This window comes from Streptomyces sp. NPDC055140, from assembly GCF_053607285.1.
In genome coordinates, this window is record NZ_JBSGTG010000009.1 from 166664 (window position 1) to 277157 (window position 110494).

The 110494-nt window shown below is 69.7% G+C and carries 111 protein-coding genes and 4 pseudogenes (1 of these 115 only partly in view); 58 read left to right on the plus strand and 57 right to left on the minus strand.

Annotated elements, in window-relative coordinates; genetic code table 11:
* The 3 genes in view from ACWFR4_RS19465 to ACWFR4_RS19475 are tightly spaced (at most 44 nt apart) and all read left to right on the plus strand, a layout consistent with a single transcriptional unit that may run on beyond the window.
* Positions 1-193, plus strand: partial view of a GntR family transcriptional regulator gene (locus ACWFR4_RS19465; protein WP_453468741.1) — the 3' portion only. The gene continues 212 nt to the left of window position 1, outside the view; only the last 193 of its 405 coding nucleotides appear in the window; its start codon lies beyond the left edge, outside the window; it ends in the stop codon at positions 191-193.
* Between the two features lie 44 nt (positions 194-237).
* Positions 238-1140, plus strand: a complete 903-nt coding sequence (locus ACWFR4_RS19470) for an ABC transporter ATP-binding protein (protein WP_453653550.1) — start codon at positions 238-240, stop codon at positions 1138-1140.
* Positions 1137-2138, plus strand: coding sequence for an ABC transporter permease (locus ACWFR4_RS19475; protein ID WP_453653552.1), 1002 nt, complete (start codon positions 1137-1139; stop codon positions 2136-2138). The genes ACWFR4_RS19470 and ACWFR4_RS19475 overlap by 4 nt, the downstream gene beginning before the upstream one ends.
* Before the next feature lie 69 nt (positions 2139-2207).
* On the opposite strand, the pseudogene ACWFR4_RS19480 reads toward ACWFR4_RS19475, so the two are convergent.
* Positions 2208-2594 (minus strand): annotated as a pseudogene (locus ACWFR4_RS19480) (LD-carboxypeptidase); the annotation flags it as partial.
* A 2-nt stretch (positions 2595-2596) separates the two neighbouring features.
* Between ACWFR4_RS19480 and ACWFR4_RS19485 the strand changes: the two are divergent.
* From ACWFR4_RS19485 to ACWFR4_RS19505, 5 genes are all read left to right on the plus strand, one after another.
* The gene (locus ACWFR4_RS19485) at positions 2597-3331 is read left to right on the plus strand and encodes a DUF4118 domain-containing protein (RefSeq protein WP_453468745.1); all 735 of its coding nucleotides are present in this window, start codon (positions 2597-2599) and stop codon (positions 3329-3331) included.
* Between the two features lie 217 nt (positions 3332-3548).
* Entirely contained in the window at positions 3549-5435 is a 1887-nt protein-coding gene (locus tag ACWFR4_RS19490; protein WP_453653548.1) for an APC family permease, read from the plus strand.
* Positions 5436-5553: 118 nt separating this feature from the next.
* Complete coding sequence (locus ACWFR4_RS19495; RefSeq protein ID WP_453468741.1) at positions 5554-5958, plus strand: GntR family transcriptional regulator; 405 nt, start codon at positions 5554-5556, stop codon at positions 5956-5958.
* A gap of 44 nt (positions 5959-6002) precedes the next feature.
* Positions 6003-6905: an ABC transporter ATP-binding protein gene (locus tag ACWFR4_RS19500; RefSeq protein WP_453653550.1), complete on the plus strand. Its 903-nt coding sequence runs from the start codon at positions 6003-6005 to the stop codon at positions 6903-6905.
* Positions 6902-7903: an ABC transporter permease gene (locus tag ACWFR4_RS19505; RefSeq protein ID WP_453653552.1), complete on the plus strand. Its 1002-nt coding sequence runs from the start codon at positions 6902-6904 to the stop codon at positions 7901-7903. Before ACWFR4_RS19500 ends, ACWFR4_RS19505 begins: the two co-directional genes overlap by 4 nt.
* Positions 7904-7972: 69 nt before the next feature.
* Here ACWFR4_RS19505 and ACWFR4_RS19510 read toward each other — a convergent pair whose 3' ends face one another.
* Positions 7973-9001 (minus strand): S66 family peptidase, encoded by a 1029-nt coding sequence (locus ACWFR4_RS19510; protein ID WP_453653554.1) that lies wholly within the window; start codon positions 8999-9001, stop codon positions 7973-7975.
* Positions 9002-9184: 183 nt separating this feature from the next.
* On the opposite strand from ACWFR4_RS19510, the pseudogene ACWFR4_RS19515 reads away from it, so the two are divergent.
* A pseudogene (locus ACWFR4_RS19515) lies at positions 9185-9345 on the plus strand (ADP-ribosylglycohydrolase family protein); the annotation flags it as partial.
* 17 nt (positions 9346-9362) lie between these two features.
* Here the strand turns inward: ACWFR4_RS19515 and ACWFR4_RS19520 are convergent.
* Positions 9363-10649: a cytochrome P450 gene (locus ACWFR4_RS19520; protein ID WP_453653556.1), complete on the minus strand. Its 1287-nt coding sequence runs from the start codon at positions 10647-10649 to the stop codon at positions 9363-9365.
* A gap of 29 nt (positions 10650-10678) precedes the next feature.
* Complete coding sequence (locus tag ACWFR4_RS19525) at positions 10679-12055, minus strand: glutamine synthetase family protein (RefSeq protein WP_453653558.1); 1377 nt, start codon at positions 12053-12055, stop codon at positions 10679-10681.
* A gap of 345 nt (positions 12056-12400) precedes the next feature.
* Between ACWFR4_RS19525 and ACWFR4_RS19530 the strand changes: the two genes are divergently transcribed.
* From ACWFR4_RS19530 to ACWFR4_RS19575, 10 genes are all read left to right on the plus strand, one after another.
* The gene (locus ACWFR4_RS19530; protein ID WP_100593447.1) at positions 12401-12589 is read left to right on the plus strand and encodes a ferredoxin; all 189 of its coding nucleotides are present in this window, start codon (positions 12401-12403) and stop codon (positions 12587-12589) included.
* A gap of 1 nt (position 12590) precedes the next feature.
* Positions 12591-13835, plus strand: a complete 1245-nt coding sequence (locus tag ACWFR4_RS19535) for an NAD(P)/FAD-dependent oxidoreductase (RefSeq protein ID WP_453653560.1) — start codon at positions 12591-12593, stop codon at positions 13833-13835.
* Positions 13836-13848: 13 nt separating this feature from the next.
* Positions 13849-14655 carry an acetoacetate decarboxylase family protein gene (locus ACWFR4_RS19540; RefSeq protein WP_453469544.1) on the plus strand — a complete coding sequence of 269 codons (807 nt, stop codon included), beginning with the start codon at positions 13849-13851 and terminating at the stop codon, positions 14653-14655.
* A gap of 34 nt (positions 14656-14689) precedes the next feature.
* Positions 14690-16153, plus strand: coding sequence for an aldehyde dehydrogenase (locus ACWFR4_RS19545; RefSeq protein WP_453653562.1), 1464 nt, complete (start codon positions 14690-14692; stop codon positions 16151-16153).
* A complete protein-coding gene (locus ACWFR4_RS19550; protein ID WP_453653564.1) occupies positions 16146-17090 on the plus strand; it encodes a 3,4-dihydroxyphenylacetate 2,3-dioxygenase in 945 nt (314 codons plus the stop codon). The genes ACWFR4_RS19545 and ACWFR4_RS19550 overlap by 8 nt, the downstream gene beginning before the upstream one ends.
* Before the next feature lie 10 nt (positions 17091-17100).
* Positions 17101-17949, plus strand: coding sequence for a fumarylacetoacetate hydrolase family protein (locus ACWFR4_RS19555; RefSeq protein ID WP_453653566.1), 849 nt, complete (start codon positions 17101-17103; stop codon positions 17947-17949).
* 115 nt (positions 17950-18064) lie between these two features.
* Entirely contained in the window at positions 18065-18700 is a 636-nt protein-coding gene (locus tag ACWFR4_RS19560) for a TetR/AcrR family transcriptional regulator (protein WP_453469731.1), read from the plus strand.
* Positions 18701-18850: 150 nt separating this feature from the next.
* Positions 18851-20308: an APC family permease gene (locus tag ACWFR4_RS19565; RefSeq protein ID WP_453653568.1), complete on the plus strand. Its 1458-nt coding sequence runs from the start codon at positions 18851-18853 to the stop codon at positions 20306-20308.
* 113 nt (positions 20309-20421) lie between these two features.
* Positions 20422-21912, plus strand: coding sequence for an aldehyde dehydrogenase (locus tag ACWFR4_RS19570; RefSeq protein ID WP_453653570.1), 1491 nt, complete (start codon positions 20422-20424; stop codon positions 21910-21912).
* Positions 21909-22634: a gamma-glutamyl-gamma-aminobutyrate hydrolase family protein gene (locus ACWFR4_RS19575; RefSeq protein ID WP_453653572.1), complete on the plus strand. Its 726-nt coding sequence runs from the start codon at positions 21909-21911 to the stop codon at positions 22632-22634. The genes ACWFR4_RS19570 and ACWFR4_RS19575 overlap by 4 nt, the downstream gene beginning before the upstream one ends.
* A gap of 18 nt (positions 22635-22652) precedes the next feature.
* Here ACWFR4_RS19575 and ACWFR4_RS19580 read toward each other — a convergent pair whose 3' ends face one another.
* The 8 genes from ACWFR4_RS19580 to ACWFR4_RS19615 form a co-directional block, all read right to left on the minus strand.
* Positions 22653-23225, minus strand: coding sequence for a MarR family winged helix-turn-helix transcriptional regulator (locus ACWFR4_RS19580; RefSeq protein WP_266570364.1), 573 nt, complete (start codon positions 23223-23225; stop codon positions 22653-22655).
* A gap of 111 nt (positions 23226-23336) precedes the next feature.
* Positions 23337-23657, minus strand: a complete 321-nt coding sequence (locus ACWFR4_RS19585) for a hypothetical protein (protein WP_453653574.1) — start codon at positions 23655-23657, stop codon at positions 23337-23339.
* 18 nt (positions 23658-23675) lie between these two features.
* Entirely contained in the window at positions 23676-24206 is a 531-nt protein-coding gene (locus ACWFR4_RS19590; RefSeq protein ID WP_453653576.1) for a hypothetical protein, read from the minus strand.
* Complete coding sequence (locus ACWFR4_RS19595; protein ID WP_453468735.1) at positions 24203-24934, minus strand: 2OG-Fe(II) oxygenase; 732 nt, start codon at positions 24932-24934, stop codon at positions 24203-24205. Before ACWFR4_RS19595 ends, ACWFR4_RS19590 begins: the two co-directional genes overlap by 4 nt.
* 101 nt (positions 24935-25035) lie before the next feature.
* Positions 25036-25548, minus strand: coding sequence for a methylated-DNA--[protein]-cysteine S-methyltransferase (locus tag ACWFR4_RS19600; RefSeq protein WP_453653578.1), 513 nt, complete (start codon positions 25546-25548; stop codon positions 25036-25038).
* A gap of 162 nt (positions 25549-25710) precedes the next feature.
* Positions 25711-26505, minus strand: a complete 795-nt coding sequence (locus tag ACWFR4_RS19605) for a 2OG-Fe(II) oxygenase (RefSeq protein WP_453653580.1) — start codon at positions 26503-26505, stop codon at positions 25711-25713.
* A gap of 237 nt (positions 26506-26742) precedes the next feature.
* Positions 26743-27396 (minus strand): maleylpyruvate isomerase N-terminal domain-containing protein, encoded by a 654-nt coding sequence (locus tag ACWFR4_RS19610; protein ID WP_453653582.1) that lies wholly within the window; start codon positions 27394-27396, stop codon positions 26743-26745.
* A 120-nt stretch (positions 27397-27516) separates the two neighbouring features.
* Positions 27517-27672 (minus strand): hypothetical protein, encoded by a 156-nt coding sequence (locus ACWFR4_RS19615; RefSeq protein ID WP_453468731.1) that lies wholly within the window; start codon positions 27670-27672, stop codon positions 27517-27519.
* Between the two features lie 531 nt (positions 27673-28203).
* On the opposite strand from ACWFR4_RS19615, the gene ACWFR4_RS19620 reads away from it, so the two are divergent.
* The gene (locus ACWFR4_RS19620) at positions 28204-29100 is read left to right on the plus strand and encodes a serine hydrolase (RefSeq protein WP_453653584.1); all 897 of its coding nucleotides are present in this window, start codon (positions 28204-28206) and stop codon (positions 29098-29100) included.
* A gap of 62 nt (positions 29101-29162) precedes the next feature.
* Here the strand turns inward: ACWFR4_RS19620 and ACWFR4_RS19625 are convergent, their stop codons facing one another.
* Complete coding sequence (locus tag ACWFR4_RS19625) at positions 29163-29513, minus strand: hypothetical protein (RefSeq protein ID WP_453653586.1); 351 nt, start codon at positions 29511-29513, stop codon at positions 29163-29165.
* A gap of 305 nt (positions 29514-29818) precedes the next feature.
* On the opposite strand from ACWFR4_RS19625, the gene ACWFR4_RS19630 reads away from it, so the two are divergent.
* Both ACWFR4_RS19630 and ACWFR4_RS19635 read left to right on the plus strand, forming a co-directional pair.
* On the plus strand, positions 29819-30295 hold the full coding sequence (locus ACWFR4_RS19630) for a carboxymuconolactone decarboxylase family protein (protein ID WP_453653588.1): 477 nt from the start codon (positions 29819-29821) through the stop codon (positions 30293-30295).
* A gap of 119 nt (positions 30296-30414) precedes the next feature.
* A complete protein-coding gene (locus ACWFR4_RS19635) occupies positions 30415-31218 on the plus strand; it encodes a VOC family protein (RefSeq protein WP_453653590.1) in 804 nt (267 codons plus the stop codon).
* Between the two features lie 17 nt (positions 31219-31235).
* Here the strand turns inward: ACWFR4_RS19635 and ACWFR4_RS19640 are convergent, their stop codons facing one another.
* Entirely contained in the window at positions 31236-32195 is a 960-nt protein-coding gene (locus ACWFR4_RS19640) for an NADP-dependent oxidoreductase (RefSeq protein ID WP_453653737.1), read from the minus strand.
* Between the two features lie 117 nt (positions 32196-32312).
* Here ACWFR4_RS19640 and ACWFR4_RS19645 point away from each other — a divergent pair, with 117 nt between their 5' ends.
* From ACWFR4_RS19645 to ACWFR4_RS19660, 4 genes are all read left to right on the plus strand, one after another.
* Positions 32313-33308 (plus strand): GlxA family transcriptional regulator, encoded by a 996-nt coding sequence (locus ACWFR4_RS19645; RefSeq protein ID WP_453653592.1) that lies wholly within the window; start codon positions 32313-32315, stop codon positions 33306-33308.
* Between the two features lie 402 nt (positions 33309-33710).
* A complete protein-coding gene (locus ACWFR4_RS19650) occupies positions 33711-34559 on the plus strand; it encodes an ABC transporter permease (protein WP_453653594.1) in 849 nt (282 codons plus the stop codon).
* A gap of 74 nt (positions 34560-34633) precedes the next feature.
* Complete coding sequence (locus ACWFR4_RS19655) at positions 34634-35668, plus strand: taurine ABC transporter substrate-binding protein (RefSeq protein ID WP_453653596.1); 1035 nt, start codon at positions 34634-34636, stop codon at positions 35666-35668.
* Positions 35655-36440, plus strand: a complete 786-nt coding sequence (locus tag ACWFR4_RS19660) for an ABC transporter ATP-binding protein (RefSeq protein WP_453653598.1) — start codon at positions 35655-35657, stop codon at positions 36438-36440. The genes ACWFR4_RS19655 and ACWFR4_RS19660 overlap by 14 nt, the downstream gene beginning before the upstream one ends.
* A 24-nt stretch (positions 36441-36464) precedes the next feature.
* On the opposite strand, the gene ACWFR4_RS19665 is transcribed toward ACWFR4_RS19660, so the two are convergent.
* The 3 genes from ACWFR4_RS19665 to ACWFR4_RS19675 form a co-directional block, all read right to left on the minus strand.
* Positions 36465-37220: a dienelactone hydrolase family protein gene (locus ACWFR4_RS19665; protein ID WP_453468747.1), complete on the minus strand. Its 756-nt coding sequence runs from the start codon at positions 37218-37220 to the stop codon at positions 36465-36467.
* Positions 37221-37233: 13 nt separating this feature from the next.
* The gene (locus tag ACWFR4_RS19670) at positions 37234-37572 is read right to left on the minus strand and encodes a hypothetical protein (protein ID WP_453653600.1); all 339 of its coding nucleotides are present in this window, start codon (positions 37570-37572) and stop codon (positions 37234-37236) included.
* Positions 37573-37638: 66 nt separating this feature from the next.
* A complete protein-coding gene (locus ACWFR4_RS19675; protein ID WP_453653602.1) occupies positions 37639-39105 on the minus strand; it encodes a chlorohydrolase family protein in 1467 nt (488 codons plus the stop codon).
* A gap of 349 nt (positions 39106-39454) precedes the next feature.
* On the opposite strand from ACWFR4_RS19675, the gene ACWFR4_RS19680 reads away from it, so the two are divergent.
* The 6 genes and pseudogenes from ACWFR4_RS19680 to ACWFR4_RS19705 form a co-directional block, all read left to right on the plus strand.
* Complete coding sequence (locus ACWFR4_RS19680) at positions 39455-40462, plus strand: ABC transporter permease (protein WP_453468751.1); 1008 nt, start codon at positions 39455-39457, stop codon at positions 40460-40462.
* Positions 40463-40569: 107 nt separating this feature from the next.
* Complete coding sequence (locus ACWFR4_RS19685; protein ID WP_453653604.1) at positions 40570-42288, plus strand: ABC transporter substrate-binding protein; 1719 nt, start codon at positions 40570-40572, stop codon at positions 42286-42288.
* Positions 42289-42350: 62 nt separating this feature from the next.
* Entirely contained in the window at positions 42351-43352 is a 1002-nt protein-coding gene (locus ACWFR4_RS19690; protein ID WP_453653606.1) for an ABC transporter permease, read from the plus strand.
* Positions 43352-45364, plus strand: a complete 2013-nt coding sequence (locus ACWFR4_RS19695; protein ID WP_453653608.1) for an ABC transporter ATP-binding protein — start codon at positions 43352-43354, stop codon at positions 45362-45364. The genes ACWFR4_RS19690 and ACWFR4_RS19695 overlap by 1 nt, the downstream gene beginning before the upstream one ends.
* Positions 45365-45437: 73 nt before the next feature.
* Complete coding sequence (locus ACWFR4_RS19700; protein WP_453653610.1) at positions 45438-46649, plus strand: amidohydrolase; 1212 nt, start codon at positions 45438-45440, stop codon at positions 46647-46649.
* A 158-nt stretch (positions 46650-46807) separates the two neighbouring features.
* Positions 46808-47011, plus strand: a pseudogene (locus ACWFR4_RS19705) (DUF1707 SHOCT-like domain-containing protein); the annotation flags it as partial.
* A 220-nt stretch (positions 47012-47231) separates the two neighbouring features.
* Here the strand turns inward: ACWFR4_RS19705 and ACWFR4_RS19710 are convergent.
* A complete protein-coding gene (locus ACWFR4_RS19710; RefSeq protein ID WP_453469703.1) occupies positions 47232-47870 on the minus strand; it encodes a GntR family transcriptional regulator in 639 nt (212 codons plus the stop codon).
* A gap of 63 nt (positions 47871-47933) precedes the next feature.
* On the minus strand, positions 47934-48632 hold the full coding sequence (locus ACWFR4_RS19715) for an alpha/beta hydrolase (RefSeq protein WP_453653612.1): 699 nt from the start codon (positions 48630-48632) through the stop codon (positions 47934-47936).
* A 143-nt stretch (positions 48633-48775) separates the two neighbouring features.
* Between ACWFR4_RS19715 and ACWFR4_RS19720 the strand changes: the two genes are divergently transcribed.
* Positions 48776-48967 (plus strand): DUF2867 domain-containing protein, encoded by a 192-nt coding sequence (locus ACWFR4_RS19720; protein ID WP_453653614.1) that lies wholly within the window; start codon positions 48776-48778, stop codon positions 48965-48967.
* 80 nt (positions 48968-49047) lie between these two features.
* On the opposite strand, the gene ACWFR4_RS19725 is transcribed toward ACWFR4_RS19720, so the two are convergent.
* Positions 49048-49554, minus strand: coding sequence for a hypothetical protein (locus ACWFR4_RS19725; protein ID WP_453468953.1), 507 nt, complete (start codon positions 49552-49554; stop codon positions 49048-49050).
* Between the two features lie 178 nt (positions 49555-49732).
* Entirely contained in the window at positions 49733-50974 is a 1242-nt protein-coding gene (locus tag ACWFR4_RS19730; RefSeq protein WP_453653616.1) for a hypothetical protein, read from the minus strand.
* Positions 50975-51334: 360 nt separating this feature from the next.
* Here ACWFR4_RS19730 and ACWFR4_RS19735 point away from each other — a divergent pair, with 360 nt between their 5' ends.
* Positions 51335-51583, plus strand: coding sequence for a hypothetical protein (locus tag ACWFR4_RS19735; RefSeq protein WP_453468955.1), 249 nt, complete (start codon positions 51335-51337; stop codon positions 51581-51583).
* A 140-nt stretch (positions 51584-51723) separates the two neighbouring features.
* On the opposite strand, the gene ACWFR4_RS19740 is transcribed toward ACWFR4_RS19735, so the two are convergent.
* Positions 51724-52149: a hypothetical protein gene (locus ACWFR4_RS19740; RefSeq protein WP_453468956.1), complete on the minus strand. Its 426-nt coding sequence runs from the start codon at positions 52147-52149 to the stop codon at positions 51724-51726.
* A gap of 141 nt (positions 52150-52290) precedes the next feature.
* Between ACWFR4_RS19740 and ACWFR4_RS19745 the strand changes: the two genes are divergently transcribed.
* Positions 52291-53028: a class I SAM-dependent methyltransferase gene (locus tag ACWFR4_RS19745; protein WP_453468957.1), complete on the plus strand. Its 738-nt coding sequence runs from the start codon at positions 52291-52293 to the stop codon at positions 53026-53028.
* Positions 53029-53093: 65 nt separating this feature from the next.
* Here the strand turns inward: ACWFR4_RS19745 and ACWFR4_RS19750 are convergent, their stop codons facing one another.
* Positions 53094-54383: an amidohydrolase gene (locus ACWFR4_RS19750; protein WP_453653618.1), complete on the minus strand. Its 1290-nt coding sequence runs from the start codon at positions 54381-54383 to the stop codon at positions 53094-53096.
* Between the two features lie 122 nt (positions 54384-54505).
* Between ACWFR4_RS19750 and ACWFR4_RS19755 the strand changes: the two genes are divergently transcribed.
* The 3 genes from ACWFR4_RS19755 to ACWFR4_RS19765 all read left to right on the plus strand — a co-directional run bounded on the left by ACWFR4_RS19755 (position 54506) and on the right by ACWFR4_RS19765 (position 57327).
* Complete coding sequence (locus ACWFR4_RS19755) at positions 54506-55555, plus strand: Lrp/AsnC family transcriptional regulator (RefSeq protein ID WP_453653620.1); 1050 nt, start codon at positions 54506-54508, stop codon at positions 55553-55555.
* A 56-nt stretch (positions 55556-55611) separates the two neighbouring features.
* Entirely contained in the window at positions 55612-56376 is a 765-nt protein-coding gene (locus tag ACWFR4_RS19760; protein ID WP_453653622.1) for a type 1 glutamine amidotransferase, read from the plus strand.
* A gap of 162 nt (positions 56377-56538) precedes the next feature.
* Entirely contained in the window at positions 56539-57327 is a 789-nt protein-coding gene (locus tag ACWFR4_RS19765; RefSeq protein ID WP_453469245.1) for an oxidoreductase, read from the plus strand.
* Positions 57328-57377: 50 nt separating this feature from the next.
* Here ACWFR4_RS19765 and ACWFR4_RS19770 read toward each other — a convergent pair whose 3' ends face one another.
* Positions 57378-58865 carry a hypothetical protein gene (locus ACWFR4_RS19770; RefSeq protein WP_453653739.1) on the minus strand — a complete coding sequence of 496 codons (1488 nt, stop codon included), beginning with the start codon at positions 58863-58865 and terminating at the stop codon, positions 57378-57380.
* Between the two features lie 165 nt (positions 58866-59030).
* On the opposite strand from ACWFR4_RS19770, the gene ACWFR4_RS19775 reads away from it, so the two are divergent.
* Positions 59031-59624, plus strand: coding sequence for a DinB family protein (locus ACWFR4_RS19775; RefSeq protein WP_453653624.1), 594 nt, complete (start codon positions 59031-59033; stop codon positions 59622-59624).
* 46 nt (positions 59625-59670) lie between these two features.
* Here ACWFR4_RS19775 and ACWFR4_RS19780 read toward each other — a convergent pair whose 3' ends face one another.
* The 3 genes from ACWFR4_RS19780 to ACWFR4_RS19790 all read right to left on the minus strand — a co-directional run bounded on the left by ACWFR4_RS19780 (position 59671) and on the right by ACWFR4_RS19790 (position 61673).
* Positions 59671-60450, minus strand: coding sequence for an SDR family NAD(P)-dependent oxidoreductase (locus ACWFR4_RS19780; protein WP_453653626.1), 780 nt, complete (start codon positions 60448-60450; stop codon positions 59671-59673).
* 9 nt (positions 60451-60459) lie between these two features.
* Entirely contained in the window at positions 60460-61062 is a 603-nt protein-coding gene (gene cpt / locus ACWFR4_RS19785) for a chloramphenicol phosphotransferase CPT (RefSeq protein WP_453653628.1), read from the minus strand.
* 128 nt (positions 61063-61190) lie between these two features.
* Positions 61191-61673 (minus strand): carboxymuconolactone decarboxylase family protein, encoded by a 483-nt coding sequence (locus ACWFR4_RS19790; protein ID WP_382509081.1) that lies wholly within the window; start codon positions 61671-61673, stop codon positions 61191-61193.
* A gap of 122 nt (positions 61674-61795) precedes the next feature.
* Between ACWFR4_RS19790 and ACWFR4_RS19795 the strand changes: the two genes are divergently transcribed.
* The 3 genes from ACWFR4_RS19795 to ACWFR4_RS19805 all read left to right on the plus strand — a co-directional run bounded on the left by ACWFR4_RS19795 (position 61796) and on the right by ACWFR4_RS19805 (position 64383).
* Positions 61796-62785 (plus strand): pirin family protein, encoded by a 990-nt coding sequence (locus ACWFR4_RS19795; RefSeq protein ID WP_453653630.1) that lies wholly within the window; start codon positions 61796-61798, stop codon positions 62783-62785.
* A gap of 19 nt (positions 62786-62804) precedes the next feature.
* Positions 62805-63143 (plus strand): GNAT family N-acetyltransferase, encoded by a 339-nt coding sequence (locus ACWFR4_RS19800; RefSeq protein ID WP_383993218.1) that lies wholly within the window; start codon positions 62805-62807, stop codon positions 63141-63143.
* 145 nt (positions 63144-63288) lie between these two features.
* Complete coding sequence (locus tag ACWFR4_RS19805) at positions 63289-64383, plus strand: protein phosphatase 2C domain-containing protein (protein WP_453653632.1); 1095 nt, start codon at positions 63289-63291, stop codon at positions 64381-64383.
* Here the strand turns inward: ACWFR4_RS19805 and ACWFR4_RS19810 are convergent.
* Entirely contained in the window at positions 64364-64555 is a 192-nt protein-coding gene (locus ACWFR4_RS19810; protein WP_453468581.1) for a hypothetical protein, read from the minus strand. The genes ACWFR4_RS19805 and ACWFR4_RS19810 overlap by 20 nt on opposite strands.
* Before the next feature lie 201 nt (positions 64556-64756).
* Between ACWFR4_RS19810 and ACWFR4_RS19815 the strand changes: the two genes are divergently transcribed.
* The gene (locus tag ACWFR4_RS19815; RefSeq protein ID WP_453653634.1) at positions 64757-65398 is read left to right on the plus strand and encodes a DUF4232 domain-containing protein; all 642 of its coding nucleotides are present in this window, start codon (positions 64757-64759) and stop codon (positions 65396-65398) included.
* A gap of 21 nt (positions 65399-65419) precedes the next feature.
* Here the strand turns inward: ACWFR4_RS19815 and ACWFR4_RS19820 are convergent, their stop codons facing one another.
* Positions 65420-65644, minus strand: coding sequence for a helix-turn-helix domain-containing protein (locus tag ACWFR4_RS19820; protein ID WP_453653636.1), 225 nt, complete (start codon positions 65642-65644; stop codon positions 65420-65422).
* Here ACWFR4_RS19820 and ACWFR4_RS19825 point away from each other — a divergent pair.
* From ACWFR4_RS19825 to ACWFR4_RS19835, 3 genes are read left to right on the plus strand one after another with little or no spacing between them, the layout of a single operon-like run.
* The gene (locus ACWFR4_RS19825) at positions 65597-65902 is read left to right on the plus strand and encodes a DUF3556 domain-containing protein (protein WP_453653638.1); all 306 of its coding nucleotides are present in this window, start codon (positions 65597-65599) and stop codon (positions 65900-65902) included. The genes ACWFR4_RS19820 and ACWFR4_RS19825 overlap by 48 nt on opposite strands.
* Before the next feature lie 55 nt (positions 65903-65957).
* On the plus strand, positions 65958-66095 hold the full coding sequence (locus ACWFR4_RS19830; RefSeq protein ID WP_453653745.1) for a hypothetical protein: 138 nt from the start codon (positions 65958-65960) through the stop codon (positions 66093-66095).
* On the plus strand, positions 66092-67519 hold the full coding sequence (locus tag ACWFR4_RS19835) for a phytoene desaturase family protein (protein WP_453653640.1): 1428 nt from the start codon (positions 66092-66094) through the stop codon (positions 67517-67519). Before ACWFR4_RS19830 ends, ACWFR4_RS19835 begins: the two co-directional genes overlap by 4 nt.
* 125 nt (positions 67520-67644) lie before the next feature.
* Here ACWFR4_RS19835 and ACWFR4_RS19840 read toward each other — a convergent pair whose 3' ends face one another.
* The 4 genes from ACWFR4_RS19840 to ACWFR4_RS19855 form a co-directional block, all read right to left on the minus strand.
* On the minus strand, positions 67645-69978 hold the full coding sequence (locus ACWFR4_RS19840; RefSeq protein WP_453653641.1) for an FdhF/YdeP family oxidoreductase: 2334 nt from the start codon (positions 69976-69978) through the stop codon (positions 67645-67647).
* A gap of 44 nt (positions 69979-70022) precedes the next feature.
* Positions 70023-70706, minus strand: a complete 684-nt coding sequence (locus ACWFR4_RS19845; RefSeq protein WP_453653643.1) for a hypothetical protein — start codon at positions 70704-70706, stop codon at positions 70023-70025.
* Positions 70707-70856: 150 nt separating this feature from the next.
* Positions 70857-71858 (minus strand): cytochrome d ubiquinol oxidase subunit II, encoded by a 1002-nt coding sequence (gene cydB, locus ACWFR4_RS19850; RefSeq protein ID WP_453469071.1) that lies wholly within the window; start codon positions 71856-71858, stop codon positions 70857-70859.
* Between the two features lie 12 nt (positions 71859-71870).
* Complete coding sequence (locus ACWFR4_RS19855) at positions 71871-73409, minus strand: cytochrome ubiquinol oxidase subunit I (RefSeq protein ID WP_453653645.1); 1539 nt, start codon at positions 73407-73409, stop codon at positions 71871-71873.
* A gap of 201 nt (positions 73410-73610) precedes the next feature.
* Here ACWFR4_RS19855 and ACWFR4_RS19860 point away from each other — a divergent pair, with 201 nt between their 5' ends.
* Positions 73611-73826 carry a DUF1918 domain-containing protein gene (locus ACWFR4_RS19860; RefSeq protein WP_453653647.1) on the plus strand — a complete coding sequence of 72 codons (216 nt, stop codon included), beginning with the start codon at positions 73611-73613 and terminating at the stop codon, positions 73824-73826.
* A 76-nt stretch (positions 73827-73902) separates the two neighbouring features.
* Here the strand turns inward: ACWFR4_RS19860 and ACWFR4_RS19865 are convergent, their stop codons facing one another.
* Positions 73903-75084: a baeRF3 domain-containing protein gene (locus tag ACWFR4_RS19865; protein WP_453653649.1), complete on the minus strand. Its 1182-nt coding sequence runs from the start codon at positions 75082-75084 to the stop codon at positions 73903-73905.
* 211 nt (positions 75085-75295) lie between these two features.
* Here ACWFR4_RS19865 and ACWFR4_RS19870 point away from each other — a divergent pair, with 211 nt between their 5' ends.
* Entirely contained in the window at positions 75296-75475 is a 180-nt protein-coding gene (locus ACWFR4_RS19870) for a hypothetical protein (protein ID WP_453469668.1), read from the plus strand.
* A gap of 28 nt (positions 75476-75503) precedes the next feature.
* Here the strand turns inward: ACWFR4_RS19870 and ACWFR4_RS19875 are convergent, their stop codons facing one another.
* From ACWFR4_RS19875 to ACWFR4_RS19895, 5 genes are all read right to left on the minus strand, one after another.
* Positions 75504-75881: an NUDIX domain-containing protein gene (locus ACWFR4_RS19875; RefSeq protein ID WP_453653651.1), complete on the minus strand. Its 378-nt coding sequence runs from the start codon at positions 75879-75881 to the stop codon at positions 75504-75506.
* Between the two features lie 124 nt (positions 75882-76005).
* Positions 76006-76881, minus strand: a complete 876-nt coding sequence (locus ACWFR4_RS19880) for a geranyl diphosphate 2-C-methyltransferase (protein WP_453653653.1) — start codon at positions 76879-76881, stop codon at positions 76006-76008.
* 94 nt (positions 76882-76975) lie between these two features.
* The gene (locus tag ACWFR4_RS19885; RefSeq protein ID WP_453469182.1) at positions 76976-78025 is read right to left on the minus strand and encodes a family 2 encapsulin nanocompartment cargo protein terpene cyclase; all 1050 of its coding nucleotides are present in this window, start codon (positions 78023-78025) and stop codon (positions 76976-76978) included.
* Positions 78026-78050: 25 nt separating this feature from the next.
* Positions 78051-79496, minus strand: a complete 1446-nt coding sequence (locus ACWFR4_RS19890; protein WP_453469183.1) for a family 2B encapsulin nanocompartment shell protein — start codon at positions 79494-79496, stop codon at positions 78051-78053.
* Between the two features lie 288 nt (positions 79497-79784).
* Positions 79785-80330 carry a GNAT family N-acetyltransferase gene (locus tag ACWFR4_RS19895; RefSeq protein ID WP_453469184.1) on the minus strand — a complete coding sequence of 182 codons (546 nt, stop codon included), beginning with the start codon at positions 80328-80330 and terminating at the stop codon, positions 79785-79787.
* A 49-nt stretch (positions 80331-80379) separates the two neighbouring features.
* Here ACWFR4_RS19895 and ACWFR4_RS19900 point away from each other — a divergent pair, with 49 nt between their 5' ends.
* The gene (locus tag ACWFR4_RS19900; protein ID WP_453653654.1) at positions 80380-80970 is read left to right on the plus strand and encodes a TetR/AcrR family transcriptional regulator; all 591 of its coding nucleotides are present in this window, start codon (positions 80380-80382) and stop codon (positions 80968-80970) included.
* A gap of 56 nt (positions 80971-81026) precedes the next feature.
* Here ACWFR4_RS19900 and ACWFR4_RS19905 read toward each other — a convergent pair whose 3' ends face one another.
* Together ACWFR4_RS19905 and ACWFR4_RS19910 are read right to left on the minus strand one after the other, a co-directional pair.
* Positions 81027-82250 (minus strand): RNA-guided endonuclease InsQ/TnpB family protein, encoded by a 1224-nt coding sequence (locus tag ACWFR4_RS19905; protein ID WP_453653656.1) that lies wholly within the window; start codon positions 82248-82250, stop codon positions 81027-81029.
* Between the two features lie 314 nt (positions 82251-82564).
* On the minus strand, positions 82565-83542 hold the full coding sequence (locus ACWFR4_RS19910; RefSeq protein WP_453653658.1) for a LacI family DNA-binding transcriptional regulator: 978 nt from the start codon (positions 83540-83542) through the stop codon (positions 82565-82567).
* A 223-nt stretch (positions 83543-83765) separates the two neighbouring features.
* Here ACWFR4_RS19910 and ACWFR4_RS19915 point away from each other — a divergent pair, with 223 nt between their 5' ends.
* Together ACWFR4_RS19915 and ACWFR4_RS19920 are read left to right on the plus strand one after the other, a co-directional pair.
* Positions 83766-85130 carry an NCS2 family permease gene (locus tag ACWFR4_RS19915; protein ID WP_453653660.1) on the plus strand — a complete coding sequence of 455 codons (1365 nt, stop codon included), beginning with the start codon at positions 83766-83768 and terminating at the stop codon, positions 85128-85130.
* The gene (locus ACWFR4_RS19920) at positions 85127-86869 is read left to right on the plus strand and encodes an adenine deaminase C-terminal domain-containing protein (protein ID WP_453653662.1); all 1743 of its coding nucleotides are present in this window, start codon (positions 85127-85129) and stop codon (positions 86867-86869) included. The genes ACWFR4_RS19915 and ACWFR4_RS19920 overlap by 4 nt, the downstream gene beginning before the upstream one ends.
* A 63-nt stretch (positions 86870-86932) precedes the next feature.
* On the opposite strand, the gene ACWFR4_RS19925 is transcribed toward ACWFR4_RS19920, so the two are convergent.
* The 6 genes from ACWFR4_RS19925 to ACWFR4_RS19950 are packed head-to-tail and all read right to left on the minus strand — an operon-like array spanning position 86933 to position 93401.
* On the minus strand, positions 86933-87724 hold the full coding sequence (locus tag ACWFR4_RS19925) for an ABC transporter ATP-binding protein (RefSeq protein ID WP_453653663.1): 792 nt from the start codon (positions 87722-87724) through the stop codon (positions 86933-86935).
* Positions 87721-88764: an ABC transporter ATP-binding protein gene (locus ACWFR4_RS19930; RefSeq protein ID WP_453653665.1), complete on the minus strand. Its 1044-nt coding sequence runs from the start codon at positions 88762-88764 to the stop codon at positions 87721-87723. The genes ACWFR4_RS19925 and ACWFR4_RS19930 overlap by 4 nt, the downstream gene beginning before the upstream one ends.
* Positions 88761-89627, minus strand: coding sequence for an ABC transporter permease (locus tag ACWFR4_RS19935; RefSeq protein WP_453469074.1), 867 nt, complete (start codon positions 89625-89627; stop codon positions 88761-88763). Before ACWFR4_RS19935 ends, ACWFR4_RS19930 begins: the two co-directional genes overlap by 4 nt.
* Positions 89624-90556 (minus strand): ABC transporter permease, encoded by a 933-nt coding sequence (locus ACWFR4_RS19940; RefSeq protein WP_453653667.1) that lies wholly within the window; start codon positions 90554-90556, stop codon positions 89624-89626. The genes ACWFR4_RS19935 and ACWFR4_RS19940 overlap by 4 nt, the downstream gene beginning before the upstream one ends.
* Positions 90553-92169 carry an ABC transporter substrate-binding protein gene (locus ACWFR4_RS19945; protein ID WP_453653669.1) on the minus strand — a complete coding sequence of 539 codons (1617 nt, stop codon included), beginning with the start codon at positions 92167-92169 and terminating at the stop codon, positions 90553-90555. Before ACWFR4_RS19945 ends, ACWFR4_RS19940 begins: the two co-directional genes overlap by 4 nt.
* Positions 92166-93401 carry an amidohydrolase family protein gene (locus ACWFR4_RS19950; RefSeq protein ID WP_453653671.1) on the minus strand — a complete coding sequence of 412 codons (1236 nt, stop codon included), beginning with the start codon at positions 93399-93401 and terminating at the stop codon, positions 92166-92168. Before ACWFR4_RS19950 ends, ACWFR4_RS19945 begins: the two co-directional genes overlap by 4 nt.
* Positions 93402-93479: 78 nt before the next feature.
* Between ACWFR4_RS19950 and ACWFR4_RS19955 the strand changes: the two genes are divergently transcribed.
* Positions 93480-94166, plus strand: a complete 687-nt coding sequence (locus ACWFR4_RS19955) for a FadR/GntR family transcriptional regulator (RefSeq protein WP_453469310.1) — start codon at positions 93480-93482, stop codon at positions 94164-94166.
* 85 nt (positions 94167-94251) lie between these two features.
* Positions 94252-94905: a GntR family transcriptional regulator gene (locus tag ACWFR4_RS19960; RefSeq protein WP_116504812.1), complete on the plus strand. Its 654-nt coding sequence runs from the start codon at positions 94252-94254 to the stop codon at positions 94903-94905.
* A gap of 20 nt (positions 94906-94925) precedes the next feature.
* Here the strand turns inward: ACWFR4_RS19960 and ACWFR4_RS19965 are convergent, their stop codons facing one another.
* Genes ACWFR4_RS19965 through ACWFR4_RS19980 form a run of 4 tightly spaced genes read right to left on the minus strand, consistent with a single transcriptional unit; the run spans position 94926 to position 100183 of the window.
* Positions 94926-96242, minus strand: coding sequence for a cytosine permease (locus ACWFR4_RS19965; protein WP_453653673.1), 1317 nt, complete (start codon positions 96240-96242; stop codon positions 94926-94928).
* 31 nt (positions 96243-96273) lie between these two features.
* Positions 96274-97701 (minus strand): oxamate carbamoyltransferase subunit AllG family protein, encoded by a 1428-nt coding sequence (locus tag ACWFR4_RS19970; RefSeq protein WP_453469408.1) that lies wholly within the window; start codon positions 97699-97701, stop codon positions 96274-96276.
* Positions 97698-99248 carry an acyl-CoA synthetase FdrA gene (gene fdrA, locus ACWFR4_RS19975; RefSeq protein WP_453653675.1) on the minus strand — a complete coding sequence of 517 codons (1551 nt, stop codon included), beginning with the start codon at positions 99246-99248 and terminating at the stop codon, positions 97698-97700. The genes ACWFR4_RS19970 and fdrA overlap by 4 nt, the downstream gene beginning before the upstream one ends.
* Positions 99245-100183 carry an oxamate carbamoyltransferase subunit AllH family protein gene (locus ACWFR4_RS19980; RefSeq protein ID WP_453653677.1) on the minus strand — a complete coding sequence of 313 codons (939 nt, stop codon included), beginning with the start codon at positions 100181-100183 and terminating at the stop codon, positions 99245-99247. The genes fdrA and ACWFR4_RS19980 overlap by 4 nt, the downstream gene beginning before the upstream one ends.
* A gap of 113 nt (positions 100184-100296) precedes the next feature.
* Between ACWFR4_RS19980 and arcC the strand changes: the two genes are divergently transcribed.
* Positions 100297-101226 (plus strand): carbamate kinase, encoded by a 930-nt coding sequence (gene arcC, locus ACWFR4_RS19985; protein WP_453469326.1) that lies wholly within the window; start codon positions 100297-100299, stop codon positions 101224-101226.
* Between the two features lie 155 nt (positions 101227-101381).
* On the opposite strand, the gene ACWFR4_RS19990 is transcribed toward arcC, so the two are convergent.
* Entirely contained in the window at positions 101382-102890 is a 1509-nt protein-coding gene (locus tag ACWFR4_RS19990; RefSeq protein ID WP_453653679.1) for an MFS transporter, read from the minus strand.
* 314 nt (positions 102891-103204) lie between these two features.
* On the opposite strand from ACWFR4_RS19990, the gene ACWFR4_RS19995 reads away from it, so the two are divergent.
* Together ACWFR4_RS19995 and ACWFR4_RS20000 are read left to right on the plus strand one after the other, a co-directional pair.
* The gene (locus ACWFR4_RS19995) at positions 103205-104695 is read left to right on the plus strand and encodes an NCS1 family nucleobase:cation symporter-1 (RefSeq protein WP_453468990.1); all 1491 of its coding nucleotides are present in this window, start codon (positions 103205-103207) and stop codon (positions 104693-104695) included.
* A gap of 63 nt (positions 104696-104758) precedes the next feature.
* On the plus strand, positions 104759-105484 hold the full coding sequence (locus ACWFR4_RS20000; protein WP_453653681.1) for an aspartate/glutamate racemase family protein: 726 nt from the start codon (positions 104759-104761) through the stop codon (positions 105482-105484).
* A gap of 333 nt (positions 105485-105817) precedes the next feature.
* Here the strand turns inward: ACWFR4_RS20000 and ACWFR4_RS20005 are convergent, their stop codons facing one another.
* Positions 105818-106390 carry a dihydrofolate reductase family protein gene (locus ACWFR4_RS20005; RefSeq protein WP_453468988.1) on the minus strand — a complete coding sequence of 191 codons (573 nt, stop codon included), beginning with the start codon at positions 106388-106390 and terminating at the stop codon, positions 105818-105820.
* Between the two features lie 16 nt (positions 106391-106406).
* Here ACWFR4_RS20005 and ACWFR4_RS20010 point away from each other — a divergent pair, with 16 nt between their 5' ends.
* Positions 106407-106703: a hypothetical protein gene (locus tag ACWFR4_RS20010; RefSeq protein ID WP_453653683.1), complete on the plus strand. Its 297-nt coding sequence runs from the start codon at positions 106407-106409 to the stop codon at positions 106701-106703.
* A gap of 22 nt (positions 106704-106725) precedes the next feature.
* On the opposite strand, the gene ACWFR4_RS20015 is transcribed toward ACWFR4_RS20010, so the two are convergent.
* The 3 genes and pseudogenes from ACWFR4_RS20015 to ACWFR4_RS20025 form a co-directional block, all read right to left on the minus strand.
* Entirely contained in the window at positions 106726-107229 is a 504-nt protein-coding gene (locus ACWFR4_RS20015) for a hypothetical protein (RefSeq protein ID WP_453468987.1), read from the minus strand.
* A gap of 64 nt (positions 107230-107293) precedes the next feature.
* On the minus strand, positions 107294-108082 hold the full coding sequence (locus ACWFR4_RS20020; protein ID WP_453653741.1) for an ArsR/SmtB family transcription factor: 789 nt from the start codon (positions 108080-108082) through the stop codon (positions 107294-107296).
* A gap of 112 nt (positions 108083-108194) precedes the next feature.
* Positions 108195-108542 (minus strand): annotated as a pseudogene (locus tag ACWFR4_RS20025) (HGxxPAAW family protein); the annotation flags it as partial.
* Positions 108543-108752: 210 nt separating this feature from the next.
* Here ACWFR4_RS20025 and ACWFR4_RS20030 point away from each other — a divergent pair.
* Entirely contained in the window at positions 108753-109367 is a 615-nt protein-coding gene (locus ACWFR4_RS20030) for a TetR/AcrR family transcriptional regulator (RefSeq protein ID WP_453653743.1), read from the plus strand.
* A gap of 215 nt (positions 109368-109582) precedes the next feature.
* On the opposite strand, the gene ACWFR4_RS20035 is transcribed toward ACWFR4_RS20030, so the two are convergent.
* The gene (locus tag ACWFR4_RS20035) at positions 109583-110446 is read right to left on the minus strand and encodes an NmrA family NAD(P)-binding protein (RefSeq protein WP_453653685.1); all 864 of its coding nucleotides are present in this window, start codon (positions 110444-110446) and stop codon (positions 109583-109585) included.
* Positions 110447-110494: the final 48 nt, after the last annotated feature.

A 110494-nucleotide genomic window follows, 5' to 3' on the forward strand; every position in this document is an offset into this window, starting at 1 on the left:
CGGCGTGGGCACCTTCCTCGTCGGCACCCTCGCCGGCCCGGCCCTGGCCCACCAGGCAGGGCTGCGCGAGGACCTGCTCGCCTGGCTGCACAAGGCCAAGGCCGCGGGTCTGGGCCGCGAGGACATCACCGCGCTGATCGACACCACTCTGCGCACCACGCTCGACGCACCGCCGGCCGAGGACGTCTCGTGACCAGTTGGGGGACCAGACATGCGTGACCAGTTGGGGGATCGGACATGACGAACATGGCGTTGGAGACCGACGCGCTCGGAAAGCGGTACGGGCGCACATGGGCACTCCAGGAGTGCTCTCTGCACCTGCCCGCCGGCCGGATCGCCGGGCTCGCCGGACCCAACGGTGCGGGCAAGTCCACTCTCCTGCATCTCGCCGTCGGACTGCTGCGGCCCGACGCCGGACAGGTACGCGTCTTCGGCCAGGATCCGCGTAACAACACCTCTGTCCTGCGGGAGGTCGGTTTCGTGGCCCAGGACACGCCGCTCTACCGCGACTTCACCGCCGCCGACCTCATCACCTTGGGCGGCAAGCTCAACAGCCGCTGGGACGCCGCCTTCGCCCGTGAGCGGATCGGCCAACTCGACATTCCGCCCAAGAAGCCGGTCGGGAAACTCTCCGGCGGGCAGCGCGCCCAGGTGGCTCTGGCGCTGGCCATGGCCAAGCGGCCTCGTCTGCTGCTGCTCGACGAGCCGGTCGCGGCGCTCGACCCGCTGGCGCGACGGGAGTTCATGCAGGCACTGATGGGCGTGGTCGCCGAGAGCGGCACGACGGTGCTGCTCTCCTCCCACCTGGTTGCGGATCTGGAACGGGTCTGCGACTACCTGATCGTGCTGCAGAAGGCGCATGTCCGGCTCGTCGGCTCGATCGACGAACTGCTCGACGAGCACCGGACGTTGGTCGGTCCGCGCATCGAGCCGAGCGCTGTCCCGATGGAGGGCCCGGCACAGGTCATCAACGCCAGCCACACCGATCGCCAGTCCACGCTGCTCGTGCGCACGCAGGGGCGCCCCGTCGACGACCCGGCCTGGACCCGGCACGAGGTGACTCTGGAAGACCTCGTCCTCGCCTACCTCCACACGGCCGACACCCGTGCGGCGCACACCGTTTCGGAGGTGACCGCATGATCTGGCTGACCTGGAAACAGCATCGCAAGCAAGCGCTCTTCGCCGGGCTCGGGCTGGCCGTACTCGCCGCGATCATGATCCCCACAGGCCTGCGGATGCACGACGTCTTCGACAACTCCGGCCTGGGCGCGTGCCTTTCGAAGCTGGGCACGGACGTTCTGGCCGCGAACCAGGCAGTGGACAGCTGCAACGCCCTCAGCACGCAGTTCCAGAACGAGTTCAAGGATCTGTCGTTCGTCGGCATCCTCTTCGTGATCCTGCCGCTGCTGGTGGGGCTGTTCCTCGGCGCACCGCTGATCTCCCGCGAAGTCGAACACGGCACGCACCGGTTCGTGTGGACTCAGGGCGTCAGCCGCCTTCGGTGGGCGCTCGTCAAGTTCGGCCTGGTAGGCGCCGTCACGGTCCTGCTCGCAGTGGTGTACGCCCTGGGGGTGTCCTGGTGGTACGAGCCTCTGGCCGCCAACGGCAACGGGCGATTCGGCTACCTCTGGTTCGACGTGCAGGGCATCGCGCCGCTCGGCTACACCCTCTTCGCCGTCTCGCTGGGCATCTTCGCCGGCACCTTCGCGCGCCGGGTCCTGCCGGCCATGGCGGTCACCCTCGCCGGATTCGCCGTCGTACGTATCGCCGTCGAAACCCTGGGCCGATCCCACTACATGCCCGCCAAAACCCTGAACTACGGCCTGGCGAGCTCCCAGGGACCGAACCCCGCGTCGAGCGACTGGATTCTCAGCCAGGGGTTGCGCGACGGTGCCGGAAAGCTCGTGAGGGAGAACGCCCAGGTGGGGTGCCCGCCCTCCAACGAGGCCAAGACCGGCGCGAGTTCGTGCCTGGAGCAGATGGCGCATCAGGGCCTTGGGCCCGGGTCCCACAACTGGCAGCTCTACCAGCCCGGCGACCGGTTCTGGGCCTTCCAGGGCATCGAGACGGGCATCTTCGTCGCTCTGGCGGCGCTCCTGCTCCTCCTCGCCGTGCGCCGGATCCGTCACATCGCCTGACGGGGGAGTGGGCGGTCTTCAGGCGGGAGGGCTCTGGGCCGATGGGCCTGGGCCCTCCCGTCGACGGCGTCAGGCCAATGTCTGCGTGAGTTCGCTGCGGGTCGACGTGTGAACGAGACGGCCGAGCGCGCCGTTGACAATGGGCATGTACGGCGGGACGTGGCCGCATTCCACGTCGGCGACGATCGGCACGTTCAGGGAGCCGAGCGCGTCGAGCACGGCCTCGTACTGGGTGAGGGTGCGGCGGTCCGGTGCGTTGGTCCGGCCGACGAGGATCGCGTTCGCGTGGTCGAAGAGGCCGGCGAGCTTTATGCCGTGCAGGTTCCGGCAGATGGTGAAGGCGTTGTCCTCGCCCGCCTCGACGTAGATGAGGAGCCCGTCGGGGGACTCGTCGCGGGCGAAGGCCGAGGCGTCGAGATAGGGGGTTCCCGCGAGATCGCACAGCGTCTCGATGCAGCGTGCGGGACCGGATCGCACTGGCCGCGGGCCTCGTCGCCCCGTTCCTCGTCGCACTCGTGCTGGTGCCCTTCCGCACGGACCTCTCGGCCACCAACGCCGCCCTGATCCTGGTCGTGGTGGTCGTCGCCGTGGCGGCCGTCGGCAGCCGTTCGGCGGGCGCTGTCGCGGCGCTCTCGGCGGCGGCCTGGTTCGACTTCTTCCTCACCCGCCCGTACCAGCGGTTCAGCATCACCGACTCCGATGACGTCGAGACGGCGGTGCTGCTCCTGGTCGTCGGGCTGATCGTGTCGCAGCTCGCGGCCCGCGCGCGCCGGCTGAAGGTGATCACGGTGACGGACGCGGAGTACCTGGCGCGCATCCACGCGACCGCCGACCTCGCCCAGTCCACCACCTCGGCGGACGCGGTCGTCGGCCATGTGCGCGAGCAGCTGACCGAACTGCTCGGACTGCGCGGCTGCCGATTCGAGTACGGCACCCTCCTGGGGCGGCCGCCGCGCCTGGAGCAGGACGGGACCGTGGTGGTCGGCCGCAGGCGCTGGGACGTCGACAGCGGGGGCTGGCCCGACGGCGAGATCGAACTGCGCGCGTACGGCAACGGCCAGTACCTCGGCCGCTACATGCTCACGCCCGGACCGGGCCCCGTCCCGTCACTCCAGGCCCGCCTCGTCGCCGTGACACTCGCCGATCAGACGGGTGCGGCGCTGGACATCACCCGCCCGGCGAAGGGCGCCTGAGGGTCGGGGCGGACGCCCGCCCGGTGCCGTGGAGCCGGCAGCGGCCAGTACGCCGTGACCGTCGTAGCGGCGGCCGGCGCGCATGGCCTCCTGCCGCGACGTAAGGAGCGCGTGAAGAGCGCTCCGGCGCGCGTATGGATCACGGCAAGACGGCTGGGCCCTTGCCGCACGGCATTCACGCTGGTCCTCGAATTGCTCACATCGGAGGACCGGCAACATGGCCATGCACACAGGCAGTGCGAACACGGCGGAAGACGGCGACGGAGCTCAGGAGCCGCCTGATACCGGGAGCGCCGGAGCCCTCCGGGCCGGTGACCGGCACAAGCTCACCGCGCTCCAGGGGCTCGCCGCGCTGTCGCTGGACGCGATGGCCTCGGTGGCGTACGGACCGGAGTCGATCGTTCTGGTGTTGGCCGTGGCCGGTGCCTACGGGATGGGGTTCACGCTTCCCGTCACGCTTGCGATCGCCGGGCTGCTCGCGGTGCTGGTGGCCTCGTACCGTCAGGTCATCGCCGCGTTCCCGGACGGCGGCGGCTCGTACGCCGTGGCCAAGCGGCACCTGGGGCGGCGTACCGGCCTGGTCGCCGCCGGCTCCCTGATCCTCGACTACGTGCTGAACGTCGCGGTCTCCGTCACCGCGGGTGTCGCCGCACTCACCTCGGCCTTCCCGCAGCTCTACGGCGAACGGACGTGGATCTGCCTCGGCGTCCTCGTCCTGGTCACGGCCATCAACCTGCGGGGCGTGGTCGACTCGGCCAAGGCGTTCCTGCTGCCGACCGCCCTGTTCGTCGGCTCGATCCTCGCGATGATCGTGGTCGGGCTCTTCCGTGACGGCCCGGTCAGCACCGCTTCGGCCGCCGGCCACACCTCCGCTCTCGGCAGCAGCGCCACCACCGTAGGGGCCTTGCTCCTGCTCAAGGCGTTCGCGGCCGGCTGCTCCGCCCTCACCGGAGTGGAGGCCGTGGCCAACGCGGTGCCGTCCTTCCGCGGCCCGGCCGCCCGCCGCGCCCAGCGCACCGAGGTGGCGCTCGGCGCTCTCCTCGGCGTGATGCTGATCGGCCTTTCCATCCTCATCGGCCGCTTCCATCTCCAGCCGGTCGAAGGCGTGACGGTCCTCGCTCAACTCGCGGACGCCTCGTTCGGACACAACGTGGCCTTCTACGTGGTGCAGTTCGCGACGATGGTGCTCCTCGCGCTCGCCGCCAACACGTCCTTCGGCGGACTGCCCGTACTGATGAGCCTGCTGGCCCGCGACAACCACCTCCCGCACGCGTTCGCCCTCAAGGCCGACCGGCAGGTGCACCGGCACGGGGTGCTCGCGCTGGCCCTGGTCTCCGCGCTCCTGCTGGTCTTCTCCGGCGGCGACACGAACACCCTCGTCCCGCTCTTCGCGATTGGCGTGTTCATCGGCTTCACCATCTGCCAGGTCGGTATGGTCCGGCACTGGTACGGCGACCGGGTCAAGGGCTGGCGGGCGAAAGCCGTACTGAACGGCTTCGGCGCCCTGCTGACCGGCGTCGCGGGAGTGGTCGTCACCGCCACCAAGTTCTCCGAGGGCGCCTGGCTCATCGTCCTCGCCCTGCCGCTGCTGGTCCTCGGCTTCGAGCGGGTGCATCGCGCGTACAGCCGTATCGGCGAGCTCCTCGAACTCGGCCGCATCCCCGAGCCGCCCGAGCGCGCCCACTCGCTGATCGTCGTACCCGTCTCGGGCCTGTCCAAGCTGACGTGCAAGGCGCTCACCGCGGCCCGTTCGCTGGGTGACGAAGTGCTGGCGATCACCGTCACCCATCCCGCCCCGGAGGACCGTCGCGAGGCCGAAGCCCTGCACCGGGACTGGGAGTTGTGGAACCCGGGCGTCGATCTCGTCGAGCTCAGCTCACCCACGCGCGCCCTCGGCCGACCCGTCTCGGCCTATGTACGCGAACTGTCCGCCAACCGCCCGGACTCCCAGATCACCGTACTGATCCCCGAAGCCGGGTCCGCGCGCCTCTGGCAGCGCCTCCTCCAGAACCAGCGCGGCTCAGTCGTCGCGCACGCGGTACGCCGCGACACCGACGCGGTGATCTGCCGCCTCCGCTTCCGCATCGACGCCGACGGGCGCTGAACGGCCCCCTCTGTCTCATCTCCGCCCCCGCTGTCTTACTGTCGTAGGACATTCAGCCTTGACACCCGGATCCAGGGTCAGCAAGCTGTCTTACTGTCGTAAGACAACGGGAGAAGTAGTGATCGAGTTCGTACTTGACGGCCGTTCACGGGTGGCCACCTACATGCAACTTGTGCTCCAGGTGCGCCAGGCTCTGCGGGTCGGTCTCGCCGAGCCCGGGGACCAGCTGCCCAAGGTGCGACAGGTGGCCCAGTCGCTGGCGATCAATCCGAACACGGTGCTGAAGGCGTACCGCGAGCTCGAACTCGAAGGACTGGCGGAGGGGCGCCCCGGCGTGGGCACCTTCCTCGTCGGCACCCTCGCCGGCCCGGCCCTGGCCCACCAGGCAGGGCTGCGCGAGGACCTGCTCGCCTGGCTGCACAAGGCCAAGGCCGCGGGTCTGGGCCGCGAGGACATCACCGCGCTGATCGACACCACTCTGCGCACCACGCTCGACGCACCGCCGGCCGAGGACGTCTCGTGACCAGTTGGGGGACCAGACATGCGTGACCAGTTGGGGGATCGGACATGACGAACATGGCGTTGGAGACCGACGCGCTCGGAAAGCGGTACGGGCGCACATGGGCACTCCAGGAGTGCTCTCTGCACCTGCCCGCCGGCCGGATCGCCGGGCTCGCCGGACCCAACGGTGCGGGCAAGTCCACTCTCCTGCATCTCGCCGTCGGACTGCTGCGGCCCGACGCCGGACAGGTACGCGTCTTCGGCCAGGATCCGCGTAACAACACCTCTGTCCTGCGGGAGGTCGGTTTCGTGGCCCAGGACACGCCGCTCTACCGCGACTTCACCGCCGCCGACCTCATCACCTTGGGCGGCAAGCTCAACAGCCGCTGGGACGCCGCCTTCGCCCGTGAGCGGATCGGCCAACTCGACATTCCGCCCAAGAAGCCGGTCGGGAAACTCTCCGGCGGGCAGCGCGCCCAGGTGGCTCTGGCGCTGGCCATGGCCAAGCGGCCTCGTCTGCTGCTGCTCGACGAGCCGGTCGCGGCGCTCGACCCGCTGGCGCGACGGGAGTTCATGCAGGCACTGATGGGCGTGGTCGCCGAGAGCGGCACGACGGTGCTGCTCTCCTCCCACCTGGTTGCGGATCTGGAACGGGTCTGCGACTACCTGATCGTGCTGCAGAAGGCGCATGTCCGGCTCGTCGGCTCGATCGACGAACTGCTCGACGAGCACCGGACGTTGGTCGGTCCGCGCATCGAGCCGAGCGCTGTCCCGATGGAGGGCCCGGCACAGGTCATCAACGCCAGCCACACCGATCGCCAGTCCACGCTGCTCGTGCGCACGCAGGGGCGCCCCGTCGACGACCCGGCCTGGACCCGGCACGAGGTGACTCTGGAAGACCTCGTCCTCGCCTACCTCCACACGGCCGACACCCGTGCGGCGCACACCGTTTCGGAGGTGACCGCATGATCTGGCTGACCTGGAAACAGCATCGCAAGCAAGCGCTCTTCGCCGGGCTCGGGCTGGCCGTACTCGCCGCGATCATGATCCCCACAGGCCTGCGGATGCACGACGTCTTCGACAACTCCGGCCTGGGCGCGTGCCTTTCGAAGCTGGGCACGGACGTTCTGGCCGCGAACCAGGCAGTGGACAGCTGCAACGCCCTCAGCACGCAGTTCCAGAACGAGTTCAAGGATCTGTCGTTCGTCGGCATCCTCTTCGTGATCCTGCCGCTGCTGGTGGGGCTGTTCCTCGGCGCACCGCTGATCTCCCGCGAAGTCGAACACGGCACGCACCGGTTCGTGTGGACTCAGGGCGTCAGCCGCCTTCGGTGGGCGCTCGTCAAGTTCGGCCTGGTAGGCGCCGTCACGGTCCTGCTCGCAGTGGTGTACGCCCTGGGGGTGTCCTGGTGGTACGAGCCTCTGGCCGCCAACGGCAACGGGCGATTCGGCTACCTCTGGTTCGACGTGCAGGGCATCGCGCCGCTCGGCTACACCCTCTTCGCCGTCTCGCTGGGCATCTTCGCCGGCACCTTCGCGCGCCGGGTCCTGCCGGCCATGGCGGTCACCCTCGCCGGATTCGCCGTCGTACGTATCGCCGTCGAAACCCTGGGCCGATCCCACTACATGCCCGCCAAAACCCTGAACTACGGCCTGGCGAGCTCCCAGGGACCGAACCCCGCGTCGAGCGACTGGATTCTCAGCCAGGGGTTGCGCGACGGTGCCGGAAAGCTCGTGAGGGAGAACGCCCAGGTGGGGTGCCCGCCCTCCAACGAGGCCAAGACCGGCGCGAGTTCGTGCCTGGAGCAGATGGCGCATCAGGGCCTTGGGCCCGGGTCCCACAACTGGCAGCTCTACCAGCCCGGCGACCGGTTCTGGGCCTTCCAGGGCATCGAGACGGGCATCTTCGTCGCTCTGGCGGCGCTCCTGCTCCTCCTCGCCGTGCGCCGGATCCGTCACATCGCCTGACGGGGGAGTGGGCGGTCTTCAGGCGGGAGGGCTCTGGGCCGATGGGCCTGGGCCCTCCCGTCGACGGCGTCAGGCCAATGTCTGCGTGAGTTCGCTGCGGGTCGACGTGTGAACGAGACGGCCGAGCGCGCCGTTGACAATGGGCATGTACGGCGGGACGTGGCCGCATTCCACGTCGGCGACGATCGGCACGTTCAGGGAGCCGAGCGCGTCGAGCACGGCCTCGTACTGGGTGAGGGTGCGGCGGTCCGGTGCGTTGGTCCGGCCGACGAGGATCGCGTTCGCGTGGTCGAAGAGGCCGGCGAGCTTTATGCCGTGCAGGTTCCGGCAGATGGTGAAGGCGTTGTCCTCGCCCGCCTCGACGTAGATGAGGAGCCCGTCGGGGGACTCGTCGCGGGCGAAGGCCGAGGCGTCGAGATAGGGGGTTCCCGCGAGATCGCACAGCGTCTCGATGCAGCCCCCGATCAGCCGCCCCTCGGCGTCCACGTCACCGCTGCCGTCGAGCCGGGTCCAGGTGCCCTGGCCGTTCAGCGTGTACTCGCGGACGTCTGGGAAGGCGACGTAGTCGTCGAAGCCCCCGGAACGGTGGCGGCCGGGCGGAGTCTGCGTGAAGCGGTGGCCCGGGGGAGCGGCGACGATGTCGAGCCACGTCAGCAGTCCCTCGGGCACGCGATAGGGCGTGTCCATGAGGTTGTTGCCGTGGACGGTCGCGGTGCCGGTGAGCAGGGTCAGCGGTGTGATGAGGGTCGAGACGTCGGAGAACCCGACGAACCAGGTGGGCTCGGCGTCGCGCAGCCGGTCCCAGTCGAGCAGCGGGACCAGATCGATCGCCGTCTCGCCGCCCCACGGCGGGACGACCGCCCGGATGGTGGGATCGGTCAGCATCGACATCAGCTCGCCCGCACGATCGGCGGCCGAGGCACTGACGTGCCGGGACCCGTCCATGCACCGCCCGAGCACCACCTCGTACCCACGGTCCTGCACCTCACGGACAGCGACCCGGAGGCGTGCACTCATCTCCTTCGAGACACCACTCGACGGAGAGGTGACACCGACACGGTCACCGGGACGCAGGGGGCGCGGGTATCGAACCGACATGCGCGGATTCTGGCACGAAGCGCCACTCGGCCGACAGGGGTTTGTGAGGCGCCGAAGTCGTCTGCCGCGGAAGGCAAGTGGCACATCGAGTGCATGTGGGTCCTGTGGGACTGCAGCTCTGTGTCGCTAACCTGCGCCGGTGAAGCGTATGGAGCGGGCCATCTGTGCTGGTGGGCGGCGCCTGTCGCCGCGGTGACAGACGGCCTCGCGGGTGCGTACTACAGGCCGGGCGCGATCCCCGTGAGCTGGACCGAGCCGCTGCATGTCCCGCTGCCGGGGTTCGAGGGGCGGGTGTTGCGGCTGCGCGAGCTGACGAGCTCGCGCAGCGTCTCTGCGGCGGCTGACAGGCAGGGAGGACTTGTCAGGCGAGCGTGACCTCCACGGGGAGCTTCTTGATTCCGTTGACGAAGTTGGAGCGGACGCGTGGGACGTCGCCGATGAGGCGGATGCCGGCCAGGCGCGGGATCAGCTCCTCGAACATGATGCGGATCTCGGTGCGGGCAAGGAGGTTGCCCAGGCACAGGTGCGGGCTTCCCTTGCCGAAGGTGACGTGGTCGTTGTCCGCGCGGGCGACGTCGAAGTCGTACGGGTTGCCGAAGACCTTCTCGTCACGGTTGCCGGAGGCGTACCACATGACGACCTTGTCGCCCTCCTTGACCTGCTTGCCGCCGAGTTCGACGTCGCGGGTCGCGGTGCGGCGGAAGTGGTAGACGGGGGACGCCCAGCGCAGGAACTCCTCGACCGCCGTCGGGATCAGGGAGGGGTCCTCCTGGAGGCGGGCCAGCTGCTCGGGGTGCTGGAGCAGCGCCAGCATGGAGTGCGTGATGGTGTGGCGGGTGGTCTCGTTGCCGGCGACCACGAGGAGCAGGAAGTAGTTGTCGAAATCCTGTCCGGACAGCGGCAGTCCGTCGCGGGGGGTCTCGTTGACGAGCTTGGACACCAGGTCGGTGCCGTTTCCGCCGCGCCTCTGGCGGGCCAACTCGCGTCCGTACTCGAAGACTTCGAGGGAGGCGGGGGAGCGGAACGGCAGGTCGCGGTACTTCTCGCTCTCCTCGCTGCCGAGGAGCACGTCCGCGTAGTCGGGGTCGGTGTTGCCGATGATCCGGTTGCCCCAGTCGATGAGCTGCTGGTTGTCCTCCGGCGGCACGTCCAGGAGACGGGCCAGGACGTTGATGGGGAAGTCGGCGGAGATCTCCTGGACGAAGTCGAAGCTGCCCTTGGCGAGCGCCGTGTCCAGGGTCTTGGCGGTCAGCCCGCGCAGGAAGTCGGTGTAGCTGTTGATGACGCTCGCGCCGAACTGGCGCTGGAGGAGGCTGCGCATCGCGCGGTGACGCACGCCGTCGAGTTCCAGGATCGAGGCGCGCTTCTTGATCTGGTCGTCGTCGACTTCTTCGAGGTTGACGAATCTGGTGGAGGTGAACGTCTCGGCGTCGCGGTCGACGCGTGCGATGTCCTCGTGCCGGGTGACGGCCCAGAAGCCCGAGTTGGGGGCCTCTTCCGGCTGCCAGTGGACCGGGTCCTCGTGGCGCAGGGTGTGGAACATGCGCCAGGGGGTGACGCCGTCGGTGAAGTTGTCGAGGTCGGCGAGGTCGACGTCGGCGAGCGGCATGGGTTCGGTCGGGTCGATGGCGTCGGTCGGGTTCGTCATGAGGGTGCTCCTGAAGGTGGTGCGGCCGGTCAGAGGTGGTAGGAGTACTCGGTGAACTCCCAGTCCGTGACGTGGTGGTTGAAGCGGTCGACCTCGTCGCGCTTGTACGTGAGGAAGGACTCGGTGAAGTCCTTGCCGAGGACCTCGGTCAGCGCGTCGTCCGCTTCGAGTGCGTCGAGTGCGGCAGGCAGCGTCGTCGGCAGCATCTGGGACTTCTCGGGGTCGTAGCCGTAGCCCTGAAGGGGTGCCGGCGGCTCCTTGCCGTCCTGGATGCCGAGGAGCGCGGCGGCACAGAGCGCCGCGGTCGCGAGATAGGGGTTGGCGCTGGCGTCGCCGAGCCGGAGCTCCAGGCGGGCGCCGGAGCCGCGCTCGGGCGGGATGCGGACCATGGCGCTGCGGTTGTCGAGGCCCCAGTCGATCAGCCACGGCGCGAGGGTGTCGGGCCCGAAGCGCTTGTACGAGTTCACGGTCGGGTTGAGCAGGGCCGCGAGCGCGGGTGCGTGGGCGAGGATGCCGGCGATGGCGTGGCGGGCGGTGTCCGACAGGCCGTGGGCGCCCGAGGGGTCGTCGAAGACGTTGCGGCCCTCCTCGGCGACGGAGTCACCGGCGGCTTCGCCGGAGAAGTGGAGGTGGAAGCCGGAGCCTCCCGCGTCGTTGAAGGGCTTGGCCATGAAGGTGGCCAACTTCCCTTCCTTGCGGGCGAGTTCCTTGACCGCGGACTTGAAGAGGAAGGCGCGGTCGGCGGCGTCCATCGCTTCTGAGTGGGTCAGGTTGATCTCGAACTGGCCCGCGTCGAACTCGTGGTTCGCGCTGATGACGCCGATGTCGAGATCGCGCAGCTTGCGCAGCGTGGGCAGCAGGTGGTTGTCGGCGTCGGCGCGGAGTCCGGCCGTATAGACGACTCCGGCGACGCCCTGTCCGTAGCGGCGCCAGCCGGTCGGCGCGGCCGTGTCCTGTTCGAGCAGGAAGTACTCGAGCTCGGGGCCGACGACAGGCCGCAGACCGGCTTCTTCGCAGCGGGCGAGCACAGCGCGCAGCAGGTCGCGCGGGGACTCCGGGCTGGGGGAGCCGGTGGCGGGGTCGGTCGTCTCGCCCAGGCACCAGGCGACGCCCGGCTCCCAGGGCAGGCCGCGGGCGGTGGAGAGGTCGGGTCGTACGGTCACGTCGGGAAGGCCCGCGTCGAGGCCGCCCCGGACCGGTACGACGTCGCCCTGCGGGGTGGTGTGGTAGACCGCGCGGCAGAAGGCGAGGCCGTGGTCGCAGGCCGAGGGCAGATGGTCGAGCAGGACGTCTCGGGCGCGGTCGGTGCCGATCAGGTCGGGATACGTCACCCGGACCACGTCGATGCCGTCGGCGGCGAGCCGGTCCATGGCGGTGCGGACTTCTGGGGTGTCTGGTGCGCTCACCGATGTCTCCTCGGCGGATGTGAACGGGGGCGTGGTAGCCGGCAGCCGGGCGGGGTGGCCCGTCCGGCGAGGGCCCGGCGTCGGGGTGTGGACGTCAGACCGGCGTCCACCTGTTGTTTGGTGCCAAACGGTATGGACGGCCGCCCCTCTCCGCAAGGGGTGCAGGGAAAGAATTTATCCATCTGGATAGCTCTTGACCAGGACCCGTTCGCTTCTTATGTTGTTTGAAGCCAAACGAGTTGGGGAGTGCGGCCATCCGTACCCCTTTGGCAGGGGCCCGGCCACGGAGCCGGGCCCCACTTCCCTCAGTGCGCCCCGACGCCCTCACCTCCAGGAGGACCGGCCATGAAGGTCGTCGTCGACATGAACAAGTGCCAGGACCACGGACAGTGCGTCTTCTCGGCCCCCGACGTCTTCCAGCTGGACGACACCGGGCGCCTCGCCTACGTCAGCGACCCCGACGACGCGCTGCGCGACGAGGTCGAGGAAGCCGCCGACGTCTGTCCGCTGCAGGCCATCCGGATCGAGGCCTGAGATGGCCGAGACGGCTCACGTCCCCCGCAGTCCGGGGCGCGTCGTCGTAGCCGGTGCCTCGATGGGCGGCCTGCGCGCCGCCGAACAGCTGCGCGCCGCCGACTGGACGGGCGCGATCACGGTCATCGGCGACGAGCCCCATATGCCGTACAACCGGCCGCCGTTGAGCAAGGACGTGCTCGCCGGGAAGGTGCCGTTCGAGTCCCTCGCGTTCACGCCCCGAGCAAGTGTGGCGGACGTCGAGTGGCGGCTGGGCACGACCGTTTCCTCCGCCCGCCTCGACGAGCGCGTCGTCGGACTCGACGACGGTACGGAACTCGCCTTCGACGGTCTGGTCGTCGCGACCGGCATGCGGCCGCGCAGGCTGCGTTGCGACGGCCCTTCGGGCCCGGGTAGCGGCCGGCACACCGTGCGCACCCTCGCCGACGCCCGGGGCCTGCGTGACGAACTGACCCGGCCGGGCGTTCGCGTGGTCGTCATCGGCGCGGGCTTCATCGGATGCGAGGTCGCCGCCACCGCCAAGGGCCTCGGCGTCGGCGAGGTGACGGTGGTCGACCCCGAGCCGTTGCCGATGCTGCGCCCGCTCGGCGAACTCCTGGCCCGCTCGCTGCACCGGCGCCACGAGGAACGCGGCGTGCGCTTCGCCCTCCGCGCGGGTGTCGCGGGCTTCGAGGGCGAGGACCGGGTCACCGGTGTCGTCCTGACCGACGGGACGGTCCTTCCGGCCGATGTGGTCGTCGAGTCCGTCGGCTCGGTCGCCAACACGGAATGGCTGGACGGCAACGGCCTGGATCTGTCCGACGGGGTCCTGGCCGACGAGCAACTGCGCGTCGGCGGCCGCCCGGACGTCGTCGCCGTCGGCGACGTCGCCCGCTTCCCCAACGCCCGCTACGACGGCGTACCCCGCCGCGTCGAGCACTGGTCGATCCCCACCGACACCGCCAAGCACGCCGCGAAGAGCCTCGTGGCCCATCTCGTCGGCACCGTGGAGCAACCCGCGCCGTTCGCCCCGCTGCCCACCTTCTGGAGCGACCAGCACGAGTTCCGGCTGCAGTCCTTCGGCGCACCCGCCCTCGGCATCGCCGACGTGCGCGTCCTGGACGGCGACCCGGAAGGCGACGTCCTCGTCGGCTACCACCGCGACGACCGGCTCGTCGGGGTGGTCGCGCTGGGCGGCCCCGCCGCCACCAGCGGTGCCGCCCGCTACCGCGCCCAGCTCCTCGCGCAGCCCGCCCTCATCTCGTAAGGAACCCCCAGTCATGGCCAGCGTCCGTGGATACTTCCACCCCAAGACGGCGACCGGCGACGCCTCGCTGATCCCCTCCCCGCCGTGGCACTACTCCGGCGACCTGCTCACGGTCGAGTACCGCACCGATCCCGCCCGGGTGCGGGAACTCCTCCCCGAACCACTGGAGCTGGCCGATGAGGACCCCGGAGCCGTCGCGCTGATCTGGGCCGACTGGCAGTCCTGCGCCGCGGACGGGAGCCAGCTGCTCGACCCCGTGCTCGCCCAGTACAAGGAGGCCTTCGCGGTCGTGCGCTGTCAGTACAAGGGGCGCACCTACTCGCGGTGTGTGTACATCTGGGTCGACAAGGACTTCGCCGTCGCGCGCGGCCTGCACCAGGGCTACCCGAAGAAGCTCGGCTCCATCCACCAGACCCGCCCGCACCCCTACGGGCCCGCCCCGCGGATCGAAGCCGGCGCCCGCTTCGGCGCGACCCTCGCCGCGGCCGACCGCCGCCTGGCACAGGCCGTGGTCACCCTGCGTGAACCGTCCGACGTCAACGGCTTCGTCAACAGTCACCCGATGGCCCACCACCGCTGGCTGCCCTCCATCGAGAAGGGCAAGGGACTGGCTCTCGACGAGCTGATCGAGACGGGCGCCGCGTCCTTCGAGGCCGGTCGAGCGTGGGTCGGTGACGCGGAGTTGGAGCTGTTCGAAGCGCCCACCGAGGAGCTGGCGCGACTGGAGATCAGGGAGCCGATCGCCGCCTACTACCGGCAGGTCGGCGTCGTGTGGGACGGCGGCACGCTGCTTGAGTCCGGCACCTCCGGAGCTGAGTAACTCCCGCCCACTACCTGCCACTTGGAGACTGGACATGAGCGAACACACCCTCACCGTGGCCGGTGTCACCGTCGACACCCGGCACTGGATCGGCGGCGAACGCGTCGCCTCCGCCGACACCTTCGTGGACGTCTCGCCGATCGACGGGAGCGTCCTCGGCGAGATCGCCCGCGGTACGGCGGAAGAAGCGTCGGCCGCCGTCGCCGCGGCCCGCGAGGCGTTCCCCGGCTGGGCGGCCACCCCGCGCGCCGAACGGGCCCGGATCCTGCACGCCGTCGCCGACGCCGTCGAGAAGCGCATCGAGGACCTCTCGATCGTCGAGACCCACGACAACGGCGCCCTGCTGCGCTCGCACCGGCGCGGAGTGATGCCCCGCGTGGCACACAACTTCCGCTTCTTCGCAGACTGGCTTCTCGGCCTCGGCCACGACGACTTCGACACCCGCGGCCACACCAACCACGTCAGCTGGGACCCGGCGGGCCCCTGCGTGCTGATCACCCCGTGGAACGCACCGCTGATGCTCGCCACCTGGAAGATCGCCCCGGCGCTCGCCGCGGGCAACACCGTGATCCTCAAGCCCGCCGAGTGGTCGCCTCTCACCGCCTCCCTGTTCGCCGACATCGCCGCCGAGGCCGGACTGCCCGCCGGGGTCCTGAACGTCGTGCAGGGCTACGGCGCCGAGGCCGGCAGCGCGCTCGTCTCCGACCCCGACGTGCGCCGTATCAGCTTCACCGGATCGGTGCCCACCGCGAAGACCATCGCCGCGGCGGCAGCCGCCAACCTGGTGCCCGCCAGCTTCGAACTCGGCGGGAAGTCGCCGCTGTTGGTCTTCGCGGACGCCGACCTCGACCTCGCCGTCGACCTGGCAGTGGAGCAGTACGACAACGCCGGACAGGTGTGCCTGGCCGCGACCCGCATCCTCGTCGAGGAAACGATCGCGCAGGAGTTCACCCGACGCTTCACCGAGAAGGCCTCGGCCCTGCGGCAGGGAGACCCGCGCGACGAGACCACCGACATCGGCCCCAACATTCACCCCCGCCAGCTGGAGAAGATCGACGGCTTCGTGCAGCGGGCCCTCGCAGCCGGGGCCCGCGCCGTCATCGGCGGCCGACGGGGCGAAGGCCAGTTCTACGCGCCGACCCTGCTCACCGATGTCGCCCAGGATTCCGAGATCGTCCAGGAGGAGGTCTTCGGCCCCGTCCTGACCCTGCAGACGTTCGCCGACGAGGGCGAGGCCGTCCGCCTGGCCAACGACACCCGCTTCGGTCTCGCCGCCACCGTCGCCACCGGCGACCGCGGGCGCGCCGCGCGCGTCACCGACCGGCTCGTCGCCGGCACGGTCTGGGTCAACTGCTTCTTCGTACGCGACCTCCAGGCGCCCTTCGGCGGCTCCCGGCACTCCGGGGTGGGCCGCGAGGGAGGCACCTGGAGCTTCGACTTCTACTGCGACCTCAAGAACACCGTGACGGCGCCGAAGGGCTGGCGGGACCATGGGTGAGATCGTCGGGGCGGGGCTGCTCGCCCACGTGCCCACCGTCGTGCTCCCGCAGGAGACGCGCCTGGAACTGAACGAGGGCAAGGAGATCACCCTCGTCACCGGCCTGGACGAACTGCGGCGCGACGTCTTCGAGCGGGATGCCCCCCAGGAGTACGACACCGTCGTCGTCCTGGACTCGCACTGGGCCACCACCGTCGAATTCGTGGTCACCGCCCAGCAGCGCCGGGCCGGCCTCTTCACCTCCGAAGAGCTGCCGCGCGGCATGTGCCGGATGCCCTACGACTTCCCGGGCGATCCCGAACTCGCCGAGAACATAGCCGGGTTCGCGGACAAGCACGGCACCTGGATCACCGCGATCGACGACCCGTACCTGCCGATCTACTACGCCACGACCAACTTGTGGAAGTTCCTCGGCGAGGGTCTGCCCGACAAGAAGTGGGTCACCATCGGCGTCTGCCAGACCGGTGACATGGAGGACCATCTGCGCCTGGGACGAGCGCTCGCCGACGGCATCGCCGCCACCCCGGGCCGCCGCGTCCTGCTCATCGCCTCGGGCGCCCTGTCGCACACCTTCTGGCCCCTGCGGCAACTGCGCGACCACGAATCGAGCGACCCCGCGCACATCTTCACCGCCGAGGCGCGTGAGGCCGACCACGAACGCATCGCCTGGTTCAAGGAAGGCCGTCACGACAAGGTCCTCGACACGATGGACGAGTTCTGGAAGTTCAAGCCCGAGGCCAAGTTCTTCCACTACCTGATGATGGCGGGCGCCCTCGGCGAGCGCGCCTGCGTCGCCAGGGCGCGCCAGTACGGCGAGTACGAGAACTCGATCGGCACCGGCCAGGTCCACCTGTGGTTCGACCGCCCCTCCGGCGGCTGGACCGGCAGCGGCCTGCCCGCACAACCTGCCCCGCACAACCCCCACAGCCGCGCCTAGGAGCCCCCTCATGCCCGAGTACCGCCGCATCCTCCTGGACGGCGCGGCCGTCCAGGTCCTCCGCGAGGACGACGAACTGGTCGCCGGCGACGGCCGCCGCGTCAAGGTGGAAGACGCCCAGCACCTTCCCCCGGTCGTCCCCTCGAAGGTCGTCGCCGTCCATCTCAACCACCGCAGCCGCGTCGACGAGTTCCAGATCCGGCTCACGCCCACCCCGACGTACTTCCACAAGCCCACCTCGGCCCTCAACTCCCACAAGGGCGCGATCGTGCGCCCCGAGGGCTGCAAGTGGCTCAACTACGAGGGTGAGGTCGCCATCGTGATCGGCAGGACGGCGCGTAACATCTCGCCGGCGGACGCGGGGGAGTACATCGCGGGCTACACGATCGCCAACGACTACGGCCTGCACGACTTCCGCGACACCGACGCCGGCTCCATGCTGCGGGTGAAGGGCTCCGACACCCTGTGCCCGCTCGGCCCGGGCCTGGTCACCGACTGGGACTTCCACGACAAGTACCTGCGCACCTACGTCAACGGAGAGGTGGTGCAGGACGGCTCGACCGCGGAGATGGAGTGGGACATGCACTACCTCGTGGCCGACATCGCCCGCACCATCACGCTGTACCCCGGCGATGTGCTCCTGTCCGGCACACCGGCCAACTCCCGCCCCGTACAGCCCGGTGACGTCGTCGAGGTGGAGGTGGAGGGGCTGGGGCGGCTGACCAACCACATCGTCACGGGCCCCACCGCGATCCGCTCCGACGTGGGCGCCCAGCCCACGGAGTCCGAGGAAGTCCTGTCCACGGCGCTGGGCGGCGACTGGGAGTTCCGCGGCGTCCGCCCGCCCCGCCGGGGCTGACGGATCACGAACCGCGCCGTGCCGGGCCGGACTCCTGAGCCGCCCGGCGCGGCGCCCCGAGCGCGGTGCTGCACCATCGACTGGCAGCCACCGCGAGCTAGGTAGGGTCCCTGACGTGACCGAATCCGCCGAAGCGCCAGACGAGAAGAAGAGCCCAGGCCCTCGGAGCAGGGCGCGCAAACGGCTGGACTACGGAGCGGGCCGTGACGCGCTCCTGAGCGCGGCCGTGCGGGTGGTGGCCCGCGGTGGCCTGCGCAAACTGACCTACCGCGCCGTCGCGGAGGAGGCCGGTGTCACCCACGGCCTGGTCGTGCACCACTTCGGTTCCCGCGACGCCCTCATCGAGGCGGCGCTGGCCCATACGGTGCACACCAGCCTGCACACCAGCGCCATGGAGTCCGGCACCGGCAGGACCGCGGACTTCTCGGCAGGGCTGTCGGAGATGGTCGCCGCCAACCCGGACCTGCAGGCGTTCCAGTACGAGCTGATGCTGGAGTCCCGGCGCAGGCCGGAGCTGTTGCCGCCGCTGCGCACCCTGTACGACGAGTACTTCGAAGCGGCCCAGCGCGAGTTGAACCGCATGCTGCCGAAGGATGCGAGCCCGGCGCTCATGCGGCTCGTCTTCGCCGCGCTGGACGGTCTCGTCCTGCACCAACTCGTGCTGGGTGAGCCGGAGATGACCGAGGCCGCTCTGGAGGAGCTGAGGTCCCTGCTGCGCAGGCTCGGAGCCGACTCCGAAGAAGACGCCTGACCTTCGCCACCCACGGGTTCGAGGGGCAGGCGGAGCCCAGCCGGAACCATCCCGCAGGGCCTTGCCAAACGCCGGGTCCCATCCGACTATGGGGCAACTCGTTTGGCCTGAAACGAATCGCTTCTCCCTCATCCCCGGCAGGTGATCCGCGTGGACAGTCAGACGGTCGCAAGGCAACAGACCGTGCAGGACCCGCCCACAGCAGGCAAGCTCAAGTCCAACGCCCTCGGCGTCGTGGGCATCCTCTTCTTCGTCCTTTCCGCGCAGGCGCCGCTGACCGGCATCGCAGGCGCCCTCCCCATCTCCGTCGGCCTCGGCAACGGCGCGGGCGCCCCGGCCGGATACGCCGTCGCCGGGGCGGTGATCTTCCTCTTCTCGGTCGGCTTCGTCGCCATGGGCCGCCATGTCGTGGACGCCGGCGCCTTCTACACGTATATAGGCAGGGGTCTGGGCCGGACCACGGGCACCGGCAGTGCCGGTGTCGCGCTCTTCGCCTACTGCACGATCCAGGCCGCCATGTACGGGCTGTACGGGTCCATCGTGAGCGGCCTTGTGGCGCAGTACACGGGCCTAGACGCACCGTGGTGGGTGTGGGCCGTGATCACGATGGTGATCGTCCAGGTGCTCGGCACCGCAGGTATCGAGATGGGTGCGAAGGTGCTCGCCGTCTTCGTCCTCGCCGAGTTCAGCATCCTGCTCGTCTTCGCGCTGGTCACCCTGGTCAAGGGTGGCGGCCCGGAAGGACTCGGCTTCGCCGAGAGCTTCTCGCCGAAGGCCGCGCTGCAAGGGGCGCCGGGGGTGGCGCTCATGTTCGCGGTGGCGTCGATGTTCGGCTTCGAGGCCACCGCGATCTACGGAGAGGAGGCACGTGAGCCCAAGAAGACCGTTCCACGCGCCACTTACCTGTCCGTCGCGGTCGTCACCGGCTTCTTCGCCTTCACCTCCTGGATGCTCGTCTCCGCCTACGGGGCCTCGCACGCCACCGCGGCCGCGGGCAAGGCGCTGGCGGGCGGCGACGGCGTGCTGTTCGTCCTCTCGCCCGTCGCGGACCTGTTCGGCGGCTGGGCGGGCGACGTCCTGCCGGTCCTGCTCGCCACCTCGCTCTTCGCCGGCATCCTCGCCTTCCACAACTCCGCCAACCGCTACCTGTTCTCGCTCGGCCGCGAAGGGGTGCTCCCGCGCAGGCTCTGTACGCTCAACCGGCGCCACTCGCCCTGGGCCGCCGGCACCGTGCAGACCGCGCTCGCGCTGCTCCTTGTCGTGCCGTTCGCGCTGCTGGGGAAGGACCCCGTGCTGAGCCTCTTCTCCTGGTTCAGCGGCGTGGCCGTCCTCGCGATGATGCTGCTGTACTTCCTGACGTCGGTCTCCGTGATCGTCTTCTTCCGCCGCGAACGCCTCGACACCCGCCCCTGGAACACGCTGATCGCACCGGCCCTGGGCGCGCTCGGGATCGGGGGCGCGATCTGGGTGATCCTGGCCAACTTCACGACACTCATCGGCGGTTCGGCCGAGACCGCGACCTGGCTCGTGCTGAGCGTCCCGGCCGTCCTCGTGCTGAGCGCCGTCGCGGCCGGGGCTGTCCGTGCACGGCCGGGCGTGACGGCCTGACTCCGTCCGCTCCCTCTCGGGGTGCGCCCGGCACACGTGTCACCGGCGCACCCCGACACGCGGACACGATTTCATTTGACCTCAAACACATTGAGTGAGCCGGAGGCCACACCATGCTGGAACTCACCCACGACGAGTGGCTGAGCCGCGCCAAGGAGCTGGACCTGTCCGGCTTCCACCACATCGACGGCGCCGACGAACCGGGCGGCGGCGCAACCTTCGCGGCCGTGTCACCCCGTGACGGACAGGTTCTCGCGCAGGTCGCGGACGGTGGCGCCGCCGAGGTCGACGCCGCGGTGGCCGCCGCGCGCCGCGCCTTCGACGCCGGCCCGTGGCCCCGGCTCGCCCCCGCCGACCGCGGCCGCGCACTGCTCCGCCTCGCCGACCTCCTGGAGGAACGGCGCGACCGCCTCGCCGTCACGGTGAGCCTGGAGATGGGCAAACCCATCACGGACGCGTACGACATCGAGCTGCGCGCCGCCGTCAACACCTTCCGGTTCTACGGGCAGTTGGCCGACAAGCTCACCGACGAGTCCCCGCACACCGCGCCCGACGCGCTCGCCCTCGTCACCCGAGAGCCGGCCGGAGTCGTCGGCGCGGTCGTCCCGTGGAACTTCCCCCTGACCATTGCCTCCTGGAAGGTCGCCCCGGCGCTCGCGGCCGGCTGCACGGTCGTCCTCAAGCCCTCCGAGAATTCACCCCTGTCGGCGCTGCAACTGGGGCGGCTGGCCACCGAGGCGGGCCTGCCCCCCGGCGTCCTGAACGTCGTCACCGGCGACGGCCCCACCGCCGGGCGCGCCATCGGACTGCACCCGGACATCGACGTCCTCGCCTTCACGGGGTCGACGGCTGTCGGACGGCACTTCCTGCACTACGCCGCGGACTCCAACCTCAAGCGGGTCTGGCTCGAACTGGGCGGCAAATCACCCAACATCATCCTGCCCGACGCCCCCGACCTGGAGAAGGCGGCCGCGACCGCCGCCTGGGGCATCTTCTTCAACCAGGGCGAGATGTGCACCGCACCCTCCCGCCTCCTCGTCCACACCTCCGTCGCCGAACGTGTCACCGAGGCGATCGTGCGACGGGCCGGCGAACTGCGTGTCGGCGACCCCCTCGACCCCGCCACCGACATGGGCGCCCTGGTCGGAGAGGCGCACCTCGGCCGCGTACTCGACCACATCGACACGGGCACGAGCGAGGGTGCGCGACTGCGCACCGGAGGCACCCGCACCCTGACCGACACCGGCGGCAGCTTCCTGCGGCCCACCGTCTTCGACGAGGTGAACCCAGGGATGCGGCTCGCCCGCGAAGAGATCTTCGGGCCCGTCCTGTCGGTGCTCACCTTCGACGACCTCGACGAGGCCGTCGCGCTGGCCAACGCCACCGAGTACGGACTCGCCGCCGGACTGTGGACCTCCGACCTGTCCACCGCTCACCAGGTCTCCCGCGCCCTCAAGGCCGGAACGGTCTGGGTCAACTGCTACGAGGAGGGCGACCTCACCGTGCCCTTCGGCGGCATGAAGCAGTCGGGCAACGGCCGGGACAAGTCCGCCCACGCGCTCGAGAAGTACACCGAACTCAAGACCACCTGGATCCAGTTGTGACGACCCGGCCCCTCATCGCCGTACCGGCCCGCTTCGCCGCCTCCACCTCGGCACTTCGATACGCCGCAGAGGTCAACGCCCGCGCCCTGATCGAGGCGGTCTGGAACGCGGGCGGGGAACCGGTCACCCTCCACCCGCACGCACCCGGCGGCACCGCCGACCCCGGCGAGGTGGCCGCCCGGCTGGCCCGCTTCGACGGCCTGCTGCTGCCCGGCGGCGGCGACATCGCACCGCACCGCTACGGAGTCGCCGTGGCACACGCCGGCGTCTACGACGTCGACGACAGCCAGGACGCCTTCGACCTCGAACTCGCCCGCCAGGCCCTGGACGCCGCGATACCGCTACTGGCGGTCTGCCGGGGACTCCAGGTGGTCAACACCGCGCTCGGCGGCACTCTGCACCAGGACATGGGCGGCCCTGATCGCGAGCACCGGCACATCGTGCACCCGGTGGCGATCGAGCGCCTCTCGCTTCTCGAACAGGCCGTCGGGACCGAGAAGGTGGACGCGTCCTGCTACCACCACCAGCGGGTGGACCGGCTCGGCTCCGGACTCGAAGTCACCGCCCGCGCCGCCGACGGAACGGTGGAGGCGCTCGAACTCCCGGAAGCGCGCGGCTGGTTCACCGCCGTTCAGTGGCATCCGGAGGACACGGCACACGAGAACGGCGCACACCAAGGCATCTTCGACGCCTTGGTCCGGGCGGCGCGCGCTCGCGGCTGACACCTCCCTTGGCGCCGGTCAGGCCTTGGGGCGGCGACCGCTGCGGCGGGGGGCGGGCTCGGCGCCGTCCAGGAGGGCGAGCCGGCGCTCCTCGCCGTGCTCCTCGACCTGGAGCACCACCCTGCGCAGCCCGTCCGCAACGCTGCGGCACTCCTCGTCGCTGAGCTGCCCGGCGACGAAGGCCTCTTCCTCGTTGAACTTGGGGAACACCCGCCGCATCAGCTCCTCACCCTCGTCCGTGAGGCTGAGCAGCACGAGCCTGCCGTCGCTCGGGTGCCCGGCACGCCGGACCAGGTGCCGCGCCTCCAGCGTGCGCGAGACCCCGGTGAGCGTGCCCTTGGAGATACCGGCCTCCTCGGCCACATGACGGGTCTCGGACTCACCCCAGACCCAGATCACCCAGAGCACGACGAACGCGGTCCAGGTGAGGTCGGCCTCGCGCAGGACCGAGTTCTCCAGGTGCTGACGGACGGCCGACGCGGCTCGGTAGATGTTGGCCACCACCGCCATCTGTTCATGGCGGACCGGCATTCCACCGAGCTTCGCCTCTGCCAGCTTCTCGGCTTCGGTGATGGATCGTTGGCCTGGCACGAGCACACTCCTTCGGCGCCACCGCGGCGCGTTCCGGGCAGGGTATCGTTCGGGGCCAAATTGTACGAAGTGCTGAGGTTTCCGTCTCGCGGAGGGGTGCCATCGGTGCGTTCATGAGGTCGAGTCGACGGGGTCGTACGTGGTCACCCAGCCGCGGCGTATCTCCCATGTGCCGCCGTCGGCGGTGGCACCACGCAGGCCATGCAAGGTGTCCGGGCCGGTGAGTGCCGGGAGGCGTGAGTCGCCGAGGGAGGCGAAGGCGTAAGTGCGGGACGGGTCCCAGTCGGTGGAGTGGCGCAGGCGGCGGGCCAGTTGGGCGAAGCCGAGCGGGGCCGCGGCCACCACCCATGCGTCGGGGAGTCCGGCCGCGAGCCGGGTGGCCGGGCGCAGCCAGGAGGCCGCGCTCTCGGGCCAGTTGACGGTCGTGAGCACCTTGCCGCCCCGCGCCGTCTACGCGGTGGCGAACGCGTCGGCGGCCGCGCGGGAGGCCGCGTCACGGCTGTGCCCCACGGTGACGGTCTCGATTCGCGACTCCCTGGGCGTCAACAGACTTATGAGTGCGGCGAGTTCGGCAGCGGTGTGCGGGGAGGGTCGGGGCAGGTCGCCGTGCGCGGCCAGATCCGCGGGACTGATCAGGGGTGAGCGGGACGATTCCCGGTCGGAGAGGTTGTTCATGGCTTGGTGGGTGCTCCCTCGGTCGGCTCTCCAGCAGGCGTACTCCTCGGGCAGGCAGACCGCACACGGCCGGAATCCGGCCGCGACGGCGGTGGCCTCGTCCGGGAAGAACACCCGGCGCTTCACGTAATGGCCTCGCGAGATGGCCCGCAGCGCGGACGGGCAGTCCAGACGCCCGTAGAGGCGCCCGCGGCGGTGGCCGCCGAGCGTTCCCGGGGTCGTGCTCAGATAGGGCGTGCCGCTCCGGCCGAGCAGGGTGAATGTGCGCTCACGCTCGTACGGGGCGGGCGGGCCGTCACGGTTCATGCCGCGTCGTGGAAGACGAGCCCGAGGGTGTGCCGCTGCCCGGTGCGCACGGTACTCACGCCGTGCCGCATGGGGGCGTTGGACCAGCCGCGCTTCGAGGCGACGGGCCGGTCGCGGGTGGTGAAGATCAGCCCATGGCCCTGGAGCAGGGTGGTGGACGATCCCCTCGACTGTGCGCGGGCGCGCTGTTCGGTCATCAGGAACTCGCCACCGGTGAAGTCGGTTCCCGGTGCGTCGAGGCCGATGACGACCTGGAGCGGGAAGAGCATGTCACCGAACACGTCGCGGTGCAGCGCGTTCCAGTCGCCGGGGCCGTACCGCAGCAGAATCTGGGCCGAGCGGTCCTGCCCGGCCGCGTGGCACATCTCGATCCACTCGGCGAGTGAGTCGGGCCAAGGTGCGGGCTTGCCGAGTCTGTCGGCCCAGTCCCGGGCGATGGGGAGCAGTCCAGGGTAGAACGCCTCCCGCAACTCCCTTACGACGTCGGGCAGTTCATGGGTGAAGTAGCGGTACTGCCCGGAGCCGAAGCGGTGGCGGGCCATGTCTACGGTGGTGCGGAAGCGTTCGGTGTCGTCGTAGAGGTCCGCGATCCGTCGGCACTCCCCGGGCGTGAGGAGGCGGCCGGTAGGGGCGTTTCCGTGGGTGTTGAGCTCGTCGGCCAGGGCGCCCCACTCCTCGTGGGCGACGCGGTCCGTGATCGGGCCGGTCAGGCGCGTGGTGTCCAGCATGGTGAGGATCCTCGGGTCGATGGTGGCGTCACCCCGGCTCGGACGGTACGGGTGCCCATCGGAGCCGGGGGAGCCGAGGTGGTCGGCGCGTTCGGGAGGTCTCACGTTCCGGCGGTCCGGCGAGGGCTCTCCAGGTCCAGGAGCAGCCGCTTGCGCTCAAGGCCACCCGCGTAACCGGTGAGGGCGCCGTTCGCGCCGATCACGCGGTGGCAGGGGCGCACGACGAGCAGCGGGTTCGCGCCGATCGCCGTACCCACGGCGCGGACGGCGGCCTTCGGGGCGCCGATGTGCACGGCGATGTCGCCGTAGGTCAGGGTGCTGCCGTAGGGGATGGCTTCCAGCGCCTTCCATACCCGCTGCTGGAACTCCGAGCCGCTGCAGGTGTACTCGATGTCGAAGTGCGTGAGCCTGCCGTCGAAGTACGAGCGCAGCTGCGCGGTGATCTCCGCGAACGCGTCCGCGTCCTCGGCCCAGTTGCCCTTGACGACGGCGCCGTTCTTCTGACCCGGTACGGTCAGCGCGGCAAGTGCGGTGCCGCCCTTCGCGGTGGGCGACTCCTCGCCCACGAGCAGCAGTTCACCCAGGGGGCTGTCGAGCGTCGTGTAGACGGTCATGGGTCTCTGTCCTTCCAGGTCTCCTCGTACGGTGATGTCCTACTGGCGACTCTGCGCCTTATGCGCCGCTATGTCTGGCGGGATTCGGACATCACGCTGACGGAGGTCGGTGCCTTGTCGTGAGGGGGGCGCCGCGGGTGGCGGCGGGCTGGGCGCGGACGGTCAGCGGGCGTTGTGGAAGATGAGACCGAGGGTGTTGCGGTGTCCGGACCCGACGGCGTTCGTGCCGTGCCGCATGGGGTGACGGCGGAACCCGTTCCTGCCGCGGATCGGACGGTGGCGCACCGGGAAGATCATTCCCTGGCCGAGCTGCGGCTTGACCACCATGGCGCGGGACTGGAAGCGCGGGCGTTGCTCGACGAACACGTTCTCGCCGCCCGTGAAGTCCTCGCCGGGCTGGTTGAGCATGATGGCGATCTGCAGCGGGAAGACGATGTCGCCGTAGATGTCCTGGTGAAGGCAGGCGTAGTCGCCCTTGCCGTACTGCAGGATCAGCGGAGTGGGGCGCTTCTGACCGTTGTCTGCGCACTCGTCGATCAGCTCGTCCAGCGTGCCGGGGAAGGTGCGCTCGCCGAGTTGAGGAGCCCACTGGTTGGCCATCCATGCCATCGGCGGGTAGAGCCGCTCGCGGAGGGTCTGGACGAGCGGTACGGCGGCGGGGTCGGCGTAGTACTTGTACGTGCCGCGGCCGAACTGGTAGCGCTGCATGACCACGGTGGACCGGAACAGTCCGGGTTCCTCGAACCTGTCGATGATCTCCTGGCACTGTTCGCGGGACAGTAGTGGAGGGGTGACGGCGACACCTTCGTCGTTCAACTGCCTGTACAGATCGGCCCAGTTGAGTTCGCTGAGTGCCGGGATGGTTGGGTTGTGCGGAATGCGGGGCGGTGCCCCGGCCGACGCGTGGTCGCTGAAGAGTGTGTCCGGGGCGGCGGTGTGCCGGTTCAGTTGGTTCAAGGCAGGGGTCTCTCGCGCGGCGGAACGGGGCGGGCCAGAGGTGCTGCCCCGCCCGGTGCGGCCGAGGCGTCACAGTGCGACGCGTGGCCGCAGGCAGGCACCTTTGGTGTGACCGATACTCGCTGCCCGCGCGAGCGAACGCTGGCGGCATTCGGACGTCGCGTTGGCGCGAGGCCATGTCTGCCTGGAGTGGTGCGCGCCACCGAACCCGGTCGCGCCCGCCGCGCAACCTCTCACTCAGCCGATGACGAGCGGCAGCCTCGCGGCGAGTTCGCCCAGCGCGGCCTTCTCCTCGTCGGTCGGTGTGCGGCGTCCGGTGCCGACCAGCAGCGCGTCCTTGTCGGAGAACGAGGCGGGGAACGTGGTCCCGGCGATCTTCTCCAGCGTCGCGCGAACCGCCGCGAGGGTCTCGGCGGGCGGCTCGGCGGCGGACGGCAGGCGGGCGATCAGGTCAAGGTGGTGCAAGGTCCATTCGAGGACGTACGCGGAGAGGAAGTCGCCGACGGTCAGGACCTCGTCGCGCGTGCTGACGCGGGCGGCGGGATCGGCGAGTTGGGCGGCGCGTCCCGCTGCGGAACCGACGTCGGCGAAGTGGAACTTGAGCCACCGAGGCTCGCCGTAGGCGGCGGCCAGCCGGGGGATCAGCGCGTCGAGCGGGTCGTCGCCGGTCGGGGGTTCGACGATGCCCCAGTACGTGACCGCGTCCACGGTCGGTTCGGATTCCGCCGGCGTGACCAGGGTGATCAGGACGTCCTGGGCGCCGATGACCAGGTGGCACACGAGATCCCGCACGAGCCAGCCCGTACAGCCGGAGGGCCGCTCGAAGTCCTCGTCCGGGACTTCGGCGACGGCGGTGCGCAATGCCGTCCAGGAACGCGAGAAGAGATCCACCGCTGCACGGTAATGCGGGCGGGAAAGGGCGGACAAGCGTATTCGTCCGGGTGGTGCGTGTCGTCTTCGTACGGGTGCTGCGTGGGTGTCCTGTTCAACCACCCACGCGCGTCGGCCAGTTCAGCCACCCTTGTGCGTACGGCCTGTTCGACCACCGCACGCCACGCTCTGGTCGTCCACCGCCACGAGCAGGGTGAGGGTGGCCGCGGGCCGGTCGATGAGGACCAGTTCGTGGGAGCCGATGTGGATGGGGCCCGTAGTCGTGGAGGGCGTCATCGGGGAGCTCGCCCAGTACGTACCGGTTGGTCGCCGTGCGGATGGGGGCGTAGGGGGTGGTCCACCAGCCGGGCTTCGAGCTCCTGCGGCACGTCGCCGTGGCGGCCGGCCCCGGTGCGGAGGAGGTCGGTTGCCGTGGAGGCGTCGACTGCCTGGTACGCGCCGGGGTGATGCGCCATCCACACCCTGACAAATCCGGCAATGAACAACATCACACGCCACCAAAACGCCCATAGCCGACATATCGGCTCACGCTTCGCCCGGCCGACTCCTCCGTCCCTGTAGCGTCGCCGTCATTCGGGATCTGGGTCGCTCATCCGACGGTCGACCGCCCGGCGCGCGCGAGGAAGCGCTGCACACCGAGTGCAACGGACTGACCTCCTCACCGGCGGGCGCGAAGCCCCGGTGTGGTGCATCGGCCGAAGCCCCGACCGTGTCGCAGGACGTCGACCTCGCCGCCGACGGCGAGCACCTACTGCCGATGCGACCGCAGACACAGAGCAGGACGGAACCTCCATGCCGGGAACGCACATGCCGCTGACGCGACGCGCAAAGCAGGGACTGGCCGCGGCCCTCGCCGCCGGCTCGGCGCTCACCGCCTTCGCGGCCACCGCCCCTGCCCAGGCGGGCGCGGCGGCTGGTACGAGCAGTGCCGGTACGAGTGTCGGAGGCTCCCCGGTGACGTGCACGTCGCACCGGCCCGGACTGGCGGACCGCCTGGAACGCGACATAGCCACCGCGCTCCACGGGCACGGCAAGGCCTCGGCGCTCGCGCTCTACGACCGGACCACGGACACCTCGTGCGCGTTCCGGGCCGACACGGCCTTCGACTCGGCGAGCGTGGTCAAGGTCACGATTCTCGGAGCCCTGCTGCGCCAGGTCGCCGACGAGAACCGTCACCTGACCTCACGCGAGGTCGACCTGACCACCGCCATGATCACCAAGTCGGACAACGCCGCCACGAACGCCCTCTGGCACCAGCTCGGCCACGCCGGCATCCAGCACTTCCTCGACCTGGCCGGGATGCGGGACACCGTGCCGGGCCCGAAGGGTACGTGGGGTCGCACCCAGATCACGGCCGGCGACCAGGTGAAGCTCCTCCGCCTGCTGACCTCGGACAACCACGTGCTCGGCGAGCGCGCCCGGGCCTATGCCCTGCGGCTGATGAACCGTGTCGTCCCGGATCAGCGCTGGGGAACGCCGGCCGGCGCGCCCGGCACGGCGACCGTTCACGTCAAGAACGGCTGGCTGCCGCTGTCGACCAACGGCTGGCGTGTGCACAGTGTCGGCGTGTTCACCGGCGGCGGTCACGACTACGGGATGGCCGTGCTCTCCCACGACAATCGCACGATGGAGAACGGCGTCACGACCGTCGAGCGCGCGGCCCGCGCCGTCAACCGCGACCTGAACCTGCCGAAGGCCTCCTAGTCGCTGCGGCCCTTGCCCCGCGGCCCTGGCCCGCCCCGCTTCCGCACTCGCGCCGGCCGGACTCACAGCCGGCGCTGTGCCGCATCGACGCTGTCGCCGCCGTTCGTGTTGAACGCGATCGCGGCCTGGGGCGCATGGAGGCGGATCAGGTTCACGATCTCTTCGAAGAGCGGAAGTAGCTGCTCCGCCTTGCGGATCCCGCCGCCGACGACCACCACGTCCCACGGGCGCTCCGTCAGCGCCGCAACGAGGACGGACTCGGCGGAATCGTCGAACACGACCAGCGCCATGGCCGCATCGATGCCGTGCTCGCCGAACCGGTCCAACTCCTCCTCAAGACCCTTGCGAAGGGCTCCCGCATCGACACCGGGAATCGCCTCCGGGGAGTAACCGACAACAAGTGCAGAGGGCATAGGGCCAAGCTACCGGGATCCGGCCGAGCGCGGTCTGCCGGACGGTACTTGGCATCCGCTGACGAACGGCGTAGCCCGGCATTGCTCTCTCTTCCCCTCCTTCCCTCCCCGTGATCAGTGCTCCCGTCATGCGATACCTGGGCCGGACGTGCAGACTGCCTAACGGGATGCCGAGGGCGGGGCTCCCGCCGCCGGCGCCCGGGCCCGGAAGGCCTGTGTGGCGCGCGTCACATCTGGACTCGTCACATCGTGCCGAGCCGCTCCGTCAGAGGGATGTAACCACCGGCACGAACTAGGAGCTCGCCATGGAAGAAGCCCGCCTGAACCTCTTCGCCAACCACGTCGGGGCCAAGGTCCTGAAGCACATCAACTCGGGCGCCAAGGTGGTGACGGACTCGACGCTTCCGGCTGCCACACAGGAGCTGGTGAAGATCCGCGCCAGCCAGATCAACGGCTGCAGTTTCTGCACTGACATGCACACCAAGGACGCCACAGCGGCCGGGGAGGACCAGACGCGCCTCAACATGGTCGCGGCGTGGCGCGAGGCGAAGGTGTTCGACGATGCCGAGCGCGCCGCCCTGGAGCTGACCGAGCAGGGCACCCGTATCGCCGACGCGGGTGGCGGTGTCTCGGACGAGGCCTGGGCGAACGCGGCCAAGTACTACGACGAGGATCAGCTCACCGCGCTGGTGTCCCTCATCGCCCTGATCAACGCCTACAACCGCGTGAACGTCCTCGTTCAGCAGCCCGCCGGCGACTACCAGCCCGGCCAGTTCGGGTAACCGGCACAGGCACCGACACGGCCTGCGACCTGCGCAGACCGTGCCTTGAGCGGCGATTGTCAGTGAGGGCTGCCAGGCTGGCTCGCATCGGGATTCGTCAGTGCACGAAAGGCGTGATCATGCTTTCGACGACGTACGTACCGGGCGCGCCGAACTGGCTCGACCTCGGTGTGCCGGATGTGGACGCGGCCGCCGCGTTCTACGGCGGAGTGTTCGGCTGGACCTTCCGGTCCGCCGGACCCGAGGGGGGCGGCTACGGCTTCTTCCAGCTCGACGGCAAGGACGTGGCCGCCGCCGGTCCGCTGACCGAGGAGGGTGCCTCCCCTTCCTGGACGATCTACTTCCACACCCCCGACGCGGACGGTGTCGCCAAGGCGGTGGAGGCGGCCGGAGGCACGGTCCGCGTTCCCCCGGGTGATGTCTTCACCTCGGGGCGGATGGCCGCCTTCACCGATCCGGCCGGTGCACAGTTCGCGGTCTGGCAGCCCGGTGACGTCCAGGGTCTCGAAACGGTCATGCAGCCCAACGCCCTGTGCTGGACCGAGCTCTACACGACCGACGCCGGCGCGGCCAAGGACTTCTACCGCCAGGTGTTCTCCTGGCTGTACCAGGACATGCCGACGGGCGGGGGCGGCCCCGAGTACACCGTCGTCGCCCCGGCCGGCTCCGCGGACGTGGGCGAGGCGGGCCACGGCGGCATCATGAAGCTCCAGCAGGAGAACCTCGACGCCGGGTCCGGCGCCGAGTGGCACCCGTACTTCGGCGTCGAGGACTGCGACGCGACCTACGCGGCCGCCACCGAGCGCGGTGCCACGACGCTCTTCCCGCCCATGGACGTGCCCGGTGTCGGCCGCATGGCCATGGTGAAGGACCCGTTCGGCGCCACGTTCGCCCTCATCAAGGGGGACCCAACCATGGGCTGACGAACGGGCGGACGTGATCAGCGCACGACGAGGACCAGCTTGCCGGTCGTGCGGCCGGTCTCGCCCAGCTCGTGTGCCTTGGCGGCCTCGGCGAGCGGGAAGGTGTCGGCGATCGTCGCGCGGAGCTTGCCCGTGGCGATCAGGTCGGCGATCGCGTTCATTCCGGCGTGATCGGCCTCCACGACCATCTCCACGCCCCGCACGCCGAGGCGCTCGGCCTCCTCGGCCAGCTCCGTGGTGCCGGTCGGCAGGATGGAGACCAGCAGACCGCCCGCGCGCAGCGTGGGCAGGGACCGGGTGCGGTAGTCGCCGCCGATGGTGTCCAGGACGACGTCCACGTCGCGGACCGCCTCGGTGAAGTCGGTCGTCCGGTAGTCGATCAGTTCGTCGGCGCCCAGACCGCGCACGAAGTCGTGCTTGGCCGCGCTGACCGTGGCGATCACGTACGCGCCGCGCGCCTTGGCGATCTGCACGGCGAGATGGCCGACGCCGCCGGCCGCGGCGTGGATCAGGACGCGCTGCCCCGGCTGCACCTGGGCGGTGTCGACCAGGGCCTGCCAGGCGGTCAGAGCGGCGAGCGGAATGGCGCCCGCCTGCACGTGGTCGACCTCGGACGGCTTGTGCGCGAAGGCGCGGGCGGGCGCGGTGACGTACTCGGCGTGCGAGCCAGCGCCGTGCGGGTAGGGCAGCATGCCGAACACTTCGTCGCCCGGCTTGAACAGGGTCACACCGAGACCCGTCTCCTCGACGACGCCGGACACGTCCCAGCCCAGGACGAACGGCGGTTCGCCGAGGAAGATGCCGTGCGCCCGGTGCTTCCAGTCGGTCGGGTTGACGCCTGCGGCACGGACCCTGACAAGGATCTCGCTCAGTCCCGGTGCCGGGCGTTCGCGCTCGACCTCCTTCAGTACCTCGGGGCCGCCGAGGGTGTCCTGGCTGACGGCCCGCATGGTGGGTGCGGCGGGCGTGACGGGCATGACGGGCGTGGTGGATGCGATGGGTGCGTTGGTCTCTGAAGTGCTCACGGCTCCAGCGTGCCGTGGCCGATCGCCCGAGAAAATGGCATGACTGCCACCATTCGATAGGATCGTGCCATGAGTGGTGGCAGTGATCGCAGTGATGTCGGTGATGTCGGCGGTCTTGGCGGTGTGCACAGGGTCGTGGTGCTCGCGCTCGACGGGGTGCACCCGTTCGAGCTGGGCATTCCGCAGCGGATCTTCGGTGCCGCGGACGGCCGGTACGAGATCCGCACCTGCAGTGTCGACGGGGGCCCGGTGCGCACGGACGCCGACTTCCTGATCACCGTCGAGCACGGCCCCGAAGCGCTGGCCGAGGCCGACACCGTGGTGATCCCGCCGGTCGACGAGTACCCGCCCAACGGGACCGTGCTCCCGGGCCCGGTGGCCGCCGCTCTCGCGCACATCCCGCCCGGCACCCGCATCATGTCCATCTGCACCGGCGCCTTCGTCCTCGCGGCGGCCGGTCTGCTCGACGGCCGTCGCGCCACTACGCACTGGGTCCTGGCCGACCGATTCCGGCGTCTTTTCCCGCAGGTGAAGCTCGACCCCGATGTGCTCTTCGTCGAGGACGGCGACATCCTCACCTCGGCCGGCGCGGGCGCCGGCGTGGACGTCTGCCTCCATGTCGTGCGACAGGACTTCGGCGCCGAGGTGGCCAACCAGGTGGCGCGGAAGTGTGTGGTGCCGCCCTGGCGCGAAGGGGGTCAGGCGCAGTACATCGAGCAGCCCGTTCCCGAGGCGTCCGCCGCCGGCACGGCAGCCACCAGGGAGTGGGCACTCGACCACCTCGACCTGCCGCTGACGCTGGCGGAGCTCGCTGACCATGCGCAGATGAGTCTGCGGACGTTCGCCCGCCGGTTCCGGGACGAGGCCGGGATGAGCCCCGGTCGATGGCTCACCCAGCAACGGGTTGCGAGGGCGCGTCATCTCCTGGAGTCCAGCGATCTACCGGTGGACCGGATCGCCGGTGAAGTGGGCTTCGCCACGGCCGCGTCACTGCGACAGCATCTGCACGCCGCGATCGGCGTCTCGCCGTTGGCGTACCGGCGCACGTTCCAGGCGACGCGCTAGGTGTATTGCCCTGGTGCGTTGATCCGGCCGGCCGGATGAGGTATCGCGCGGTCATGGTCATGGAAGACGACGCGGCAGGTGTGCCGGGTGCCGGTGTGTCAGGTGGGTTGGGCAGCGGTGTGTCAGGCGTGGCAGGTGCGTTCGGTAGCGGTGTGTCAGGCGTGCCGCGGCGCGGTCCGATGAGGCGGTGTCGCATGTTGAGACGATCATGTCCGTATGGTGGATCATGCTTGTCGTCGGCGTCGGGCGCAGGTCAGGATGCGTCCATGAACCCCGCCCTCGTCTCCCGCCGCCACGTGGATCTGCTGCGTGTTTCGGGGATGCTCTGTCGGGTGAACTCCTGTTGCCGCACGGCCTGTTGCTGATCATCCGCAACCCCGCGCGCCGCTGGCGGCCCCCTTCTTGCCTCCGCGGCCCTGCCCGCGAGGTCATCACGTCTGTTCTCCACGGCCCCGGACACGGGGTCGTCGCGCGCGTCCCCGCCCGTCACGCGATGCGTCCGCGTCCACCATGCTCCTCGCGGCCTGGCAGGCGGTGGTCGCGGCGGACCTGTGGCCCCGCGTCCTCGTCCCGTCACCCGGCGATGTGTGGCACGCCTTCATGCAGGCGTCGACAGTCCACGAAGGCGTACGCGGCTACAGCGGCCACCTCCTCATCGAACACCTGGCGGTGTCCCTGCGGCGGATCGGCGTCGGAACCGGCTACGCGGCGCTCGTCGGCGTCCCGCTCGGGCTCCTCATAGGTGTGGTGAAGCCGCTCGCCGTGGTGCTGGAGCCCGCGGTCACCTTCCTGCGGACGCTGCCGCCGCTGGCGTACCTCTCGCTCCTGGTCATCTGGTTCGGCATCGACGAGTCCCCGAAGATCTGGCTGCTCGTCATCGCCGCGATGCCGCCCATCGCTGCGGCCACCGCAGCGGCGGTCCGAGGCGTGCCGGACGACCTGGTGGAGGCCGCGCGAGCGCTCGGCGCCGGGCCCGTCTCCCTGCTTCTGACCGTACGGCTGCCCGCCTCACTCCCCGAGATCCTCACGGGCGTACGGATCGCCGTCGGTGTCGCGTACACCTCGGTCGTCGCCGCCGAGACGGTCAACGGCGTGCCCGGCATCGGCGGCATGATCCGCGACGCCCAGCGCTTCAACCAGACCGACGTCGTCATCGCCGGGATCATCGCCATCGGCGTCTCCGGGATCCTCCTCGACGCGCTGTTCAAGGGCGCGGAACGACTCGCGGTGCCCTGGCGCGGCCGGGCCTGAGTCCGTCAACTCCCCCTCTCCGTCAGCCCCGTAGGCCTCGTCAGCCTCGCCGGCTCTCCTACGAAGGAACCCTGATGCCCGCACGTACCCGCCGCACCCTCCTCCTCGCCTCCGCCATCACCCTGGTCGCGCTCACCGCGACCGCGTGCGGCGACGGCGCCGCGTCCGGGGGTGGGAAGACCCAGGTGCGGATCGCCTACCAGGCGATCCCCAACGCCGATCTCGTGGTCAAGAACCGGAAACTGCTCGAGAAGGCGCTCCCGGACGCCGAGGTGAAGTGGGTCAAGTTCGACTCCGGCGCCGACGTCAACACGGCGGTGATCGCGGGGTCGGTGGACCTCGGCCTGGCCGGCTCCAGCCCCGTCACGAAGGGGCTCTCGGCGCCGCTGAACATCCCGTACAAGGTGCTCTGGATTCACGACCTGATCGGCGAGAACGAGGCGCTCGTCGCCCGGAAGGGCATCACGTCCGTCAAGGCGCTCAAGGGCAAGAAGATCGCGACGCCCTTCGGGTCCACGTCCCATTACTCCCTCCTCGCGGCACTGGACTCGGCCGGACTCGAGGAGTCCGACGTGACGCTCGTCGACCTCCAGCCGCAGGACGCGCTCGCCGCCTGGCAGCGTGGTGACATCGACGCCGCGTATGTGTGGACGCCCACGCTCACCGAACTCGCGTCGAAGGGCGGCGAGGTCCTCGTCACCAGCCGTCAGATCGCCGAACAGGGCAAGCCGACAGCCGACTTGGGTGTGGTCACCGACGCGTTCGCCGCCAAGCATCCGGAGATCGTCGACGCCTGGCTCAGGGCGGAGGACCAGGCCGTCAAGCTGGCCAAGAGCGACCCCGCGAAGGCGGCCGCGGCCATCGGCGCCGAACTGAACCTCAGGCCCGCGGACGCGCAGAAGCAGCTCGCCCAACTGGTGCTGCTCACCGCCGAGGAGCAGCAGGGCGCCGACTACCTCGGCAAGCCCGGCGCACCCGGCGCCCTCGCCGGGAACCTGCGCGACGCGGCCGTCTTCCTCAAGGCGCAGAAGGCCGTCGACGCGGTGCCTGGCCGGTCCGTCTTCGAGAAGTCTCTCGCCGTGAAGGAGCTGTCCCGTGTCGTCAAGTGAGGCCCCGCAGGCGGCGAGCGCCGACGCCGACATCGAGCTGGCGGGCGTCAGCGTCCGCTACGGCACGGCGAAGGCTCCGGTGACGGCTGTCGCCGACGTTTCCCTGACCGTGGACCGCGGCGAGTTCGTGGTTCTTGTCGGGCCGTCCGGATGTGGCAAGACGACGCTGCTCCGCCTGGTGGCGGGCTTCGAGCAGCCCGCCACCGGGAGCGTGGACGTACGGCGCAAGGTGGGCGTCGTCTTCCAGCAGCCGCGCCTGTTCCCATGGCGCACGGTGGGCGGCAACGTCGCGTTCGCGCTGGCGCGCAACGGAACCGTACGCGCCGAACGCGCATCCCGTGTGGAGGAGTTGCTGTCCCTCGTCGGGCTGTCCGGCATGGCCGGGCGCCGCACCTGGGAACTGTCCGGCGGGCAGCAGCAGCGGGTGGCCATCGCCCGCGCCCTGGCCACCGAACCGCAGATCCTGCTCATGGACGAGCCGTTCGCCGCGCTGGACGCGCTCACCCGCGAACGCCTCCAGGAGGAGGTCAGGACCCTGGCCGCGGTCACGGGAACAACCGTCCTGTTCGTCACGCACTCCGCCGAGGAGGCCGTCCTGCTCGGCTCCCGCGTCCTGGTCATGGCGGCGGCCCCGGGCCGCGTGATCGACGAGGTGACGGTCCCGCTCCCGCGCGAGACGACCACGGACGTGGCCGCACTGCGCGGAGACGCCCGCTTCGCGGCGCTGCGCGCCGAACTCGCCGAGGTCACGCGCAGGACGGTCGCGGCCTGAAGGGCCCAGCTGCCCGCCGCGGAATCAGAGGTTGCGGCCCAGCAGGTCGAGGAGCGCGACCCAGTGCCGTTCCGCGGCCTCGGCGTCGAAGCGGTTGGTGTCCGCCATGGTGAAGCCGTGATGGGCGCCCGTGTAGACCTCGGAGTGGTGGCGGACGCCCGCCGCGGAGAGCGCCTTGTCGAGGCGTTCGATCTGCTCGGGCGGCATGGAAGGGTCCTGGTCGGCGTGACCGAAGCAGAGCTCCGCGGTGATCCGGCCGGCGAGAAGGTGAGGGCTCGTGGAGTCGTCGGTGGCCAGACCCGCGCCGTGGAAGCCGGCCGCTGCCGCGACCCTCTCGGGATGGCTGCCCGCGGTGAGCAGGGCCAGGCGGGCGCCCAGGCAGTAACCGGTGACGCCGACGGGTCCGGCGGCCACCGCGGAGCAGTCGGCCAGCCAGGACAGGTAGGCGGCGGAGTCGCGTGCCACCGCGTCCGCGGTCAGGTCGCCCATGAGGGGGACGATCTGCTCGAACAGCGCCGGCCGCTCGGCGTCGGTGATGAAGTCGGGCAGCGCCACGACCGGCGCCCGGCCGCGGCGGTAGAACACGTTGGGGACGAGCACGGTGTACCCGGCCGCCGCGAGCCGGTCGGCCATCGCCCGCAGATGAGGGCGCAGCCCGAAGGCATCCATGTAGAGCAGGACGGCCGGGTGGGCGGCGTCGTCGTCGGGCTGGGCGAGATAGGCGTCGGCGGTGCCGTCCCCAGTGGGGATCTCGACAGTTGTGCTGCGTGTGGCGGTCATGACGTGCAGTCTCTCAGGGAGTCGCGTGAGGGATGTCCTCCAGGCCGAGTCGGTACCAGTCGTTGCCCGACAGGACGTGCAAGTCCGGGCCGCGGCCGATCACCTGTGTGTGCTTCGGCAGGGGCCGACCGTTCGGCGGCTTGAGCCGGTACTCGTCCGTGATGCGGAGGTCTTCGCTGTCGAGGGTGCCCACGGACAGCCGGTCGTGGTGTGGTCCGTAGCCGAGGGTGGCTTCCGCGACCACGTGGCCGTCGGCGTAGTGGACGATCGCGTCGCGGTCAGCGCCCACCGGACGCCACCTGGCCCGGGCGCCCACCAGAATCACCCGCTCCGCCTCCTCGTCTTCGTTCATCCCCACACCCCACCAGGGGGTGGCGTGCCGTGCCGGCGACTATCTTCGGGGGAGAGGCCGGGTGCCCTACCCCCGCGGAAACACCGGAGGGAAGAGTTCGTGCACCGGGCGACGGCGGTGGTCCCGCTCCGGATACGCCGCGCGCATCACGTCGAACAGGTCCTGACCGGCTCGTCTCAGGGCGGGGAGGTCGACGCCAGGGATCGAGCCGTCGCGCATGACGACCTTGCCCGCGACCATCGTCAGGACCGCGTCGCGCGCGGTGCCGTTGAGTACGAGGGTGCGCAGCGGATCCTCGGTGACGCCCATGCGGAAGTCGTCGAGGGCGAACGCCGCGAGGTCGGCGGTGGCCCCCGCGGCCAGGCGCCCCAGGTCCGGCCGGTGCAGTGCGGTCGCGCCACCGGTCCAGAGCGCTTCGAAGTAGCCGGCGAGGTGGGCCTGGCCCAGGTCACCGGCCTGGATCTTGGCGACCTGGGTGCCCACGTCGATTCCCCGGATCAGGTCCGGCGGGAAGGAGTCCGTGCCGAGACACAGGTTCACTCCCTGCGCCCGGTAGCCGCCGAACGTGTGCAGGTTGTGGGCGTACCGGGCGTTGGTCAGCGGGCAGTGCACGATCGACACGCCTGCGTCGGCGAGCACCGCGACATCTCCGGTGTCGGCTCCTAGCACTTCCGGGTGTACGTCCAGCACCACTCCGTGCGGAACGATCAGCCGGTCCGACAACAGCCCTGATTCGGCGATGAGTTGAAGTGGCGTACGCCCGTAGGTGTGCTGGATGAAGTCGCGCTCGGACACGCCCTGCAGGGCGTGCAGGCGTACCAGCGCGCCGCGTTCGCGTGCGGCCTGGGCGACGTCGCGCAGGAGGTCCGGGGTGAGTGTCTCGATCCGGCAGGGGAGCAGGACCCCGGTCACCAGCGGATCGGCGAGTTGTGAGGTGTGGTCCAGGAAGCGCAGCGCGTCGGCAAGGCCGCGCCGGCCCGCCTCCTCGTCGAACTGCACTGTGCGCTTGCCGTCCGCGCCGATCACGTTGACGCCGGACCGGAACGACGGCCCGAGGAAGGCACGCAGACCCAGCTTCGTGGACACCTCGGTCATGGCCACGAAGCCCTCGTACGTCTCGGCCCAGTCGCTGTGCACCTCGGAGGCGATCGGCATGTAGCTGGTGACGCCGTGCAGGGCGAGCTGGGTCAGCGCGTACTCGCGCACCGTGCGCCGTTGCGCTGCGTCGAACACCGCGCGGGGCGCGGCGAAGTAGTCCGTCGACCAGGTGAAGCCAGAGGACAGGTTCGGGGACGCCCAGGAGTCCAGGATCAGGTGGTCGATGTCGGTGAGCGCGTCGAGGTCGATGAGGCCGGGAGTGATCACCGCGTCACCGAGGTCGATGTGTTCGTCGGCCTGGTGGCGGGCGAGTTCGGTGCGCGGCCCCACGTCGACGATCGTGTCGCCGTCGATCAGCACGGCTCCGTCGGCGATCTCCACGTGCGAGCTTCCGTCGTGGGCGATCACCCAGGAAGCGGTCACCAAGGTTCTCATCGACATCCCTCTCAGATTTGGTACACCAAGTAGGCGAATCAGCCACCGAGGTCCCGGGGTGCGGGTGGCTGCGCCGCACCATCGCGGGGGCTACCGGCGCCGGGCCCGCGCCGTGCTCCGCATGACCATAACCCGGCGATGACTAGGGAAGTAAGACTGATTTGTGGTCTGTCCAGCGGTGATGCACCGGATGTCACATCACCCTGGTGGAAACCGTGATTCTTGGTATACCGTTCCGGCCACCCACACCCCAGAGCACCGAAGGATCGACGTGCCGGATCCGCATGAGTCGACGAGTCGGACGCGCCGCGCCAGCGCGCCGGAGCCCTCCGAAGGGCAGGTGGCCACCCTGCCTTCACCGGAGTCCGAGGCCGCACCAACCGAGCGCGAGCCGACCGCCGAGATCGCCACCGCGCGATCGCTGCTCGGCACGGCATGGCTTCGCATTCGGCGCAGCCGGATCGCCGTCGCCGCGCTGATCGTCGTGGCCCTGATGGTGCTGTTCGCCGTCCTGGCTCCGGTGTTGGTGGCCATCGAGGGCTCCGACCCGTTCACCTCCCGGACCGGGCCCGAATTCCTCGACAACTTCGACACACCGGGCCTGCCGCTCTCGTACTACCGCTTCCCGTCCGGCGAGCACTGGCTCGGTCTCGAACCGGGGCTCGGGCGCGACATCTTCGCCCGCATGGCCTACGGCGCGAGGATCTCTCTCACCATCGCGCTGCTGTCGACGGTGGTGTCGGTGGTCCTCGGCACCGTGCTCGGCGCGGCGGCCGGATACTTCGGCGGCAAGGTCGACATGGTGATCAGCCGCGTGATGGACCTGTTCCTGGCCTTCCCGCACCTGCTGCTCGTCCTGTCGCTGACCCCGATCCTCCAGTCCCGGCTACGGGGCACCTCCCTCGACTCGGGCAGCCTGGTGCCGATCGCCTCACTGGTGATCATCCTCGGCTTCTTCGGCTGGGCGTACCTGGCGAGAGTCGTGCGTGGCCAGGTGCTCTCGATCCGGCAACAGGAGTTCGTCGAGGCCGCGCAGGCCTACGGTGCCTCCCACCGGAGCATCATCTTCCGGCAGATCATCCCGAACGTCATGGGGGTCGTGCTGGTCTACGCGACCATGATGATCCCCACCAACATCACCGCGGAAGCGGCCCTCTCGTTCCTCGGCGTCGGGGTCAAGGACCCCACGCCCTCCTGGGGCCAGATGCTCAACGCGGCCCAGTCGGGGAACTGGTACCTCTCCGACCCGTGGTTCCTGGCCGTCCCGGCCGGCGCACTGGTGATCACCGTGCTCGCCTTCAACCTGCTCGGCGACGCGGTCCGGGACGCCCTCGACCCCAAGTCCTCCCGAGGCTGATCCACCACCTCCCCACCTCTGAGCCCGTGCTCCACCTCTCATCCTTTGCTCCACCTCGGATCGGCCCACGACGTGCGCCATCCCATTCCCGTCCGCAAGGAGATGCAGTGAACAGAAGCACCAAGGCGGCGCTCGCCCTGACGGTGACTGCCGGGCTGGCCCTCACCGCCTGTGGCGGCCCCAAGCCCACACCCGGTGACAAGGCCGGCGCCGATACGGACGCCTACGCGCCGGTGACCGTCGGGAAGGGCTACGCCACCAAGGGCGGGAACATCAACGTCCTGATGTCCTCGGACTTCCAGACCCTGGACCCCGGCAACAGCAACTACGTCCAGACCGCCAACGTCGGGCAGCTCTACTACCGCACCCTGACCATGGCCAAGGAGACCGCCGGCCGGCCGCCGACCATCGTGCCGGATCTGGCCACCGACCTGGGCAAGGCCTCCGCCGACGGCCTCACCTGGACCTACACCCTCAAGAAGGGTCTGAAGTTCGAGGACGGCACACCGATCACGAGCAAGGCCATCAAGTACGGCGTCGAGCGCACCTACGCCCGCGACGTCTACACCCAGGCACCGCAGGAGCTGAACTCGGCCCTGGCCGACGACGGTTACAAGGGCCCCTACGCCGGCGGCGACTTCAAGGCGATCGACACCCCGGACGACCGCACCATCGTCTTCCACCTCAAGCAGCCGTTCGCCGAGTTCCCCGCGCTGGTGTCGCGGTCGAACACGGCGCCGGTGCCGAAGGACAAGGACACCAAGCTCGACTACACCAACCACCCGGTCTCCTCGGGCCCGTACAAGATCAAGTCGTACGACCGCGGACGCTCGATGAAGCTGGTGCGCAACGACCAGTGGGACCCGGCCGCCGACCCCAACAGGCCTGCACTGCCTGACACGTTCACCTTCACGCTGTCCACGGCCCAGGCCACCATCAGCCAGCAGCTGCTCGCCGACTCGGACCCGACGGCGATCACGCTGGACAGCAACGGCGGACTGCAGGCGTCCGACGCGGCCAAGCTCAACGACCCCAAGGTCAAGAAGCGCACCGCGGCCGGTCTGCTGGGCTGCACGGACGTGCTGAACTTCAACACCGAGACCATCCAGGACCCCGACGTCCGCAAGGCGATGGCACTCTCCATCGACCGCGGCTCCATCCAGGTCCAGTACGGCGGCGCACGCTTCGGCAAGGTGGCCCAGTCGTACATCAACCCCGCCCAGCGCGGTTACGTCGCACAGCACACCGACCTGGACCCCGCGGGCAAACCGAAGCTGGACGAGGCCAAGAAGCTCCTGAAGGGCAAGAAGGTCCCCAAGAAGCTGGTCTACGGCTACGCGGACACCAACGCCCGCTACAAGAACGTCGGCACCGTGCTCCAGCAGAACTTCAAGAAGCTCGGCATCGACCTGCAGCTGCGCCCGATCCCGGCCGCCAACTACTACACCGTGCTGGCCGGTGACCAGATGCCGGACATCGCCCGCAGCGGCTGGTGCGGCGGCGCGGACAGCGGTTCGGTGCGCACCACCGTCGACCCGAACGTGGGGCCGAGCCTGGACGGCAAGACCTACGGCTTCTCCAACATCCCGCGTTTCCACGACCCGAAGATCTCCCGCGACATGTACAAGCTCCGCGGCACCAACGGGACCAGTGAGGAACTGGGCAAGAAGTGGGCCACCCTCTTCGACCGGACCATGCAGGCCTACCCGCTCGTCCCGCTGGTGCGCAGCTACACCAGCAGCGTGGTCGGCTCCAAGGTCCGAGGCGCCCAGATGGGTTACTTCTTCGGCGCCATAGACCTGTCGGTCGTCGGCGCCGAGCACTGACGCACGCTGCACAAGAGAGGTAATTGAACGGTGAGTTCATCCCGAGCCGGCAGGTCGCACCCATGACCAGTTTCCTGATGCGGCGCTTCGTCGCGATGATCGTGCTCTTGTTTGTCATCAGCTTCGTGACGTTCAGTCTGTTCCAGCTCGGCCCGGCGGACCCGGCCGCGGCGGCCTGCGGTCAGGAGTGCACACCGCAGCGCATCGCCGAGGCCCGGATCGCGCTCGGGATGGACAAGCCGTTCCTCACCCAGTACTTCACCTACATGTCGGGGCTGGTGAGCAGCCACACCGTCGGCGCGCCCGGCGCCGAGACCCTGTGCAACTGGCCGTGCCTGGGCAAGTCGTTCCAGACCAACGAGGACGTCACCACGATCATCGGCCGCGCCCTGCCGTACACACTGTCGGTGGCCAGCGGTGCGATCGTGCTGTGGACCATCGCCGGTGTCGGCCTCGGCCTGCTCGCGGCGCTCCGCAAGGGCCGGTTCGCCGACAAGCTGATCGTCGGCGGCGCCTCCGTCGGCGTATCGCTGCCCATTCCGGTGACGGGCCTGTTGCTGCTGCTCCTGTTCGTCAGCACGCTGGACCTGTTGCCGTTCACCACCAACGAGATAACCTCGCCGTTCGGCGCGGCGGGTCCCGGAGGCTGGCTCCTGAACTACCTGCTGCCGTGGGTGGCGCTGGCCGTGCTGTTCAGCGCGCAGTACATCCGGGTCACCCGCAGCAACATGCTGGAGACCTTCGGCGAGGACTTCATGCGCACCGCCCGCGCGAAGGGACTGTCCCGGCGGAACATCGTGTTCAAGCACGGCGCGCGGGCCGGCATCACCCCGGTGGTCACCATGCTCGGCCTCGACATCGGCGGCCTGCTGGGCGGAGCCGTACTCACCGAGCAGATCTTCTCGGTGCCGGGCGTCGGATTCACCGCGGTGCACGCCGCACAGTCCGGTGACCTGCCGGTCACCATGGCCATCACCATGATGGCCGCGTTCTTCATCATTGTCGCCAACGTCCTGGTCGACATCGCCTACGCGGTGATCGACCCGCGAGTGAGGGTCGCCTGATGACCACGCCCGAAGCCGCGCCCATGCTGGCCATCCGCGATCTACGGGTGAGCTTCCCGACCGACGACGGCGTGGTGCACGCAGTCAACGGGATGGACCTGACCCTGGCGCGCGGGGAGACCGTCGGAATCGTCGGCGAATCCGGCTCCGGCAAGACCGTCACGAGCCAGGCGCTGATGGGCCTGCTCAAGGGCACCACGGCCGCCGTCACCGGACAGATCCTCCTCGACGGCCAGGATCTCAACACGCTCACCGAGACACAGATGCGCGCCTACCGCGGCAAGAAGATCGCAATGATCTTCCAGGACCCGCTGTCGGCCATGCACCCCTTCTACCCCGTCGGCGCCCAGATCGCCGAGGCCTACCGGGTGCACAACGTCGTCTCCAAGAAGACCGCGGCACAGGTCGCCGTCGACATGCTCGGCCGCGTCGGGATCCCCGACCCCAAGCGCCGCTACTCGGCGTACCCGCACGAGTTCTCCGGCGGCATGCGCCAGCGCGCGATGATCGCCATGGCGCTCGTCTGCGAACCCGAGCTGCTGATCGCCGACGAACCCACCACCGCCCTCGACGTCACCGTTCAGGCCCAGATCCTCGACCTGCTCAACGAGCTGCAGGACGAGACCGGGACCTCCGTGATCCTGGTGACCCACGACCTCGGCGTGGTCGCCGAGGTATGTCACCAGGTCGTGGTGATGTACGGCGGCGAGTGCGTGGAGCAGGCGACCGTCGCGAAACCTCTTCAAGGACCCGCGACACCCCTACACCCAGGGACTGCTGGCCTCGATGCCGTCACTGGCGCAGCGGTCCGAACGGCTCAACCCCATCCCGGGCTTCCCGCCGTCGCTGTTGGCGCTGCCCGAGGGCTGCCTCTTCGCCGACCGCTGCCCGAAGACACACCTGGTGCCCGACGACGCCTGCGGTACGCGCCGCCCGACACTGACCGGCCTCGACGGGCACCCGTCGCGGTGCCACCTCGAGACGCTGCAACCGACCGGAGAGGTGGCCCGATGACGCCGCTGCTGGAGGTCACCGACCTGACCAAGCACTTCCCGACCCGCTCCCGTGGCTTCAGGCCCGGCGGCGGTGCGATCAAGGCCGTGGACGGCGTCAGCTTCTCCGTCGACGCCGGACAGACCCTCGGCCTGGTGGGGGAGTCCGGCTGCGGAAAGTCGACCACCGGCCGTCTGCTCATGCGCCTCCTCGAGCCGACCTCCGGGAGCGTCCGGCTCGACGGCCGGGAGATCGCCGAGCTGCGTTCGTCGGAACTGCAGGAGTACCGGCGCCGGGTGCAGATGGTGTTCCAGAACCCGTCGTCGTCGCTCAACCCCCGCCAGTCCGTGGGCAGCGCGATCGCCGCACCGCTCCTCGCCCAGCGGATCACGCCGGCCGGCGGCGTCAAGGCCAAGGTGCGGGACCTGATGGACCGGGTGGGGCTGCGCCCCGACCACTACAACCGCTTCCCGCACGAGTTCTCCGGCGGCCAGAAACAGCGCGTGGGCATAGCCCGGGCGCTCGCCCTGGACCCGCAGCTCATCATCTGCGACGAACCGGTGTCCGCACTGGACGTGTCGGTCCAGGCACAGGTCATCAACCTCCTCGAGGACATCCAGCGGGACACCGGGGTGGCCTACCTCTTCATCGCCCACGACCTGTCCGTGGTCCAGCACTTCGCCGACCGCATCGCGGTGATGTACCTCGGCAAGATCATGGAATACGGCGACACCTCACGGGTTTTCGGAGCTCCGGAACATCCCTACACGCGGGCCCTGCTGTCCGCCGTGCCCCAGCCCGACCCTGCGGCGGACCGGAGCGGGCGGATCCGGCTGAAGGGCGATCTGCCCAGCCCGGCCGACCCGCCGCGCGGCTGCGTGTTCCAGTCCCGGTGCCCCGTGCACACGCAACTGGACCCGCAGCGGCGCCAGTTGTGCACGGAGAGCGTGCCGAGCGGCGACATCGCCTGCCACCACGCCGACGTCGCGGCCGAGATGCTGGCCACGACGACCCGGTAACCCGATCCCTGTCCACACGAACAGCAGTACCGCGCAACCGAGCACAACAAGGCACAGCAGAAAGGTGACAGCAGTGTTGATCCGTGACGTCCGTCCGTGGGGTGGCGAGCGCAGCGACGTCGTCCTGTCCGGCGACCGCATCGCGGCGATCCGCCCGCACGACCCGGCCGCACAGCCGTCCGGCGAAGTGGTGGAGGGCCGCGGCCGACTGCTGCTGCCGTCGTTCAGCGACGTTCACGTGCACCTGGACTCGACCCGGATCGGCCTGCCGTTCCGGCCGCACACCGGCGGGCCCGGAGTGTGGACGATGACCATGAACGACCGGGAGAACTGGCGTTCCGCGGAGGTTCCCCTCGTGGAGCGGGTGGCCGGCACCCTGGAGCGGATGATCGCGCGCGGCACCACCCGCGTGCGGTCGTACGCCCAGGTCGACGTGGACTGCAAGCTCGAGAAGTTCGAGGCGGTGGTGGCCGCGAAGGAGAAGTTCGCCGGTCAGGCCGAGGTCCAGATCATGACGTTCCCGCAGGCGGGCATCCTCCGCGAGAAGGGCACCGCCGAATACCTGGAGGCCTCGCTGAAGGCGGGCGCCGACGTGATGGGCGGCATCGATCCCTGCACCCTGGACCGGGATCCCAAGGGGCACCTGGACGTCGTGTTCGGGCTCGCCGAGAAGTACCAGGTCGAGGTGGACATCCACCTGCACGAGCCCGGCGAGCTGGGCGTGTTCTCCACCGATCTGATTCTTGAGCGCACGCGGGCACTGGGCATGCAGGGCAAGGTCACGATGTCCCACGCCTATGAACTGGGCTCGGTCTCCGAGTCGGTGAGCCGCCGGATCATCGACGAATTCGCCGAGCTCGACATCGCGATGGCCACCGTGGCGCCTTCGGCCCGCGGGCAGCTGTCGCTGGTGGACCTGACGGAGGCGGGCGTCCGCGTGGGCCTGGGCGAGGACGGCCAGCGCGACTACTGGAGCCCGTACGGCAACTGCGACATGCTCGACCGCACCTGGCAGCTGGCCTTCACCAACAACTTCCGCCGTGACGAGCTGATCGAGATGTCCCTGGCGGTCGCGACGATGGGCGGGGCGTCGATCATGAGCCACGACGTCGCCCGCCTCGGAGGGATCGGCGACCGTCCCGGCCTTGCGGTGGGTGACCGTGCCGACCTGCTCCTTGTCGACGGCGAGACACCGTCGAGCGCGGTGATGGACCGCGGCACGGATCGCACGGTCCTGCACGACGGAGTGGTCGTCGCCGACCAACTGGCGCTGGTACGGCGCTGATCCGAGCCCTCGGGTCGCGCCTGCGGTCGAACCCGGCGCATCAGCCCTCCCCATGCCCTGACGTCGATCAGGGCCGCCAGGGGAGGGCTGATGCGCGTCTCGCGCCTGCGCGATCACCGACGTTGCCGGACTCCGTGATCGTCGACCGGAATGCGGGCGTGACGGGTGAACTCAGGCCGGCAGGTGACTCCTCCGGGCACGGCACAAGGCCCGAACTGCGCACAACGGGGCGAGACCGGGACCAGATGGTGGAGATCCTCCAGGTGGCCGCGGGGGACGGTCGGATCACCGCGGAGGAGCGGGACGAGCGTTTGGACGGTGCGTTGTCCGCCCGCACCTTCGGCGAACTCGCGGCCCTGACAGCCGACTTGCCTCGGATCGACATCCGGTCGGTGTCCGGCCCGGACACCCCCGCCACCCTACGCGTCCAGCTCGCCGGACAGTCCCGCGGCGGCGACATCACCGTGCGACCCCCACCCGCACGTCCTCGCAGTGGCCGGGCCGCGGCACACCACGGAGTACCGGCCGCTGACCTGGACCTGGACCTGGACCTGACCCCTGGACCCGGACCAGCAGCTGCGGTCAGCGGCGCTTGTCGGCGATGGCGCGGCGGCTGTTCTCCAGGTGCTCGACGACGAGCTCCTCGACGAGTGCCACATCGCGGTCCGCGACAGCGGCGTAGAGGGCCTCGTGCTCCAGCGCCATCGCGAGGAGGTCGTCGTGCCGGCCCAGCAGCCACCGCATCCGGCTGCGCAACGTACCTTCGAGTTCGCTCAGCAACTCGTTGGCCGCCATCGACGTCACCGTCTCGTGGAAGTCGGCTGCCGCGCGTCGGGCGCGGACCGCGTCGCCCGCCCTGGCGGCCGCGAGTTCCTCGTCGAGGTTCGAGCGGAGCCGCCCGAGGCCGACGCGGTCACCCCGCTGAGCGGCGAGACGGAAGGTCATCACCTCAAGGGCCTCGCGGACCTCGTTCAGATCGGCGATGTCCGTAGGTGTGAACTCCCTTACGACCGCCCACGTCCGCGGTCGCGGAGTGACCAGGCCCTCGGCGACGAGCACGCGCAGGGCATCGCGAACGGGTACGCGGCTCACCCCTATCTGCGCCGCCAGCTCGCGCTCGACGAGCTTGCTGCCGGGTTTGCGCACACCATCGAGAATGTCGTCCCGGAGCTGCCGCGTGACCCGCTCCGACTCCGGCTCGAACTCCCCTGTACCTGCCATACCCCGAGTCTCGCACGGGAACGGAACCATTTGGCGTGCGGTCCGGGTGAGGCGGCCGGCGCATCAAGGTGTGCGGGCGAGCTCGATGAGGTGCTGTGCCGTGGCTTCGGGGTCGATGATCTGGTGGAGGTGTTCACCCGGCAGGTGTGCCACGCGCAGGCCGCGTTCGCGCGCCTCGGCGGCGGCATCCTCGTACTGCGGGGCGAAGAGCAGGTAGGAACACGGGTGGTCGTCCCACCCGTCCGGGACCGGGATGTGCTGCTCGTAGTAGGACAGCGGCAGAGTGGGCTGTTCCTCGACGACGGTCTGGCGCACCGCCGGATCGGAGAACATGGGTGCCACGTCGGCCTCGTCCCACCAGTCGGTCCAGCGCGGGAGTCTGCCGTTCACGGCCATGGGGGTGAGGAACTCCAGCAACTCCGGTGGTGCGACGGGAGTTGGTCCGATTCGGGCCGGCAGCGCGGCATCGACGAAGATCGATCCGGTCACCGGATGGTCGAGCGCCGCGCGGATCACGGGGAGGAACAAGCCGGCGTTGCTGTGTGCCACCAACGTGACGGGGCTGCCGGCCGGAACCTTCCGGAGGTCGTCGCGGACCGCGCTGACGACGCGGGGCCAGAAGGGCGGGGCACCGGAGCCGATGTGCAGGAGTGACGGCACCCGCACCTGGTGACCTCTCGCCTTGAGGCGCTCGGCCACGGGGTGCCAGGTCGAGGGACCCACGGACGGACTGTGTACGAGAACGAAGACCGGCTGCTGCATACGACGATTCTGCCGCCCATCCACGCGGGGCGTGAGGTCTTGGCTGACAGCAGAAGACCTCGTATCGGCCGCGTGCACCGGCGACGCAGAGCGAGTCCATACGCGGGTCGTCGACACGCCGCAGACGCACGGCGACGTCCTCGTTGCGCCGAACGGCACGGGCGCTGCGGGACCGCCTCTCCGGCGACCTCCGCCGGGTCCGGGACGGCACCGGCGACGGCTACCGCCGCCAGACGGCCGTCCCGGTGAAGCCGAACGGGCTTCTCGGCGCGGCCTGCATGGCAGCCGTCAAACCCTTCCGCCACCTCGGGGTGTACCGGTGTACCCCGCAGTGATTCGATCCATCGGCCGCGAGTGGCAGGCCAACGCGAGCGAACGCGGTACGGGGTTCGCCGGAGAATGAAGTGACGTGTCGTCAGGCGTACGTCCAGCGCCAGGCGTTGGAGCTGTACACGCACTTGATGCGTGTGCCGCCCTCGTTGGTTGTGGCGGCGCCGTGATCGCTGTTGCGGCAGAACTGGCCGGCCGAGTAGCAGTTGCCCGCGTTGGAGACGATCGAGCAGGTGCCGGTGGTGTCCTGGCTGCCGCTTCCACTGCCCGTATCGCTGCCGGTGTCGCTGCCGGTGTCGGCTGCAGCCCGGGCGGTCTTGGTGACGGTGACCGTGGGGCGCGGCTTCGCCTTGGCCCTGATGGTCTCCGTGACGGTCGGCGCGGGCTCCGGCGTGGCGGTCACGGTGGCGGTGACAGTTTGCGCGGGCTTGGCCTCGGCGGCGACGGGCTGCTGATCGCCCTTCCCGGCGCCCACTATGAGCGCACCGGTGAGAAGCAGACCTGATCCGCCCAGCCACACCCGCTTGCGCCTACGCAGAGGGCGGGCGTCAACCGGGCGCGGCGCGGGCGGCGTTGTGTACGCGTTGGTCATATTGTCCCCCCTGAGGTGTTACAGGTGGGAGGAGGCTATTACGTCGGCGAGGTATGTGAAGGAAATATGAACTACAGGTGATTGATTTGTGACTTCATGGTTGTGCGGCCCCCGAAGTCCAACTCCCTTACGCGTGACGGTGACCTGTCCGAGTGGCTCGCGGCAGGCGCCGCCCGGCTCACTGCCACCGTCGCGCATGGGCTGCGATGGCGCCCAATACCTCCGGCATGTCCTGTTCAGGTGCGCCTATCAGTACCTCTGAGCCGCGGCCCGGGCCGTCGAGGACCTCGCAGACTGCGACCAGGGGGTGGGTCGGCTCGGTCTGCTGCGCGCGGGGTGTGTACCAGCGCTGCTGCTCTGCTCTACGCGCGCGTGCTTCTTCGTCCCGGTAGGGCTGGATCGAGTACCGGCGTACTGTGCGCGGGTCGCTGCGGTACGGCGGACGTACGGTGATCACCCGCAGCGGGCCCGGCAGCGGTTTCAGTGCCACCTTCGCGGCCGGGTCGGGGGTCGTGCCGATGACGTCCGGTCCTACGTACAGCGGGCCCCTGATGCCGAGTTTCCATGGGCCGGTCCCGGAGACATCGCCGTCCACCGGGTGCACTTCGACCGGCTGAACCGGCTCCACGTCGCACTTGCGCGGCAGTCGGGTCCGCGTCCACCAGCGCAGCCAGAGCAGAGCGGGTACCAGGAGGGCCACGGCCGCCACCGCGAAGTTCAGCACCACCGCTCGGGGCCGGGGTTCGATCAATGCCGCCAATGCCCCGACGCCGCCCGCGGTGGCCAGGGCGATTACGGGTGCGAGCCACTGCCACGCCATCGTCAGCGGGTTGCGCCGACCGCGCAGCAGCAGCCACATCGCCGCCCACAGAGGCCCGAGTCCGAGCCCCCACAGGACGGAGGTCAGGGCCGCGGGCGTGGTGAAGAGCCGTCCCGGGTAGTGGCTGGTGTGTACGACGGACCTGTCGTCGCCGCTGTCTTTCCCGGCCTGGATCATGCGTACCGAGCCGCGCCACCAGAACAGCGTCACCGGCTCTCCGGCCTGTGTCCGCCCGTACACCGAGTCCCGTTCGTCGTGGGAGCGGGTGTCGCTGTAGGTGAGTTCCATCGTGCGGCGGTGGTCGGCCCGGGTCAGTTCCAGGGTGTACTTGGTCCTGGAGCGTTTGAGCGTGTAGGCGGAGTCCCGCACGGTGACGCGTTCGCGCTGCAGGCAGTACGGCTTGCGGTTGAGGTCTCCGCCGCACACCTTCAACTGGCCGGTGCGATGGCCGTTCTCGACGATGGCCACCTTTGAGAAGTCGACGTCGTCCTGTCGTGCCTGTTGCGCGGTCTGCCACAGTGGCCAGGCCGCCCCGAGCAGCACGACTGCCAGCAGCAGGCACACTCCCGCGCGGACGAAGTCCCCGATCCCGGTTCTCATATGACCCTCGCTGCCCGAAGCCCTGCCCTGTGCCTCACCCTTCGGGGTGGGGCGCGGGGAATCCTACTCAGCTGGATCACGGGGCCGGCAGGTGGATGAAGCCGTCGTGCCCGGGCCCATGTCGAGTCACAGCCAAGGCATTCGTGGACTGAGCGCCAACGACTCCCCGGCGCGGCTCGGGGATTCTTTTCTGAGGCGAACGGCCATGACCAGGCCCTGGACTTCTCGCTGTATGCCGTCCGCTGCCTGCGCGTCGAGGCACCGGCACGGGAGCCACGACCTCGTACCGCGTCGCCGGAAGCCACTGGGCTGCCCGCGAAGGTGCGGCCAGGCGGGCCACCACTGCAGGGGGAACATCCCATGCAGATCACCAAGCGAGGCGCCTCGGTCGCCGCCGGCGGCCTCGTGTGTGCCGAGGACGGCACGGGCGACGGCTACTGCATCCGCGCCGAACTCGCCGTCGGTCTCTCCGCGAACACCAATCACGACACCGCCGCGGCCGTCCACTGCAACACCCGGAACCTTCCGGAGGGCCACACCCTCAACATGCGCGTCTGCGTGGTGAAGGGCGAGGCCATCTGCTCGCGGTGGTACTCCGTCACCGCGTGACCAGCTCCAGAGCACTGCACGGCCCCGCACTCCCGGAGCGCGGGGCACGTGGTGGCTGCCGCGGGCCGTCCAGGTCACTCGAGGCTGAGTCGCATCAGGACCCTCGGGTGACCGGCCGGTACCGACCGGCGCCATACGACTCACCGGGCCGTCATCGCCAGGCGTTGCGGGAGCCGGGTGAGGGTGGCCGTTGCCGCGAGGGCGAGCGTGACACCGACGGCGGCGGCGATGGTCGTGGCCCAGTCCGCGTCGAGGGAGTCGGACAGGAAGGCGCCGGTGAGCCGGCTCCCGCCGTACAGGAGGGCCACTGCCGCGAGGGCGGCCGGCCAGCGGTGCCGCACGCCCGTGATGATGTCGTCGACGACGTTCAGGACGACGATCACCGCCATGATGTCGGCGCCGCCGTACTCCGCGTCCCCACCGGCCACGGTGACCGCCGTCCCGACGGCGATCGACGCCAGCCAGATCCCTGTCAGGCGCGCGTACGACGTGGGTTGATGCCGTTCCGTACCGCGCGGAAGCCAGAAGAACCGCGCGATGTGCTGGGCGACCGTGTATTTCCCCATGGCCCGCGTCCCCGTTCCCCCGTTGCCGGCTCCTGCCCGCGTTCTGTGGTTGGACGCATGAGGCCGCGCCGCGGTTGTGCCGAGCGGAACTGGCCGGAGGCTACGCGAGGTTCACTGATCGTGCCCGATACCTTCGGTCGCATGGCAGATGAGGAATTTGAGCATCCACGGCTCGCCGCGGTGTATGACGCGCTCGATCCTGACCGCAGCGATCTCGACGCGTACGTGGGTATGGCGGAGGAGTTCGGAGCGCGTCGGGTGCTGGACATCGGCTGCGGGACGGGAGTGTTCGCGCTCCTGCTCGCCGATCGGGGGATCGAGGTCGTGGGGGTCGACCCCGCGCGGGCGTCCGTCGATGTGGCCCGAGGCAAGCCCGGCAGTGAGCGGGTGCGCTGGATCCGCGGCGACGCGACAGCGCTCCCGCCCCTGCGGACGGATCTGACGACCATGACGGCGAACGTCGCGCAGGCCATTGTCGATCCGACCATCTGGCGGCGGACGCTGCATGGGGCGTACGAGGCACTGCGGCCCGGCGGGCGCCTGGTGTTCGAGACGAGGGACCCGGCCGGACGTGCCTGGGAGGAGTGGAACCGCGAGGAGTCGTACTCGAAGACGCGGATCCCGGGAGTCGGCGTGGTCGAGAGCTGGGTCGAGGTGACCGACGTGAGTGGGCCGTTGGTGACGTTTCGGTGGACGTACGTATTCGCCGAGGACGGTGAGGTGCTGACCTCCGATTCGACCCTGCGGTTCCGTGAACGGCCAGAGATCGAGGCGCAGTTGGTATCGCGAGGCTTTGTGGTCGACGAGGTTCGTGACGCCGCCGACCGCCCCGGCAGGGAGTTCGTCTTTGTGGCGCGGCGTCCGGAGGGCCGGGGCTGAGCGCGACGCCGTACGACCCCACGGTTCGCGTGCGCATAGGCCTCGGCCCGGGACCGGCACCAGGTTCACATCGAGTCGAGCCACTCCGCGGCGGCGTCGAGCAGATGCGTGACCCCGTTGCGCAGCGCTGGATCCGCCACCGGTGCGAAGAACGGGGAGTGGTTGCCGTGCACGGTGGACGGCTGCTCGCCTGCCGGATCGGCGCCCTCCCAGCCGCTGGGCTCCGTACCGCCGAAGAACCAGAAGACGGACGGGCAATCGGCCGCGGTGGCGAGCAGGCCGAAGTCCTCGCTGCCTGACAGCGGGGAGCGCATGGTGTGCACCTCGGCGCCGCCCGCTGCAATCGCCTGGACGGTGCGTTGCGTTGCTTCGGCCGAATTGACCGTCAGGGGAAAGGAGTTGAGCTCGCTGAACTCCGGTGGGCGAGGCGCGCCGGAGGTCGCCGCCTCGCCTTCGACCGTTCGGCGCACCGCGGCGAGCACCCGTTCCCGCACGGCGGCGTCGAACGTCCTGATATTGATCTTGAGTTCGGCCTCCTCGGGGATGATGTTCTCCTTGGTGCCCGCCCGCAGCGAGCCCACCGTGACGACCGCCGACTCCGTCGGCGAGACCTCGCGGGCCACAATCCCCTGCAACCGCATGACCGTCGCCGCCGCCATGACCACGGGGTCGACCGTGGTGTGCGGAGCCGAACCGTGCCCGCCCCGTCCGAGCAGACGTGCCCTGAGACTGTCCGCCGCGGCCATCAGCACACCGGCGCGCGTCGCCACCGAACCCAGGGGAAGCGGCCCCACATGCTGGCCGAGCACCACGTCGGGGCGCGGGAACCGCTCCAGGAGACCGTCGGCCAGCATGGCCCTGGCCCCGGCGGCTGTCTCCTCGCCGGGCTGGAAGATCGCCAGCAGCGTGCCGTGCCAGAGTTCCCGGTGCGCCGCGAGCTGGGCGGTGGCACCGAGCAGAGCCGCCGTGTGCAGGTCGTGGCCGCAGGCGTGCATGAGCGGAACCGGCTCGCCGTCCGGCGACAGCGCGGTATCCGTGGACGCGTAGTCGAGTCCCGTCGCCTCGCGTACGGGGAGCCCGTCCATGTCGGCCCGGAGCGCGACCACCGGTCCTTCGCCGTTGCGCAGCAGCCCGACCACTCCCGTGCCGCCGACGCCCTCGGTGACATGCCAGCCCTGCCCGCGCAGCTCCGCGGCGACGATCCCGGCCGTACGGTGCTCCTCCATGGACAGCTCGGGATGGGAGTGCAGATCGCGGTAGAGCAGGCCGAGGCCGGGCAGCCGGGCGTCGAGGCCGTCCCGCAGGGCAACACCCTCGCGCGGCGCGGCAGCGGTCAGCGATCCGTCGGTCTCCATGTCAGTCCTCCCAGGTCTCCGGCGGGGTCGGGGGTCGACACCGGGGCCGAAGTGAGTCCAGGATGGGGATCGTTGATCACTTGCCCGTGATAACGCAGGAATTCGACGGAGATCCATGAGTCATGCCCGCTAGCAGCCCACAAGCTTCGCCCGGACACCGGGATGCGGCGGCCGGTTCGCTTCAGGAGTCGGACCTGGCGTTGATCGAGGCTCTCCAGCACAGCCCGCGCGCGCCCTGGTCACAGATCGGGCCCGCGCTCGGCGTGGACGCCACCTCCGCGGCCCGGCGCTGGCACCGGCTGGTCGGCCAGGGGCTCGCTTGGCTGACGGCCTACCCGTCCGCGAGCATGACGAGCTTCGCCTACGTCGACGTACGCTGCCGGCCGAACACCGTCGACGAAGTGACACGCCACCTGTGCGCGCTGCCCCAAGTCCTCAGCGTCGAGGAGGTCACGGGTGACTTCGATCTGTTCCTGACCGTGGCCGCCCCGACGCCGGCCGCACTCGCCGCGCTCGTACGCCGGGATCTGGCCACAGCGCCCGGCGTGGAGGCGACGGCCATCCACCTCGGCCTGCGCCTCTACCAAGAGGGGAGCGGCTGGCGCATGCGCGCCCTGGACCGGCAGCAACGCTCGCTGCTGGTGCCCCAGCAGCAACCTCCGCGCCGCTCCCCGACCGGGGCCACCGCCGACGCGGCACTCATCGCCGCCCTCGGCCGGGACGGGCGGCGAAGCCACCAGGAACTGGCCCGGGACCTGGGCGTCAGCGAGGCGACGGTGCGCCGCAGGCTCCAGCGGCTGATGGAGACGCGGTCGGTCCACTTCCGCTGCGACTTCGCCCAGGGCGCCGCCGGCTGGCCGCTCACCGCCACCTACCGCATCGACCTCCCCGCCGACCGGCTGACCGCGGCAGCACGAACGCTCGGCCTCATGCCCGAGGTCCGGCTGTGCAGCGCCGTGAGCGGGACAGCAGACTTCCTGGTCATCGCCTGGCTGCGCACGACGGAAGACGTCACGGGCTTCGAGGCCCACATGTGTGAGCAGCTACCGGATCTGCGTGTGCTCGACCGCACGGTCACGCTCATCACTGCCAAGCGCATGGGCCGACTCCTCGACCCTCACGGCCGTGCGGTCGATCACGTCCCATGGGACGACCTGTCCACCACTCTCTGAGGGAAGGCGGTGCTGTGTTTCCTGCATCAGGATGTACGGATCGAGGAGGGGCGGCGGTGAGCGCTGCGCGGGTGCTCGTCGTCGAGCACGAGGACGGTACGGGTCCGGCCCAGGTCGGTGAACGCCTCGCAGTACAAGGGCTGTTGACAGACATGCGCCGCCCCTGGGCGGGAGACGCACTGCCCCGAAATCTGGATGACCACGACGCGCTGCTCGTCCTCGGCGGTTCGATGGGCCCGCACGACGATGAACGCGCGCCCTGGCTGCCTGCCGTACGTGAACTGCTGCGCCAGGCCGTGGCTCGCGACCTGCCCACGCTGGCTATCTGCCTGGGCATGGAACTGCTGACTGTGGCGTGCGGCGGCGAAGTCCGGCGCGCCGCGCTCCCCGAGGTCGGCCTCTGCGAACTCACACCACTTCAGGAGGCCGTGGAGGACCGGCTGTTCGGGCCCCTCACGAATGCGGGTGGACGGTTGCGCGCGGTGCAATGGCACTGGGAGGAAACCGGCATTCTCCCCGACGGAGCAGTTCCGCTCGTCACCGGCGAACGCTGCGCCCACCAGTCCTACCGGATCGGCACATCGGTCTGGGGAGTGCAGTTCCACCCCGAGGTCCTGGCGGACGACATCCGTACCTGGGGAACGTCGGACGTCGGCCCGCTGCACGCCCTCGGACTCGAACCCACCGGTGTGGTGGCCGAGGTGGCTCGGGCGGAGACAGAGTTGCGCGCGCTGTGGGGTGCGTTCGCCGATCAGTGGGCCGCGATGGTGACCGATCCTGCTACGGCCGTGCCGGCCGGACCGACGCCTGGGCAGCGATGACGTTCCCGCCGTTGGACGGTGATGGTGAGGCCGCCCTGCCCCCCATTCGGCCCCACACGGCGTTGCCGCGCGTCGCGCCGCGTGCGCTGCCGGAATCCGTATCGTGGAACGCCGTCCCGTTCGTGCGGTGGTCGGTCGCTGCTCGGCGCAGAAAGGCGTGTCATGGAACTGAAGCTGCAGGGCAGAACCGCGGTGGTGACCGGTGCGAGCAAGGGCATCGGCCTGGCCGTCACCAAGGCGCTGGTGGCGGAAGGGGTCCGTGTGACGGCCGGGGCGCGCCACATGGGCGGTGAACTGGCCGACCTCGCCCGGACAGGGTCCGTACAGGCCGTCGAGGTGGACCTGGGGACTCCTGAAGGGCCCGCCGCGCTCGTCGAGGCGGCGGCTTCCGCCTTCGGGCCGCCCGACATCCTGGTCAACAACGTAGGTGCCGTCCGGCCACGCACCGAGGGGTTCGCGTCCGTCACCGACCAGGACTGGACGACCACCCTGGACATCAATTTCCTCGCCTCCGTGCGCGCCACCCGCGAGGTCCTGCCGCTGATGCTCCAGCACGCCGCCGGGTCGATCATCACGGTGGCGTCCGTCAACGCGCGCCTGCCCGACCCGCTCGTGATCGACTACTCCGCGGCGAAGGCGGCACTGCTGAGCTTCAGCAAGTCGCTGTCCAAGGAGCTGGGACCGCGCGGCATCCGCGTCAACACGGTCAGTCCGGGTCCGGTCGCCACGGATCTGTGGCTGGGGAAGGACGGTGTGGCGGCAACTGTCGGTCAGGCCGGTGGACTTGAGGCGGACGCGGTCGTCGAACACGTCGCGCGGGATGCCGCGACCGGCCGCTTCACCCGCCCCCAGGAGGTCGCCGACCTCGTACTGCTCCTGGCCTCCGACCGAACCGCCAACGTGACCGGCTCCGATTTCGTGATCGACGGGGGCCTGATCACCACGGTGTGAGGCAATCCGGTGCATCGGGCCCTGGTTCGTCAAGGCCGACGCCGACGGTCTCAGGGGGCGATTCCCACGCCGTCGATCCGGCTCCAGGTCCTCTCCTGGGTGGCGGTCATGGCCGGCCAACGCAGGCCACCCGGACGGGGGTTCACCCGTGACGCGTAGGGACTGGGGGAGAAGCCCGGGTCGTAGAAGCAGCCGGTGCCGTACCTGTGGTCGAAGGCGGAGCACGAGGCCGCGATCGCATGCGGTGTCGGCTTCTTCCCGGTCCGTACCCAGGCGTCCAGTGCGGAGATGGAGTTGGCGTACTCGGAGTTGCTCAGCTCGCTGTGTTCGCTCTCCCGCGTGAACGTCTGCACCAAGTGCCCTTCCCTGTGAGCGCCTTGGAGACCGGCCCGGTAAGCGGCCTCGTGCTCGACGAAGGCGGTGGGGTCGTCGATCGCGTGCATGGTGAGGACGGGGATGGTCACCTTGCCGGTGAGGTCGCTGTCGTAGGAGAGGTCGCGTACGGCGCTCGGGTCGGCGGAGAAGCGCTCGACGCCGGCGTTGAGCGCCCGGTCGTCGTGGGAACCGGAGTACCGCACGCCCTGGTTGCTGAAGGGATTGCGGCCGCCGAGCCGGCTGTGCACGATGTCGCGGAACGTGAACGTCGCGAACCGCAGGTGTGACTCGAGAGTGCGCTCGGGGATCTTCGTGACCGCGAGGATGTCGTCGAGGTTGCGCTGCTGCGCCGCGGTCCGCTCCTTGGGCTCGGAGGCGTACCCGGTGCATTCCTGAAGGCGCGCCCGCAACCCCGTGGCCGTCATGGTCGAGTCGGCGCGCAGCCCTTCCCACAGCGGGTACTGAGGCTCGCTGGGCCGGGGATGATTGCGGCAGTAGTACTGATAGACCACGCGCAGGTCGACCCGGTAGTCGTATCCGCGTGAACCGCCGCCGAGAACGCCGCTGGTGAGCAGGGCTCCGTCGTACGGGCCGTGCTTCGCCGCGCCGTAGGTCTCGACGACCTTGGCGGCGACATCGCCGCCCCAGGACTGGCCGTGCACGTAGGTCCGCCTCGGCTTGCCGAACTCGGTCACGAACAGGCGCCGCAGATTCTCGGTGTCGGCGGCGGCCATCCGCGTCCCGTAGCCACCACGGCGATACGACGAGCCGGCCCAGGCGTAACCCTCGTCCACCATCACCGCCCAGCGGTTCAGGTCGTCGACGCTGCGGTCGGGGTCGGACCCCGCGCCGAGGTCGGGGCCGCCGTGGGCGTGCACCACGAGCGAGCCGTTCCACGTCTTCGGGACGGCGATCGCGTAGTAGGCGCCGTTCGAGTCCTGCCCGGCGTAACAGGTGGCCTTCCCGGTCAGGTTCGCGGGACAGGCGGTGGACGCCGGCCCACTCCCTGCCGCGGCCGACGAAGCGGAAGTCGTCGAACCTGAAGCCGGCAAGGGAAGTGCGCAGGCGACGAGACCCGCGATACCGGCAACCATCGCCGCGCGTCGGTGATGCCGACGGGTCCCGGACCTCCTGCGGAAACCCGATGCGATGCGTCTGGCCATACCCATGGGCCTGCTCCTCGTCCTCCGGCGCGCACCGTTGCGCGGCGGGGGAGATGCTAGGCAGGGCGGAGCCGAAATCCCATGACGTGATCAGTAGCGTTCATATTGTTCGCTGACGGAGGCTGAACGCCCGAACAGCGCTCGCGTGGGCGGCAGACTGGTCCCATGACCGCTTCGGATCCGAAAGCTGACCTTCACTTCTATCTGCAGTCCGCCCGCGACGCCCTGTTGTGGAAGCTCGACGGGCTCTCCGAGTACGACGTCCGGCGCCCGCTGACGCCGACCGGCACGAACCTGCTCGGTCTGGTGAAGCACGTGGCAAGCGTGGAGTTGGGATATCTCGGCGACACCTTCGGCCGGCCGTCCGGTGAGCCGTTGCCCTGGGTGGACGAGGGCGCCGAGCCCAACGCGGACATGTGGGTCACCGTCGACGAGTCGCGTGAGTTCATCGTGGAGCTGTACCGGCGGGCGTGGGCACATGCCGACGCGACGATCGACACGCTGCCACTGGACACCGTCGGCAAGGTGCCGTGGTGGCCCAGCGGCAGGGACGAGGTGACGCTGAATCATGCCGTCGTACGCGTCATTGCCGATACGCACCGCCACGCCGGGCACGCCGACATCGTCCGGGAACTCGTGGACGGCGCCGTGGGGATGAACAAGGACAACGACAGCATGCCGTCCGACGACCCGGCGTGGTGGGAAGACCATCGCGGCCGACTGGAACGTGCGGCGCGGGAAGCCGACCGTGATGCGTAGGCACGGTCGGCTTGATCTGTACGGCAATTGAGCCCGCACGCCGCCGTCAGTGAACCGAGAATCCGCCGTCGACGAAGATTGCCTGACCGGTGACATAGGCGGACGCGCGGCCGGCCAGGAACACCGCCGCTCCGGCGAAGTCCTCGGCCAGGCCGTTGCGCCCGACCATCGTGCGTGCGGCCAGCGCGGCCACCTTCTCCGGGTCGGACGACAGACGCGCATTGAGCGGCGTCATGACGAAGCCCGGCACGAGGGTATTGCAGGTGACGCCGTGGGGCGACCACGCCTCGGCCTGCGAGCGGGCCAGCGCCTCCAGGGCGCCTTTGGAGACCCCGTAGGCTCCGCTCTGGACGAACGCCCGGTGCGCCTGCTGGGAGCTGATGTGGATGATCCGTCCGAAGCCCCGCTCGGCCATGCCGGGTCCGAACCGCCGGCCCAGGAGATGGGGCGCCTCCAGGTTCACCGCCATGGTGGTGTCCCACACCTCGTCGCCGAGCTCACTCATCGGCGGCCGCAGGTTGATCCCGGCGCTGTTGACCAGGATGTCGGGCTCGCCGAACACCCCGGCCGCCTGCTCCGCCGCCGCGCGCACCCCGTCACGGGTGCTCAGGTCCGCACTCACCCAGGCTGCCCGGCAACCGTCCGCCGTCAACTCGTCCACAGTGGCTGCGAGTTCCGTCTCCTTGCGTGCCACGATCACCACGCTCGCCCCCGCGCGGGCGAGCGCCCCGGCGATGGCCTTGCCGATGCCGGAGCTGCCGCCGGTCACCACGGCGGTCCGGCCGTCGAGTGAGAACAGTTCGGAGAGGTAGTTCTGCGAGGTCATGATCGCACCCTAGACGGCGCCTGCACGGGGACCGTGTTCGGGCCGTCCCACAGAAGATTCGGGCCGTCCCACAGAGGATGACGTGACCTGGGCGGCGATGGTCCGCGCGCACTGCAGGGACTCCGTGTGGGTGGTGTCCACCTCCAGGTCATAGGCAACGTCCCGGTGGACCGTCTCCGCTTGCGATGCGGCCATTCCCCGGGCCCGGTCCCCGCGGACGATCTCGCGGCCTGCGGCGACGGCGCTGTCGCATCTGACCCCCACCCACAGCACGTCCAACGCGCCGAGAGCCTTCTGCCACCGCTGTTGGGACTCGGTTCCGCCGAGGAAGACGTCATCGATGATGATCCGGGCGCCCGCACCGGCCGTCGCGGCGACCCCCTGCATCCAGGCCGCCTCCAGCTCCCGGAAGACCGATCCGACATCGACTCCGCCGTCTTCGGCGATTTCGATCCCGTCGCCCGACTCCCGTATGGACGCGGGCATCGCCTCGATCAGCGAGTCGATCCCGAAGGCGAGCCACGGATCCGGCAGCACCGCCTGCAGACACCGGGCGATCCCGGACTTGCCCGAACTGGACCCACCGTTCAACACGATCACCTGAGTCGTCACCGGGTCAGGGTAGATGCACCCACCACGGCGCCCGAAGCGAATTTCGGCGGGCCCTGCTCCTGACGGCTGCCACTGGACCGAGGTCCACGTCTGCCCGGATCCACCGGGCGGCAATGCCTGAGATCACGTCAACTGTCCGCATGCACCGGGTGTTTGCTCAGGATCGAGACGCGGTTGAATGCGTTGATCGTTATCGCGACCCAGATCACGGCGGAGATCTGGTCCTCGGTGAGTGCGGCCCGGGCGGCGGTGTAGGCGGATTCCTGCGCGGTGGCGTCGGCGGGCTCCGTCGTCGCCTCGGCGAGTCCCAGCGCCGCTCGTTCCGTGGGGCTGAAAAGTTCCGTGTCCCGCCAGGCCGGCAGCACGCCCAGCCGCTGTGTCGTCTCGCCGGCGCGCAGGGCCGCCCGCGTGTGTACGTGGAGGCAGTAGGCGCAGCCGTTGATCTGCGACACGCGGAGGTTGACCAGTTCCACCAGCGTGCGGTCGAGGCCCGCGTCCGTGGCCGCCGCGCGCACCGCCTCCGACGTCTGTACCAGCGCGTGGTACGCCTTGGGACTCTGCTTGTCGATGAAGATCCGCCTGGGTGCGGATCCCGCCGCCGGTCGGTTCAACGTGGACTCCTCCGGGCCGCTCGCGGCGCCCTTGCTCCGATGTGTACGTGGGGCCGTTTCGTGTTCTAAGATCGACCAAGTTGTTGAACATAAAACTATCATGGTTGGAGGAGGTGACCGCGATGAGTGACGCGGAAGCTGATCACGCCGGAGGGCGTGGCGGATCCGGGGCGGCAGGCGAACGGCCGGCCACGGGTCCACGGATCGACGTGCTCGCCCCGCGCGATGTCCCGCTCGGCGGGCCGCGGGCGATGACCGTGCGACGTACGCTCCCGCAGCGATCCCGGACCCTCATCGGTGCCTGGTGTTTCGCCGACCACTACGGCCCCGACGATGTCGGCCGCTCGGGCGGCATGGATGTCGCACCGCATCCCCATACCGGACTGCAGACGGTGAGCTGGCTGTTCAGCGGGGAGATCGAGCACCGCGACAGCCTCGGCAGCCACGCCTACGTACGGCCCGGCGAGCTCAACCTCATGACGGGCGGCCACGGCATCAGCCACACCGAGGTCTCCACCCCACGCACCAAGACCCTGCACGGCGTCCAGCTGTGGGTGGCGCTGCCCGAGGAACACCGGCGCACCGGGCGGGACTTCCAGCACCATGTGCCCAAGCCGGTGCGAATGGAGGGCGCCGAGATCAGGGTCTTCCTGGGTGCTCTCGCCGGCTCCGCCTCTCCCGTGCCGACCTTCACGCCCCTGCTCGGCGCCGAGATCACGCTCGCGCCGCGTGCGTCGCTCATGCTTGCCGTGGACGCCGACTTCGAGCACGGTCTACTCGTGGACCATGGGGACGTCCGGGTGGCCGACACCCTGCTGCGCCCCGCGGACCTGGGATATGTCCACCCCGGCGTCGACGCCCTGTCCCTCGTCAACGAGTCGGACGAGACGGCTCGGACAGTCCTCCTCGGTGGACCGCCGTTCGAGGAGGAAATCGTGATGTGGTGGAACTTCATCGGCCGCAGCCACGCGGACATCGTCCGGGCGCGAGAGGAATGGGAGAGCGCCTCGGAGCGTTTCGGCGCAGTCGAGGGCTACCCCGGAGACCGTCTCCCCGCTCCCGCTCTGCCTCATGCCACCATCGCGCCGCGCAAGAACCCTCCGCGTCGCTGACCCCTTCGAAAGGAACCCGATGACCCAGCCTTCCCCCGTTCCCTCCGTCGAGCGGAACGACGAGCGGCATCGCTACGAGATACGGGTCGACGGCGTACGTGCCGGCCTGACCGCCTTCCGCGACCACGGCGTGCAACGCGTCTTCTTCCACACGGAAGTCGGCGAGGCGTATGCCGGACAGGGCCTGGCCGGCCGGCTTGTCCGGGAGGCACTCACCGACGTGCGCAAGCTCGGGAAGAGGATCGTCCCCGTCTGCCCCTACGTGGCCAAGTTCCTCAAGAGCCATGAGGAGTTCGCCGACATCACCGACCCGGTCACCCCCGACGTCCTGCAGTGGCTGGAGGCCGAACTGGCCTGATCCGCCAGGTCGGAAGTGCCCCGACGCAACCAACTCCGGGTTGCTCCGACAGGGCAAGGAACGGGCGCGGTTGACCTTCACCTTGGGGGAGGCCGCAGCATCGGTGGGGCCGGGCGACGTGCTCGGCATGAGGAGGAGGGCGAGCATGGGGCTGCTGACCATCGGCGCGTTCGCGAAGGCGTCCCGGCTGTCGCCGAAGGCGCTTCGTCTGTATGACGAGCTCGGCCTGCTGAACCCCGCTCGTGTCGACCCGGTGACCGGCTACCGGCTCTACGCACCGGACCAACTCGACCAGGCCCGACTCGTCGCCTGGCTCCGGCGTCTGGGAATGCCCCTGACCCGTATCCAGCACGTCAGCACGCTGGACGCGGCCGGGGCGGCGCAGGAGATCCGCGCGTTCTGGGCCCAGGTCGAAGCCGACACCGCCGCACGGCGGGACCTGGCCACCTTCCTCATCGACCATCTGTCCTGGAAGGACCCCGCCATGTCCCCGACCGTCAAGCCCCTGGGAATCCGTTACGCCGCACTGTCCGACACGGGCCTCGTCCGTGAGAGCAACCAGGACACCGCCTACGCCGGGTCCCGCGTGCTCGCCGTCGCCGATGGCTACGGCAGCGGTGGAGCCACCGCAAGCGCCGCGGCTGTCGACGTACTCAAGCGCTTCGAAACCGACAGCGTCCCCGCAGGCGATCTCCTCAACGTCCTCGAAGACGCCATCGAAGAAGCCAAGCGAGCCGTGCACGGCGTTCCTTCGGCCGGATCCTCGTCCGAGGAGGCCTCACAAGCTGAGGTCGGCACGACACTGACCGCGATGCTCTGGACCGGCGCGCAGCTGGCCCTCGTGCACATCGGTGACTCCCGCGTCTATCTCCTGCGCGCTGGAGAGCTGTTCCAGATCACGCACGATCACACGCTCGTCCAGTCGATGGTCGACGAAGGGCGCATCAGCCCCGAAGAGGCCCTCTGCCACCCCCAGCGGTCGCTGCTGACGCGGGCCCTTGGGCAAGGAGCAGACGAGACCCCGGACATGCGCCTGCAGGATGCGCGGCACGGAGACCGGTATCTGCTCTGCTCCGACGGACTGTCGACCGTCGTGCCGGGCGAAGACATCCTGCGCGTGCTCGTCGAGACCAGGGAGCCCGACGAGACGGTCCGCGCTCTCGTGGCCCTCGCCAACGGCATCGGCGGTCCCGACAACGTCGGCTGCGTGGTCGCGGACGTCATGGAGCTCCAGCAGTGAGCGACGAGCTGCTCGACAGGATCGCGTCCCGGTCCTCGAGGTCGTCTCTGCCGGCCATGTCCTCACCGACCTGACGCTCGCGCCGATGACTCCCGTACGCGACCTGCTCACGGATGCGGGCGGGCTCGACGAGGCCGCCCTGGAGGAGGCCAGGCCCACTGTCCGCCCGCATGCGTCTGTAACAGGCATGTATTAGAGGGTGGTTGAGCGGAACGGTCCCCGCGCCGCCAGGGTCTCAATGATCAGCAAGTGATCAACTAGTGATCGGCAACCGATCTTCAACCGATCTTCAACCGATCGGCGAGCGATCAGCAAGCGATCAGTACGGCTCGCTCGAGAAGAGTGAGCGGACACACCCTGAAAGGGACCCCCCATGCGCGTCCAGAAGTTCTCCCTCCTCGCCGTCGCCGTCGCCGCGGGCCTCTCGCTCACCGCCTGCCAGAGCGGCGACGACTCCTCGGCCGGGTCGGACGACTCCTCCTCTTCCGCCCAGAGCTCGGGTTCGCAGAGCTCCGGTTCCCAGGACTCCGGCGGCAGCAGCGCGTCCACCGGCAAGGGCACGGACACGGCGGGATCCGACGCGAGCGCCGGGGGCTCCTCCGGCGCGGCTTCAGGTACGGGTACAGGTGCCTGCCAGACCTCCCAGCTCGCCTTCAGCAGCTCCGGCGGGATGGCCGAGGGCACACTCATCGTGAACCTCAAGAACACCGGTTCCGTCACCTGCACCCTCAAGGGATTCCCCGGAGCCGACCTCAAGGGCAAGGACGGCACCGTCAGCGCCGAGCGCAGCAAGCTCGCCCCGCCGATCGTCAGCGTCAAGGCGGGCGAGGAGACGCGCTTCACGCTGCACTACCCTTCGAACGACTCCGGCGGCTCCGGCGTGACCTTCACCAGCCTCGTCGTCACCCCGCCCAACGAGACGCACTCCCACACCCTGCCCGTCAGCATCAACGTTCCCGTCTCCGACGGCTCCGGCCCTGCCATCACGGTCGACCCCGTCGGCACCGGCAAGTGAGCGGGCGGCGCGGGGGATCCGTCACGTAAGGGCCGCGCTGCCCGGCCAGTGCGCGGTGAGCAGCGTGGCGCGGACGTCGAAGTCGTCGTCGAGGCTGTGGGCGCCGTGCGGCAGCAGCGCAGTCGCCTGCTGCCCCCGGTACTGGACGGAGTTGCGGTGCAGGTTCATCGCCTGTGCCGCGGCCGCGTAGGTGCGGTGGTGGGTGAGGAACGCCCGTGGCGTCTCGCGCAGGGTGGCTGCGCGCACCCGGCCCGTGCCGGCTCACCCAGCGTCGTCGCCACGAAGTCGCGCACGGCCGGAACGTCTCCGGCCGTCGGGCGGCAGGTCGTCGAGACGGGCGAAGGCCGCGGCGGGTTCGCGATCGGCTGGAACTTCGGGGAGGGCCACCTCCACGACGAGCAGCCGCTGCGTGCCGTACAGGCCCGCTGCGGCTTCGCGCCCCGGGGAGGTCCGCGTCATCCGTCTGGAGAGTCGGCCCGTCCACCGGCAGACTCAGACGTATGAGGTTCACGACGCCGCCCTCGGCCCGCTGGAACGCGGTCACGTCGAGGTGCACGACATGGTGACCCGGCAGCCCTGGCCCACCGACGGCCCGGACCACCCGGTCTACGAGGTGCGGTCACTGCACCCGCTGCGGCCGGTGCCCGACGAGGACGGCTCCGTCGAGGGGCTGTCGCCCATGGACACGGCGTCATGACGTCCGCCGTCATCGTCGGCGGCGGGCCCAACGGGCTCGCCGCCGCGGCCCTGCTCGCGAAGACGGGCCTCGAGGTCACACTCCTCGAAGCCGCGGACGAGGTCGGCGGCGGCACCCGCAGCCACGAGGCCATTCTTCCCGGCCTCCTGCACGACCGCTGCTCGGCCATCCACCCCATGGCCGTCACCTCGCCGGCGCTTCGCTCACTGGACCTCGAACAGCACGGTCTGCGCTGGAAGTCGGCGGACATCGACTGCGTGCACCCGCTGGACGACGGCAGCGCGGGGGTACTGATGCGGTCCGTCGAGGGCACCGCCCGCATGCTCGGCGCCGACGCCGGACGGTATCGGGCACTCTTCGAAACGCCGGTACGCCACTGGGACGCGCTCGCCCAGGACGTCATGCGCCCCCTGCTGCGCGTCCCGACGCACCCGCTGCTGCTCGCCCGCTTCGGCCTGCCGACCACCCTGCCCGCCACCGTCCTCGCACGCCTCTTCAGAACCCCCCAGGCACAAGCCCTGTGGGCCGGCGTCGCGGCGCACGCGCTCCGCCCGCTGACCCACCCGTTCAGCTCGGCGATCGGCCTGGGCATCCTCACCGCCGGTCACGCCGCCGGATGGGCCGTCGCCGAGGGCGGGTCACAGTCCATCGCCCGCAGCCTCGAGGACGTACTGGGCGAGCACGGCGGCACGATCCACACCGGCGTGCGCATCACCCACTCCTCGCAGATCCCGCCCGCCGATGTGACCCTCCTCGACCTCGCCCCCGACCAGATCGCCCGCATCTACGGCGACCGGCTTCCCGCCCGCGTGCGATCCGCCTACCGGCACTTCCGCCGTGGCCCCGGCGCCTTCAAGATCGACCTGGCCGTCGAAGGCGGCGTGCCCTGGACGAACCCGGAGGCACGACGCTCCGGCACCGTCCACCTCGGCGGGCCGCTCGCCGACGTGGCACGTGGGGAGCGGGACGTCGTGGCCGGACGGATGCCCGAGCGCCCCTTCGTCCTGGTCGGCCAGCAGTACCTGGCCGACCCCTCCCGCTCGGTCGGCGACGTACACCCTGTCTGGGCCTACGCCCACGTCCCGTACGGCTACGACGCGGACGCCACCGAGGGGATCCTCCGCCAGATCGAGCGATTCGCCCCCGGCGTACGTGAACGCATCGTGGGCCGGCACGTCACCCGGCCCGCCGACTTCGCCGCGGCCAACCCCAACTTCGTCGGGGGCGACATCCTCACGGGAGCCAAGACGGTCCCGCACCTCCTCCTGGGCCCGCGCCCGGCTCTCGACCCCTACGGCACCGGTCTGCCCGGCGTGTTCATCTGCTCCGCCGCCACCCCGCCCGGCCCCGGCGCACACGGCATGTGCGGCGCCGGCGCGGCGAGGTCCGCGTTGCGGCACCTCGGAATCCGACAAGCCGTCTGACGCAGCGTCACGGGGTGAGGGCCGACGGATTCTGCTCCCGTCGGCCCTGACCGCTGCTGCCGAACGCGGCGGAGCCCCGGCCGGTCGTCAGCCCGGCCGAGGCCCCGCCTGCGTGCGTCTCCCGCTCAGGCGGCCGCTTCGATGGTCACCTTGACGTGCTTCATGATCGGCTGGTCGCTCTGCGTGCTGTAGTCGACGAGTGCGCAGAGCACGTTCATCTCGGGCATGTACCCGGCCGCGCAGCCGCGCGGGATGTCGTACGGGATGGCGAGATAGCCGTTGAGGTAGCGGTGGCTGCCGTCCCTGGCGGTGCTGGTGATGTCGACGGGGTCGAACTCGGAGATGCCGCGCTCGCGCATGTCGTCCTTGTTCATGAAGACGAGTTCGCGCAGGTTCTTGATGCCGCGGTAGCGGTCGTTGTCCGAGTAGATGGTGGTGTTCCACTGGTCGTGGGAGCGCATGGTGCCCAGTGCCAGCGTGCCGGGCGCCGGTACGACGTCGGGCAGGGCGGCGTCGGAGAACTCCGCGCCACCGGACGGGGTGAGGAAGACCAGTTCGCGGGCGGGCTGCTTGAGGCGGAAGCCCAGGGGCAGGCGCACGCGGCGGTTGAAGTCCTCGAACCCGTCGAGGGCCTGGGACATGGTGTCGCGGATCCGGTCGTAGTCCTCGATGTACCACTCCCACGGCGTGGGGCTGGCGGGCAGGGCCGCGCGGGCCATGCCGGCGACGATCGCGGGCTCGGACAGCAGGTGCGGCGACGCGGGGCGCTTCATGCCGACGGACATGTGCACCATGCTCATCGAGTCCTCGACGGACGTGCTCTGGACGCCCTTGCGCTGGTGGTCCTTCTCGGTGCGGCCGAGGCACGGCAGGATCAGCGCCTGGCGGCCGTGCACGAGGTGGCTGCGGTTGAGCTTGGTGCTCACCTGGACCGTCAGGTCGCAGTTGCGCAGGGCCTCGTACGTGATCGGCGAATCAGGTGCGGCGAGCGCGAAGTTGCCGCCCATGCCGACGAAGACCTTCACATCACCCCGGCGCATGGCCTGGATCGTGCCGATGGTGTCCAGGCCGTGCTCACGCGGCGGGTCGATCTTGCAGTACTCGGCGAGGCGGTCGAGGAACGCGTCGTCGGGTCGGTGATCGATGCCGCAGGTGCGGTTCCCCTGGACGTTGCTGTGACCGCGGACAGGGGAGGGGCCCGCTCCTTCGCGTCCCAGATTGCCGCGCAGCAGAAGGAGGTTGATGATCTCGCGGACGGTGTCGACGCCGTGCTCGTGCTGGGTCACGCCCAGGCACCAGCAGATGATGCTGCGGTCGGCATCGCAGTACACGCGCGCCGCTTTGAGGATGTCGTCGCGGCTGACCCCGGACTGCTTCTCCAGCTCCTCCCAGGACGTGCTCTCGCACAACTCCCGGTACGCGTCGAAGCCGGTGGTGTGGCGGTCGATGAACTCCTGGTCCAGCGCCTTGGGATCCAGCTTGGCTTCCTCCAGCACCGCCTTGGCCATGCCGCGCAGGAGCGCCAGGTCGCCGCCGATCCGCGGCTGGAGGTTCAGGGTGCTGGTCCTGGTGGTCTTGAACAGCGCCATGTCCATGAAGTCGTGCGGGACGATGGTGCGTGTGGCGGCCGCTTCGACGAGCGGGTTGATGTGCACGATCTGCGCGCCGCGGTGGTACGCCTCGGCGAGCGCGGTGAGCATCCTGGGCGCGTTGGAGGCGGCGTTGACCCCCATGATGAACAGCGCGTCGGCGCTCTCCCAGTCCTTGAGGTCGACGGTTCCCTTGCCGGTTCCCAGCGACGCCTGCATGGCACGGCCGCTGGCCTCGTGGCACATGTTGGAGCAGTCGGGCAGGTTGTTCGTGCCCAGCTCACGGGCCATCAACTGGTAGAGGAACGTGGCCTCGTTGCCGAGTCTGCCGGACGTGTAGAAGGAGGCCTGGTTCGGATTCTCAAGACCACGCAGTGTGCTGCCGACGAGCTCGAACGCGTCCTTCCAGCTGATCGGGACGTAGTGGTCCGTATCGGGGTCGTAGACCATCGGCTCGGTCAGCCGGCCCTGGTCCTCCAGCTTGAATTCGCTCCACTCGAACAGCTCGGTGACCGTGTGGGCGGCGAAGAACTCGGGTTCGACGCGCTTGCGTGTCATCTCCCATGTGACGTGCTTGATGCCGTTCTCGCAGATGTCGAGCTTGAGGCCCTTGGTGTCGTCCGGCCACGCGCACCCGGGACAGTCGAAGCCCGTGTTCTCGTGGTTCATCTTCATGATCGCGCGTGGGCCGTCCACCAGCTCACGCTCGCGCACGAGGAACTGGGTCACGCTCTTCGCGGCACCCCAGCCGGCGGCCGGGTGGTGGTAAGGGTGATACTCCGGATCCTCCTTGGGGATCGGCCCCACCCTGGGTTCCAGCTCTTCCGGCGCCTCACTGTCGATGCTCAAGACACTCAACCCTTCGACCATACGATTACGGGCATAAGGCCGACAAAACGCTACTTCCAGTCAGGCTATGCCGGTTGATCAATGGGCGCCACCGGCCCGGAGGCACCGTCGCCCGCGGCAACCAGGGCGCCCGCCTGCCGCTCGCGCAGGCACAAGTCACGGAGCCGTCCGCCCTGCCGGTCGACCAGGGTCGTACGGCCCTCGGTGACGGCGAGCAGATCGGCGGTCAGGGCGTCGGCGGTGGGCAGGTCGAGGTGTTCGGCGGGCTCGTCCATGATCAGTACGGGGAAGTCCGCGAGCACCTCGTCCAGCCGGGCCCGCGCCACGCGCGCACGCTCCCGGAACTGCGCGGCCGTTGGCATGCCCGCGACGGCTTCGAAGGCGGCGAGGGGGGTGAGCACGACGACGGCCAGGCACACGCCCGGGAGCGCGCCGCCGGCCACGCCCTGGATGCCCAGCGCGGCGGAGCCGGTGACGGTCAGCCCGGTGATCAGGGGGATCAGGCCCGCCGAGAGCGCGGCGGCGGCCGCCGAGCGGGTGGCGAGACCGGTCAGGCGCACGTCGGCGGCGCGAACCATGGCCAGACGGGTCGGCAGGGCACCGGCGACGATCAGCCCGGCCGTTGCGGTGAAGGTGTCGACGACGCACGTCGCCAGCTCTCCGCGGGCCGGGGACTGCTGCCGTTCCACCCGGCCGGAGATCCTGCTCGCCAGCGCGGGCACCACGGCTCCGGCCAGCAGCAGTCCCACGGCGAGCACCGCACCGGCCGCCGGGAGGAAGGCGCGAGGGCGGCGGAAGCCCCGAGCGAGACGACCGCCGCGACGGCCGCAGGGAGCCGGCGAGGAAGGCGCGGGTGGTGCGGGCGTACGCCGGCAGCCGGGGGTCGACAGGCCGCATGGTCAGTGGCCCGCCGGAATGTGCTGGACGCCGATCCGCCGGCGGAAGACCCAGTACGTCCAGCTCTGGTAGATCAGCACGATCGGCGTGAACACCGCCGCGACGATCGTCATCACCTTCAGCGTGTACGACGACGAAGCGGCGTTGGAGACGGTCAGCGACCAGCCGGGGTCGAGCGTCGACGGCATGACGTCCGGATACAGGGCCAGGAACAGGGTCGCGAACACCGCCACGACGGTCAGCCCCGACAGTGTGAACGCCCAGCCGTCACGGCCGAGCCGGGTCATGACGAGCGCCCCGACCAGGGCCACGAACGTCACGATCATCACGCCCAGACTCCGGCCGTTGCCCGAGTCCACCTGCGTCCAGATCAGGAAGGCGATCAGCAACAGACCTGCCACGACGCCCAGTTGGGTCGCCCGGGTCCTGGCTCGGTCACGGATCTCGCCGAGCGTCTTCAGCGCCGCGAACACCGCGCCGTGGCAGACGAACAGCACCAGCGTCATGAAGCCGCCGAGGATCGCGTAACCGTTGAACAGATCCCCGAGGCCGCCCACGTACGACTTGTCCGCGTCGATCGCGAGGCCGCGGACCATGTTCGCGAAGATCACGCCCCAGAGGAACGGGGGCAGCAGGGACGTCCAGAACGTGGCCTCCTCCCAGTTGCGCTGCCAGCGCGCACCGGACTGCTTGGCCCGGTATTCGAAGGCCACGCCCCGGACGATCAGGCAGAACAGGATGATCAGCAAGGGAATGTAGAAGCCGCTGAACATGGTGGCGTACCAGTCCGGGAAGGCCGCGAAGGTCGCACCGGCGGCCGTGATCAGCCAGACCTCGTTGCCGTCCCACACCGGGCCGATGGTGTTGATGAGGACCCGGCGCTCGGTGCTGTTGCGGGCCAGCAGCTTGGTGAGGACACCGACGCCGAAGTCGAAGCCCTCGAGGAAGAAGTAGCCGATCCACAGGACGGCGATCAGGATGAACCAGAGATCGTGGAGGTGCATGACGATCCGTCCTCAGTACGCGTGGGCGAGGGGCTGGTCGGCGTCCCCCGCGGAAGGCCCGCGCAGGGTCGGGTCCTTGGTCGGCGGCCGCTCACCGGAGTCCGGGCCGGCCATGGCGTACTTGGCCATGAGCTTCACCCAGATCACCGCGAGTACCGCATAGAGCACGGTGAACGCGGTCATCGAGCCGATCACCGTACCGGTGGTCACGTTGGGGGAATCGGCTTCGAAGGTGCGCATCAGGTGGTAGACCACCCAGGGCTGGCGGCCCATCTCGGTGAAGATCCAGCCGAAGCTGTTGGCGCCCAGCGGGAAGGCCATGGTGAGGATGCCGACCCGCCAGCTCCACTTGGTGAAGAAGGCGTTCATCTCGACCTTGTTGGTGAGCATCAGCATCGGCGGCTCGTCGTCGTCCGTCTTGTGCGGCTGGGTGAGCCAGAACTTCCGACGTGTGGTCCACAGCCCGATCAGACCCACCACGAAGCTGGTCATCCCGAAGAAGATCATGAGGCGGAAGCCCCAGTACGTCATGAAGATGTTCGGGATGTAGTCCTCCGGTTCACCGCCGAACTCGGCCGCCTGGTCACGGGCCCTGTCGTTGATGCCGGGGACGGGGGAGTGGAAGTTGTCCTTGGCGAGGAAGGACAGTAGGCCCGGGATCTCCAGCGCGACGGTGTTGTGGCCCTCGGAGACGTTGCCGATCGAGAAGATCGAGAAGGGGGCGGGACCCTGCGTGTCCCAGAGCGCCTCGGCGGCAGCCATCTTCATCGGCTGCTGTTCGAACATGACCTTGCCCAGCCGGTCACCGCTGACTGCGGTGCCGAGCCCCGCGACGACCGCGATGATCAGGCCGACCCGCAGTGAGGTCCGCATCGGCGCGATGTTCCGGCGGTTGGTCTCCCTGCCGCGCTTGGCGCGCAGCAGGTGGTACGAGGAGATGCCGATCACCAGCGCGGAACCGGTGAGGAACGCCGCGGTGACGGTGTGGAACATCTGCACCTGCGTGGTGTTCTGGAACAACACCCGGCCGATGTCCGTGAGTTGGGCCCGACCGGACTCCTTGTCGATCCGGTAGCCGACCGGGTGCTGCATAAAGGAGTTGGCCGCCAGAATGAAGTACGCGGAGAGCAAGGTGCCGATGGCGACCAGCCAGATGCACGCGCAGTGCAGCTTCTTGGGAAGCCTGTCCCAGCCGAAGATCCACAGGCCGATGAACGTCGACTCGAAGAAGAAGGCGATCAGCGCCTCCATCGCCAGCGGTGCGCCGAAAACATCGCCGACGAAGCGCGAGTAGTCGGACCAGTTCATTCCGAACTGGAACTCCTGGACGATGCCGGTGACGACGCCCATCGCGATGTTGATGAGAAAGAGCTTGCCCCAGAACTTCGTGGCGTGGAAATACTTCGCCTTGCCCGTCCGTACCCAGGCCGTCTCGAAGCCCGCCACGATGGAGGCCAGACTGATCGTCAGCGGGACGAAGAGGAAGTGGTAGACGATGGTGATGCCGAACTGCCAGCGCGCCATGGTCTCTTGAGCGATCGCTAGTACCACTGCACCTTCTCTCGGCCGGATTTCCCCGCATTCGGGCAAAAGCTATCTTTAGCACAAATGGGTATCGGGCCGGGTGGAGCTGGGGCCGGGTGAAGGTGAGCAATTTCCGCTCCGCTTGCGGATCGGCAACCACCGGGATTGAGTGGAATGGGTGCCCCACATCAGAGGCGTCGGAAGCTGTCAGCATTAGAGGCTGATCACATGGAAGCCAAGAAGGGCGATTACCTGACCCTGCACGGCGTCGAGGGTGACCGGACCGTGAGGGTCGAGGAGATCATCTCCGGTACGAATCGGGATCTCTACCAAGTGACCTTTGCGGACGGCCGTACCGCTGTCGTCGCGCCGGGCCCGAGGGTGGAAACACGCGGCAAGCGCCACACACACGTGATTGATGTTTCCGGTTCGCCGTATCTCTAGATCGCGCGAGACGGAAGCACGAGAGACGGGAGTCCTCACCGAGGGCTCCCGTCTCTCGTGCTTCCGCCGGTGGGGATCAGTACCGCAGAAGCGCCGCCACGCCGCCGGCCTCCTGGAGCGTCCCGTCGGGCACGAACAGAACCCGGGCATCGGCCGCGATCGCGTTGTCCACGAGTCGCTCGACGATGTCGGTGGCCACACCAAGTGCGTGTGCCGACGGTTCCATGTCCTTCTTCGGGTCCGGCAACGTCACCGGCTTGGGTACGTCTACGAGCTCCAGGACGCGGTCGGCCTCGGTGATGCGGCCCGCCAGCATCAGCCCCTCTTCCACCACCAGGCGGCGCACGCGCTTGTCGGCGACCGAGGTCCACACCTCCGGCGCGCCGCCGACGTACTTGCCCTGTCCACGCGCTTCGCTCAGCTCGGAGACGGCTTCGGCGACCTGCTTCGCGTAGAAGTCGGCGAGGACGGGCTGAAGCCGCTTCTCCAGATCCTGGGCCGATTCCTTGTCCATGCCCGTAAGCGGCAACGTCCCGGCGATCAGGTTCCCGTAGCGGGTGACGCTCTTGAACGTCGAGAGGATCTTGTCGCCGCCGATGACGAACAGCGGCAGTCCGTCGTGCTCCTCGAAGGACTGCCCCAGCCGTTTGTCCACGGTTCGCAGGTACTGCTCGACCCGCTCCTCATGCCCCTCGTACGGCGTGGAGTGGGGGATGGACCCGGGAATTGCATCCTCGGGCGACGGGATCTGCGGCTTGTCCGGCCACCCGTTCCTCTCCACTTCCTCCAGCCGTCGGACAGACCCGTGGTACAGACGGCACATCTCCTGGTCGAGGACAAGGACCAGGTACGGGCGGGAACGCTGTTCGGCCGCCACCAGGTACCGCGTCAGGAATGCCGTGGAGAATTCCACGCGGGGTTCCACCGGTGCGAGCGATGTCATCCGCCATACCTGAACCGGCTCGTTCACGGCCAGATAGACGACCATGGCGTCGTCCGGGTGGAAAGGATCGGTCGCGCGCTCGATCTCCGTGGGATCCAGGAGTTGATCCCGGAGCTCCAACCTTGTCTCCCGCTCCACGTCCGGGTCGTCCACCAGCCGCCGCTTGGCCTCGGTGACCAGGTCGCGGATGAGGATGCGGTCCTTGTCGCTGAAGGGGAAATCCGGATCGGTCGGCGTGACCAACGTGATCGCGGGATACGGCCGCGGCTTGCTCAGGGCGGCGCGGATTTCGGGAGTGAGTTCGGAGGTATGCACCGTCTCAGCGTCGCATTGATCCCCCGTACCCGCAGGTGGAGACCGCCAACCGGCGAGTAACGTGGCACGCCCTGTGAACGGGGGTTCGGCTCCACCCGTCGTGCTCGACCCGTCGTCATCGTCAGTGTCGGCGTACCGTGAATTCTACGGAATGCGCGACCGGAGAGTTCCCGGCCCGCGAAGCCGACGTGAGATGGCGAGGTGCCGAGTCATGAGCAAGAACTCACCGGCGAAAGGGCACCACGGCATAGGTGCACGAGGGCAGGGCAAGCTGCTGTACTTCCACTCGCAGATCCCGCAGGCTGCCGTCAAGCAGGCGAAGGACCAGCTGCCCGGTAGGTCCCAGCAGCCCCACGATCATCGCAAGGCCAACGGCCGCTGGGCCCCGTGACGAGGTCCGGCCACGACACGTGGAGGGTTCACACGGGCGTGTGGCCCTCCAAATAGTTGCGGACGACTCCGGGCGGCGTGATGTCGACCGCCTCCGCGACCGGAACCCAGTGGATCTGCTCCGGCGCGAGCCGCGCTCCGTCCGATGGGTCCTCGGTCAGAAGCTGGCACAGAACGGCCGACCTCGAATCTGCTTGAGCCGCCTGCGGTTCGAGCGTCGATGAACCGTCGACGAGATAGCCGGTGAGCTCGTACACAAGGCGTGCGGCGGTGGCCGCCGCCGACTCGGCGGGCTCGGGAACGCCGGACGGTAGCGCACTGCCGTCCGGCTGTTCCACCAGGAGCAGGCGTCCGTTGTGGATGACGACCGCCTGAACCACTCCTTGGCCCGCCTGCTCCAGCGCCATGATCCGACCGCCCTTTCCCGGTTCCGCGTGAGCCGTGCGCCCGGTGTGCGGGCCTTGCCTTCCTACCCCACGAAGGTCAATTCACGCTGACGGCACCGGACCAGGGCTCAGGGCGGGGCCGGAGTCAGACGCGGTCGGCAGCGATCATCAGGTACTGGAAACTGCCGTTCTTGTACGCGGTGAGGAACGTGTCCTCGATGCCGGTGACCAGATGGTCGGCCTGCTTGCGCAGTTCCCAGTAGGGCAGCGCGGCCGCGGTGAGGTCCTCGACGTGCACGGGGACCAGGCGGTTGCGGGCCATGGCGCGGAAGTACTCCGACCGTGGGTGGATGTCACAGATGTAGTGGGCGTTGATCAGGGACACCTCGCGCGACGCCTGGCCGTAACTGTCGTTGTAGCAGCCGGTGATGACCACGTAGCGGCCGCCGCGGCGCAGCAGCCGGGCGTGTTCGGCGAAGAGCAGCTCCAGCTCGACGTACATGGTCGACTCGTTGTTCCACGACGCGGCGAACGCGCCGGTCGGCAGACCGGTGTCGAGCATGTTGCGGTGGTGGTAGCGGACCTGGCCGTCGATGCCGCGTTCGGCGGCCTGGGCGTTGGCGAAGTCCGCCTGCTTGGCCGAGATGGTGACGCCGTCGGCCTGGCAGCCGTACCGCAGATGCGCCACCACACTGCCGCCGCCGCGTCCGCAGCCGGCATCGAAGACCCGGTCGGTGGGGGCGAGTGGCCCGAGGTGGTCGGCGAGGAAGTTGGCCTGGGCGTGTTCGAGCCGGTGCAGTTCGGCGGTGAGCCGGTCGTTGCGCCGCGCGGGGTCGGGCTCGTCGAGCACCGAGTTGTCCGCGGGGCCGATCCCGTAGTGGTGGTGGTACAGGTCGTCGATCTTGCCGAGTTCGAGGTTGACCGGGTTTTCCTCGGCGTTCCAGTATTCGGCGACACGGGACTGGTACGTGGACTGGGTCGGGACCGGTGCGGCCGAGGTGAAGTGGGGAGCGGTGGTCAACAGGTACTCCTCGCAGTGCATCTGACGGTGAATCATGTCGATCGGGTGGAGCGGGTGGAACTCTCGGGTCCGAGTGGCTGGGCCGGAGCGCGGGCTACCAGTAGTTCGGCAGGTGGTAGCGGCGGCTGTTCGTGGCGTGCCACTCGTGGTTGCCGGCCACCCAGGTGCCGAGCCCCTGGACGTACCGCTCGACGAGGGGTGACATGGCGGACAGGAGCGCGGCCTCCTCCTCGAAGGCCGTCTGGATCTCGTTGTGGATGTCGACGGACTTGAGGTAGGCGGCCTTGAGGCCGCACCGTTCGTTGGCCGCGACGACCTGCGGAAGGTTGAGATGGGTGGGGTCGTTGGCCAGTTCCTTGGTGAAGGAGTACAGGTCGTTGACGAGCGTCGTCGCGTTGCACGCCAGCGCCGTGACCCGCTGGATCTCGGGCCGGGCGTAGACGGCCTCGGGCAGTTCGTAGCCCTCCACCGCGTCGACGAGGGACAGACAGGGGCGGAAGTTGTTGAACTGCCGCATCACCAGGTACTCCCACACGCGCGGCATGTTCCGCGTCTCCGCCCAGGCGGCCTCGGCGAGGTACCCGAGGTGCAGCCGCGCGATGTCGTGGACGAACCGGGAGGTCTGGCTGGGAGTGGCGAAGGCGGCGTAGTCCTGGAAGGCCGCGTGGTACGAGCGCAGCGGGCCGTCGGCCTGCATGCCGTGGCGCCACTGCTCCTCGGCCTCGGCTGTCCCGTGGTACGGGTCGATCGCGGACTGCGCCATGATCAGCCGGCCGCCGAGGCCGCGCGGCGATCCGCCCTTGTCCTCGCAGTAGCAGTCGTCGACCACGTTCTCGGCGAGCAGCAGCTTGCCCGCGGCGGTGAGGCGGTCCAGGTCCGCCGCCCCCGGGTGCTGGAGCACCACGGCCCGCCCGACCTGGAAGCTCGCGAAGTCCTCGAACCACGCCTCGGGGAACAGATCGAGCCCGCGCGCCCAGATCTCCAGCCTGCGGTCGACCTCCTCGACCTTCACGGGATCGGCGGGGACCGCCGGCTGGTGACGCAGCCCGGGGACCGCCCCGCCGCGCCGTGTCTGCAGGGTGTGCGCCAGGTTGGGCGGCCCCGGCGGCGAGAACGGGGTGGTGGTGTCGGGCGGTGCGCTCATCGCATACCCCGTCCGTCGTCGTGCGTCATTCGGCGGTCCGTCCGATCTGCACGTTCTCGAGGATCCCGGCCGCGTCGGGGACGAGAATCGCCAGTGAGTAGTAGGCGGTGACGAGGTAGTTGATGATCGCGGTGGTGTTGATGCCCATGAACCGGACGTTGAGTCCGGGCTGGTACTCCTCGGGGATGCCGGTCTGGTAGAGGCCGATGACGCCTTGGTCGGACTCCCCGGTGCGCAGCGCGAGGATGCTGGTCGTGTGCTGCGGTGTGACCGGGATCTTGCCGCAGGGGAACAGGGGGACGCCCCGCCAGGCGGGCACCTCGTGACCGTCGACGTTCGCGGTGCCGGGCACCAGGCCGCGCCGGTTGCACTGCCGGAAGAACGCGGCGATCGCCTTCGGATGGGCGAGGAAGAGCTTCGTCTTACGGCGCATGGAGAGCAGTTCGTCGAGATCGTCGGGGGTGGGCGGGCCGGAGAAGGTGCTGATGCGCTGTCCGTAGTCGACGTTGTGCAGCAGCCCGAACTCGCGGTTGTTGAGGAGTTCCCACTCCTGACGCTCGCGGATCTCCTCGATGGTGAGGCGGAGCTGCTCCTCGGTCTGGTCCATCGGGTCGTTGTAGAGGTCGGCGATGCGGGTGTGGACGCGCAGGACGGTCTGGGTGAGGGACAACTCGTATTCGCGCGGCGTGAGTTCATAGTCGACGAAGCCGCCGGACAGCGTCGGCTCACCCGTGTGCCCGGACTGCACGGGGACGTCTGCCTCGCCCTTGCGGTTCCTCGGCAGCCGCTGCCGTTCGGCGTACTCCCGCAGGTGCGCGGCGAGGGACGGTGTCCGCTCGGTGAGCTCCTCGACGATGTCCCAGGGCAGTACGAGTACCGTGCCCGCGGTCTCGGCCCGGACCGAGCTGAGCCACAGCGGGTCCGGCTGGCCGATGGCCTCGTCGCCCATCTGGTCGCCGTCCGTGACGACGCCGATGACCTCCTCCTCGCCGTATTTGCCTTCGGTGAAGCGGGTGAACCGCCCGTGGGCCACCAGGTAGGCCTCGGTCACCGGCTGCCCGGCCTCGAAGAGGACCTGCCCGGCCCGCACCTCCCGGGTCCGGAACCGGGTGGCGATTTCCTTGAGTACGTCGATGTCGTCGTACCCGCGCAGGACGGGGAGTTCGGTGAGCGTCTCGGGGATGACTTTGATGTCGTTCCCGCCGTTCTGGTCGAACTGCACCCTGCCGCGGCCGATGCTGAGCTGGAGACGCCGGTTGACCCGGTACGTACCGCCCTTGACGTCCACCCATGGCAGGGATTTCAGCAGCCACCGTGAGGTGATGGCCTGCATCTGCGGTGCGGACTTGGTGGTCGTGGCCAGCCGGCGTGCCGCATGGGTACCGAGACTGGTCAGCTGCTGGTCGGTCGGGACTTCAGGTGCGGTTTCTTCGTCGCTCGCGGGGCCGGTGGCGCTGTCCTGTACGGACACATTCCCTCCCAGGAGGTGTAACGAGGTTGAGCGAAGCGATCGGTGGTACGAAAGCTCCTCGTTGCACCCACAAGGCAAGCAGCCGGGAGTGGTGGCCAGGTACGGCGCGAAGGGGGCGATCTCGCGTCCTGGAAGTGCAAACCTGCCGAATGAGGCAGACGGCCAAGCGGAACGTGATCGCGCGCCGTCCCGCACCACGGGAACGTGTGCGCGGGACGCGTTCGAGAAATGAGGCGCCGCGGTGGGGTGGCTACTGGGTTCGCCGTTCCCGGGCGCGCGGTGTCGTGGTTACTGGGCGCGCCACTCCGGAGCGAGAATCGCCCAGAGCTGCGTGCCGTGACGGGTGCCCTCATACGGCCAGGACTCGCGCTGAACGCCTTCGAGCGTCATGCCGAGCCGTTTGGCCACCGCGGCGCTGCGTTCGTTGTCGGCCCGGCAGTGCCACTCGGCGCGGTGCAGGCCCCGTGTGGTGAACGCCCAGTCCAGCAAGGTGCCGCACGCCGGTGTGATCAGGCCGTGGCCCTCGGCGTCCGGCTCCAGCCAGCAGCCGATCTCGCAGGAACCGGAAGCGGCGTCGAAGTCCACGAACATCACGCCGCCGACGAGCGTGCCGTCGAGCCAGATGCCGTAGAGGCGGCCGCCGTCCGCGGCCTGGCGCTCGGCGTACCGGCGCAGTGTGGTCCGTGCCCCGTCGACGTCGACGGTGACGAACCCTGCCCCGACCCACGGCCGGATGTGCTCGCGAGCCCGGTCCAGGTGGGCGGCGAACTCCTCGGCGTGCCATATCTCGAGCGGGGCGAGACGGGCGTCGTCCCGCAGGGGGAGAGAGAACATGAGGGACCCCATTCACACAACAAGCGTTTTGGCTATGTACCGTAGCAGCATGCCACGTACCAAGGGGGACCATGAGGCCCGTCGCCGTGACGTCTCCGAGGCGGTCTGGCGGGTGCTGGTCGCGCACGGATTCGGCGGCCTGACCATGCGCGCCGTCGCCGCGGAACTCGACGCGTCCACCGGCCTGCTCACCCACTACTTCCCGGCCAAGCGCGACCTGGTCGCGTACGCCCTCGACCTGCTCGAGCGGCGGACCGTCTCGCGCCCCCGGCCTGCGGCGGGGGAGGGCCTGGCCGCGTTGAAGGCCGCCCTGATGGACATCCTCCCGCTGACGGGCGAGGCAACCGACAGCAACCGGATCTGGGTGTCCTCCTGGGACACCGCGCTCGCGGACCCCGGGCTGAGTGACGACTACGCGGGCAAGTACGCGCGAAGTCGCGACAAGCTGCGAGACCTGGTCGAGGCCGCTCAGGAGGCGGGCGAACTGCCCGACGGGGACCCGGCGCGCATCGCGGCCGGCGCCCAGGCCTTCGTGCTCGGCCTGGTGGTGCAGGCACTGTTCGACCCCGAGGCGTTCCCGCCCCGTCGCCAGGCCGAGCTCCTTGACGACTATCTGGACGCGTTGACCCGCACTCGTTGACATGCTCCTCGGGCTGAAGTCCGAGGATTCTGGCCGTCCCGCGGGTTGCTGTGCCGCTAGGCGGCACGGCTTCCTGTTGGGATTCCGTGGCTTCCTGTTTCTTCGCGTTGGGCCAGAACGGGTTCTGGTCTTACCTTCGCTCCGCAGGCCGATGCCGCCAGTCCGGCGGCCTGTTTCACATTCTTGGCGGCGTTGACATCCCGGTCGTGGACGGTGCCGCAGGCGGGGCAGGTCCACTCCCTGACGTGCAGGGGTTTGGGTCCGTCGTGGTGTCCGCAGGTGGAGCACACCTGGCTGGTGGGCTCGAACCGACCGATCTTGATGAAGGTCCGCCCGTAGCGGGCCGCCTTGTAGGCGAGCATGGTCACGAACTGTGTCCAGCCCGCGTCATGGACGGACTTGGCCAGTTTGGTGCGCGCGAGGCCCTTGACCGACAGGTCTTCCACGGCGATCGCTTGATTCTCGCGGATCAACCGGGTGGAGAGCTGATGGTGGAACTCCTTGCGTGCATCGGCGACCTGCGCATGCGCGCGGGCGACCTTGAGCCGGGCCTTGGCCCGGTTCTTCGAGCCTTTCTGTTTGCGGGACAGTTCCCGCCCGGCTTTCTTGAGTTTCTTCTCCGCGCGGCGCAGAAACCGCGGGGAGTCGATTTTCGTGCCGTCGGACAGCACCGCGAAGTGGGTCAGGCCCAGGTCGATACCGGTGGCCTGCTCGGTGGCGGGCATCCGGCCGGCGTCGGCGGCCGGGTCGGTGTCGATGACATAGCTCGCGAAGTACCGGCCCGCACTGTCTTTGATCACCGTGACCGAGGACGGCACCACGGGCAGGGTGCGGGACCACTTCACCCGCACCTCGCCGATCTTCGGCAGGTTCAGCCGGCCTGTTGGGGTGATGGACCAGCGGGCGTTGGCCGTGAACCGGACCGACTGCCTCGAATCCTTGCGCGACTTGAACCGCGGCGCACCCACCCTCGCGCCCTTACGCTCACCCTTGAGGGAGGCGAAGAACGCCCGGTAGGCGGCCTCCACATCCCGCAAAGACTGCTGGAGCACCACCGAAGACACCTCGCCCAGCCAAGACCGCTCCACGGTCCGCTTGGCGCGGGTGATCAGGGTCTGGGACAGCTCGGCGGCCTTCGGATACGGCAGCCCTGCCGCATGGGCGTCCTTCCGGGCGCGCACCGCGTCGTTGAACACGACCCGCGCGCACCCGAACGCCCGGCCCAACGCGAGGCGTTGACCCGGTTCCGGGTACAGCCTGAAGGTGTACCGGAGCTGCATGAACGTCACCCTAGGCGCGCCCCTCCCGGGCACCGCCCCCGAAGATCGGAACTGATCACGATCGTCCTCCCGTTTGACGCTCGCGCTCAAGTTCGGCCTATCGCGCCCGCCAATGATCGTGGGACGTGCGGGGCGAAGGCCGGACGGGAGGCGAGCCATGATGCCCCGCGCCGGCAGGCCGGAGGATGGACTGTCCCTCCCTGCTCCGCAGGGAGGGACGCAGCGACGCTCCGCGTCGCGATCGCCAGATTCGCTTCACCACGGGCTGAAGCCCGATGCACTGCGAATGAATCCCGGTAGCGGGCCGTCGGGGGCTATCGGTTCGCGGGCGGCGCCGTCGACGCGCGCAGGACCGGCCGGGACGGCAGGCGGGAGGTGACCGTGACTTGGTGGCCCGCGAGCAGGTCGATGAGGCGCGTGACGGCGAGTGCGCCCACCTCCTCCACCGGGACGTCGAGCGCTGTCACGGGAGGTGTCGTCGACTTGAGGCTGCTCAGGTCGTCGGCCGCGGCCAGGCTGACGTCCTCGGGCACCCGGCGATGCGCCGCCGCGAGTCCGTGCAGCAGGCCGAGCGTCAGGTAGCTGTTGTACGCGAGCACGGCCGTGGCCTCGTGCGGGAGGGTGTGGGCGGCCTCTATCCCCGCGTCGAACGTGGGTGGCAGGGGGCCGAGGACATGCAACTGGGCCTTCGCCTGTTCCGCGCGTTCCCTCAGGATCGCGGACCGCTGCCCGTCGGCCCAGGAGCCGGCGGGGCCCGAGACATACGCGATGTTCCGGTGTCCCTGGTCGAGGAGGTGGTCCATGAGCTGGGCCAGCCCCGTCGCCGTGTCGGCCACGACTGCGGGAAGCCGGCCGACCTGGCGGTCGACCAGTACCAGAGGGAAGCGCCGCGCGCGTTCCCGCAGCGCGGCGTCGGTACCCACCGGCGTGACCATGATCAGCCCGTCGGCCTGCTCCGCGAGGCGGTCGGCGAGCTCCGCCTCACGGGTGGGGTCGTACTCCGAGACGGCGATCAGGAGGTGATGGTCGGTCTTCTCGGCGGTCTGCTGGGCGCCCATCACGAGCGGCGCGAAGAACGGGTTGGAGAGCGTCGGCACGACAAGGCCGACCAGCCCCGTCCGCCCGGTGGTCAGCGCACGGGCAGCGGCGTTGGGGTGGAAGCCGAGGCGCTGCGCGGCGTCCAGCACGCGCAGGCGGGTGGGTTCCGCGACCAGCTCGGGGCGCTGCAGGGCCCTTGAGGCCGTGGCCTTGGACACCCCCGCCGCGCGCGCCACATCCATCAGCGTCGCCATTGCCGCCCCCTGCCTGACGTGCCCGCCGAGCGTGCGCGGGCCCCTGTGTTCACATTCGCTTTACGGCGTGTCATCATACCTGCAACCGGTCTCTGCAACCGGTTACAGAACCCGGTTGCAGAGACCCGGCCCAAGCCGGGTGCCCCCACCTCCCGCGAGCCCTCCCCGCGCCGACGCCGTCGCAGGCCGTCCGGCCCGACCCTCATCCCCGCCGAGGTTTCGTATGCCACCCACCGCTCCGACCACCGGCGAGCAGACCGCCGTCACGACCGAGCCACCCGCCTCGCGCGTCGAACGGCTCTTCAGCGTCCGCGGCCGCGGCAGCACCCACCGCACCGAACTCGTGGCGGGCGCCTCGATGTTCATGGCCGCCGCCTACGCCGTGGTCGTCGTGCCCGGTCAGCTGGCCGGCGCCGGCGTGCCGCACGGCGCCGCCACCACCGCCGTGATCATCGCGATAGCCCTGGCCACCCTGGCGATGGGCCTGATGGCCAACCTGCCCTTCGTCGTCGCCCCGGGCCTCGGCGGAGTGGCGCTCGTCGCCTTCACCATCGTCGGCCAGGACCACGTCCCCTGGGACACGGCGCTCGGCATGGTGTTCTGGTCCGGCGTGGCCTTCCTGGTGCTCACCCTCCTCGGCATCCGCGACCTCGTCACGCGCCTGATGCCGATGCACCTCAAGTACGCCATCAGCGGCGGTCTCGGCCTCTACATCGCCCTCATCGGATTCCGGGACGCGGACCTCGTCGTCGGCAACGCCGACAAGGCGGCCCTGGCCGTCGGTGACCTGTCCGAGCCCGCCGGTCTGCTGGCCCTGGCCGGCCTGCTGCTGCTCACCGCGCTCGCGTCGCGCAAGGTACCCGGAGCGTTCCTGATCACCATCGCGGCGGTGACGGTCGCCGGCATCCCGCTGGGCGTGACCGAGGTCCCCGACAGCCTCTTCTCGGCGCCGGACTCGCCCGGCCCGCTGCTCTTCCACATCGACATCCTCGGCGCCCTCAAGCCCGAGTACTTCCCGTACATCTTCGCCTTCTTCGTCTCGGAGTTCTTCTCCATGACCGGGACGCTGCTGGCCGTGGCAGGGCGGGCCGGGCTCCTCGACAAGGACGGCAACATCCCCGGCTCCCGCCGCCCGTTCCTCGTCGACTCCGTCTCCGTGATGGGCGGGGCCGCCGTCGGCGCGCCCTCGATGACGGCCTACCTGGAGTCGTCGGCCGGCGCCGACTCGGGAGGCAGGACCGGCCTCGCGTCGGTGTGGGCGGCCTGCGGCTTCGGCCTCCTGCTGCTGGTCACTCCGTTCGCGACACTGATCCCGTCCGCGGCCACGGCGCCCGTCCTCATGTACATCGGGCTGAACATGCTCGGCGCCCTCAAGAACGTCGACTTCAAGGATCCGACGCACGCCGTCCCCGCGGCGCTGACCGTCGCGACCACCTTGTTCTTCGGCAACTTCGGCACCGGCATCGCGACGGGCCTGGCCGCGCACGTCCTGGTCAAGACCGTCAGCGGACGGATCCGAGAGGTGGCCTGGCCGCTGTGGATCGTGATGATCCCGCTCGGCTACTACTTCTACACCCTCGTCCCGTGACGACACCGTCCACGAAGGAGCACGACGACATGAGTGAACAGCACGACCTCCGGATCTTCGGCGGGAGCGTGGTGTCCACCTTCACCGGCGAGGAGTTCCCCGCGGACGTACTGGTCCGGGGGAGCGAGATCAGTGCCGTACTGCCGCCGGGCACGCCCGCCGAGGCGCGCGAGGAGATCGACGCCACCGGCATGCGGATCGTCCCCGGTTTCGTGGACGCCCACATGCACATCGAGAGCGCCTTCCTCACGCCGCAGCAGTTCGCCGCCGTGACGCTGGCCCGCGGCACCACCACCGTCCTCGCCGACCCGCACGAGATCGTCAACGTCGCGGGCCGGGACGCCATGCGGTGGATGATCGACGCCGGTGACCGGACGCCGCAGACCCAGCTGTGGGGCGTGCCCTCGTGCGTGCCCGCGCTGGAAGGTCTTGAGCACGCCGGTGCGGCGCTGTCCGCCGACGACATCGCGGAGATGCTGCGCTGGCCGGGCGTGGTGGCCCTGGGAGAGGTCATGGACTACCGGGCGGTCGTGGCCGGCGATCCGCGGATGGCCGCGGTCACTGCCGCAGCCCGGGCACAGGGATCGATCCTGGACGGCCACTGCCCCAACCTCAGCGGCGCCGAGCTCAGCGCCTACCTGGCCACGGGCGTGGACTCCGACCACACCAAGAACCGCACCGAAGTGGTCCTGGAGAAGGCCCGCCTGGGCATGACGATGATGCTCCAGGAGAAGTGCCTCGACGAGGACGTCGCGAAGGCACTCCTCGCGCTGCCCCAGCTGCCGCCGCTGTGCCTCGTGACCGACGACCTGGCGGCCGACCACATCGTCACCGAGGGACACCTCGACCACATCGCCCGCGTGGCCGTGGCGGCGGGCTTCCCGCCGCACGTCGTCCTGCGCGCGCTGACCTGGACCCCGGCGCAGCGCCTTCGGCTGTACGACCGGGGCGTCGTCTCGCCCGGCAAGCGCGCCGACCTGGTCCTCCTGCGCGGCGAACTCGCCGCGTTCGACCCGGCCGTCGTGCTGGCCGGCGGCCAGGTCGTGGGCAGGGACGGCGCGGCGGTCTACGAGGCACGGTCCGGGGAGGCCGGCGCCCTGGAGAGCCGGGTCGACGTGGAGGCGCAGGACGCGGACGGGTTCCGCTGGCGCGTGGACCTGCCCGACGGGACGCACCGGTTCCGGGCGATGCGCGTGAACCCGCGGGACACCTACACCGAGGCCGCCGAGGTCGAACTCCCCGTGTCCGGCGGCGAAGTGGCGTGGGAGGGCCGGGCCGTACTGGTCCGCGTCCGCAATCGCCACGGCCGTGACGGAGTCGTCTTCGCGCCGCTGCTCGGCAGGGACCTGGCCGAGGGCGCCGTGGCCACCACGTACGCCCACGACAGCCACAACCTGGTGACGATCGGTACGTCCCGTGCGGCGATGGCCGCAGCGTCGGCGACCGTTGTGGCCGACGGAGGCGGCGTGGCCGTCGTCCGAGGTGCCGACGGCGAGAGCGTGGCGGCGCGGATGCCGCTGCCGGTGGGCGGCGTGCTGTCGGCCCGGCCGGCCGCGCGGGTCGCCGAGGAGGCGGGCGCCGTGCGAGCCGCCTTGGAGGCGTGGGGTTGGGAACACCTCAACCCGTTCATGAGCGTGTCCACTCTTACGCTCGCCGTGTCCCCCGCACTGAAGATCACCGACCGGTCGCTGGTGGACGTCGTGCGGCGCGCGCCGGTGGGGGCGACGGTCGGTTCCTGAACGGGTACGGGCGAGTGGCGGCCGCAGTCTTCGAGGCCTGGCCGCCACTGCCCCTGACGACGCTCAGGCCGATTGCCTCCGAGTCGGCTTCCAGCCCGGGCGCGGGACCGCCGCGCGCAGTGCCTGGGTGTACTCCTCCTGGGGGTCGCGCAGCAGGTCGCGGGTGTCTCCGCGCTCGACGATCCGACCGCCGGACATCACGACGGCGATGTCGCTGATCTGGTGGACCACGGCGAGGTCGTGCGAGATGAACACGTAGCTGATGCCGCTGCGTTCGCGGATGTCGGCGAGCAGATTGAGGATCTGCGCCTGGATGGACACATCGAGCGCCGCCACCGCCTCGTCCAGTACGAGGACCTCCGGCTCGACGGCGATGGCGCGGGCGATGGCGACGCGCTGCCGCTGCCCGCCGGAGAGCTGGCGGGGGAGCATGGACGCGTGCCGCTCGGCCAGTCCGACCGCTTCGAGCAACTCCAGGGCCCGCCTGCGCCGTTCGGCGGGAGTCAGCGGGAAGTGCAGGGCGAGGCTGGTCTCCACGACGTCGCCGATCCGCTGCAGCTTGTCGAGCGACGAGTAGGGGTCCTGGAACACGATCTGGATCTCCCGGGCGCGCCTGCGGCGTTCCGCCGATGACACCCGCCCGCCGCGACGCGGCCGGCCGCACACGCTGATCGATCCGCCGGACGGCGTCTCCAGGCCGACCAGCATCCGCGCGACCGTCGTCTTGCCGGAGCCGGACTCGCCGACCACTGCCAGCGACTGGCCGCGCGACAGCGTGAAGGACACGTCGTCGACGGCGACCGCCTGCCCGAACTCCTTGCGCAGACCCGCCGCCTCGATCACGAAGTCGCTCATGACTCTCCCTGCAAGGTGAGTTCGCCGGCCCGCATGCACGCCACGCGCGCCCCCTCCAGTTCCACCACGGCCGGTCGCCCGTCCGCGCAGTACGGCCGCGCATGCGCACAGCGCGGGGCGAACGCGCAGCCGTCGTCCGCCTCGAAGGCGGCCAGCGGCCTGCCGGGGATGACCGGCAGCCGGTGGACGACCTGGTCGATGCTCGGCCGCGAGAGCATCAGCCCGGAGGTGTACGGGTGCCGGGGCGTGGCCGTCAGCGCGCCGGCGACCTGGGTCTCCACGATCCGGCCCGCGTACATCACGGCCAGCCGGTCGCAGGTGGCCGCCGCCAGCTCCAGGTCGTGGGTGATCAGCAGCATGGCCATGCCGCGCTCCCGCCGCAGCTCGTCGAGGATGGCCATGACCTCGGACTGCGTGGTGACGTCCAGGGCCGTGGTCGGCTCGTCCGCCAGCACCAGATCGGGCTCGACGGCAAGGACCGACGCGATCATGACGCGTTGCAGAAGCCCGCCGGACAGCTCGTGCGGATACTGGCGCATCCGGCGCTCGCCGTCCGTGATGCCGACGTCCGACAGGAGCCGCACCGCCCGCGCCTTCGCCTCGGCGGCGGGCACGCCCAGGTTGGCGATCATGGCTTCGGTGAGGAAGTCGCCGATGCTGCGCACCGGATTGATGTGGGCCCGCGGATCCTGGAAGACCATCGCGATGCGCCGGGCCCGCAGACCGCGCAGCGCCCGCCGCTCCATGCCGGTCACCCGGATCCCGTCGAAGACGATGTCACCGGTGACGCGCGCTCCCGGTGGTGTCAGCCCGAGGATCGTCCGTGCCGTCATGGACTTGCCCGAACCGGACTCGCCGACCAGGCCCACGGCTTCACCCCGGCTGATCGACAAGTCGACCTCTTCGACGAGGGGCCGCCAGTCCCGGCCGGCCGGGACCGCGAGTCCAAGCCCTCGCAGATCGAGCAGATCGCCCCCGGACAGCCCCTTCTCCGTCTGACTCTTCTCCGGCTGATCCCTCTCGCGCTTCAGGAGATTCACCGCTGGTCACCTTCCTTGCCGAGGCGGTCGCCGAGCACGATCACCGCGGCGACCACCAGCACGATCAACAGGCCCGCACCCAACGCCTCCAGCGGCTGTCCGCGCGTCGCGCTGTCCAGTCCGCTCTTGACCATGAGCCCCCAGTCGGCTGTCGGCGGCTGCACACCGAGCCCCAGGAAGGAGATCGCCGCGAGGTCGATGACCGCGAAGCCCAGGGCGGACACCGACTGGGCGACGATGATCGGGCGCAGATTGGGCAGCAGGTGCCGTACGCAGATGGCGGTCGCGGACCGGCCCTGAACCCAGGCCGCCGCCACATAGGGCATGTTGCGCTCCCGTAGCGCCGCACTGCGCACCACGCGCGCCACGTACGGGGTGTAGGCGACGGCGAGGCCGAGGACGACGCCGGTGACGCCGGGGCCGAGTACGGCCACGGTGATCAGGGCGAAGACGATGCCCGGGACCGCGAACAGCACGTCCAGCAGGCGCGAGACGACCGCGTCCACCTTGCCGCCCGCCCACGCCGCGGTGACCGCCAGCGCGGTGCCGACGACGGTCGACAGGCAGATGATGAGGACGGGCCCGCTCAACGTCGTACGGGCGCCCCACATCAGCCGTGACAGCACGTCCCGGCCGAGGGCGTCACCGCCCAGCGGGTGGGCGGCCGAGGACCCGCCCAGCGAGTTGAACAGGTCCGGCTGGTCGGGATCGTAGGGAGCAAGGATCGGCGCCAGCAGCGTGACCGTCAGTACCACGGCGAGCAGTGCCGCCGCCGCGACGCCGGGCACGCCGATCGCGCGCACCGCACGGGACGGGCCGAACCTGCCGAGTGTCCCGCGGACGCGGGTGGCCACGGCGGTCATCGGGACATCCGCGGGTCTAGGGCTTTGTAGCACAGGTCCACCACGAGGTTGATGAGGACGAAGGCGGCGACGAGAACGAGGACGACGGCCTGTACGACCGCGAAGTCGCGCTGCAGGATCGCCCGTATGAACAGGGAGCCGAGGCCGTCGAGGGCGAACACGTTCTCCACCACGACCGAGCCGGCTATGAGGCCGGCCACGGTCAGACCCGTGACGGTGATCACCGGGATCGACGCATTGCGCAGCACGTGCCGGCGGATGACGACTGCTTCGGCGATGCCCCGGCTCCGGGCTGTCTCCACATGCTCCCGCCCCAGCTCCTCGCGGACCGAGGCGCGGGTGATGCGGGCGAGGAAGGCGGCGCTGCCGAGGCTGAGGGTGATCGCCGGGAGCGTCAGGTGATACAGCCGGCCGAACAGGCCTTCCCCCGGCCCGAACACCGGGAACCAGCCGAGGCCCAGGGCGAACACGATCACGAGGAGCACACCGATCACGAACGTCGGAGTGGCGAGGAACGCAGAGGAGACCGCGCTGATGACGGCGTCCACCCGGCCCCGGCGCAGCCCGGCCAGCACACCGCCCGCCACACCGACCACGACGATCAGGACGGTGGAGTAGCCGACCAGGAACGCGGTGGTCGCCGCCCGTGAGGCCATCAGGCCCGAGACGTGTTGCCGGTACACCAGGGAGCTGCCGAAGTCGCCGCGCACGGCGTCGCCGAGCCACGCCGCGTAGCGGACCAGGAAGGGGTCGTCGAGCCGGTACTGGGCCCGGATGGCGGCGATCTGCTCGGGCGTGCCGCTGCGGTTGCCGAGCAGGAACGCCATGGGGCCACCGGGCACGAGGTAGAGCAGTCCGTAGACGAGGAACGAGGCGACGACCAGGACCACGGCCAGCGCGATCAACTTCCGTAGCAGGTAGGTGATCATCTGGCCCCCAGCCCTGCGGCCCACGGGTAGTACAGGTAGGGGAAGGACGGCACGGCGCCGGTGACCCGCTTGTTCATGTAGAGGATCACGGGCAGGTTGTTGAGCGGCATCCACACGACGTCGCGGGTCACCTTCTCCTGGATCCCGGTGACGAGCGACGCCCGTGCTGCCGGATCCCCCTCGGCCCGCGCCTTGGCGATGGCGTCGTCAACTGCCTTGTAGTCGCTGAAGTTCGTCCGCCCGCCGTTGCGGAACACGGTGTAGATGTCCAGCGGATCGGGCACGTTGCCGTACCAGGTGCTGAGGAAGGCGTCGATGCCCTTGCGCGCCTTGGGGTCGCTGTAGAGGTTGCCGTACTGCTCGACCGGGACGACCCTGATCTCGATGTCGAGGCCGAGCGCTTCGCCGGTGGCCTTCAGCAGGTTGGCGGTCTGCTCGTGCACGGCCGAACTGCCCTGGACGCCGATCACGATGGGCTTCGTGGGTGAGCCCGCCTGGACGAGAAGCTCCTTGGCCTTCGCGAGATCGGTGGTCTCGGGCGGCAGGGCCTCGTAGGCCTTCTGATACGTCTTGCGCTCGTAGCCCCAGTAGTCGCTGCCCGTCAGCGCTCGCTGGGGGGAAGCCGTGCCCTGGAAGACGACCTTGGAGATCGCCGCGCGGTCCAGCGCGAGCGACAGGGCCTGGCGCACCCTCGGGTCGGCGTAGGGGCCGGACTTCGCCGAGCCGAGCAGCGCCCAGAAGGTGAGGGAACGGCCCAGGGTCACCGAGCCGGTGGTGGACTTCTGGAGCTGACCGAGACCCGCGGGCGGCAGATAGAAGTACTGTCCGTCGACCTCGCCGGAGCGCAGGGCATTGACGGCGGTCGTCTCGTCGGCGATGAACCGCAGGACCAGGGACTCGGACTTGGCCTTGAGCGCCTTGTCCCAGTAGTGGTCGTTGCGGGTGAGCGTCATCGAGTCGCCCGACTTCCAGTCATGGAACTTGAACGGCCCGGTGCACATCACGCCGCTGGACGGCGAGCCGAGCGACTTGCCGGCCTTGTCGAGGAACTTCTTCTGCACGACGGCGCCGGCGCCGGTGGCCATCGCCTGGTTGAACAGGGCGTCGGGCTGCTTGAGCGTGACCGTGACCTGCATGGAGCCGGTGGCACGGACCGACTTGACGGTGTTGAAGTAGTCGCCCCACCAGGTGCCGAGCTTCGGGTCGAGGTGCCGTTGCAGGCTGGCCGCGACATCGTCGGCGGTCAGCGGATCGCCGTTCCAGAACGTCACGCCCTCGCGGATCGTGTACACCCAGGTGGTGGGGGTCGGGTTGGCGGCCTTGACGGCCAGGCCCGGCTTGATCTTGAAGTCCGGGGTCAGCCGCAGCAGGCTCTCGCACATGTTGGCGAGGGCGGTGTTCTCCGCGTAGTTGAAGGAGCGGATCGGGTCCAGGGTCTGCGGCTCGTAGGGGAGGTTCCACGTCACCTTGCCGAGCCCCTTGGCGGCGGCGGGGGTGGTGGTCTTGAGGTCGAGCTTCGCCGGGGCGGCGCCCTGCTGCGGTTGTCGAGCTCCGGAGGTGCAGGCGGCGAGCGTCAGGACGAGCCCGACCACGGGGAGAGCGCGGCGCATCATCGGGAGGCCCTCTCGACAAGTCGGTCGCCCGCGGCGCGCTGCTGCCCGCCGTCGACCAGCTGTCCGTCACGGGCGATCACACGGCCCGCGCGGACGACGAGGCTCGGGACGGGCCGGTCCACGACGACCTGCGCCACCGAGTCGCCGGGAAGCAGGACGAAGTCGGCGGGGTCACCGACGCGCAGCTCCGTCCGCTCCAGGCCCAGGAGCGCGGCGCCTCCGTGGGCCACGACGGCGTAGCACGCGGCGAGTTCGGCGTCCGTGCGGGCGTCGGTGCGGTACGCGAGGAGATGAGCCCGCGTGATCATGTCGCCGTCGCCGAACGGGGTCCATGGGTCCCGTACGCCGTCGGAGCCCGCCGCGACCAGCACCCCTCGCTCGGTCAGCGGACCGAAGGGGACGACGGGGTCGGCTCCGAGGGCGCACGTCGTGAGGGACACGCCCGCCTCGGCAAGGATCTCGCCGACCCGCGTCAGCTCGTCGCCGGCGAGGTCGGCGACGCAGAAGGCGTGGCTGACCGTGACGCGTCCCTGCATGCCGTGCGTCACCGTACGGCGGGCGATCTCGGTGACCTGCTCGATACCGGACGGACCGCCGTCGTGCAGGTGGATGTCCAGCGGGACGGCCGCCCTCTCGGACAGGCCGAACAGGACGTCCAACTGCCCGTGCAGGTCCCCGTCCACGCCCACCGGATCCAGTCCGCCGAGCACGTCGGCGCCCTCGGACAGGGCCTTCTCGAGAAGCTCGGCCGTTCCCGGCTCGGTGAGCAGGCCGAGCTGAGGGAAGGCCACCACCTGCACATCGAGCAGGTCGGCGCGCGAGGCCGCGGCGGCACGGACGCCGTGCACATTGGACAGCCCGTGGACGGGCGCGACATCGACATGCGCACGCATCGCGCGGGTGCCGCGGGTGATGGCGCGGTCCATGAGCGCACCGGCGCGCTCCTCGACCGGCGCCGGCATGCCGGCTCGCGCGGCCACATCGCCGTCGATCAGGTCCCGCAGGCTCGACGCGGGAGTACGGCTGAGCCAGGTCTGGCCCCAGGTGGTCTTGTCGGGATGGATATGCGCGTCGACCGGCGAGGGCAGGGCCAAGGCGCCGCCGCCGTCGACGACTTCGTACTCTTCAGGCAGAGCGGGAGGGGTGATGGCGGCGATGCGCCCGTCGGCGACCAGAACGTCGCGGGGCTGCCCGCCGTCCACACGTATTGCTGTGAACAAGATGTGCGTCATGACGGCATTACTCCTTCGTTGGAGACGAACCGACCGTTAGAGTTATCAGGTCATCAGATGACTAGAGAAGGGGTTGGGATGAAAAACGTGGAACGGGCTCCGTCGCTCGTCGACACCGTGATCGCCGCGCTGCGACAGGAGATCGCGACGGGCGCCTGGCAGCTCGGCGACAAGATCCCGTCCGAGAGCCGGCTCGCCGAGACGCTGGGCGTCAGCCGCCTGTCGGTGCGCGAGGCCGTGCGCGTCCTGGTGCACTCGGGACTGCTGATGACCCGTCAGGGCAACGGGACCTTCGTGACGGCCACCGACGAGGCCGAGGTCGCGCTGCGCCGCCAGCTCGACCGCGCCGCCGCCCAGGACATCATCGACGTACGCCGCGGCCTGGACATCGTCGCCGCCCGGCTCGCCGCGACGAGACGCACGGCGGACGATCTCCAGCAGATGCGCAAGGCCCTTGACGACCGGGCCGACGCGAGCCGGAACGCCGACGTGGACGCCTTCGCGGATGCCGACGTCGACTTCCACCTCCGCATCGCCGAGGCCTCCCGCAACCCCGTGCTGCAGAATCTCTACCGGGGCATGAGCGACGCCCTGCGCGACAGCGTCAAGGCCGACCAGTGCATGAAGCACACTCTCAGCGGCAACGACACGTCGCACGAGGACCTGCACCGGGCCGTCGAGGACGGGGACGCAGGCGCCGCGGCGGCCATCGCGGTGGCCATCCTCGACCAGCAGGAGACCGGCTCCGATGCCCCGGCCGGCTGACCGTGGCCCGGACTCCTGTCCTGTGCCTCCTGCCGAGGGTGGGGTACGGCCCAATGACCTGCGACTCGGTGCGAGAATAGTGGTCATGGCAGGGGATGACACTTTTGAACCCGAGTCGGAGCGGGTCACGCGCACGCTGCGGGATCAGATTCTCGACGGTGTGCGGGCGCCGGGCAGCAAGCTCGTGGAGCGGGAACTGGCGGCCGAGCTGGGGGTGAGCCGCCTGCCCGTCCGTGACGCCCTCAAGGACCTGGTGAACGAGGGTCTTGTCACCCCGCGCCCGCGGAGCTGGGCGGTGGTTCGTGAGTTCACCGCCTCCGACGTCGAGGACCTCGACGAGGTCAAGGCCGCCCTGGAGATGCTGGCGTTCCGTCTCGCCGCCCAGCGGCGCACCCGCGCGGGACTCGCGCGGCTGCGGGCGGACCTGGACGCCGAACTGAGGGCGGCGGCCAAGGGCGATGCCGTACCGGCGCGGCGGGCCGCGGCCGACTTCCACGAGACGGTGACAGCGCTCGCCGACAACGAGCTCCTGAACGAGCTCGGCCGCACCCTGAGCAGCCGCATGCGATGGCTGCTCGGCCAGCACGACGACATCTCCGGCGTCGCCAAGGAGCACGAGGAGCTGTACGAGGCAATCGAGGCACGGGACGTGCCGCGCGTCGAGGAGCTGGCCCTCAAGCACCTGGCGACCGGCCGCAGCGAGGCCGCCGCCCACCGCAGGCGCACCCCGGAGCAGTAGCCGTACACCCGCGTCCGCCATCATGCGCCCCGGCTTCGTACGGGCATTCCCTCCAGTACGGCGTAGGCGATCAGGGCGACGAGCAGGCCGGTGACCGCGTCGGAGAACTGCGGCGCGTACCAGTGCACGAGCCCCCCGGCGGCCGCCCCGGCCGCCCACGCGGCGAACGCCGTGGGACGTACTGCCGCCTCGGCCCGCCCGTCGAGCCGGCGGCGCAGCAGCACCTGGTCGGCGATCAGTACGCCGCCGAGTGGTGGGACGAACACGCTGAGGACGACCAGCCAGTCGAGGAAGTGGTCCCACACACCGGCCAGCGCGGCGACCGTGCCGACGGCCCCCAGGACGATCGTCATCACGCGCATCCTCGTACGGGTCAGATGCGACCAGCTGAGCGCGCCGTTGTAGAGGCAGTGGCTGCAGACGGAGCCGAGGTTGACGAAGACGAACACCGCGGCCAGTACGTCGAGGGCCACCGCGTGACCGCCGGTGAGGATCGGGAGGAAGTTGCCGCCGACCGTGCCCGCCGAGGCCACGGCGCCGGCCGCCACGACGATGCCACCGGTGATCTGGGCGACGAGACTCGCCACGGGGAACGCGGTGGCCGTCGCGATGACGGCCTGCCTGCCGTTCTTTGACCAGCGGGTGAAGTCGGCCGTCATCGTTCCGGAGTCCGCGAACGTCGCCATGATGAGGGAGACGGCGGCGCCGAAGGTGAGGGCGCTGCTCCCACCGACGCCCTTGTAGTCGAGGACGGTCGCGAGGTCGTGGTCCCTGGAGACGATCACCAGGGCTATCAGGCCGACGAGGATGAACAGCGGGGCGGCGACCGCGCCCAGCCAGGACAGGGCGCGGATGCCGAGGAACGTGATCGCGACGAAGGCGACCCCGGCGACGGCGGCGACGAGTTGTTCGTGCCAGCCGAACGCCTGGTGCAGGGTGGCCCCCGTCGCGCCGGTGTTGAAGGCGAACCACCCGACGACGACCGTCGCGAGGAAACCGGACGCGACGACGTAGCCGACCCTCCCGAACGTCTTGGTCGCCTGGAGCGAGAAGCTCTCGCCGGTGCTGCCCGCCCGGTGACTGAGCAGACCGACGTAGACCAGCATCACGAGGTTCGCGGCGACGATCGCGGCCAGACCGCGCCAGAAGCCCATGAGCGCGACGACGATGCCGCCGGGGACGGCGTTGGTCAGGATCATCGGGAACCCGAACCACACGGCCGACACGGTGAGAAGGGACTTGCGGCTCTCCGTCGGGACGGGTGTGTGCTCGTACTCCGGGTCCAGCTCGAGGCCCGCGTGGGCCGTTTCCGCCGGGGCGGGATCGCGTCTGTTCATGGTGGGTCTCCGTGGATTGGCCGGCGCGCCGTCAGGCGACCGTGCGGGCGAGAGCTCTGGCGGCCTGCTCGAAGACTGCGGCGGGCGGGTGCGTGATCCCGGCGCCGATCATCCCGATGCCCGCTTCCTTGTGGGCGATCGCGGTGTTGATGACCGGCAGGATCCCGGTGGCCAGGACCTTGCGGACGTCGATGCCGGTGGGGATGCCCTCGAAACCCAGGGCGGGGATGGTGACGTTCGGGTTCTGCGTCGTCGTGATCTCGCCCATGTCCCGGGTGAAGGCGACGGCCTCTTGCACGGTTCCGCCGACGAGCGCGACGATGGCGGGTGCGGTCGCCATGGCGAACCCGCCGAAGCCGTACGTCTCACTGATCGCGCTGTCGCCGATGTCCAGACCGGCGTCCTCGGGCTTGAATCCGGCGAACATCGGCCCGATGACCGGCTGGGCCGGGCCCGTGAGCCACTGGTTCCCGGGCAGGCCGCTGACGCGGAGGCCGAACTCGACGCCGTTACGGGCCATCGTCGTCACGATCGTCGAACCCTCGATGCCATGGGCGGCGTCCATGGCGGCCTTGGCCATGGCGAGCCACGTGGGCCCGGAGAAGTAGTCCGAACTGGCGACGAAGTCGAAGACCTCCTTCTTCTGCTCGGTGGTGAAGCTCGTCTGCAGCAGGGCGGGAGTGAGTGCCTGCGTGAGGAGCAGGGTGCCCGCGATGTTGCGGTTGTGGCACTCGTCGCCCATGTGCAGCGCCTGGGAGAGCAGGAGGCGCAGGTCCACGGGGCCGCCGATCTCCATGGCCTCCTTGAGCATGGGGCCGAGGACGTCCCGCATCCAGACGAGGCGCTCGATGACGCTCTCGTCGTTCGCCCCCATGCGAAGGATCTTCGCCATCTGCTCGGAGAGGTTGGTGAAGGCGGTGTTGCCATGGGTCTCGTTGCGGACGATGTGCATGTACATCGACGCGGACGTGACACCGGCCATCGAGCCGACGCAGTCGTGTTCGTGGCAGGGCGAGAAGGTGATCTCGCCGGATGCCGCGAGCCGTTCGGCCTCGTCGAGGTCGCGCGCCAGGCCCTCGAACACGAGGGCGCCGGTGACGGCCCCCTTCATGGCGCCCGCCATGCGGTCCCAGGTGATCGGCGGTCCGGCGTGCAGGATCGTCGTCGGGGTCATCCCGGGCACCACGTCGATGGCCCGGCCGAAGCCGACCAGCATCGGCCGTGCGCCGACGATGCGGTCGACGGCTTCGGCATTGGCCGCATCGGTCCGCTCCGCGACGCGCGGGTCCTCCAGCGCGTCGAGTGCCGCGAGGACCTCGGGGCTGCCGCCGCCGGGCGGAGTCCAGTCGAGGGTCGTGACCTGTGCGCCCTGGGCGGTGAGGTCCCGGTCGAACATGGCCAGTCCGACGTTGACGACGCTGAGGTCGCTGGTGAAGAGGCTGGTGGCCTGAGTGCTCATGCGCGGTGTGCCTTCCGGGCGGTCTCACGGGCGAAGTGGCCCGTCTCGGTGCTGCTGCGGGTGACGGTGACTCCGGCGGCTTCCAGGGCCGCGACCTGCTCGGCGAGGGCCGGGGTGTCGAGGTCGGTGCCCAGGACGTAGCCCACGATCTCCAGGTGACGGCCCGCGTCGGAGGCGGTCTTCCTGGCCTGCGCGATGGCGGGGAGCGTGACCCCGACCGGGTCCTCGTGGGCGCCGAATCCGAGGACGAAGTCCATGAGGATGACGGCTACTTGGGGGTCCTCGGCCTCCTGGACAAGGCGCGCCAGGCGCAGCGACGGGTCGATCATCGGGTGCGGGCGGCCGTTGGTGAAGTCGTCGTCGCCGAAGTCGAGGAAGGTGTGCCCGACGCTGGGACTGCCGGCCGTCAGGCGCCGCCCGGGGTCCTTCTGGATGTTGCTCCACACGTTGTCGCTGACTTCGAGCAGCGCGTACATCGACTCGTCGCACAGGGTTCCGCCGCAGAACAGGCCACGCACGTAACGCTGTTCAGGTGCGAGCCGGGCGCAGACCTCGTCCACCTGCTTGGCGGCAAGTTCGTCGACGGCCGCGTGGGCGTCGACCCCGAGGCGGACGGCCTGGAGCGCCGCGTCCTGGGTGCTCGCGGCGAAGTGTCCGCCGGCCGCGGTCACGGCCTCCTCGGATCCGCCGACGAAGTAGACGACCACGGGCTTGCCCGCGCCCGCGATCTCGGCCAGCACCTTGTCCTGCACCGCGGGCGCAGGCGGCTTGGACACGAGGACGATCACGCTGGTCCCGGGATCGTCGGCCAGCGCCCGGATCCCGTCGATCATCATGATGCCGCCGACCTGCTCACTGAGATCGCGGCCCCCCGTGCCGATGAGTTGCGAGATGCCCGCGCCCAGCGCGTGGATACGGACACTGACCTCCTGCGCGCCGGTGCCGGATGCCGCGACGACGCCGACGGTGCCGGGCCGCACGGCGTTCCCGAAGCACAGCGCGACATTGTTGATGATCGCGGTGCCGCAGTCGGGCCCCATCATGAACAGGCCCTTGCTGTGCGCCAGTTGTTTGAGGCGAACCTCTTCCTCGATCGGGACGTTGTCGCTGAAGACCATCACGTGCAGGCCGTTCTCCAGCGCCTTGCGGGCTTCCCGGCCCGCGTACGCGCCGTTGACCGCGACGATCGCGAGGTTCGCCTCGGGGACGGCGCGCGCGGCGCTGTCGACCGTCCGGTACGTGACCTTGTCCGCACCGCCGCTCGCGCTGGGCGCCTTCTGCACGAGGAGTTCCTCGACCTCCGCCAGGAGCGCTGCGTGGTCGGCTTCCTCGCCCGCCTCCACGACGATCATGAGATCCCCGGTGCCCGCGGCGCCGAGATCCGGTGTGAGGAGGCCGAGGTTGCTCAGCACGCCCTTGTTCATCTCGGTTCCCATGGCGACGAACGCCTGCTCCACGCCGGGCAGTTGGTTCGCCCGGGTCGAGATGGACATCAGGGACACCGAGTCGAAGTAGGTGTTCTTCTTGACGACTGCTGTGATGCTCACAGCGAACCTCGCAGTTCTTTCTCCAGGCGAAGCCCGGTCACGAGACCGGACAAGATGTCGGTGCCGGACGTGTGGCCGATGGCCAGCACGTGTCGGACCGGGGTGCGGATGGATTCGGTTGCCCGCGCCGCGTGCCACCCGGAGGGGTGGGCCAGCGCGTGCAGGACGTCGAGCAGTGAGGCGCGGGCCCGTCCCGCCAGGGCCTCGTCGAGCGTGGTGACGCTCAACCGAGTGGTGCGGCCGGGGTGTTCGAGCAGGATGTCCTGAAGCGCCCGCCCGAACGGGCCGAGCCCGCTGCCGTGGAGCGAGGACAACAGGGCCAGGGCGGTCAGGAAGTCGTCGCCCGCGGGCGTCAGCCCCGGGCCGAGTCCGAGAAGTGACAGGACGCCGCGGCGCATGCCGGCGTCGTCCGCGGACTTGATCGCGCGTACGAGGGTGTCGCGCCCGTCGGCGAGTGCCCGGGTGACGGCTGCCTCCATCGACGATGCGGTGGGAGTCGGGCCGAGCATGCCGCCGCGTGAGCCGTGCGCCTGTATCAGCCGGTCGAGCGCCGAGGCGGCGGCCGCGAGGTCGCCCGGGTCGAGCGCCGTAAACGACGGCAGGATGGGATGCCATTCATCTGCACCCTTCGTATGCACCCGCAGGTGTGCGCCCGCCGTGCGAATGGTGATGACACCCGGCGCGAACTCCACGGTCCGACCCGCCGAGATACCGCTGTCCGACCAGCTGTCCACATCGGCGACGAGGGTCCGTGGAGCGTTGCCGCCGCCTCGGGCGGCGAGGGCGACGAGCTTCTCACCAGGCGTCAGTACGTTGACAGTCCGCTGGAAGACGCTTTCGACGACGCCCTGCCCGCGGAGCGCGCGCAGGTACGCGATCAGTGCGGCGTCGCCGGACATGGCGCGCAGCTCGGTGGCTGTACACAGAGATGTCACTGCACCCTCCTCGCCCTCACCGTGCCCGTCGGGCGTGATGGGTTCCCTTCAACATTCGCTCACTGGTATACCATTTGACAATGGGGAAGCGAACAAGTCTGTGGAGGGAATCCATGCGCATCGTCGTGGCTCTCGGTGGCAACGCGCTGGCCCGTCGGGGGGAGCCGATGACGGCCGACCATCTGCGGGCGAACGTCAGGTCCACCTGCGAGGCGCTCGCCGGCCTCGCCCGTCAGCACGAGCTCGTGATCACTCACGGGAACGGACCCCAGGTGGGTCTTCTGGCTCTGCAGAACCTCGCCTACCAGGATGTGGCGGCGTACCCGCTGGACATCCTCGGCGCGGAGACGCAGGGCATGATCGGTTACGTCATCCAGCAGGAGCTCTCCAACGCTCTCGCCGGGGAGCGCGAGGTGGCGGCGATCGTCACGACCACCGAGGTCGACGAGGCGGACCCGGCCTTCGAGCGCCCGACGAAGCTGATCGGTCCCCAGTACTCCGCGCAGGACGCCGCGGAGGCGGCGGCCGAGTACCGGTGGACGATCGCGCGCGACGGTGCGGCGTTCCGGCGCGTGGTGCCGTCCCCCGCCCCGCGGCGCATCGTCCAGGCACCGCTCGTGCGGATGCTCCTGGAGAACGGCCGGCTCGTCGTGTGCGTCGGCGGCGGAGGCGTACCCGTGAAGATCGACGGCAAGGACCGCCAGACCGGCATGCAGGCCGTGGTGGACAAGGACCTCGCCAGCGCGGCACTCGCGGCCGAACTCAAGGCGGACATGCTGGTGATGCTCACGGACGGCGACTACGTCAGTGAGAACTGGGGGACTCCCGAGCAGCGGGACATCCTGACGGCATCCCCGGAAGCGATCGCCGAACTGGCCTTCGCCGAGGGGTCCATGAAGCCGAAGGTCGATGCCGCTGTGCGGGTCGCGAAGGCCGGCGGACGCGCACTCATAGGACCGCTCGAACGGATCGACGACCTGCTGGAGCGCCGGGTGGGCACAGAGATCCGGGCCGATGTGCCGGAGGGGATCGTCTTCGCCTGAGCCGAGGCCGCGGAAGCCTCTTCAGGAAGGATCTTCTTGCCGCGGGAATGCTCTATGAGGCCCGCGGCAGGAATGCATTGTTTACGGACGGTGTGGTCCGGCTGTCCGATGGGGGAGTCGGACCACACCCTCCGCGCTTCATCGATATCGCCTCGTCAAGCGCCGCGACTTCCGCTTTCCTGCCCATGTTTTGCTTCGCTCGGATTACCAGAAGAAGTATTTGCGCGAGCATATACGCGGGTAGATTGGCGGCCGGCCAGCGTGGCCGTCGCGACCGCTGCCAGCAGGAGCAGGACGAGGGGGATCCAGATGGCCGAGGTGAAGCCGTGCAGGGTGGCGGCCCGCCGGCTTCCGTGGAAGGCCGCGGCCGCGCTCGCGGCCACCGTGTTGAACACGGCCGATCCGATGGAGCCGCCCATCTGCTGCGCGGAGTTGACTGTCGCCGAGGCGATGCCGGAGTCCTGTGCGGGCACGTCCGAGGTGGCGCCGGTCATGATGGCCAGGAAACTGCCGCCCATGCCGACACTGAAAGTGATCAGTGCGGGCAGGACGTTCGCGGCGTAGGTGGAATCCGGGTCCAGGAGCGTGAGCTGGAACAGTCCGCACGCCGAGATGCACAGACCGGCCGTCATCATCACGCGCGGGCCGAACCTGGGCAGGAGGCGTGTGCCGAGCTGGGTGGCGGTCGCGGTGGTGACGAGGCTGATGGGCAGGAAGCCCAGGCCGCTGGCCAGCGCGGACCAGTCCAGCACCGTCTGCAGGTAGTACGTGAGATACAGCGAGACGGACAGCTGGCCTGCCATCAGTGTGCCACCGGCCAGCAGTGAGGCGACGCGGCGGCGGTCGCGCATCAGCCGCGGAGGCAGGAGCGGGGCGGCGGCCCGGGTCTGCCACCAGGCGAACGCCGTCAGCAGGACGGCCCCGGCGAGCAGTACGCCGAGCACAACGGGGGACGTCCACCCCTGAGCCTCGGCCTGGCTGCACGCGTACACCAGCGCCGTCAGGCCGCCGCACCCGAGCACCGCACCCGCGATGTCGATACGGCCGGTGAGGCGTTGGGCGCGATCGCGCGGAGTCCACAGCGTGCCGAGCAGTGCGAGGAGGGCGATGGGCACGTTGACCAGCAGGCACCAGCGCCAGCCGAACCACTGCGTGAGCAGCCCGCCCAGGACGACGCCGAGGGAGGCTCCGGCGCCGCCGAGGGCACCGAAGACGGCGATGGCCTTCCGGCGCTCGCGCAGATCGGTGAAGGTCGTGGCCACCAAGGCGAGGGCCGAGGCGGCCAGAAGTGCGGCGAAGGCGCCCTGCACGGCACGGGCGGCGAACAGGGCCTGCGCCGTGGGGGCCGCTCCCGCCGCCGCGGAGGCGACCGCGAAACCGAGCAGACCCGAGGCGAAGACGCGCTTGCGCCCCGCGTGGTCGGCGATGCGGCCGGCGAGCAGCAGCAGCCCGCCGAACGCGACCGTGTAAGAGGTGACGACCCAGGGGCGGTCACCGTCCGCCATGCCCAACTCCGTCTGCATGGACGGCAGGGCCACGTTCACGATGGTGCTGTCCAGCAGGATCATCAGCTGGGCCAGACCGAGGACGCACAGCGCCCACCAGCGGCGGGGATCCGGGAGCTGCTCCTGGGGGGTGCTGGGTGACGGTGGAGGGGCTTGCATGCACGTTTTGTATACCAAAACACGGCTCAACGTAAAGGTCACGCTCGTCGAGTGGGTCTGACTGCTTCATTGGTATGCAGAATCGCCGCTCGTGGGTGCGTGAGGCGGCGGCGGGCGGGCCGAGAGGTCGGTGCCGCCCGTAAACAATTTGCTCACGCAATCTTCACTGCGTGAGAGTTGTCACGGCAGGGTGTTGCGCGGTGTCGCATAAATTCTGGGCAGCGACCTATTGACCGCCCCTGCCACCCCCCGTAATCTCCCGTTCCGAAACAAGGAAAAGTCATTCCGCAATACGGAAATGCCGGGAGAGTGTCATGGCCGCCGTGCACGAGAAGCCACCCACCGCTGCGGTCGACGGGGAACCCCGGACGAGCCCCGGGCTGTACAGCCCCGACCTCGCCCCCACGAAGAAGGAAGGGCGCCGCTGGGGCGCCTACAGCCTCTTCACCCTCTGGGGCAACGACGTGCACAGCCTCGGTAACTACGCTTTCGCGATAGGCCTGTTCGCCCTGGGGATGAGCGTCTGGAACATCCTGGTCGCCTTCGCGGTCGCGTCAGCGCTGCTCTTCCTGCTCCTGACCCTCTCGGGATACATGGGCAACAAGACGGGGGTCCCGTTCCCCGTCATGAGCCGCATCGCCTTCGGCGTCAAGGGAGCGCAGATCCCGGCCATCGTCCGTGGTGTCGTGGCCATCGCGTGGTTCGGCATCCAGACGTACCTGGCGGCGTCCGTGCTGGGCGCGCTCGTCAAGGTGCTCTTCCCTGGGCTGCGCTCCCTCGACGAGAACTCGATCCTCGGACTCTCCACCCTGGGCTGGGCGACGTTCCTGACCCTGTGGGTCGTTCAGGTCGTCATCGTCAGCTACGGCATGGAACTCATCCGCAAGTACATGGCGTTCGCGGCACCGACGATCCTCATCACGATGTCCGCCCTGGCGATCTGGATGTTCATCCGCGCCGACGGCTCCATCTCCATGTCGACCGGGCACGCGCCGCACGGCCTCGACATGTGGCGCCAGATCTTCGAGAGCGCCGCCCTCTGGGTCGTCATCTACGGCACCTTCGTGCTCAACTTCTGCGACTTCACACGCTCCGCCAAGAGCCGCCGGGCGATCGTGCGCGGCAACCTCGTCGGCATCCCGGTCAACATGCTGTTCTTCGCCGGCATCGTGGTCGTGCTCAGCGGGGCCCAGTTCAAGCTGAACGGCGAGGTCATCACCGGGCCCGAGGACATCGTGCGCTCGATACCCAACACCTTCCTTATGGCGGCGGCGTCACTCGCGTTCATCACGCTGACGATCGCGGTGAACCTCATGGCGAACTTCGTGGCGCCGATCTACGCCCTCGTCAACCTGTTCCCGCGCACGCTCAACTTCCGCCGCAGCGGCGTGGTGAGCGCTGTCATCGGCCTGGTCATCCTGCCGTGGAACCTCTACGACAACCCGACCGTGGTGAACTACTTCCTCGGCGGCCTCGGAGCACTGCTCGGCCCCATCTTCGGCGTCGTCATGGCGGACTACTGGCTGGTCCGCAAAACCCGCGTGAACGTCCCCGACCTCTACACCGACGACCAGCAGGGCGACTACTTCTACCAGCGCGGGTTCCACATGAAGGCCATCGCCGCCTTCGCGCCCGCCGCGGCCGTCGCCGTCGTCATCGCGCTGCTCCCCGCCTTCAAGTCCGTCTCCGGGTTCTCCTGGTTCATCGGCGCGATCCTCTCCGCCGTCGTCTACCTGGTCCTCGCCGACCGCAAGAAGGCGACCCGGGATGTCGACGGTGAGGCCATCGCGGTCGACGCCGCCTGATTGCTCCGCACCACCCTCGTATCAACTCCGGCCCAGGCCGGACCCGGCAAAGAAAGCCCAGAAATGCGCATCCTCGTCGTCAACGTCAACACGACCGCCTCGATGACCGAGAGCATCGGCGCCCAGGCCGCCGCCGTCGCCTCACCGGGGACGGAGATCGTCCCCCTCACTCCGCCGTTCGGCGCGGAGTCGGTGGAGGGCAACTACGAGAGCTACCTCGCGGCCGTCGCCGTGATGGAGGCGGTCCGCTCCTACCCGCACCCCTTCGACGCCGTCATCCAGGCCGGGTACGGCGAGCACGGGCGGGAGGGGCTCCAGGAACTCCTCGACGTCCCGGTCGTCGACATCACGGAAGCCGCCGCGAGCACCGCGCAGTTCCTCGGCCACCGCTACTCCGTGGTCACCACACTCGACCGGACCGTGCCGCTCATCGAGGACCGGCTCAAGCTCGCCGGCCTCTCGGACCGCTGCGCATCGGTGCGGGCCAGCGGAATGGCCGTACTGGACCTGGAGAGCGACGAGGAAGCCGCCGTCGAGGCCATCCTGGAACAGGCGGCCCAGGCTGTCGAACGCGACAAGGCCGAGGTGATCTGCCTCGGTTGCGGCGGCATGGCCGGCCTCACGGAGCGAGTCGTCAAGCGCACCGGTGTCCCCGTCGTGGACGGAGTCGCGGCGGCTGTCACCATCGCCGAGTCCCTCGTCCGCCTCGGCCTCTCCACCTCGAAGGTACGCACGTACGCGGCGCCCCGCCCCAAGACCATCAAGAACTGGCCGCCGCGGGCCGCGTGAACAAGGATGCCGGGGCCACTTCACGCGGTGGTGTCACGGCCGGCTCGTCAGGGCTCAGCGTGATATGCGTGGCCGCGGCGTTTCGAGGAGACGGCTCATTCCGCTGATGGCGTTCACGTCGGGGCCCGGATGGTCAGGTCCCACGGCCACGCACATGTCGAGGGGCGGGGACGTCGCGGGCGCGGCTTTCACGGGGCGCCCGCGACCACCGTCATGCAGACCACACCAGAACCCTCAAGCGCGCTTGAAGCAAGGGCCCTGATCGGAGGCCTCAATCGGGGGCCACAGTTGGAGGCCCTGATGGGAGTGGGCGTCCCGTGCCTTCCCGCGACGTCAGCGGACGACGTCGAACACCTGCTTCTGCAGACCGTTGGCGTACGCCTCCGACTCGACGAGCTTGAGCTTCTGGGTGTCCTTGTCCGTGTCGCTGAACAGCCGCTTGCCCGCACCGAGCAGCAGCGGGAAGACGAGCAGGTGGTAGCGATCGATGAGGCCGGCGTCGGAGAGGCTCCGGTTGAGGGCGGCGCTGCCGTGGATGATGATCGGCCCGCCCTCGGTCTCCTTGAGCGCGGCGACCTCGTCGAGGGAGCGCAGGATCGTGGTCTCGCCCCAGTCCGCGACGAGCTCGTCCTCGGTGAGGGTGGTGGAGACCACGTACTTGGGCATGGCCTTGTACTGGGCGAATTCCTCCATGCCGGGCCAGACGGGGCTGAACGCCTCGTAGCTGACGCGGCCCATCATCATGGCGGCGGCCTCCTGCTGCTCGCGGCCCTTGATCTCGAACGCCTCCGGGAGGAATTCGACGTCGTTGAAGGTCCACCCGGAGTTCCGGTAGCCGGGCTCGCCACCCGGGGCCTCGACGACGCCGTCGAGCGAGACGAAGGCGGTGCTGATCAGAGTGCGCATCTCAAGGTCTCCTGGTGTGTTTCGTACCGGCCGGCTGGTGGTGATCCGGTCCTCCGGTTGTTCGGTCGGTGGCCGATACGGCTACTCGACCGCGGATCACCGCTATCACCGACTGGATGACTGCGGCGCCCGCGCAAAATCATCGGCGCGCGCCGGGCCACTCGCCGGCACCTTCCCGAACGACCGCACCGAGTACGTCGTCCCGGTGGCCCCGGTCACCGCGCGCCACGTCGCCCTGCGGGCGCTGAGCGAACACGGCGACCAGAACCGGTTCGCGGCGGTGGCGGAACTGGATGTGGTGCGGGCGCGTTGAGAGCCGGGGTCTCTTCCAACCTCTAGTCATCTGCCGCCGGTTGCGGCAGCAGGGCCAGGAGCTGTCGGGTGTGGCCAGGCAGTTCCGCGTCGGTCAGGCCTGTGATGAGGTCCCTGAGTGCGAGGGGCTGATTGACCAGGACCTTGTCGTGGGACAGCAGCAAGGCGGGCACCGGTGTGTCGAGTTCGGTCTCGCTCAGCATCGGGCCGCCGAGGGCGCAGAGGGCGTCTGCCTGGAGGCGGATACGCTCCCGGAGCCCCGCGTTGCCGCCGGCGAGGGCGATGACGTGCTCGATGGTCCAGATGTCGTGCGCCGTGCGGGTGTCGTACGTCGTGGGTGCTCCCGTGGACGCGGCGGAGACGGTCGCGATGGTGGTGGCGTTGACGATGGCGACATGGGCCAGGATCTGGTCGGCGTTCCACTCGCCCGTGGGCGGGACGGGGCTCGTGTCCCCGGAGCCGGCCACTGTGGAGGCGGCGTCCAGCAGCGTGCGGTAGGCGTCCCGAAGGGAAATGGTGTCCACCATGTCTTCTTCCTTGAGTCCTGCGCGGAGTGGCTGGGGGGGGGAAGGGGCTGTTGTACCTGCCGCTTCAGGCGTGCGAGCTCGACATGCTCCACGGCGCCTGCGGGAGCACCTCGCCGGTCTCGAGCAGTGACTTGAGGTTCGCGAGGACGGCCGGCCATCCCTGTGAAATGCCGTTCAGCATCTCCGAGTTGGGAAGGTTCTCGTGGGTCACGGTGAGCCGGACGATGTCTTCGTGCGGCTCGACGAGGAAGGTGACGACGGACGGGTCGCGGGGCGGCTGGGCGTCCGGGGTGTCCTCGAACGTGATGACCAGACGCGTCGGCGGCTCGGCCTTGAGTACCTGACCGACGACGTCGACGGCCCCCGATCCGTCGACGCGTCGGTGCTCCCAGGCCGAGCCCGGCTGCCAGTCGGAGACGTTGGCGTGTCCCCAGTAGCGCGCCGTCAGGTCTGCGTCCGTCAGGGCCTGCCACACCTGTTCCGCGCCGGCCCGGATGTAGGTGACGTAGACGTAGGACGGTACGGATGCTGATCCGCTGGTCATGGCGTACTCCTCTGCCTGGTTCTTGATGGCGCTGATCGCTTGCAGACGGGGCTTGTCGAACTCGGAGATCCAGCGTTCCTCGATCTCGTGGATCGGGGTCGGATTGAGGTAGTGAAGCCGTTCGCGTCCGCGCCGGACGACGGTCACGAGGCCGGCCCGCTCCAGGATGTCGAGATGCTGGGTGGCCGACTGGCGCGCCATGTCCAGACGGTCGCACAACTCGCGCAACGTCTGGCCGTTGTGCTCGCGCAGGCGGTCGAGCAGCCGGCGCCGGGTGGGATCGGCCAGCGCTTTGAAGACCTGGTCCATCGCTGTCGCTTCGTGGCTCACACTCCGATTATGCAGGTATTCGCCTGCATAATGCCAGCGGTCGTGAGAAGTGGGTTCATGCATGCCGGCTGCGCACTGGTCGTCTTCCGTGTCAGAGGTCGGCGGAGAACGGCACTTCCGCGGGTGTGGCGGTGGGTTCGGGGGTGATGCCCGGACGCGCCGGAACCCCGCGTCGCCCGGCCAGTCGGCACCCGAGGCAGTCCGCGTGCCCGTTGCGTGCGGCGCGGTCCCGGCCCCTGAGGTCCGAAGGTCGCGGGCCCGGCGGCTTGCCCCAGCCCGCGAGGTGCAGGCCCCATGTGGCCGGCACCGCCGAGACCAGGACGCAGATCCCCAGCCAGATCCCCGGGTGCCAGCCGCAGATGCCGAGGCCGGTGACGATCGCCCCGCCGGTGGCAACGGCGAAGCCGGCCCACCCGGCGACGGTGTGCCCCTCGTCGTGCCGGTGCGCGTTGAGCTGTCCGCCCGGACGCCTCTCCGACTGTCCGCCCGGACGCCTCTCCGACTGTCCGCCCGGAAGCCCCTCCGTCTGTCCGACCGGTCGCGTCTCCAGATGTCCGTTCACGGGGTGAGGCCTCCTTGGTTTCCGCTATTTGTTGAGTGACTGCTCAAGAATGGACCGTAGCATGAGTTTTTGAGCGAGCGCTCTAGAATGGCGGGCATGAGCAAGGCACGAGGACGTCCGCGCACGTTCGACCGGGACGCGGCGCTGGAGGCGGCCATTCGACTGTTCTGGGAGCGCGGCTTCGAGGCGACCTCGCTGGGTGAGCTGACGGAGGCGATGGGCATCCGCCCGGGCAGTCTCTATGCGGCGTTCGGTGACAAGAAGGCGCTCTTCAGGGAGGCCGTCGAGGTGTACGGGCGGTCCCCGGTGGGATCCTTCCCGGCGCGTGCGCTGGCCGAGGAGCCGACGGCTCGCGGCGCCGTGTCCCGGATCCTGCGTGAGGCGGCGGTGGTCTACGCGGATCCGTCCCACCCGGCGGGCTGCCTGGCCATCAGTGCGGCCACCAACGTCACCGTGCAGGACGAGGAGATCGCCAAGTTCCTGCGCGACGTGCGCAATGGGGGCCTCGCCGCCATCGAGGAGCGCCTGCGCCGGGCCAAGGAAGAAGGGGAGCTGCCGGCCGGGGTCGATGAGTCGGCCCTGGCTTCCTACTTCGCCACGATCGTGCAGGGACTTTCACAGCGCGCACGGGACGGAGCCGACGCGGCCGAGCTGTCCCAGGTGGCCGAGCTGGCGCTGGCCGCGTGGCCTGGCGGCGGCTGACGGCTGCATCTGGGCCCTTCCGTCGGCGGCGCACCGGCCCGCGAAAGCGCCGGACGCGCCGTCGGCGGCACGCTGGGCATCGCGCCCGAACGGGGGCGCCGACCACGTCTGGCTCGTCCTCACCTCCACGCCCCCGCCCGTCACCGTTTGGCCCACCCACACGACTGAACCTGACGTCGCATGCCCGGCTCGCAAGACCGCCACGGACGTGTGGCTCAGTTGCCGCGCAGCTGCTCGCGCAACACCGTGCTCAGGGAGGTGGGTTCGCGTCCGATCAGGGTGGCGAGCGTCGGGTCGACCGTCGCGAATTCTCCGGCACGGCCGGCGGTGAAGACGCCGAGCAACTGGTCGGCCGTCCCGGCGGGAACGCCGTGGCCCACGAGCTGCTCGCGGAACGCGTCATCAGACGTCGTGGTCCTTTTGATGCTGCGGCCGCCGACTTCGGTGGCGATGGCGGCGATGTCGTCGAAGGTCAGTGCCTGTGCGGCGGTGAGCGGCGGGGTCGGGCCGTCGAAGCGGCCCTCGTCGGCCAGGACGGCGGCCGCCGCCGCGGCGAGGTCGGCGTGCGCGGTCCAGCTCACCGGCCCGTCCGCGGGGAGTTCGACTTCTCCGGACTCCAACCCATGTCCCAGGAACTGCAGCGCACTCGTGGCGTAGAAGCCGTTGCGCAGCGAGGTGAACGGCACACGGCAGGCCCGCAGGGCTTCCTCGGTGGCGGCGTGGTCACGGCAGGGCTCGAAAAGCGACGTGGGGCTCGCGCCCATGTGGCTGGTGTAGAGGATGCGCCGGGCGCCCGCCGCGACCGCCCCCTCTATTGCGGCGCGGTGCTGTCGCACGGCCTCCTCGCCCATCTTGTCGACGGAGACGATCAGCACTTGGGAGGCGCCCTCGAAGGCGTGCGCGAGGCCGGTGCCGTCACTGAAGCTGCCTTGCCGCACGCGCACCCCCCGGTCGGCGAGGTCCTGGGCCTTCTGCGGGTCGCGGACGCTGACGCCGACCCGGTCCGTGGGCACGCGTGTGAGCAGGCTCTCGACGATCTGGCGCCCGAGCTGTCCGGTCGCTCCGGTCACGATGATCAAGGTTCACTCCAACGTCTAGTTCCAGTGGAATCGCATTCAGCGTAACAC

Bases quoted from the DNA above. Each gene is read 5' to 3' on its own strand.
- ACWFR4_RS19470 (WP_453653550.1), top strand. From the start codon at position 238: ATGACGAACATGGCGTTGGAGACCGACGCGCTCGGAAAGCGGTACGGG.
- ACWFR4_RS19475 (WP_453653552.1), top strand. From the start codon at position 1,137: ATGATCTGGCTGACCTGGAAACAGCATCGCAAGCAAGCGCTCTTCGCC.
- ACWFR4_RS19490 (WP_453653548.1), top strand. From the start codon at position 3,549: ATGGCCATGCACACAGGCAGTGCGAACACGGCGGAAGACGGCGACGGA.
- ACWFR4_RS19500 (WP_453653550.1), top strand. From the start codon at position 6,003: ATGACGAACATGGCGTTGGAGACCGACGCGCTCGGAAAGCGGTACGGG.
- ACWFR4_RS19505 (WP_453653552.1), top strand. From the start codon at position 6,902: ATGATCTGGCTGACCTGGAAACAGCATCGCAAGCAAGCGCTCTTCGCC.
- ACWFR4_RS19510 (WP_453653554.1), bottom strand. From the start codon at position 9,001: ATGTCGGTTCGATACCCGCGCCCCCTGCGTCCCGGTGACCGTGTCGGT.
- ACWFR4_RS19520 (WP_453653556.1), bottom strand. From the start codon at position 10,649: ATGACGAACCCGACCGACGCCATCGACCCGACCGAACCCATGCCGCTC.
- ACWFR4_RS19530 (WP_100593447.1), top strand. From the start codon at position 12,401: ATGAAGGTCGTCGTCGACATGAACAAGTGCCAGGACCACGGACAGTGC.
- ACWFR4_RS19535 (WP_453653560.1), top strand. From the start codon at position 12,591: ATGGCCGAGACGGCTCACGTCCCCCGCAGTCCGGGGCGCGTCGTCGTA.
- ACWFR4_RS19540 (WP_453469544.1), top strand. From the start codon at position 13,849: ATGGCCAGCGTCCGTGGATACTTCCACCCCAAGACGGCGACCGGCGAC.
- ACWFR4_RS19545 (WP_453653562.1), top strand. From the start codon at position 14,690: ATGAGCGAACACACCCTCACCGTGGCCGGTGTCACCGTCGACACCCGG.
- ACWFR4_RS19550 (WP_453653564.1), top strand. From the start codon at position 16,146: ATGGGTGAGATCGTCGGGGCGGGGCTGCTCGCCCACGTGCCCACCGTC.
- ACWFR4_RS19555 (WP_453653566.1), top strand. From the start codon at position 17,101: ATGCCCGAGTACCGCCGCATCCTCCTGGACGGCGCGGCCGTCCAGGTC.
- ACWFR4_RS19570 (WP_453653570.1), top strand. From the start codon at position 20,422: ATGCTGGAACTCACCCACGACGAGTGGCTGAGCCGCGCCAAGGAGCTG.
- ACWFR4_RS19590 (WP_453653576.1), bottom strand. From the start codon at position 24,206: ATGAACCGTGACGGCCCGCCCGCCCCGTACGAGCGTGAGCGCACATTC.
- ACWFR4_RS19595 (WP_453468735.1), bottom strand. From the start codon at position 24,934: ATGCTGGACACCACGCGCCTGACCGGCCCGATCACGGACCGCGTCGCC.
- ACWFR4_RS19600 (WP_453653578.1), bottom strand. From the start codon at position 25,548: ATGACCGTCTACACGACGCTCGACAGCCCCCTGGGTGAACTGCTGCTC.
- ACWFR4_RS19615 (WP_453468731.1), bottom strand. From the start codon at position 27,672: ATGACGCCCTCCACGACTACGGGCCCCATCCACATCGGCTCCCACGAA.
- ACWFR4_RS19620 (WP_453653584.1), top strand. From the start codon at position 28,204: ATGCCGCTGACGCGACGCGCAAAGCAGGGACTGGCCGCGGCCCTCGCC.
- ACWFR4_RS19625 (WP_453653586.1), bottom strand. From the start codon at position 29,513: ATGCCCTCTGCACTTGTTGTCGGTTACTCCCCGGAGGCGATTCCCGGT.
- ACWFR4_RS19630 (WP_453653588.1), top strand. From the start codon at position 29,819: ATGGAAGAAGCCCGCCTGAACCTCTTCGCCAACCACGTCGGGGCCAAG.
- ACWFR4_RS19635 (WP_453653590.1), top strand. From the start codon at position 30,415: ATGCTTTCGACGACGTACGTACCGGGCGCGCCGAACTGGCTCGACCTC.
- ACWFR4_RS19640 (WP_453653737.1), bottom strand. From the start codon at position 32,195: ATGCCCGTCACGCCCGCCGCACCCACCATGCGGGCCGTCAGCCAGGAC.
- ACWFR4_RS19645 (WP_453653592.1), top strand. From the start codon at position 32,313: ATGAGTGGTGGCAGTGATCGCAGTGATGTCGGTGATGTCGGCGGTCTT.
- ACWFR4_RS19655 (WP_453653596.1), top strand. From the start codon at position 34,634: ATGCCCGCACGTACCCGCCGCACCCTCCTCCTCGCCTCCGCCATCACC.
- ACWFR4_RS19665 (WP_453468747.1), bottom strand. From the start codon at position 37,220: ATGACCGCCACACGCAGCACAACTGTCGAGATCCCCACTGGGGACGGC.
- ACWFR4_RS19670 (WP_453653600.1), bottom strand. From the start codon at position 37,572: ATGAACGAAGACGAGGAGGCGGAGCGGGTGATTCTGGTGGGCGCCCGG.
- ACWFR4_RS19675 (WP_453653602.1), bottom strand. From the start codon at position 39,105: ATGAGAACCTTGGTGACCGCTTCCTGGGTGATCGCCCACGACGGAAGC.
- ACWFR4_RS19690 (WP_453653606.1), top strand. From the start codon at position 42,351: ATGACCAGTTTCCTGATGCGGCGCTTCGTCGCGATGATCGTGCTCTTG.
- ACWFR4_RS19695 (WP_453653608.1), top strand. From the start codon at position 43,352: ATGACCACGCCCGAAGCCGCGCCCATGCTGGCCATCCGCGATCTACGG.
- ACWFR4_RS19710 (WP_453469703.1), bottom strand. From the start codon at position 47,870: ATGGCAGGTACAGGGGAGTTCGAGCCGGAGTCGGAGCGGGTCACGCGG.
- ACWFR4_RS19715 (WP_453653612.1), bottom strand. From the start codon at position 48,632: ATGCAGCAGCCGGTCTTCGTTCTCGTACACAGTCCGTCCGTGGGTCCC.
- ACWFR4_RS19725 (WP_453468953.1), bottom strand. From the start codon at position 49,554: ATGACCAACGCGTACACAACGCCGCCCGCGCCGCGCCCGGTTGACGCC.
- ACWFR4_RS19730 (WP_453653616.1), bottom strand. From the start codon at position 50,974: ATGAGAACCGGGATCGGGGACTTCGTCCGCGCGGGAGTGTGCCTGCTG.
- ACWFR4_RS19735 (WP_453468955.1), top strand. From the start codon at position 51,335: ATGCAGATCACCAAGCGAGGCGCCTCGGTCGCCGCCGGCGGCCTCGTG.
- ACWFR4_RS19740 (WP_453468956.1), bottom strand. From the start codon at position 52,149: ATGGGGAAATACACGGTCGCCCAGCACATCGCGCGGTTCTTCTGGCTT.
- ACWFR4_RS19745 (WP_453468957.1), top strand. From the start codon at position 52,291: ATGGCAGATGAGGAATTTGAGCATCCACGGCTCGCCGCGGTGTATGAC.
- ACWFR4_RS19750 (WP_453653618.1), bottom strand. From the start codon at position 54,383: ATGGAGACCGACGGATCGCTGACCGCTGCCGCGCCGCGCGAGGGTGTT.
- ACWFR4_RS19755 (WP_453653620.1), top strand. From the start codon at position 54,506: ATGCCCGCTAGCAGCCCACAAGCTTCGCCCGGACACCGGGATGCGGCG.
- ACWFR4_RS19765 (WP_453469245.1), top strand. From the start codon at position 56,539: ATGGAACTGAAGCTGCAGGGCAGAACCGCGGTGGTGACCGGTGCGAGC.
- ACWFR4_RS19770 (WP_453653739.1), bottom strand. From the start codon at position 58,865: ATGGCCAGACGCATCGCATCGGGTTTCCGCAGGAGGTCCGGGACCCGT.
- ACWFR4_RS19775 (WP_453653624.1), top strand. From the start codon at position 59,031: ATGACCGCTTCGGATCCGAAAGCTGACCTTCACTTCTATCTGCAGTCC.
- ACWFR4_RS19780 (WP_453653626.1), bottom strand. From the start codon at position 60,450: ATGACCTCGCAGAACTACCTCTCCGAACTGTTCTCACTCGACGGCCGG.
- ACWFR4_RS19795 (WP_453653630.1), top strand. From the start codon at position 61,796: ATGAGTGACGCGGAAGCTGATCACGCCGGAGGGCGTGGCGGATCCGGG.
- ACWFR4_RS19800 (WP_383993218.1), top strand. From the start codon at position 62,805: ATGACCCAGCCTTCCCCCGTTCCCTCCGTCGAGCGGAACGACGAGCGG.
- ACWFR4_RS19805 (WP_453653632.1), top strand. From the start codon at position 63,289: ATGGGGCTGCTGACCATCGGCGCGTTCGCGAAGGCGTCCCGGCTGTCG.
- ACWFR4_RS19810 (WP_453468581.1), bottom strand. From the start codon at position 64,555: ATGCGGGCGGACAGTGGGCCTGGCCTCCTCCAGGGCGGCCTCGTCGAG.
- ACWFR4_RS19815 (WP_453653634.1), top strand. From the start codon at position 64,757: ATGCGCGTCCAGAAGTTCTCCCTCCTCGCCGTCGCCGTCGCCGCGGGC.
- ACWFR4_RS19830 (WP_453653745.1), top strand. From the start codon at position 65,958: ATGGTGACCCGGCAGCCCTGGCCCACCGACGGCCCGGACCACCCGGTC.
- ACWFR4_RS19835 (WP_453653640.1), top strand. From the start codon at position 66,092: ATGACGTCCGCCGTCATCGTCGGCGGCGGGCCCAACGGGCTCGCCGCC.
- ACWFR4_RS19840 (WP_453653641.1), bottom strand. From the start codon at position 69,978: ATGGTCGAAGGGTTGAGTGTCTTGAGCATCGACAGTGAGGCGCCGGAA.
- cydB (WP_453469071.1), bottom strand. From the start codon at position 71,858: ATGCACCTCCACGATCTCTGGTTCATCCTGATCGCCGTCCTGTGGATC.
- ACWFR4_RS19860 (WP_453653647.1), top strand. From the start codon at position 73,611: ATGGAAGCCAAGAAGGGCGATTACCTGACCCTGCACGGCGTCGAGGGT.
- ACWFR4_RS19870 (WP_453469668.1), top strand. From the start codon at position 75,296: ATGAGCAAGAACTCACCGGCGAAAGGGCACCACGGCATAGGTGCACGA.
- ACWFR4_RS19875 (WP_453653651.1), bottom strand. From the start codon at position 75,881: ATGGCGCTGGAGCAGGCGGGCCAAGGAGTGGTTCAGGCGGTCGTCATC.
- ACWFR4_RS19885 (WP_453469182.1), bottom strand. From the start codon at position 78,025: ATGAGCGCACCGCCCGACACCACCACCCCGTTCTCGCCGCCGGGGCCG.
- ACWFR4_RS19895 (WP_453469184.1), bottom strand. From the start codon at position 80,330: ATGTTCTCTCTCCCCCTGCGGGACGACGCCCGTCTCGCCCCGCTCGAG.
- ACWFR4_RS19900 (WP_453653654.1), top strand. From the start codon at position 80,380: ATGCCACGTACCAAGGGGGACCATGAGGCCCGTCGCCGTGACGTCTCC.
- ACWFR4_RS19905 (WP_453653656.1), bottom strand. From the start codon at position 82,250: ATGCAGCTCCGGTACACCTTCAGGCTGTACCCGGAACCGGGTCAACGC.
- ACWFR4_RS19910 (WP_453653658.1), bottom strand. From the start codon at position 83,542: ATGGCGACGCTGATGGATGTGGCGCGCGCGGCGGGGGTGTCCAAGGCC.
- ACWFR4_RS19915 (WP_453653660.1), top strand. From the start codon at position 83,766: ATGCCACCCACCGCTCCGACCACCGGCGAGCAGACCGCCGTCACGACC.
- ACWFR4_RS19925 (WP_453653663.1), bottom strand. From the start codon at position 87,724: ATGAGCGACTTCGTGATCGAGGCGGCGGGTCTGCGCAAGGAGTTCGGG.
- ACWFR4_RS19935 (WP_453469074.1), bottom strand. From the start codon at position 89,627: ATGACCGCCGTGGCCACCCGCGTCCGCGGGACACTCGGCAGGTTCGGC.
- ACWFR4_RS19940 (WP_453653667.1), bottom strand. From the start codon at position 90,556: ATGATCACCTACCTGCTACGGAAGTTGATCGCGCTGGCCGTGGTCCTG.
- ACWFR4_RS19945 (WP_453653669.1), bottom strand. From the start codon at position 92,169: ATGATGCGCCGCGCTCTCCCCGTGGTCGGGCTCGTCCTGACGCTCGCC.
- ACWFR4_RS19950 (WP_453653671.1), bottom strand. From the start codon at position 93,401: ATGACGCACATCTTGTTCACAGCAATACGTGTGGACGGCGGGCAGCCC.
- ACWFR4_RS19955 (WP_453469310.1), top strand. From the start codon at position 93,480: ATGAAAAACGTGGAACGGGCTCCGTCGCTCGTCGACACCGTGATCGCC.
- ACWFR4_RS19960 (WP_116504812.1), top strand. From the start codon at position 94,252: ATGGCAGGGGATGACACTTTTGAACCCGAGTCGGAGCGGGTCACGCGC.
- ACWFR4_RS19965 (WP_453653673.1), bottom strand. From the start codon at position 96,242: ATGAACAGACGCGATCCCGCCCCGGCGGAAACGGCCCACGCGGGCCTC.
- ACWFR4_RS19970 (WP_453469408.1), bottom strand. From the start codon at position 97,701: ATGAGCACTCAGGCCACCAGCCTCTTCACCAGCGACCTCAGCGTCGTC.
- arcC (WP_453469326.1), top strand. From the start codon at position 100,297: ATGCGCATCGTCGTGGCTCTCGGTGGCAACGCGCTGGCCCGTCGGGGG.
- ACWFR4_RS19990 (WP_453653679.1), bottom strand. From the start codon at position 102,890: ATGCAAGCCCCTCCACCGTCACCCAGCACCCCCCAGGAGCAGCTCCCG.
- ACWFR4_RS19995 (WP_453468990.1), top strand. From the start codon at position 103,205: ATGGCCGCCGTGCACGAGAAGCCACCCACCGCTGCGGTCGACGGGGAA.
- ACWFR4_RS20000 (WP_453653681.1), top strand. From the start codon at position 104,759: ATGCGCATCCTCGTCGTCAACGTCAACACGACCGCCTCGATGACCGAG.
- ACWFR4_RS20005 (WP_453468988.1), bottom strand. From the start codon at position 106,390: ATGCGCACTCTGATCAGCACCGCCTTCGTCTCGCTCGACGGCGTCGTC.
- ACWFR4_RS20015 (WP_453468987.1), bottom strand. From the start codon at position 107,229: ATGGTGGACACCATTTCCCTTCGGGACGCCTACCGCACGCTGCTGGAC.
- ACWFR4_RS20020 (WP_453653741.1), bottom strand. From the start codon at position 108,082: ATGGACCAGGTCTTCAAAGCGCTGGCCGATCCCACCCGGCGCCGGCTG.
- ACWFR4_RS20030 (WP_453653743.1), top strand. From the start codon at position 108,753: ATGGCGGGCATGAGCAAGGCACGAGGACGTCCGCGCACGTTCGACCGG.